The 115343-nt window shown below is 34.4% G+C and carries 132 protein-coding genes, 1 pseudogene, 3 riboswitches and 1 other annotated feature (1 of these 137 running past the window's edge); of the genes and pseudogenes, 90 read left to right on the plus strand and 43 right to left on the minus strand.

Annotated elements, in window-relative coordinates; translation table 11 throughout:
- Together JJJ02_RS00245 and JJJ02_RS00250 are read right to left on the minus strand one after the other, a co-directional pair.
- Positions 1–156: transposase (locus tag JJJ02_RS00245; RefSeq protein ID WP_240837207.1), on the minus strand; the 156-nt coding region annotated here is incomplete at its 3' end.
- Between the two features lie 62 nt (positions 157–218).
- Positions 219–1139, minus strand: coding sequence for a 1,4-dihydroxy-2-naphthoate polyprenyltransferase (locus JJJ02_RS00250; RefSeq protein WP_239243213.1), 921 nt, complete (start codon positions 1137–1139; stop codon positions 219–221).
- A 143-nt stretch (positions 1140–1282) separates the two neighbouring features.
- On the opposite strand from JJJ02_RS00250, the gene JJJ02_RS00255 reads away from it, so the two are divergent.
- The 8 genes and pseudogenes from JJJ02_RS00255 (at position 1283) to JJJ02_RS00285 (ending at position 9369) form a co-directional block, all read left to right on the plus strand.
- Positions 1283–2587, plus strand: coding sequence for an isochorismate synthase (locus JJJ02_RS00255; RefSeq protein WP_240836703.1), 1305 nt, complete (start codon positions 1283–1285; stop codon positions 2585–2587).
- Complete coding sequence (gene menD, locus JJJ02_RS00260) at positions 2574–4247, plus strand: 2-succinyl-5-enolpyruvyl-6-hydroxy-3-cyclohexene-1-carboxylic-acid synthase (RefSeq protein WP_240836705.1); 1674 nt, start codon at positions 2574–2576, stop codon at positions 4245–4247. The genes JJJ02_RS00255 and menD overlap by 14 nt, the downstream gene beginning before the upstream one ends.
- Positions 4234–5028 carry a 2-succinyl-6-hydroxy-2,4-cyclohexadiene-1-carboxylate synthase gene (gene menH, locus JJJ02_RS00265; RefSeq protein ID WP_239243216.1) on the plus strand — a complete coding sequence of 265 codons (795 nt, stop codon included), beginning with the start codon at positions 4234–4236 and terminating at the stop codon, positions 5026–5028. The genes menD and menH overlap by 14 nt, the downstream gene beginning before the upstream one ends.
- The gene (menB, locus tag JJJ02_RS00270) at positions 5018–5839 is read left to right on the plus strand and encodes a 1,4-dihydroxy-2-naphthoyl-CoA synthase (RefSeq protein ID WP_199798222.1); all 822 of its coding nucleotides are present in this window, start codon (positions 5018–5020) and stop codon (positions 5837–5839) included. The genes menH and menB overlap by 11 nt, the downstream gene beginning before the upstream one ends.
- Before the next feature lie 113 nt (positions 5840–5952).
- Positions 5953–6183 (plus strand): hypothetical protein, encoded by a 231-nt coding sequence (locus JJJ02_RS00275; RefSeq protein WP_239243217.1) that lies wholly within the window; start codon positions 5953–5955, stop codon positions 6181–6183.
- A gap of 18 nt (positions 6184–6201) precedes the next feature.
- Positions 6202–6969, plus strand: a pseudogene (locus JJJ02_RS13390) (hypothetical protein).
- A gap of 35 nt (positions 6970–7004) precedes the next feature.
- The gene (gene menE, locus JJJ02_RS00280; protein ID WP_240836706.1) at positions 7005–8408 is read left to right on the plus strand and encodes an o-succinylbenzoate--CoA ligase; all 1404 of its coding nucleotides are present in this window, start codon (positions 7005–7007) and stop codon (positions 8406–8408) included.
- Positions 8389–9369, plus strand: coding sequence for an enolase C-terminal domain-like protein (locus JJJ02_RS00285; protein WP_239243220.1), 981 nt, complete (start codon positions 8389–8391; stop codon positions 9367–9369). The genes menE and JJJ02_RS00285 overlap by 20 nt, the downstream gene beginning before the upstream one ends.
- Positions 9370–9416: 47 nt before the next feature.
- Here the strand turns inward: JJJ02_RS00285 and yidD are convergent, their stop codons facing one another.
- Positions 9417–9647, minus strand: a complete 231-nt coding sequence (gene yidD, locus JJJ02_RS00290) for a membrane protein insertion efficiency factor YidD (RefSeq protein ID WP_199798128.1) — start codon at positions 9645–9647, stop codon at positions 9417–9419.
- A gap of 9 nt (positions 9648–9656) precedes the next feature.
- Positions 9657–10430: a hypothetical protein gene (locus tag JJJ02_RS00295; RefSeq protein WP_239243221.1), complete on the minus strand. Its 774-nt coding sequence runs from the start codon at positions 10428–10430 to the stop codon at positions 9657–9659.
- A gap of 44 nt (positions 10431–10474) precedes the next feature.
- On the opposite strand from JJJ02_RS00295, the gene ytkD reads away from it, so the two are divergent.
- Both ytkD and JJJ02_RS00305 read left to right on the plus strand, forming a co-directional pair.
- Positions 10475–10945, plus strand: coding sequence for an RNA deprotection pyrophosphohydrolase (gene ytkD, locus JJJ02_RS00300; protein ID WP_239243222.1), 471 nt, complete (start codon positions 10475–10477; stop codon positions 10943–10945).
- A complete protein-coding gene (locus JJJ02_RS00305; protein WP_111716357.1) occupies positions 10929–11678 on the plus strand; it encodes an alpha/beta hydrolase family protein in 750 nt (249 codons plus the stop codon). The genes ytkD and JJJ02_RS00305 overlap by 17 nt, the downstream gene beginning before the upstream one ends.
- A 169-nt stretch (positions 11679–11847) precedes the next feature.
- Here the strand turns inward: JJJ02_RS00305 and pckA are convergent, their stop codons facing one another.
- Positions 11848–13437, minus strand: coding sequence for a phosphoenolpyruvate carboxykinase (ATP) (pckA, locus tag JJJ02_RS00310; RefSeq protein ID WP_111716359.1), 1590 nt, complete (start codon positions 13435–13437; stop codon positions 11848–11850).
- Between the two features lie 189 nt (positions 13438–13626).
- Positions 13627–13738, plus strand: a riboswitch (SAM riboswitch).
- A gap of 109 nt (positions 13739–13847) precedes the next feature.
- On the opposite strand from pckA, the gene metK reads away from it, so the two are divergent.
- Positions 13848–15041, plus strand: coding sequence for a methionine adenosyltransferase (metK, locus tag JJJ02_RS00315; protein WP_111716361.1), 1194 nt, complete (start codon positions 13848–13850; stop codon positions 15039–15041).
- 176 nt (positions 15042–15217) lie between these two features.
- Here metK and JJJ02_RS00320 read toward each other — a convergent pair whose 3' ends face one another.
- Complete coding sequence (locus tag JJJ02_RS00320; RefSeq protein WP_239243223.1) at positions 15218–15433, minus strand: hypothetical protein; 216 nt, start codon at positions 15431–15433, stop codon at positions 15218–15220.
- A 244-nt stretch (positions 15434–15677) separates the two neighbouring features.
- Between JJJ02_RS00320 and JJJ02_RS00325 the strand changes: the two genes are divergently transcribed.
- Positions 15678–16592: a nuclease-related domain-containing protein gene (locus JJJ02_RS00325; RefSeq protein ID WP_240836708.1), complete on the plus strand. Its 915-nt coding sequence runs from the start codon at positions 15678–15680 to the stop codon at positions 16590–16592.
- 39 nt (positions 16593–16631) lie between these two features.
- On the opposite strand, the gene JJJ02_RS00330 is transcribed toward JJJ02_RS00325, so the two are convergent.
- The 4 genes from JJJ02_RS00330 to JJJ02_RS00345 all read right to left on the minus strand — a co-directional run bounded on the left by JJJ02_RS00330 (position 16632) and on the right by JJJ02_RS00345 (position 19881).
- Positions 16632–18767, minus strand: a complete 2136-nt coding sequence (locus tag JJJ02_RS00330) for a 5'-nucleotidase C-terminal domain-containing protein (protein WP_240836710.1) — start codon at positions 18765–18767, stop codon at positions 16632–16634.
- A gap of 103 nt (positions 18768–18870) precedes the next feature.
- The gene (locus JJJ02_RS00335; RefSeq protein WP_240836712.1) at positions 18871–19194 is read right to left on the minus strand and encodes a fluoride efflux transporter FluC; all 324 of its coding nucleotides are present in this window, start codon (positions 19192–19194) and stop codon (positions 18871–18873) included.
- A complete protein-coding gene (locus JJJ02_RS00340; protein WP_240836713.1) occupies positions 19191–19541 on the minus strand; it encodes a fluoride efflux transporter FluC in 351 nt (116 codons plus the stop codon). Before JJJ02_RS00340 ends, JJJ02_RS00335 begins: the two co-directional genes overlap by 4 nt.
- A gap of 40 nt (positions 19542–19581) precedes the next feature.
- Complete coding sequence (locus tag JJJ02_RS00345) at positions 19582–19881, minus strand: hypothetical protein (protein ID WP_099576750.1); 300 nt, start codon at positions 19879–19881, stop codon at positions 19582–19584.
- Positions 19882–20063: 182 nt separating this feature from the next.
- Here JJJ02_RS00345 and JJJ02_RS00350 point away from each other — a divergent pair, with 182 nt between their 5' ends.
- The 15 genes from JJJ02_RS00350 (at position 20064) to JJJ02_RS00420 (ending at position 31444) form a co-directional block, all read left to right on the plus strand.
- A complete protein-coding gene (locus JJJ02_RS00350; protein ID WP_240836715.1) occupies positions 20064–20774 on the plus strand; it encodes a transaldolase in 711 nt (236 codons plus the stop codon).
- Positions 20775–20953: 179 nt separating this feature from the next.
- A complete protein-coding gene (gene pxpB, locus JJJ02_RS00355) occupies positions 20954–21661 on the plus strand; it encodes a 5-oxoprolinase subunit PxpB (protein ID WP_240836716.1) in 708 nt (235 codons plus the stop codon).
- Positions 21661–22632 carry a 5-oxoprolinase subunit C family protein gene (locus JJJ02_RS00360; protein WP_099576756.1) on the plus strand — a complete coding sequence of 324 codons (972 nt, stop codon included), beginning with the start codon at positions 21661–21663 and terminating at the stop codon, positions 22630–22632. Before pxpB ends, JJJ02_RS00360 begins: the two co-directional genes overlap by 1 nt.
- Positions 22632–23063: an acetyl-CoA carboxylase biotin carboxyl carrier protein gene (locus tag JJJ02_RS00365; protein WP_239243230.1), complete on the plus strand. Its 432-nt coding sequence runs from the start codon at positions 22632–22634 to the stop codon at positions 23061–23063. The genes JJJ02_RS00360 and JJJ02_RS00365 overlap by 1 nt, the downstream gene beginning before the upstream one ends.
- An 11-nt stretch (positions 23064–23074) precedes the next feature.
- Positions 23075–24424, plus strand: coding sequence for an acetyl-CoA carboxylase biotin carboxylase subunit (gene accC / locus JJJ02_RS00370; protein ID WP_111716372.1), 1350 nt, complete (start codon positions 23075–23077; stop codon positions 24422–24424).
- Positions 24425–24426: 2 nt separating this feature from the next.
- Entirely contained in the window at positions 24427–25179 is a 753-nt protein-coding gene (locus JJJ02_RS00375; protein ID WP_240836717.1) for a LamB/YcsF family protein, read from the plus strand.
- A gap of 19 nt (positions 25180–25198) precedes the next feature.
- Complete coding sequence (locus JJJ02_RS00380; RefSeq protein ID WP_240836723.1) at positions 25199–26413, plus strand: NRAMP family divalent metal transporter; 1215 nt, start codon at positions 25199–25201, stop codon at positions 26411–26413.
- Between the two features lie 90 nt (positions 26414–26503).
- Positions 26504–28150 carry an FAD-binding dehydrogenase gene (locus tag JJJ02_RS00385; protein ID WP_240836725.1) on the plus strand — a complete coding sequence of 549 codons (1647 nt, stop codon included), beginning with the start codon at positions 26504–26506 and terminating at the stop codon, positions 28148–28150.
- An 89-nt stretch (positions 28151–28239) separates the two neighbouring features.
- Entirely contained in the window at positions 28240–28602 is a 363-nt protein-coding gene (locus tag JJJ02_RS00390; RefSeq protein ID WP_099576767.1) for a hypothetical protein, read from the plus strand.
- A gap of 146 nt (positions 28603–28748) precedes the next feature.
- Positions 28749–29501: a ZIP family metal transporter gene (locus JJJ02_RS00395; RefSeq protein WP_096076036.1), complete on the plus strand. Its 753-nt coding sequence runs from the start codon at positions 28749–28751 to the stop codon at positions 29499–29501.
- A 100-nt stretch (positions 29502–29601) separates the two neighbouring features.
- Positions 29602–29832, plus strand: coding sequence for a hypothetical protein (locus tag JJJ02_RS00400; RefSeq protein WP_240836727.1), 231 nt, complete (start codon positions 29602–29604; stop codon positions 29830–29832).
- Between the two features lie 134 nt (positions 29833–29966).
- Positions 29967–30530: a hypothetical protein gene (locus tag JJJ02_RS00405; RefSeq protein ID WP_240836728.1), complete on the plus strand. Its 564-nt coding sequence runs from the start codon at positions 29967–29969 to the stop codon at positions 30528–30530.
- A gap of 14 nt (positions 30531–30544) precedes the next feature.
- Complete coding sequence (locus JJJ02_RS00410; protein WP_396614711.1) at positions 30545–30757, plus strand: hypothetical protein; 213 nt, start codon at positions 30545–30547, stop codon at positions 30755–30757.
- 33 nt (positions 30758–30790) lie between these two features.
- The gene (locus JJJ02_RS00415; RefSeq protein ID WP_240836732.1) at positions 30791–31150 is read left to right on the plus strand and encodes a hypothetical protein; all 360 of its coding nucleotides are present in this window, start codon (positions 30791–30793) and stop codon (positions 31148–31150) included.
- Positions 31151–31174: 24 nt separating this feature from the next.
- Positions 31175–31444, plus strand: a complete 270-nt coding sequence (locus tag JJJ02_RS00420) for a zinc ribbon domain-containing protein (RefSeq protein ID WP_240836734.1) — start codon at positions 31175–31177, stop codon at positions 31442–31444.
- A gap of 29 nt (positions 31445–31473) precedes the next feature.
- Here the strand turns inward: JJJ02_RS00420 and JJJ02_RS00425 are convergent, their stop codons facing one another.
- From JJJ02_RS00425 to JJJ02_RS00435, 3 genes are read right to left on the minus strand one after another with little or no spacing between them, the layout of a single operon-like run.
- Positions 31474–32226, minus strand: a complete 753-nt coding sequence (locus JJJ02_RS00425; RefSeq protein WP_240836736.1) for a sulfite exporter TauE/SafE family protein — start codon at positions 32224–32226, stop codon at positions 31474–31476.
- Positions 32226–32522: a rhodanese-like domain-containing protein gene (locus tag JJJ02_RS00430; RefSeq protein WP_240836737.1), complete on the minus strand. Its 297-nt coding sequence runs from the start codon at positions 32520–32522 to the stop codon at positions 32226–32228. Before JJJ02_RS00430 ends, JJJ02_RS00425 begins: the two co-directional genes overlap by 1 nt.
- Positions 32523–32527: 5 nt before the next feature.
- On the minus strand, positions 32528–32788 hold the full coding sequence (locus JJJ02_RS00435; RefSeq protein ID WP_240836739.1) for a metal-sensitive transcriptional regulator: 261 nt from the start codon (positions 32786–32788) through the stop codon (positions 32528–32530).
- A 153-nt stretch (positions 32789–32941) separates the two neighbouring features.
- Between JJJ02_RS00435 and JJJ02_RS00440 the strand changes: the two genes are divergently transcribed.
- The 3 genes from JJJ02_RS00440 (at position 32942) to JJJ02_RS00450 (ending at position 38156) form a co-directional block, all read left to right on the plus strand.
- The gene (locus JJJ02_RS00440) at positions 32942–35428 is read left to right on the plus strand and encodes an FAD-dependent oxidoreductase (protein ID WP_240836741.1); all 2487 of its coding nucleotides are present in this window, start codon (positions 32942–32944) and stop codon (positions 35426–35428) included.
- A 20-nt stretch (positions 35429–35448) separates the two neighbouring features.
- Positions 35449–36780: an MBL fold metallo-hydrolase gene (locus JJJ02_RS00445; protein WP_240836743.1), complete on the plus strand. Its 1332-nt coding sequence runs from the start codon at positions 35449–35451 to the stop codon at positions 36778–36780.
- Between the two features lie 155 nt (positions 36781–36935).
- Entirely contained in the window at positions 36936–38156 is a 1221-nt protein-coding gene (locus JJJ02_RS00450) for an NRAMP family divalent metal transporter (protein WP_396614712.1), read from the plus strand.
- Positions 38157–38250: 94 nt separating this feature from the next.
- On the opposite strand, the gene JJJ02_RS00455 is transcribed toward JJJ02_RS00450, so the two are convergent.
- The gene (locus tag JJJ02_RS00455; RefSeq protein WP_240836745.1) at positions 38251–39036 is read right to left on the minus strand and encodes a putative hydro-lyase; all 786 of its coding nucleotides are present in this window, start codon (positions 39034–39036) and stop codon (positions 38251–38253) included.
- Between the two features lie 294 nt (positions 39037–39330).
- Here JJJ02_RS00455 and JJJ02_RS00460 point away from each other — a divergent pair, with 294 nt between their 5' ends.
- Both JJJ02_RS00460 and JJJ02_RS00465 read left to right on the plus strand, forming a co-directional pair.
- Entirely contained in the window at positions 39331–39705 is a 375-nt protein-coding gene (locus tag JJJ02_RS00460; protein ID WP_240836747.1) for a hypothetical protein, read from the plus strand.
- Positions 39702–40025, plus strand: coding sequence for a DUF3986 family protein (locus JJJ02_RS00465; protein WP_240836749.1), 324 nt, complete (start codon positions 39702–39704; stop codon positions 40023–40025). The genes JJJ02_RS00460 and JJJ02_RS00465 overlap by 4 nt, the downstream gene beginning before the upstream one ends.
- Positions 40026–40044: 19 nt before the next feature.
- On the opposite strand, the gene JJJ02_RS00470 is transcribed toward JJJ02_RS00465, so the two are convergent.
- Entirely contained in the window at positions 40045–41427 is a 1383-nt protein-coding gene (locus JJJ02_RS00470) for a Sau3AI family type II restriction endonuclease (protein WP_240836751.1), read from the minus strand.
- Between the two features lie 75 nt (positions 41428–41502).
- On the minus strand, positions 41503–42741 hold the full coding sequence (gene dcm / locus JJJ02_RS00475) for a DNA (cytosine-5-)-methyltransferase (RefSeq protein ID WP_240836753.1): 1239 nt from the start codon (positions 42739–42741) through the stop codon (positions 41503–41505).
- A 176-nt stretch (positions 42742–42917) separates the two neighbouring features.
- On the opposite strand from dcm, the gene JJJ02_RS00480 reads away from it, so the two are divergent.
- The 4 genes from JJJ02_RS00480 to JJJ02_RS00495 all read left to right on the plus strand — a co-directional run bounded on the left by JJJ02_RS00480 (position 42918) and on the right by JJJ02_RS00495 (position 45638).
- A complete protein-coding gene (locus tag JJJ02_RS00480) occupies positions 42918–43325 on the plus strand; it encodes a very short patch repair endonuclease (RefSeq protein WP_240836755.1) in 408 nt (135 codons plus the stop codon).
- Positions 43326–43428: 103 nt separating this feature from the next.
- Positions 43429–44277, plus strand: coding sequence for an HNH endonuclease (locus tag JJJ02_RS00485; protein WP_240836757.1), 849 nt, complete (start codon positions 43429–43431; stop codon positions 44275–44277).
- Between the two features lie 396 nt (positions 44278–44673).
- A complete protein-coding gene (locus JJJ02_RS00490; protein WP_240836759.1) occupies positions 44674–44931 on the plus strand; it encodes a hypothetical protein in 258 nt (85 codons plus the stop codon).
- A gap of 128 nt (positions 44932–45059) precedes the next feature.
- Positions 45060–45638 (plus strand): hypothetical protein, encoded by a 579-nt coding sequence (locus tag JJJ02_RS00495; protein WP_240836760.1) that lies wholly within the window; start codon positions 45060–45062, stop codon positions 45636–45638.
- 18 nt (positions 45639–45656) lie between these two features.
- Here the strand turns inward: JJJ02_RS00495 and JJJ02_RS00500 are convergent, their stop codons facing one another.
- On the minus strand, positions 45657–45875 hold the full coding sequence (locus JJJ02_RS00500) for a helix-turn-helix domain-containing protein (RefSeq protein ID WP_240836762.1): 219 nt from the start codon (positions 45873–45875) through the stop codon (positions 45657–45659).
- A gap of 273 nt (positions 45876–46148) precedes the next feature.
- Here JJJ02_RS00500 and JJJ02_RS00505 point away from each other — a divergent pair, with 273 nt between their 5' ends.
- Complete coding sequence (locus JJJ02_RS00505; RefSeq protein ID WP_240836763.1) at positions 46149–46391, plus strand: hypothetical protein; 243 nt, start codon at positions 46149–46151, stop codon at positions 46389–46391.
- 31 nt (positions 46392–46422) lie between these two features.
- Here the strand turns inward: JJJ02_RS00505 and JJJ02_RS00510 are convergent, their stop codons facing one another.
- Positions 46423–46659 carry a hypothetical protein gene (locus JJJ02_RS00510; protein ID WP_240836765.1) on the minus strand — a complete coding sequence of 79 codons (237 nt, stop codon included), beginning with the start codon at positions 46657–46659 and terminating at the stop codon, positions 46423–46425.
- 73 nt (positions 46660–46732) lie between these two features.
- A riboswitch (SAM riboswitch) is annotated at positions 46733–46834 on the minus strand.
- 161 nt (positions 46835–46995) lie between these two features.
- Here JJJ02_RS00510 and JJJ02_RS00515 point away from each other — a divergent pair.
- Both JJJ02_RS00515 and JJJ02_RS00520 read left to right on the plus strand, forming a co-directional pair.
- Positions 46996–47190: a hypothetical protein gene (locus JJJ02_RS00515; protein WP_133423933.1), complete on the plus strand. Its 195-nt coding sequence runs from the start codon at positions 46996–46998 to the stop codon at positions 47188–47190.
- Between the two features lie 48 nt (positions 47191–47238).
- On the plus strand, positions 47239–47763 hold the full coding sequence (locus JJJ02_RS00520; protein WP_240836766.1) for a hypothetical protein: 525 nt from the start codon (positions 47239–47241) through the stop codon (positions 47761–47763).
- 682 nt (positions 47764–48445) lie between these two features.
- Here JJJ02_RS00520 and JJJ02_RS00525 read toward each other — a convergent pair.
- Complete coding sequence (locus JJJ02_RS00525; protein ID WP_146608869.1) at positions 48446–48613, minus strand: VraH family peptide resistance protein; 168 nt, start codon at positions 48611–48613, stop codon at positions 48446–48448.
- A gap of 288 nt (positions 48614–48901) precedes the next feature.
- Here JJJ02_RS00525 and JJJ02_RS00530 point away from each other — a divergent pair, with 288 nt between their 5' ends.
- From JJJ02_RS00530 to JJJ02_RS00545, 4 genes are all read left to right on the plus strand, one after another.
- Positions 48902–49144, plus strand: a complete 243-nt coding sequence (locus JJJ02_RS00530) for a hypothetical protein (RefSeq protein ID WP_240836767.1) — start codon at positions 48902–48904, stop codon at positions 49142–49144.
- A 169-nt stretch (positions 49145–49313) separates the two neighbouring features.
- A complete protein-coding gene (locus JJJ02_RS00535) occupies positions 49314–49811 on the plus strand; it encodes an RNA polymerase sigma factor (protein ID WP_111716431.1) in 498 nt (165 codons plus the stop codon).
- Complete coding sequence (locus tag JJJ02_RS00540; protein WP_240836769.1) at positions 49801–50457, plus strand: anti-sigma factor family protein; 657 nt, start codon at positions 49801–49803, stop codon at positions 50455–50457. The genes JJJ02_RS00535 and JJJ02_RS00540 overlap by 11 nt, the downstream gene beginning before the upstream one ends.
- A gap of 636 nt (positions 50458–51093) precedes the next feature.
- A complete protein-coding gene (locus JJJ02_RS00545) occupies positions 51094–51258 on the plus strand; it encodes an IS3 family transposase (RefSeq protein ID WP_240836771.1) in 165 nt (54 codons plus the stop codon).
- Between the two features lie 69 nt (positions 51259–51327).
- Here JJJ02_RS00545 and JJJ02_RS00550 read toward each other — a convergent pair whose 3' ends face one another.
- Positions 51328–51495 carry a VraH family peptide resistance protein gene (locus tag JJJ02_RS00550; RefSeq protein ID WP_146608869.1) on the minus strand — a complete coding sequence of 56 codons (168 nt, stop codon included), beginning with the start codon at positions 51493–51495 and terminating at the stop codon, positions 51328–51330.
- Between the two features lie 100 nt (positions 51496–51595).
- Between JJJ02_RS00550 and JJJ02_RS00555 the strand changes: the two genes are divergently transcribed.
- Positions 51596–51886: a hypothetical protein gene (locus JJJ02_RS00555; protein WP_111716434.1), complete on the plus strand. Its 291-nt coding sequence runs from the start codon at positions 51596–51598 to the stop codon at positions 51884–51886.
- Here the strand turns inward: JJJ02_RS00555 and JJJ02_RS00560 are convergent.
- From JJJ02_RS00560 to JJJ02_RS00570, 3 genes are all read right to left on the minus strand, one after another.
- The gene (locus tag JJJ02_RS00560) at positions 51883–52395 is read right to left on the minus strand and encodes a GrpB family protein (protein ID WP_240836773.1); all 513 of its coding nucleotides are present in this window, start codon (positions 52393–52395) and stop codon (positions 51883–51885) included. The two genes, JJJ02_RS00555 and JJJ02_RS00560, sit on opposite strands and share 4 nt — an antisense overlap.
- A gap of 281 nt (positions 52396–52676) precedes the next feature.
- Positions 52677–53513, minus strand: coding sequence for a CPBP family intramembrane glutamic endopeptidase (locus tag JJJ02_RS13400; protein WP_240836775.1), 837 nt, complete (start codon positions 53511–53513; stop codon positions 52677–52679).
- Positions 53514–53518: 5 nt separating this feature from the next.
- Positions 53519–54100, minus strand: coding sequence for a TetR/AcrR family transcriptional regulator (locus JJJ02_RS00570; RefSeq protein ID WP_240836776.1), 582 nt, complete (start codon positions 54098–54100; stop codon positions 53519–53521).
- A gap of 178 nt (positions 54101–54278) precedes the next feature.
- Between JJJ02_RS00570 and JJJ02_RS00575 the strand changes: the two genes are divergently transcribed.
- The 5 genes from JJJ02_RS00575 to JJJ02_RS00595 all read left to right on the plus strand — a co-directional run bounded on the left by JJJ02_RS00575 (position 54279) and on the right by JJJ02_RS00595 (position 59642).
- Entirely contained in the window at positions 54279–55094 is an 816-nt protein-coding gene (locus JJJ02_RS00575; RefSeq protein ID WP_240836778.1) for an aldo/keto reductase, read from the plus strand.
- A gap of 600 nt (positions 55095–55694) precedes the next feature.
- Entirely contained in the window at positions 55695–56828 is a 1134-nt protein-coding gene (locus JJJ02_RS00580) for a hypothetical protein (protein ID WP_240836780.1), read from the plus strand.
- 142 nt (positions 56829–56970) lie between these two features.
- Entirely contained in the window at positions 56971–57366 is a 396-nt protein-coding gene (locus JJJ02_RS00585) for a MerR family transcriptional regulator (RefSeq protein ID WP_240836782.1), read from the plus strand.
- 37 nt (positions 57367–57403) lie between these two features.
- Complete coding sequence (locus JJJ02_RS00590; protein ID WP_240836784.1) at positions 57404–58711, plus strand: hemolysin family protein; 1308 nt, start codon at positions 57404–57406, stop codon at positions 58709–58711.
- 115 nt (positions 58712–58826) lie between these two features.
- On the plus strand, positions 58827–59642 hold the full coding sequence (locus JJJ02_RS00595; RefSeq protein ID WP_240836786.1) for a thermonuclease family protein: 816 nt from the start codon (positions 58827–58829) through the stop codon (positions 59640–59642).
- Positions 59643–59660: 18 nt separating this feature from the next.
- Here JJJ02_RS00595 and JJJ02_RS00600 read toward each other — a convergent pair whose 3' ends face one another.
- On the minus strand, positions 59661–59873 hold the full coding sequence (locus JJJ02_RS00600) for a helix-turn-helix domain-containing protein (protein ID WP_240836788.1): 213 nt from the start codon (positions 59871–59873) through the stop codon (positions 59661–59663).
- Positions 59874–59882: 9 nt separating this feature from the next.
- Positions 59883–60362: a hypothetical protein gene (locus JJJ02_RS00605; protein WP_240836790.1), complete on the minus strand. Its 480-nt coding sequence runs from the start codon at positions 60360–60362 to the stop codon at positions 59883–59885.
- Positions 60363–60530: 168 nt separating this feature from the next.
- Here JJJ02_RS00605 and JJJ02_RS00610 point away from each other — a divergent pair, with 168 nt between their 5' ends.
- The gene (locus JJJ02_RS00610) at positions 60531–60752 is read left to right on the plus strand and encodes a hypothetical protein (RefSeq protein ID WP_240836792.1); all 222 of its coding nucleotides are present in this window, start codon (positions 60531–60533) and stop codon (positions 60750–60752) included.
- A 22-nt stretch (positions 60753–60774) separates the two neighbouring features.
- Here the strand turns inward: JJJ02_RS00610 and JJJ02_RS00615 are convergent, their stop codons facing one another.
- Positions 60775–61410, minus strand: a complete 636-nt coding sequence (locus tag JJJ02_RS00615) for a hypothetical protein (protein WP_240836794.1) — start codon at positions 61408–61410, stop codon at positions 60775–60777.
- 1 nt (position 61411) lies between these two features.
- Entirely contained in the window at positions 61412–61948 is a 537-nt protein-coding gene (locus tag JJJ02_RS00620; protein ID WP_240836796.1) for a GNAT family N-acetyltransferase, read from the minus strand.
- A gap of 88 nt (positions 61949–62036) precedes the next feature.
- On the opposite strand from JJJ02_RS00620, the gene JJJ02_RS00625 reads away from it, so the two are divergent.
- The 3 genes from JJJ02_RS00625 to JJJ02_RS00635 all read left to right on the plus strand — a co-directional run bounded on the left by JJJ02_RS00625 (position 62037) and on the right by JJJ02_RS00635 (position 63409).
- Positions 62037–62420, plus strand: a complete 384-nt coding sequence (locus JJJ02_RS00625) for a VOC family protein (RefSeq protein ID WP_240836798.1) — start codon at positions 62037–62039, stop codon at positions 62418–62420.
- A 62-nt stretch (positions 62421–62482) separates the two neighbouring features.
- Positions 62483–62659 carry a hypothetical protein gene (locus tag JJJ02_RS00630; RefSeq protein ID WP_158554216.1) on the plus strand — a complete coding sequence of 59 codons (177 nt, stop codon included), beginning with the start codon at positions 62483–62485 and terminating at the stop codon, positions 62657–62659.
- 99 nt (positions 62660–62758) lie between these two features.
- On the plus strand, positions 62759–63409 hold the full coding sequence (locus JJJ02_RS00635) for an SDR family oxidoreductase (protein ID WP_240836800.1): 651 nt from the start codon (positions 62759–62761) through the stop codon (positions 63407–63409).
- Between the two features lie 100 nt (positions 63410–63509).
- Here JJJ02_RS00635 and JJJ02_RS00640 read toward each other — a convergent pair whose 3' ends face one another.
- Genes JJJ02_RS00640 through JJJ02_RS00650 form a run of 3 tightly spaced genes read right to left on the minus strand, consistent with a single transcriptional unit; the run spans position 63510 to position 67044 of the window.
- On the minus strand, positions 63510–64775 hold the full coding sequence (locus JJJ02_RS00640; protein WP_239242584.1) for a PTS ascorbate transporter subunit IIC: 1266 nt from the start codon (positions 64773–64775) through the stop codon (positions 63510–63512).
- Between the two features lie 16 nt (positions 64776–64791).
- A complete protein-coding gene (locus JJJ02_RS00645; protein WP_239242583.1) occupies positions 64792–65058 on the minus strand; it encodes a PTS sugar transporter subunit IIB in 267 nt (88 codons plus the stop codon).
- Between the two features lie 15 nt (positions 65059–65073).
- Complete coding sequence (locus JJJ02_RS00650; protein ID WP_240836802.1) at positions 65074–67044, minus strand: BglG family transcription antiterminator; 1971 nt, start codon at positions 67042–67044, stop codon at positions 65074–65076.
- Positions 67045–67569: 525 nt separating this feature from the next.
- Positions 67570–67812: a binding site (T-box leader), on the plus strand.
- Between the two features lie 104 nt (positions 67813–67916).
- Between JJJ02_RS00650 and JJJ02_RS00655 the strand changes: the two genes are divergently transcribed.
- From JJJ02_RS00655 to JJJ02_RS00680, 6 genes are all read left to right on the plus strand, one after another.
- Positions 67917–69059 carry a 5-methyltetrahydropteroyltriglutamate--homocysteine S-methyltransferase gene (locus JJJ02_RS00655; protein ID WP_239242581.1) on the plus strand — a complete coding sequence of 381 codons (1143 nt, stop codon included), beginning with the start codon at positions 67917–67919 and terminating at the stop codon, positions 69057–69059.
- 101 nt (positions 69060–69160) lie between these two features.
- Positions 69161–69826 carry a YjjG family noncanonical pyrimidine nucleotidase gene (locus tag JJJ02_RS00660; protein ID WP_239242580.1) on the plus strand — a complete coding sequence of 222 codons (666 nt, stop codon included), beginning with the start codon at positions 69161–69163 and terminating at the stop codon, positions 69824–69826.
- An 87-nt stretch (positions 69827–69913) separates the two neighbouring features.
- Positions 69914–70237, plus strand: a complete 324-nt coding sequence (locus JJJ02_RS00665) for a general stress protein (protein ID WP_239242579.1) — start codon at positions 69914–69916, stop codon at positions 70235–70237.
- Complete coding sequence (locus JJJ02_RS00670; protein WP_239242578.1) at positions 70237–70434, plus strand: DUF6440 family protein; 198 nt, start codon at positions 70237–70239, stop codon at positions 70432–70434. The genes JJJ02_RS00665 and JJJ02_RS00670 overlap by 1 nt, the downstream gene beginning before the upstream one ends.
- A 104-nt stretch (positions 70435–70538) precedes the next feature.
- The gene (locus tag JJJ02_RS00675) at positions 70539–71387 is read left to right on the plus strand and encodes an N-acetylglucosaminidase (RefSeq protein ID WP_111716470.1); all 849 of its coding nucleotides are present in this window, start codon (positions 70539–70541) and stop codon (positions 71385–71387) included.
- A gap of 118 nt (positions 71388–71505) precedes the next feature.
- Complete coding sequence (locus JJJ02_RS00680) at positions 71506–73140, plus strand: peptide ABC transporter substrate-binding protein (RefSeq protein WP_240836804.1); 1635 nt, start codon at positions 71506–71508, stop codon at positions 73138–73140.
- A gap of 43 nt (positions 73141–73183) precedes the next feature.
- On the opposite strand, the gene JJJ02_RS00685 is transcribed toward JJJ02_RS00680, so the two are convergent.
- The 5 genes from JJJ02_RS00685 to JJJ02_RS00705 form a co-directional block, all read right to left on the minus strand.
- Positions 73184–74101, minus strand: coding sequence for a DUF6612 family protein (locus tag JJJ02_RS00685; protein ID WP_240836806.1), 918 nt, complete (start codon positions 74099–74101; stop codon positions 73184–73186).
- Between the two features lie 80 nt (positions 74102–74181).
- A complete protein-coding gene (locus JJJ02_RS00690) occupies positions 74182–74868 on the minus strand; it encodes an ABC transporter permease (RefSeq protein WP_304653853.1) in 687 nt (228 codons plus the stop codon).
- A gap of 1 nt (position 74869) precedes the next feature.
- A complete protein-coding gene (locus JJJ02_RS00695) occupies positions 74870–75784 on the minus strand; it encodes an osmoprotectant ABC transporter substrate-binding protein (protein ID WP_240836807.1) in 915 nt (304 codons plus the stop codon).
- 1 nt (position 75785) lies between these two features.
- Positions 75786–76430 (minus strand): ABC transporter permease, encoded by a 645-nt coding sequence (locus tag JJJ02_RS00700; RefSeq protein ID WP_240836808.1) that lies wholly within the window; start codon positions 76428–76430, stop codon positions 75786–75788.
- A 2-nt stretch (positions 76431–76432) separates the two neighbouring features.
- Positions 76433–77563 (minus strand): betaine/proline/choline family ABC transporter ATP-binding protein, encoded by a 1131-nt coding sequence (locus JJJ02_RS00705; protein ID WP_240836810.1) that lies wholly within the window; start codon positions 77561–77563, stop codon positions 76433–76435.
- Between the two features lie 120 nt (positions 77564–77683).
- On the opposite strand from JJJ02_RS00705, the gene JJJ02_RS00710 reads away from it, so the two are divergent.
- Together JJJ02_RS00710 and hutG are read left to right on the plus strand one after the other, a co-directional pair.
- Positions 77684–79141, plus strand: a complete 1458-nt coding sequence (locus JJJ02_RS00710; protein ID WP_240836812.1) for an FAD/NAD(P)-binding protein — start codon at positions 77684–77686, stop codon at positions 79139–79141.
- A 2-nt stretch (positions 79142–79143) separates the two neighbouring features.
- Positions 79144–80112: a formimidoylglutamase gene (hutG, locus tag JJJ02_RS00715; RefSeq protein WP_240836814.1), complete on the plus strand. Its 969-nt coding sequence runs from the start codon at positions 79144–79146 to the stop codon at positions 80110–80112.
- Here the strand turns inward: hutG and JJJ02_RS00720 are convergent.
- Positions 80072–80956: a LysR family transcriptional regulator gene (locus JJJ02_RS00720; RefSeq protein WP_240836816.1), complete on the minus strand. Its 885-nt coding sequence runs from the start codon at positions 80954–80956 to the stop codon at positions 80072–80074. The two genes, hutG and JJJ02_RS00720, sit on opposite strands and share 41 nt — an antisense overlap.
- 123 nt (positions 80957–81079) lie before the next feature.
- Between JJJ02_RS00720 and JJJ02_RS00725 the strand changes: the two genes are divergently transcribed.
- The 7 genes from JJJ02_RS00725 (at position 81080) to ribH (ending at position 89134) form a co-directional block, all read left to right on the plus strand.
- A complete protein-coding gene (locus JJJ02_RS00725; protein WP_240836818.1) occupies positions 81080–82354 on the plus strand; it encodes a YjiH family protein in 1275 nt (424 codons plus the stop codon).
- A gap of 20 nt (positions 82355–82374) precedes the next feature.
- Positions 82375–84024: a urocanate hydratase gene (gene hutU, locus JJJ02_RS00730; RefSeq protein WP_111716489.1), complete on the plus strand. Its 1650-nt coding sequence runs from the start codon at positions 82375–82377 to the stop codon at positions 84022–84024.
- 54 nt (positions 84025–84078) lie between these two features.
- Complete coding sequence (hutI, locus tag JJJ02_RS00735) at positions 84079–85308, plus strand: imidazolonepropionase (RefSeq protein WP_240836819.1); 1230 nt, start codon at positions 84079–84081, stop codon at positions 85306–85308.
- A gap of 258 nt (positions 85309–85566) precedes the next feature.
- Positions 85567–85693, plus strand: a riboswitch (FMN riboswitch).
- A 136-nt stretch (positions 85694–85829) separates the two neighbouring features.
- Complete coding sequence (ribD, locus tag JJJ02_RS00740; protein WP_170122527.1) at positions 85830–86879, plus strand: bifunctional diaminohydroxyphosphoribosylaminopyrimidine deaminase/5-amino-6-(5-phosphoribosylamino)uracil reductase RibD; 1050 nt, start codon at positions 85830–85832, stop codon at positions 86877–86879.
- A complete protein-coding gene (locus JJJ02_RS00745; protein ID WP_111716494.1) occupies positions 86860–87483 on the plus strand; it encodes a riboflavin synthase in 624 nt (207 codons plus the stop codon). Before ribD ends, JJJ02_RS00745 begins: the two co-directional genes overlap by 20 nt.
- On the plus strand, positions 87483–88673 hold the full coding sequence (ribB, locus tag JJJ02_RS00750; protein WP_240836821.1) for a 3,4-dihydroxy-2-butanone-4-phosphate synthase: 1191 nt from the start codon (positions 87483–87485) through the stop codon (positions 88671–88673). The genes JJJ02_RS00745 and ribB overlap by 1 nt, the downstream gene beginning before the upstream one ends.
- Entirely contained in the window at positions 88670–89134 is a 465-nt protein-coding gene (ribH, locus tag JJJ02_RS00755; protein ID WP_240836823.1) for a 6,7-dimethyl-8-ribityllumazine synthase, read from the plus strand. Before ribB ends, ribH begins: the two co-directional genes overlap by 4 nt.
- Positions 89135–89298: 164 nt before the next feature.
- Here ribH and JJJ02_RS00760 read toward each other — a convergent pair whose 3' ends face one another.
- Positions 89299–90288, minus strand: a complete 990-nt coding sequence (locus tag JJJ02_RS00760) for a proline dehydrogenase family protein (RefSeq protein ID WP_240836825.1) — start codon at positions 90286–90288, stop codon at positions 89299–89301.
- A 169-nt stretch (positions 90289–90457) separates the two neighbouring features.
- A complete protein-coding gene (locus tag JJJ02_RS13275; RefSeq protein ID WP_255724750.1) occupies positions 90458–90589 on the minus strand; it encodes a hypothetical protein in 132 nt (43 codons plus the stop codon).
- 161 nt (positions 90590–90750) lie between these two features.
- Between JJJ02_RS13275 and JJJ02_RS00765 the strand changes: the two genes are divergently transcribed.
- From JJJ02_RS00765 to JJJ02_RS00785, 5 genes are all read left to right on the plus strand, one after another.
- A complete protein-coding gene (locus JJJ02_RS00765; protein WP_240836827.1) occupies positions 90751–91845 on the plus strand; it encodes an AAA family ATPase in 1095 nt (364 codons plus the stop codon).
- Between the two features lie 11 nt (positions 91846–91856).
- Complete coding sequence (gene pnuC / locus JJJ02_RS00770; protein WP_111716502.1) at positions 91857–92582, plus strand: nicotinamide riboside transporter PnuC; 726 nt, start codon at positions 91857–91859, stop codon at positions 92580–92582.
- A gap of 76 nt (positions 92583–92658) precedes the next feature.
- Positions 92659–93033 (plus strand): VOC family protein, encoded by a 375-nt coding sequence (locus tag JJJ02_RS00775; protein WP_239242566.1) that lies wholly within the window; start codon positions 92659–92661, stop codon positions 93031–93033.
- A gap of 75 nt (positions 93034–93108) precedes the next feature.
- The gene (locus JJJ02_RS00780; protein ID WP_240836829.1) at positions 93109–93771 is read left to right on the plus strand and encodes an NAD(P)H-dependent oxidoreductase; all 663 of its coding nucleotides are present in this window, start codon (positions 93109–93111) and stop codon (positions 93769–93771) included.
- A 136-nt stretch (positions 93772–93907) separates the two neighbouring features.
- The gene (locus JJJ02_RS00785) at positions 93908–94240 is read left to right on the plus strand and encodes a hypothetical protein (protein ID WP_111716508.1); all 333 of its coding nucleotides are present in this window, start codon (positions 93908–93910) and stop codon (positions 94238–94240) included.
- Between the two features lie 41 nt (positions 94241–94281).
- Here the strand turns inward: JJJ02_RS00785 and JJJ02_RS00790 are convergent, their stop codons facing one another.
- Positions 94282–94803 carry a gamma carbonic anhydrase gene (locus tag JJJ02_RS00790; protein ID WP_240836830.1) on the minus strand — a complete coding sequence of 174 codons (522 nt, stop codon included), beginning with the start codon at positions 94801–94803 and terminating at the stop codon, positions 94282–94284.
- An 83-nt stretch (positions 94804–94886) separates the two neighbouring features.
- Between JJJ02_RS00790 and JJJ02_RS00795 the strand changes: the two genes are divergently transcribed.
- Together JJJ02_RS00795 and JJJ02_RS00800 are read left to right on the plus strand one after the other, a co-directional pair.
- Entirely contained in the window at positions 94887–95708 is an 822-nt protein-coding gene (locus tag JJJ02_RS00795; protein ID WP_111716511.1) for an alpha/beta fold hydrolase, read from the plus strand.
- Positions 95709–95737: 29 nt separating this feature from the next.
- Entirely contained in the window at positions 95738–96145 is a 408-nt protein-coding gene (locus JJJ02_RS00800; protein WP_099579783.1) for a transcriptional regulator, SarA/Rot family, read from the plus strand.
- Positions 96146–96185: 40 nt separating this feature from the next.
- Here JJJ02_RS00800 and mnmM read toward each other — a convergent pair whose 3' ends face one another.
- On the minus strand, positions 96186–96737 hold the full coding sequence (mnmM, locus tag JJJ02_RS00805; RefSeq protein ID WP_111716512.1) for a tRNA 5-(aminomethyl)-2-thiouridylate-methyltransferase MnmM: 552 nt from the start codon (positions 96735–96737) through the stop codon (positions 96186–96188).
- Positions 96738–97685 (minus strand): tRNA modification radical SAM protein MnmL/YtqA, encoded by a 948-nt coding sequence (mnmL, locus tag JJJ02_RS00810; RefSeq protein WP_111716514.1) that lies wholly within the window; start codon positions 97683–97685, stop codon positions 96738–96740.
- A gap of 88 nt (positions 97686–97773) precedes the next feature.
- Here mnmL and JJJ02_RS00815 point away from each other — a divergent pair, with 88 nt between their 5' ends.
- The 3 genes from JJJ02_RS00815 (at position 97774) to JJJ02_RS00825 (ending at position 102000) form a co-directional block, all read left to right on the plus strand.
- Positions 97774–98943, plus strand: a complete 1170-nt coding sequence (locus JJJ02_RS00815) for an MDR family MFS transporter (protein ID WP_111716516.1) — start codon at positions 97774–97776, stop codon at positions 98941–98943.
- 337 nt (positions 98944–99280) lie between these two features.
- Complete coding sequence (gene leuS, locus JJJ02_RS00820; protein WP_240836832.1) at positions 99281–101695, plus strand: leucine--tRNA ligase; 2415 nt, start codon at positions 99281–99283, stop codon at positions 101693–101695.
- 8 nt (positions 101696–101703) lie between these two features.
- Positions 101704–102000 carry a rhodanese-like domain-containing protein gene (locus JJJ02_RS00825; protein WP_240836834.1) on the plus strand — a complete coding sequence of 99 codons (297 nt, stop codon included), beginning with the start codon at positions 101704–101706 and terminating at the stop codon, positions 101998–102000.
- Positions 102001–102308: 308 nt separating this feature from the next.
- On the opposite strand, the gene JJJ02_RS00830 is transcribed toward JJJ02_RS00825, so the two are convergent.
- Positions 102309–103556 (minus strand): BaiN/RdsA family NAD(P)/FAD-dependent oxidoreductase, encoded by a 1248-nt coding sequence (locus JJJ02_RS00830; protein WP_111716521.1) that lies wholly within the window; start codon positions 103554–103556, stop codon positions 102309–102311.
- Between the two features lie 157 nt (positions 103557–103713).
- Between JJJ02_RS00830 and JJJ02_RS00835 the strand changes: the two genes are divergently transcribed.
- From JJJ02_RS00835 to JJJ02_RS00870, 8 genes are all read left to right on the plus strand, one after another.
- The gene (locus JJJ02_RS00835) at positions 103714–105336 is read left to right on the plus strand and encodes a putative polysaccharide biosynthesis protein (RefSeq protein ID WP_239242562.1); all 1623 of its coding nucleotides are present in this window, start codon (positions 103714–103716) and stop codon (positions 105334–105336) included.
- Complete coding sequence (locus tag JJJ02_RS00840) at positions 105333–106043, plus strand: pseudouridine synthase (protein WP_111716525.1); 711 nt, start codon at positions 105333–105335, stop codon at positions 106041–106043. The genes JJJ02_RS00835 and JJJ02_RS00840 overlap by 4 nt, the downstream gene beginning before the upstream one ends.
- A 68-nt stretch (positions 106044–106111) precedes the next feature.
- Positions 106112–106558, plus strand: coding sequence for a YtxH domain-containing protein (locus tag JJJ02_RS00845; RefSeq protein ID WP_099579801.1), 447 nt, complete (start codon positions 106112–106114; stop codon positions 106556–106558).
- Between the two features lie 119 nt (positions 106559–106677).
- Positions 106678–108090 carry a dipeptidase PepV gene (pepV, locus tag JJJ02_RS00850; protein WP_239242560.1) on the plus strand — a complete coding sequence of 471 codons (1413 nt, stop codon included), beginning with the start codon at positions 106678–106680 and terminating at the stop codon, positions 108088–108090.
- 1 nt (position 108091) lies between these two features.
- Positions 108092–108931, plus strand: a complete 840-nt coding sequence (gene dat / locus JJJ02_RS00855) for a D-amino-acid transaminase (protein WP_240836840.1) — start codon at positions 108092–108094, stop codon at positions 108929–108931.
- Between the two features lie 187 nt (positions 108932–109118).
- A complete protein-coding gene (locus tag JJJ02_RS00860) occupies positions 109119–109910 on the plus strand; it encodes a phosphotransferase family protein (RefSeq protein ID WP_099580143.1) in 792 nt (263 codons plus the stop codon).
- 13 nt (positions 109911–109923) lie between these two features.
- A complete protein-coding gene (gene trmB, locus JJJ02_RS00865) occupies positions 109924–110559 on the plus strand; it encodes a tRNA (guanosine(46)-N7)-methyltransferase TrmB (RefSeq protein WP_111716530.1) in 636 nt (211 codons plus the stop codon).
- A gap of 111 nt (positions 110560–110670) precedes the next feature.
- Positions 110671–111873: a MalY/PatB family protein gene (locus tag JJJ02_RS00870; protein WP_111716531.1), complete on the plus strand. Its 1203-nt coding sequence runs from the start codon at positions 110671–110673 to the stop codon at positions 111871–111873.
- Positions 111874–111910: 37 nt separating this feature from the next.
- Here JJJ02_RS00870 and JJJ02_RS00875 read toward each other — a convergent pair whose 3' ends face one another.
- Positions 111911–112195, minus strand: coding sequence for a hypothetical protein (locus JJJ02_RS00875; RefSeq protein WP_240836852.1), 285 nt, complete (start codon positions 112193–112195; stop codon positions 111911–111913).
- Positions 112196–112288: 93 nt separating this feature from the next.
- On the opposite strand from JJJ02_RS00875, the gene JJJ02_RS00880 reads away from it, so the two are divergent.
- From JJJ02_RS00880 to JJJ02_RS00895, 4 genes are all read left to right on the plus strand, one after another.
- The gene (locus tag JJJ02_RS00880; protein WP_240836854.1) at positions 112289–113353 is read left to right on the plus strand and encodes a M42 family metallopeptidase; all 1065 of its coding nucleotides are present in this window, start codon (positions 112289–112291) and stop codon (positions 113351–113353) included.
- A 140-nt stretch (positions 113354–113493) separates the two neighbouring features.
- Positions 113494–114258 (plus strand): amino acid ABC transporter substrate-binding protein, encoded by a 765-nt coding sequence (locus tag JJJ02_RS00885; RefSeq protein ID WP_111716536.1) that lies wholly within the window; start codon positions 113494–113496, stop codon positions 114256–114258.
- A complete protein-coding gene (locus JJJ02_RS00890; protein ID WP_111716538.1) occupies positions 114242–114961 on the plus strand; it encodes an amino acid ABC transporter permease in 720 nt (239 codons plus the stop codon). The genes JJJ02_RS00885 and JJJ02_RS00890 overlap by 17 nt, the downstream gene beginning before the upstream one ends.
- Positions 114958–115343: the 5' portion of an amino acid ABC transporter ATP-binding protein gene (locus tag JJJ02_RS00895; RefSeq protein ID WP_240836856.1), read on the plus strand. 343 nt of this gene lie beyond the right edge of the window; the window shows 386 of its 729 coding nt (coding positions 1–386); it begins with the start codon at positions 114958–114960; the stop codon falls past the right edge of the window. Before JJJ02_RS00890 ends, JJJ02_RS00895 begins: the two co-directional genes overlap by 4 nt.

The raw sequence follows: 115343 nt of genomic DNA on the forward strand, positions 1-115343 counted from the left end.
ACCGAAGGTATCAAATTGATAAATCCATGTTCTTAGTATTGAAGGTTGAATATCATATTTTCTACCCAATGAATCATAGCCAATATTTCCATCTTTATATTCTTTAATAATTCTTAATTTAAAATCAAGTTCATGCTTTTTATTCAAAATAAACACCCCTAAAGTTGAATTTTAAGGTTCAACTTTAGGGGTGCACTTCATAATAGCCTCACGATTTTTTAAATTGCAGTTAATGCTGCGAGATATAAGCCTAGTGCAAATAAGAATCCGAATACGGTGTTGAATTGTCCCGTAACTTTCATTGCAGGCATGAGTTCAATCGGTGTATTGCCTTTAAAGAAGCGATTTACTGCTTTGATTGGTAAGTTAAAGCTTAACAATACAAGTAATAAAAATGGTGAACCATATGGTTTATAGAATACTGTATACAGTACTACCAGGAAACTGATTAAGTATAATAATGCCATTGTAATAATTGCGATTGTTTTCCCGACTAAGATAACATATGTCTTTCTGCCACTCGCTTTATCTTTTACACGGTCACGAATATTATTAGCCATATTAATCATGCCGATATTGATTGAAACTGGAATTGACATAATTGCAGGGTACCATTCTAGATGTCCCACCTGAATGTAGAATGTAATCATAATGATTACAAATCCCATAAAGAAACCTGCAAAGATTTCACCGAATGGTGTCCATGAAATTGGAACGGGGCCACCTGTATAGAAATAACCTACTGCCATACATACAATTCCAACAAGTAAGATTAACCATGACGATTGAGAACAAATATAAAGACCTAATATGGCTGCAATAATATAAAAAGCAATCGCTAAATTATATACTGACTTAGGACTCATACCATTTCTTACGATTGCACCACCGATTCCGACCGATGTATGATCATCCAGTCCGCGCTTATAATCGAAATATTCATTAAACATATTTGTTGCCGCTTGTATTAGTAAGCACGCAATAAGCATGATAATTAATAGATCGATACGGATATCAGTGAAATATTTTGCGCATGCTGTTCCGACAAGTACAGGTACGAAACTTGCTGTTAAAGTGTGTGGTCGCATTAAGTGATAATACTTTGCAATACCAGTGTGTTGTTGTAAATGTTCAGACATATTCATACCTCTTTTATTCTTAATGTATAAATTTTATATTTAATAATAGTCATCGTCAACAAATCTAGCATAATTTGTCCAATAATCATTGAATAATGTTAAAATAATAAGTATATTATTTTGAAGTGAAAGAAGTGTAGCATGTGCCGATTAATCAACAGTTTGAGACGCATTTAACAACGAATAAAATTAATAAAATAGAACAATTTGATTTAGACTTCCAGCTAAATGTTGCATGGATCATGGATTATTTTCATGCATTTGCAGGAGAGCGTTATGTCTTTATCAATAAAGATAAATCTTTTAAGTTAATCGGTATCGGTCATCATTCAGTACTTACAGCAGATACGATTCATCCTGTACATATCGAAAGACAGTTTAAGGCGATTGTTCAGGATGCAGCATATATTGGTAATGGTTCGCAGTATGAATTAAAACTTTTTGGTGGCTTCCAGTTTGATAATAATGAAAGTAAAAATTTTTCTGCATATGAAAAGAGTCATTTCATCATTCCGAAAATACAGGTTGTAGAAAGCAATGGACACGCTTCAATAATATTTGTTGATCAGTCTTCAGATAAAATACAGATAATTGATGCATTAAGACATCATGCAGCAGAAAAAGTACAAGATAACAAAATAATATCTGCTGAAGATATTGATCTGGACTTATTTAAATCTAATGCACATAAAGCAATATCGATGATGCAGCAAGATAAACTGGAAAAAGTTGTGCTTTCAAGAAAAAGAAAGATTACAATGGCACGCGATATCGATATATTGCCACTCATCGAGCAGGCGATGAAAAATCATGAAGTGAGTTATTTTGCTTTAATAGAGTCTGGTGCACAAACATTTATTACAAAGACACCTGAACAGCTTGTTGCGGTGCAAGATGGCATCCTTCATACAAATGCCATTGCCGGAACGATGGGCAAAAGTATTGATAATGCGAAACAAAAGTTACTGGATGATGAAAAGAATCTATATGAACATAAAATCGTTGTAGAAAGTATAAAGGAAGATTTAGCACCGTTTACAAATGAGATTACTTTAAAACAATCACCGGATATATTAGAAAATCAATTTTTCTATCATTTATATACACCGATCAATGCGAAGTTGAATCGTGGTGGATTATTAGAAGTAACTGAAAGTCTACATCCAACACCTGCGCTAGGTGGTTTTCCGAAACGTGCGGCGATGCATTTCTTAGCGGAAGCAAATGAAGGGCGTGGATTATACGGGGCACCATTAGGTTATGTTGATTTAAATGATGAAGGTGAGTTTATCGTTGCCATCCGTTCGATGGTGATCCAGGATAACACTGCGATGCTCTTTGCAGGATGTGGCATTGTTAAGTCGAGTGTTGTAGAGAGTGAAGTTTATGAAACAGAAATTAAATTTAAACCGATGTTAGAAATGTTAGGAGTAAATGAAGATGAATGACGCGTTAACTAAACAAGTGTTTCATTTCGTTAAATCATTATATGATTATGGTGTACATGAGATAGTGATTTCACCTGGATCACGCTCAACACCAGTTGCGATAGCATGTGAACTTCATCCAAAGATGAAGACGTATATTCATCCAGATGAACGCAGTGCAGCTTTCTATGCACTTGGACTAATGAAAGCAACGAACAAGCCGGTTGCTGTACTCTGTACATCTGGTACTGCAGCAAGTAACTACACACCGGCAGTGTCTGAGTGTTTTATCAGTCATATGCCACTCGTTGTGATTACGAGTGACAGACCCCATGAACTGCGCAATGTCGGTGCACCACAGGCGATTAATCAAGTAGGGATGTTTAGCAATTTTGTTCAATATGAACGTGACTTTCCGATCGCAGATGATACAGATGAATCGATTCAATTTATCGATGCTGTAATGATGCAGTCTAGTCGTTATTTCAGTGGACCGATGAAAGGCCCGGTACATTTCAATATACCTTTCAGAGAACCATTGATGCCGGACTTTGAGCTAGCAGAAATGATGATGATCAACCCAAAGGTTCAGGTTAGTTATCAGAAGACATTTGATGTCAATACAGTCAAACCAATCATTCGTCAGGAAAAAGGCATTATAATCGTTGGTGATTGTCAGCTGGAAGATTTAACACAGATGCTTGTCTTTTCTACAATACATAATATACCGATTATTGCAGATCCGCTCAGTCAAATTCGTGATTTAAAACATCCGAATGTTGTGACAACAGGAGACAGTATCTTTAAAGTCATTAAAGATATTCAGCCGGGATATATTATTCGTGTCGGTAACGCAGTTGTATCGAAAGCGATCAATCAATGGGTTAAAGCGCAGACGGCACCACAAATTTTAATTCAACCAAGAATTCAGCCTAATACATTTCCGAAAGTGCCGGACTTATTTATCGAAATTACTACAAACGACTTCTTTAGACAAGTCGCAGAAGAGAAACCAGTCAACAATCAATCATGGATTAAATTCTGGCATACATTAAATGATTTAGTCATCAATCACATTATGCAGCACACACAAACGATATTCGACGAAGGTAGTGCGATGTATCAGATCTTTAAACAAATCAAGAAGAATGAAGTCATCTTTCTGGGTAACAGTATGCCGATAAGAGATTGCGATACATTCTTTACAAACTTTGAAGGTAAACCGTATTGTAATCGAGGTGCAAATGGTATTGACGGTGTAGTGAGTACGGCGCTTGGAATGTCTCGACATAAAAAGGTGACGTTGATAATTGGTGATATCTCATTTTTCCATGATATGAACGGTCTTGTTATGCAGAAGATGTTATCAGAATATCACCATGCTCATATGATTAATATTGTAGTGATGAATAATAATGGTGGCGGTATATTCAGTTATTTACCACAGTATGAAGATAAGAAGCATTTTGAACGCTTATTTGGCACACCGCTGAATCTCGATTTTGAACATACTGCAAAGTTGTATGACTTTAAATATAAGAAATTTAATGTATTTGATGAAATCACATTACCGAAAGCAAGCGGTCATATTATAGAAATCACTTCTGACCGAGAAGAGAATTTGAAAGCACACAGTGTATTAATTACTACTTTAAAGGCGAAACTCAATGCTGAAATATAAATATTTTAATCGTGATAAAGAAAGTCTTATTGTCATGATTCATGGTTTCCTGGGTAGCAGTCAAACCTTTCTTCCAGCAAAAGAAAGACTGTTGTCCCACACAGATGTGTTATTAGTAGAATGTCCAGGACATGGAGCGGCTTTTAATACGGATGAAACGTGGTCATTTGATGCAATCGCAGCATCGCTAACACAAACATTAACGCGTTATCGAAATCAATATACCGAAATCATTCTGTATGGTTATTCGATGGGGGGGCGTATAGCGCTATATACTGCATTGCATTATCCGGAATTAATCGATAAGCTTATAATCGAAAGTGCGACGCCTGGAATTGAAGATGAGCAATTAAGAATAGAGCGTATTCAGCAGGATGAAGAACGCAGTAATTGGATAGAAACAGATTATCCGGCATTTATTAAACACTGGGAAAAGCTATCTTTATTTAAAACGTATCATCCGTTAACTGATGCACAGCAAACAAGACAGCGTGAGATAAGAATGCATCACGAACCAATGGGTATTGCTAAAGCTTTAAGAGAATATGGAACAGGCAGACAACCGAATCTCTGGCCGCTTTTACCTAGCTTTAATAAACCGGTCTTATTGCTTACTGGAAGTTTAGATAAGAAGTTTGAATCAATCGCTAAACGTATGGTAGAAGCACTGCCCGATGCCCGACATATGATAATTGAAGGGGGTCATACAATTCATGTGGAGAATTTAAAAATATTTGATACAATAATAGTATCGTTTATCAAGGAGGAAAATCATGACTAGAGTTTGGGAAACATTAAAAGAGTATAAAGAAATAAAATATGAATTTTTTGAAGGTATCGCGAAAATTACGATCAACCGTCCGGAAGTTCGTAACGCGTTTACACCGAATACAGTAATGGAAATGATCGATGCATTCTCTCGTGCACGTGACGATCAAAGAGTAGGTGCAATCATCTTAACAGGAGAAGGTGACTTAGCATTCTGTTCAGGTGGCGACCAAAAAGTACGTGGCCATGGTGGTTACGTAGGTGATGATAATATTCCACGTTTAAATGTATTAGATTTACAACGTTTAATCCGTGTTATTCCTAAACCAGTTGTCGCGATGGTTCGTGGCTATGCAATCGGTGGTGGACACGTATTACACATCGTATGTGACTTAACAATCGCTGCTGACAATGCACGTTTCGGTCAAACTGGACCAAAAGTAGGTTCATTTGATGCTGGATATGGTTCAGGTTATTTAGCAAGAATCGTTGGACATAAAAAAGCACGTGAAATCTGGTACTTATGCCGTCAATATGATGCGCAGGAAGCATTAGATATGGGCTTAGTTAATACAGTAGTACCTTTAGACCAAATTGAAGATGAAACTGTACAATGGTGTAAAGAGATGTTACAACATTCTCCAACAGCATTACGTTTCTTAAAAGCTGCGATGAACGCTGATACTGATGGACTAGCTGGTTTACAACAATTCGCTGGTGACGCTACATTACTTTACTACACAAGTGATGAAGCGAAAGAAGGTCGTGACGCATTTAAAGAAAAACGTCAGCCGAACTTCGATCAGTTCCCTAAATTCCCATAAGCAAGAGAGTGAAGCACCCTTTTTTTGGGGTGCTTTTTTTTGTTAACAAAATTTACGTAAAATTAATTTGTTAATTTTTGTGTTCATTTGTATATTATATGTGAGGTGATGATATGTTCCTAAAATTATATGATTTTAGTGATTATGAACAATATTTGTGGGAAGTTAAGAATCGTATAGAATTGGACAGTTTTGATGAATCACAGTTATATACATTTGAACGTGGGTATATGGGAGAGAGAATATACTATGATGCATTGAAAGGTACACGTGGCGGCGTGAAGTTATGGAATGTGAGAATCAGGAGTAATGGCGAAGTGCAATTTGACTTTTTGTTGATTTAAGACAGATTCATTATACATATTGATGTAAAAAATTTTGCCGGACCGTATACATTTAGTAATAATAACTTTGTGAGTGAGAATAATTATGTGAATGCCAATCCATTAGTACAACTCGATAAAGCAGAGAAGAAGTTAAAGTATTTCTGTTATAAAAATAATATCGATTATCAGGTGAAAAGTTATGTGTTATTTATTAATCCTACATTTGAATTGAGTGGGCTAGAACATACTGATAAGCTATTATATTCAACGGACGTCTCAAGAATTGTGAAAATGTTAGATGAGGGGGAACCGACAAATGAAGAGCTATATATTGGAGAATTATTAAAAAAGCATCATCATCCTAATAGTAAGTATGAACGCATACATTATTATCCCTTTAATGCTTTAAAACCAGGTATGAAGTGTCCGGAATGTCGAAAGTTTTTGCCGATAGTGTCTGGACGTCAAAGAATTGTACGTTGTGATTGTGGATATAAAACTCCAAAAAATAAATTAGTACTTGATGCATTTAGAACGATAAAAATCCTGAAAAATGATGCTGTAACTACGGCTGATATTAGCAGATATACCGGTATAGGTAAAACAACGATTAGAAATGTACTGAAATCTGAATTTGAAACGTATGGAAATAATAAAGGACGCAAATATTCAGTCAAGAAAACAGTGAAGGGAATTTTTGAATCATCAGTAGAGTATAGAACCTCATCGCTAGATGTTGATAAACAGAATATATCAACATCTAGYRMWRAAGSKCRKKMNNATRTATCAWSTYSTWSWTKTTGATATGATAATTATATTAACTAAGAGGACGTGGCATTATGCAGTGGCTTAAGACAACAGCAAATCGATATCCAGATAAAACAGCAATTTTATATCAAGATCAACATATTTCTTATCAATTACTCTACGAACAAGCTCAAAAAGTAGCATACGAACTCGATCAACTTCAACATCATCGTGTTGCGCTTGTAGCGGAAAATACATTAATGGATTGTTATTTTATTCATGCTGCGATAATTGCGAATATTGAAATAGTGATGATCAATAAGCATCTGACTGAACATGAAATGAGAAAGCAAATGACGTCTGTGGATACAGAGCTTTTATTTTCAAATAATAATTACACGCACATCTCTGCTATACATAAATCAGAGTTTGTTAGAAAGGCAATAAATCAGCATTCAACATTAACTGCCAAACCGAATCATCCAGAAGATATATTATCTATTATGTTTACTTCAGGGACGACTGGTGTTCAGAAAGCAGTACCTCAACGCTTTATTAATCATTTAGCAAGTGCCGGAAATTGTAAACAGATATTTACGTATGACCATGATTCAATTTGGCTGGATGTTCTGCCATTGTTTCATATAAGCGGATTAAGCATATTATTACGTGCAGTGATTGATGGCTGCACTGTCGTATTGCATGAAAAGTTTGATGCTAAGCAGATTATCGACGATATTAAAGAAAAAGAGATCACACATATCTCGCTTGTACCCCAAACGTTAGAACGTCTCTTAAGACAAGGACTTAACCAGCAATATGCCCTTCAAGGCATACTGATTGGTGGTGCTAAACTAGATGATCGTTTACTTATTCAGGCACGAAGTGCAAACCTACCTATCTATACATCATTTGGAATGACTGAAACATGTTCTCAAATGATTACAGCATCACCAAAAGATATTCAAAAGTATCCAAAGAGTGTCGGTCAGGTCAATCAAAATATCCAATTATTTAATGCAGTGAATCAGGTCGGTGAAATTGGTGTTCGTGGTGATAATGTCATGCACGGTTATCTTTATCCGGAAAGTGCAAATCAAGAAGCATTCATAGATGGATATTTCTTAACAGGAGATATCGGGTATATCGAAGAGGATCATCTTTATATATTAGACCGTCGCAAAGATTTAATTATTTCAGGTGGAGAAAATATATATCCTTCAGAAATTGAGCAGGCCATATTAAGTCATACGTCTGTACAAGCAGCTTGTGTTATTGGTATTAAGGACAGAGAGTGGGGCAGTGTGCCGGTTTGTTTATATGAAGCGGATGATAATATGGATGCAACTATTCAGAATGCATTAAATAACAATATCGCAAAATATAAGCATCCTAAACAATTTATTCGAGTAAATAATTTAAAACGAACATCGAACGGAAAAATATCACGTCATCAATGTAAGGAATGGTTTATCCATGAATATCTCAAAGCTTAATATTTATTCATATGCTGCACCTTTTAAAGCGCCGATCAAGACAAATCTTATTACTTTAAATGAGCGGAAGGTACTTGTAGCAGGTATCGTAATTGATGGTGTGGAATATTATGCGGAAGCAAATAGTTTTGAGACACCGTGGTATCATTTTGAAACGATTGAAACGGTTTATCAATCACTCGTCAATCAGTTTCAAATAATAAAAAATAGACCGATATCTTCAATAGAAGCATTCAATGCTTTACTTGATTCTGAAAAACCGAATGCATCCAGTTGTTTTGATATCATTGCGTATCAATATTTTAATACGCTAAAGCCAGTGACTGTGTTGATCGGTCAAACGTTACATCATGATGCACGTGTTATTCAACCGAACGCTACACGTGTAAAATTAAAGATGCATCACAATATTTTAGCGCAAGTACAATCCATTCGTAAGACGAGTGATGTAGAGATCGTCATCGATGCAAACGGGTTAATGGATGCAAATCATTTTAACTTGATCCGTAAACTTTCTGAGTATGACATTCTTTATTTTGAAGAGCCGTTCAGTTCTATTGAAGATTATCGTTCAATGCATCGCTTGAATCCGAAGGTTAATCTTGCTATTGATGAAAGTGCGACTGATGCGCATACGATACAACAATTTTATAATATAGGCGTTAATACTGCAGTTATTAAATATAGTAGATTAGGTGGCGTGACTAGTGCACTTAAGATAAAAGAAGACTTACCAGAAATGAAGCTCGTATCCGGCGGCATGTATGAATTTGGTCTCAGTAAATATTTCACTGCGCTGCTCGGTGAAACGTTTCAGACTGTACCGGACATTACGCCGAAAGGTACCTATTTTGCGCATGACTTTACTGAATATGATGAAATAATTAACGACAATCGACTCAATATTTCTGTACCAAAAGTAAAGAAATCTCATCTCACATTATTAGCTGCTTACGATTAATAAAGCTGTATAGATAAAAAGGAAATTCCATTTCGGAATTTCCTTTTTTAATGATGATGATGTTCTTTGTCTGGGACCGGGTCATAACCACCGGGATGAAACGGATGACATTTAAGGATTCTTACGATCGTTAAATAGCTTCCTTTTAATGCACCGTGTGTTTCAATTGCTTCTAATCCATATTGGGAACATGTCGGTGTGAAGCGGCATGTGGGTGGTGTCATTGGTGAGATATAATTTCTGTAAAATTTAATACCAGCTAATAATAGTTGTTTCATAATAATCTCCTAATCAATTTCTTCTGCTTTATACATAGATACATTGGTTTTATTAAAGTTCTTATAGTGCGTTTCCTGTTTCATCAATATTGTGACAGGTTTATTTTTAATTTTAGCATTGACCTTGATATCAAAGTACAGCGTTTTTGGCAGCTTCTTCACGGGTGATAATTCAACATCAAATGAACCACTCTGAATTTTAATATCAGTGAGATCATTAAATGTAGATACTTGATTCATGCTTGAGAAATCGACGCCGTAATCAAACAGATGTTTTAAATTTTGAGAGTTACCTTGATATTGAATCGTGCTATCCGTCGTTTTTATATTATCAACTTCTTTTTTGACGACATTTTGAACAATATCTGTTAAATTGACCATATTTGATTGGACACTTGAAAAGTACTGAATATCGGCATTACGAGCACGATAATTTAAATATTGAGGTTCAGGAAAGGCTTCTATATTCCCCTCATCCATATTGAATATAACAGACTTTACAGGATATTTCGTGTTATTTGAATCAGCTTTAATAAGTAGCGCACTTTTATTGATCGTATCAAATTGAGATGCTGTATCCTGTGTAAACTTTGTTGTGAACTTATCATATGAAATCGTTGTCTTATTAGTGGCATCAAGAGAAATGCTGTCTGTTGCTTTAATATTCTTCTGCATTCGAGCGATAATCTGGTCTTTCGTCAATGGTTTCTTTTTTTCCTGTGGTGCTGCACAACCGGTAATAATTAATGTTAAAATAATAAAAAGTACAGTTAGTTTTTTCATAGAGACCTCTAGATAGATAATTTTGTGATGAATGGAGCAGATTAATGATATTTACAGATCATGTTGGAAATAAAGTAATCCTCGAAATTAAAGATAAGGCTGATATTCCAACAAGTAAACATGTACTAATAATAGCAAACTTTAAGGGTAATATGCTACTTACGCATAATAAAATTCGAGGTATTGAATTCCCGGGTGGTAAGGTTGAGTATGATGAAACACCTATTGAGGCGATGCATCGTGAATTATATGAAGAAACTGGTGGTGTAGTGCGTAATTATGAGTTTATAGGTACCTATACCGTATATGATCAGTCACCATTCAGTAAAGATGTCTTCTATGTAGAAGTAGCGCAAATCGACAAGCGTGAAGATTATCTGGAAACAGATGGTCCGGTAATTGCAAAGGCGCTGGCTGACATTCAGACAGAAGATAAAAGTTTCCTGTTAAAAGATGACTGTATTCTATACCTATTAGATACACTAAAGGAGCGTTTTGATGTTCATCACGAGTAAAGTAATTCCTGCAACTTATAAAGATATAAGTTTTCAGGAGATAACCTATCAGTCTGACGAATTTGAAGTTAAAGGCTTATTATATGAGCCGAAACTTGTAGAACGCATCATTATATATCTTCGCGGTGGAAAAGGGCAGGTAGGGACGCTTAGACCAGCTGGACTGATGCGTTTTGCCTATCCGAATACACTTGTTGCAGCACCTTATTACCGTGGAACGCATCATAATGGTCAGGATGAGTTTGGTGGAAGTGACCGTGAGGATGTATATGCGCTTGTGCGTATATTAAGAAAAAAGTATCCAGATGTACCATTACACTTTATAGGTTTTTCACGTGGGGGTATTCAAGGACTCGTTACGTATCAGGATAGTAATGTGACATCCTTTATTACATGGGGTGGTGTATCGAGTATTTATTACATGTATGATGAGCGACTAGACTTGCGCAGCATGTTAAAGCGCATCGTCGGTCCGATTTCAGATAAAGCCGCCTATGATAAACGCGAAGGTATTAATCTGATCAAAGCAGACAGTCCCCCAATTATGATTATTCACGGAACAGAAGATAAGCAGGTTAATATCGCGCATGGCAAGATGCTTGAAGAAAGACTTAAAAACTTAGGTGTAAAGCATGAAGCGATTTACTTAGAAGATGAAGCACACGTCCTTCGACCTGATAATGAACGCAAGATACTAGAAGAAATTTATAGATGGATGTTAGCTGTAGAATAAAATGAAGATGTGACTTAAATTTTAAGCCTTTTATCTTTAACAGCTTAAATGGCGGAACAGAAGTTGCCCCTACGACAAAAACCGAACAAAAACTATAAATCAAAGCGCGATTTATTAGTTTTGTTCGGTTTTTGCTTGTGGCAGAACACTTCAGTTCCAGCCTCTATTATTATCCTCTAAATATAAAGCCGCCTTTTTCTTCAATTTCTGCTGACTTTTCACCGAATTTCTTGAAGTTTTCCTGGAAGCGTAATGCTAAATCTTTTGCTTTTTCATCGTAAGCATCTTGAGATACCCAAGCGTTACGAGGCATTAAGATTTCTTTAGGAACACCTGCGACTGAATTTGGTACATATAATCCGAAGATAGGATCTTGAGTGAATTCAGAGTTTTTAATTTCGCCACTGATTGCACGACGGATCATAGAACGTGTATGTGTTAAGCTCATACGGCTACCTACACCATATTCTCCACCAGTCCATCCAGTGTTTACTAAGTATACGTCTGAACCATGCTTGTCGATTAATTCACCTAACATATTCGCATATACTGTTGCATGTAATGGTAAGAACGGAGAACCGAAACATGTTGAGAATACTGGTTGTGGGCTCGTTACCCCGCGCTCAGTACCTGCTAATTTAGATGTAAATCCACTCAAGAAGTGGTACATTGCTTGTTCTTTCGTTAATTTAGAGATTGGAGGTAATACGCCGAATGCATCTGCTGTTAAGAAGATGATTGTTTTAGCATGACCAGCAATTGAAGGTAATACGATGTTATCGATATTTTCAATTGGGTATGCTGCACGTGTATTTTCAGTTAATGATTTGTCTTCATAGTCTGGGAAACCTTTTTCATCAACTTTAACATTTTCTAAAATCGCACCGTAACGGATCGCATCATAGATTTGTGGTTCTTTCTCACGAGAAAGGTCGATTGTCTTCGCGTAACATCCACCTTCGATATTGAATACACCATTATCGTTCCAGCCATGTTCATCATCACCGATTAATTTGCGGTGTGGGTCAGCTGATAAAGTTGTTTTACCTGTTCCTGATAAACCGAAGAATAACGCAACGTCTTTATTTTCACCAACGTTTGCTGAACAATGCATGCTCATTACACCTTGTGTTGGTAATAAGTAGTTCATTACACCGAAGATACCTTTTTTCATTTCTCCAGCATATTCAGTACCACCGATTAAGATAATTTTATGTTTGAAACTTGTAATGATAAATGTTTCAGAATTTGTACCATCGATTTTTGGATCTGCTTTAAAGTGTGGCGCAGAAATGATAGTGAAGTCTGGATCGATTAAGATACCTTCATTGAATGTTTCAGGTCGGATAAACATTGTACGTGCAAATAAGTTATGCCATGCTAACTCATTGATGACGCGTAAATTTAATTGAGTAGCAGGATCTGCACCTGCATAACCATTGAATTCATAAACTTTATCTTTTGTTCCTAAATAGTCTAAAACGCGGTCTAATAATTTTAAGAAGATGTCTTCAGAGATAGGTTGGTTGATTGTACCCCAGTCGATTTGGTCTTTTGTTTCTTCTTCTTCAACGATAAATTTATCTTTTGGTGAACGACCTGTATATTTACCAGTTTCAGTTCTGACAGCACCTGACTCTGTTAATACACCTTCACGATTTGCTAAAATTTCGTTGATTAACTGTGTTCTTGATAATTGATTTAATACGCTATCACTCTTTAATAAGTTATCTAGTTTACCAAAGATTTGTTCGCTCATTAAAAGGTCCCCCAAGTTTATATTTTCTGCTGATGTAAGCAGTTTCATGAAATAGTATAACATAAGGTTTTAAGTGTTACATTAAATATAAATAAAATTTTATAGATAAAATATTATTCAGAAAATTTGTGAATAAATCCGATATATTGACAGTGTACAAAAAGTTTAGTATTATCTAACTTGCGGATTCTCTTATCCAGAGTGGTGGAGGGACATGGACCCTTTGAAGCCCAGCAACCCTTAACTTCATTGTTAAGTAAGGTGCCAAACCGTTTGCAGACAGCTGTCTGAACGATAAGAGCAGAATGGACTAATTATGTATAATTAGCCTTCTCTCTTAATAGGAGAGAGGGCTATTTTTTATTTATAGCTTGAACCGTGAAATATATATTTATTAGGAGTGTTTATAAATGACAGATCGTAAATTATTTACGTCAGAATCAGTAACAGAAGGACATCCAGATAAAATTGCTGACCAAATTTCAGATGCAATCTTAGATGCAATTCTTACAGGAGATCCAAAAGCACGTGTAGCGTGTGAAACATCAGTAACAACAGGTATGGCATTAATCGCAGGTGAAATTACTACATCAACATATGTTGATATTCCTAAAGTAGTACGTGATACTGTAAAAGAAATCGGATATACACGTGCTAAATTCGGCTATGACTTCCAGACGATGGCAGTACTTACTGCAATCGATGAGCAGTCGCCTGATATTGCTCAAGGGGTAGACCGTGCATTAGAAGACCGTGGTAACTTATCTGACTCAGATATCGAATCAATCGGTGCTGGTGACCAAGGTTTAATGTTTGGATTTGCATGTAATGAAACTGAAAGCTTAATGCCTTTACCAATTTCATTATCTCATGAATTAGCACGCCGTCTGACTGCTGTGCGTAAAGATGGTACTTTAGAATACTTACGTCCAGATGGTAAGACACAAGTTACTGTTGAGTATGACGAAGCGGGTAAACCGAAAAGAATTGACACTATCGTTATCTCATCTCAACACCATGAGAAGATTGAATTAGAACAAATTCAGGCTGATATTAAAGAACACGTTATTAAACCAGTTGTTCCAGCTGAATTAATTGATGAAGAAACAAAATATTTCATCAATCCAACTGGTCGTTTCGTAATCGGTGGACCTCAAGGGGATGCTGGTCTTACTGGCCGTAAGATTATCGTAGATACTTACGGCGGATATGCGCGTCACGGTGGTGGTGCATTCTCTGGTAAAGATGCGACTAAAGTTGACCGTAGTGGTGCTTATGCAGCGCGTTATGTTGCGAAGAACATCGTTGCAGCAGGTCTAGCTGACAAATGTGAAGTACAATTAGCTTATGCGATCGGTGTAGCACAACCCGTATCTATTTCAGTTGAAACTTATGGTACTTCTGAATACACTGAACAACAACTTGTTGATGCAGTACGTAAAACATTCGACTTACGTCCAGCAGGTATCATTCAGATGTTAGATCTTCGCCGCCCAATTTATAAACAAACAGCTGCTTACGGTCACTTCGGTCGTACAGATGTTGATTTACCATGGGAAGCGACAGATAAAATTGAAGATTTAAAAGCAAATTTAAATAAATAGAGGCAGGGATAGAAGTGTTCTGCCACAAGCAAAAACCGGACAAAACTAATAAATCGTTCTTTGATTTATAGTTTTTGTTCGGTTTTTGTCGTAGTGGCCACTTCTATTCCGCCGTTTTAGCTTTATTCGTAGGATGAAAAAAGACTACCTCATGCGAGATAGTCAATAAAAAAATATTAAGCTTCTTCAGTTTCTTCTTCAGTAGTCTCTTCTTCAGCATCATCTTCAGTAGTTTCTTCTTCTGTAGCTGCATCATCTTCAGTAGTTTCTTCTTCAGTTGTTGCTGCATCTTCAGTTTTTGCGTCGTCAGTTTTTTCCTCTTCACCACATGCACCTAATAATAATGCTGATGCGAAAGTACCTGCTAATAATAAACGTTTATACATTGCCATGGTATCATCCTCCGAGAAAATTTAATTTTGCCCAAAAATATTTTTAGGACACTTAAATTATTTCATATCATTATTAATTAAGAATTTATATTTTATTAAACATTGTTAATCTTTGTTCAGAATATTAATTTCTTATTAATATTTTTAATTAGAGTAAACTTTCACAAATTACTTTCATATTTTCGATGAAGTTCTTCTGAAATTTCATTATAATAAAGGAAATACGGTTAGAAAGGTGAATGATATGTCAGTAGAAGTAGGAAGTACTTTGTTTTATGTGTTAATTGGTTTAGGTGTCCTGGCTTTATTATTCTTCGTCTTATGGTTACTCGCATTATCCAGCAAGAAAAAATCAATTGCGCGTAAAGAAGAAGAATTTCGTAAAGCACAGAAAATTAGATCAGATGAGTATCACGATGAGAGTGAAAAGTCTCGACTTCAATATAAAAAAGAATTAGCAGAACAAAAAGAAACATTACAGAAAACAATCGATGAGAAATCATCACATATCGAATCTTTAAAGATGTTCTCGAAAGATAAAGGTGAATATTTAACAGACCTTACTTTAATTCAGTTAAAAGAACAGTTCATTCGTGAGGAGCGTATTCGTCCGGAAGATATGCACGTTCTTGCAAATATCTATATTCCTGGTAAACGCGTGAAAAGCACTGATAAACTTGATCATGTCGTATTGACGAGAACAGGTATCTACCTGATAGATTCTAATTACTGGACAGGTCATATTTATCACGGTGTAAGTGAGATGCAGTTTGCTGGCGAACCGATGCTAGAAGGTGTATTCAACATATTAGAGCTTGATCCGAAGCTTGAACAGACAATCGTACTCGATAAGAACAAAGACGGTAATGCTGAATTCAGAACATATAACCACTCGATTGAAGCATTGAAATTAAAAGCAGAACGTTTAGAGAAAGTGTTTGAGTTACCGTATCCGGTAACATCGATTGCGTACTACAATGCAGAAGGGGTAGGTAGTGAACACATTACGAATTATTCGAGAGATAATGGTGTGAAGGTGATTGTAGGTGAAGAAGAACTGCAAACATTCTTCGAAAAATTTGTCTTCCATGGTAGATTCCAGTATAAAGTTGAAGAACTTGAAAATATTATGGACCAAATTGAACATTTAAATCCGTAACAAATAAGCCTTGAGTGAATTTCACTCAAGGCTTATTTGTTATGCAGATTTACGTTTCACTAAATATAATCCTAATCCTAATCCTAATAATCCGATTGCAGCAGCACCTGTACCAGCCGCTTCACCAGTAATCGGTAATTGCTCAACCGCTTCAGTAATTGCAGGTTTGTTTGTATCATCTGCAACTTGATCCGCTTGAATTGTCGTATCTAAATTTGTTTCATTCGTCTTTGCAACAGTTTCAAATGGAATGACTTTATCATCATGAGCAGCCTTCGTAACTTCTAATACGACAGGTTCTTCAGTAGAATCTTCTGTGTTGATGATGAAACCTTCGCGTCCATCTTCTTCTGTAGGTACGTCAATTTGAGGTTTTACAGTTTCAGTTGTCGGTCTTTCAGTCGTTACTTCTTCAGATACAACTGGTTGATACGCACTCGCGTTTCCTGCTAAGATACGTTGTAATGCTTCACTTGTATAAGCTGTCATATCAGCAGCTTTAAAGTATTGACGTACAACTGCATCTAATGATGGTCCTTCTTCACGAGGTCCACCAAGCATGGTATAACCATCGCCACCAACGGCTAAGAAATCATTTGTTACAACTTTGTATGTTTTAGTATTGTTTAATGGTTCAAATTTGTTTGTCTTTTTGTTGAATACTTCAATTGCATAAACACGTTCACCAGCAGGTTTAGTCATGTCATAATGAACTTTGATTGATTTAGAGATGTGTAAGAAGGCACCGTTTGCATCTAATCCTGTTTTTCCGTCTTTTTCAACAACGGGTGCACTTAAAGCGTGTTCAAACATTGCTTTAACGTCAGTACCTTTGACGTTAATTTGTGTAATAGTGTTTCCGAAAGGTAATACTTTAATAATATCTCCGATTGTTACATCTTTATTACCTTCGATTGAAGCTCGGATACCTCCACCATTAGTTACAGCAAAGTCACCAGCTGCATCAAATCCGTTAACAGAATATGCTTCCATTGCATCAGCAATTGCGTTACCTAAGTTTGTCTCACGTGTACGTACGTCGTTACGTTCACCTTGAAGTTGTACTGGATTGTGGAATACGACTTCAGAAGTTGCTTTCCCAAAGTTATCTTTTGCAGTATCAACGATAGATTTAACTGCAGCATCTTGTGTAACTTCTTTCGTATCTGCTTCTTTAATCATTGAAGCTTTCAGATTACTTGCAACCTTATTTTGTAAATCAAATGTAACTTTCCCGATGTTTGCAAGTGCCGTACCTGTTTGAGCAAGCATTACCGTATTTTTTAATTCACCATTTTCAATGACAGAGTGAGAATGTCCATCTAATATGACGATTGCATTATTTTTAAAATCTTTGTTGCCGGCAATCTTATTCGCTAAATTATCACCACGCCAAGCTTCTTTCGTTGTTGTGTCGATACCTAAGTGACTTAAGATGATAAATGCATCAACTTTTCCTTTTAGCTTTTTCATTTCTGCAGTTACAGATGCAACTGGATCAAGGAACGATACACCGATAATGTTGTTCGGGTGCGTCTTTGTAGCAGTCTCCGGTGTTGTTACACCGATGACACCATATTTCTTACCATTTTTCTCGATAATTGCAGAAGGCGCATAAACACTTTTTCCATCTTTATAAACGTTTGAACTTAAAATAGGGAAGTTTAATAGTTTCTTATAGTTCATCGCAGTTTCAAAACCGAAATCAAACTCATGGTTACCAACAGTCATCGCATCGTAACCAACAGCGTTCATCGCTTTTGCCATGTCAGCACCTTTTGAGAAGTTAGATAATGGTAAGCCCTGGAAAGCATCCCCAGAATCAAACATCAATGTAGGTTGTTCTTTATCTTTGATTGTCTTTACCTTTGCCATGCCGATAACACGGCCATCTTCAGCATCTAAACGACCATGCATATCATTTGTATGTAAGATCTTTACTGAGTTCGGTCCAGCAGGAGTTTCTGTTGTTGCTTGTTCAGTCGTTGGTAATTCAGTCGTAGCTTTCTCAGTTGTAGGCGCTTCAGTTGTCGCTGCTTGAGTCGTTGCTACTTCAGTAGCTGGTGCTTCTGTCGTTGGCTGTTCTGTCGTCACATCTGCAAGTGCATAAGGACTTTGGAAAAGCATTGAGATTAATAACGTTAACATTAATACCATTGATGCAATTCGTTTCACGGTGTTCCCTCCAAAATAAATTTTAATTTCAATATTATAATAATGTATAAATATATAAGCTGTGATAATTTTAAGAAAAAATTACGCTAAATTTACAAAAAAATTATAAATGAAATGTATATGCAAACAAGTAGAGTAATGGACCGAATATATAGGTAATTGTTATATAGAAAATACACCAGTTTTTATTCGTTTCATACAGTTTAACAATCTCAATGTTCAACGTAGAAAATGTTGTGAATGCGCCTAAAAAACCAGTACCGAGGAAAAGCATCGTTGTCATATCAAAACGTGCAACGATGCCTAACAACAATGCACCTAATAAATTAATGAACAGTGTACCAAATGGAAAACGCCCATTCATCTTCTGACTGATATAATATCGTAACATAGCCCCGAATGGTGCACCGATTGCAACATAGATCAATTTCTGTCACCCCATTTCATACCGATAACAGCACATATCATACCTCCAAGGATGCTAATACTATAATAGATGAAAAGTGAAAGATAATGATGTGCTAAATAGAGATCGGCAACGTCTTTACTCAGTGCAGAGAATGTAGTGAAGCTTCCTAGAAAACCGGTTGTAATTCCAGTCTTTATGTGCGATGACCAGGATAGCCGTCTAAAGTAAGTTGTAGAAAATCCTAAAGCAAATGCGCCGATGAGATTCACGATAATTGTATACAGCGGTGCATGAAGCGCTAAACTTATACTATATCTGCATAATGCACCGAAGACACTCATACATGCAATCCAAAGATAGACCATATAAAAACCTCCATAATAAAAAGGATTGACGAATCAATCCTTAAATGATACCAAATCTAAACAGAATACTAGCAAGTTGTAAGAGAATAACAACTAAGATGACCCATGGCCAAATTTTCGCGACCTTATATAAACCGCTTGAAATGTTTTCAGGCTGCTTCAAAGCTTTATCAATTAAGACAATACTAATAATAAGTAAAATACAGCTTACTAGTCCGGTAAACAGTATGATGGCATTGATAGAACCGAAAAGTATTGCCAGCACGGGATTATAACCGTTACAAAAGATACTTAAGATAACAAAAAATATAGAGAAGTAAACATATTTGTTCGCTTTCATGATGTTCCTCCATTCATTAATCATTTTATTTTACCACATCAAATGACAACAAAAATATAAAATTCTGAAAAGAATAGTAAATATATTGAAAAAACAAACAAGTATACTCAATCATTAGCAATATCATACATTATGTGATTATAATAAGTAGAAGTGTTTACATTAAATGTGGAGGAATAATAATGAAAAATTTAAATGTGCAAGTATTTGCTGATGGTGCGGATATCGAACAAATGAAAACAGCTTACCAAAACCAGACAGTTGATGGATTTACGACAAACCCATCACTTATGGCTAAAGCTGGTGTAGAAAATTATACAGCTTTTGCAGAAGCTGCAGTTAAGGCAATACCAGATGCTTCTATCTCATTTGAAGTATTCGGCGATGATATGGAAACGATGGAGAAAGAAGCAGCAATCATTCAGTCATTCGGTGAAAATGTATTTGTTAAGATTCCTGTCGTGAATACGAAAGGCGAATCTATGATTCCATTAATCAAGAAATTATCTGAACAGGATATTAAATTAAACGTTACTGCGGTTTATACAATCGAGCAGGTGACAGAAATCGTAAAAGCAATTAAACCAGGTGTTGAAACATACGTTTCAGTATTTGCTGGCCGTATCGCAGATACTGGTGTAGATCCTATGCCATTAATGCGTGCTGCTGTAAAAGTTTGTCACGAAAAAGAAGGCGTGAAACTTTTATGGGCATCATGTCGCGAGCTTTATAACGTGATTCAGGCAGATGAAATCGGCTGCGACATTATCACATGTCCAGGGGACGTTGTGAAGAAGATTCCGAATATCGGTCGTGACATCGATGAATTATCAGTAGATACAGTTAAAGGATTCGCTAAAGACATTCAATCAAGTGGATTAGGCATTTTATAAGACATCTTAGACCATTACACAAATTGTGTAATGGTTTTTTTATGAGGTATATTTATATGTTTAATAAATGTCGTTTAATTATTGTTGCTCTTTATTACTTTAAACTTTCAAAATAAGTAATTTAAATTATCAGACTATTATGATATGATTATTTAGGTAAAAAAGAAAGGGGTTACATCATGAATATTGTAAATATCAATGAAAACTGTATGAGCGTCGTCTTTGAAGAGCGTATTGATCCTGAGATTAATGCGCAGGTGATCCAGTTAAAATCTGCGATACAAAATAGCGCTATCAGTGGCATATTAGAGCTTGTCATTTCTTATAACACGCTCGTTATTTATTTCGATGATACAGTGACAGATCATGAAAAGTTAAGTGAATCTTTACAGAGTCTTACACTATCTTCAACAGATCAACAGCAGACAACGACATACGTTATTCCTGTGTGTTACGAGGCACCGTTCAATCTTGATCTGGATGAAATGGCTTCATTACATAATAAAACGACAGAAGAAATCATTCAAATACATACAAGTAAACCTTATCTTATCTATATGTTAGGCTTTATGCCTGGCTTTCCATTTTTAGGAGGATTAGATGAGTCGATTGCAACACCCCGCAAAGCTTCACCGCGTAAAGAAATTCCTGCGGGTTCTGTAGGTATAGCAAATGCACAAACTGGTATCTATCCATTAGCTTCACCTGGGGGATGGAACATTATCGGAAAGACACCTTTAAAGCTATTCGATCCGAAACGCGATCCTGAAGTTTACTATGAAGCTGGAGATTATATTAAGTTTAAACGCATCTCAAAAGAAGAATATGATAACATTGAACAGGCTGTAAATAACGGTACTTATGAAATTGAAACGGAGGTACAATAATGGGACTTCAAGTCATACATCCGGGAATGTATTCTACAATACAGGATCTCGGACGCACAGGCTTTCAAAATGTTGGTTTATCACCAGCAGGCGCAATGGATTATCGTGCATTATTATTAGGTAACAATCTGCTTGGTAATACAGATCATATGAGTATTGAGATGACGATGCAGGGTGGCATCTTTAAATTTACTGAAGATAATGCATTTATCATTACTGGTGGTAATATGCTTGCTGAGTTAAATGATACGCCTGTAGTTAATCGATGTGTATATAACGCAAAAGCCGGCGATATATTAACATTTAAGACTGCTAAAAATGGATACCGTACTTACCTGACGGTCAAAGGTGGTTTTAATCTACCGAAAGTTCAGGGTAGCTATTCAACGCATATGAAGATTAAACTAGGCGGATTAGATGGACGTACGTTGATTAAAGATGATTTTCTTGCATTCAATCAACCGGAAATTGTTGAAACGAGACGCGTTAACACGCATTTTATCGATAAAGTAAGCACGATTCGTTTTATTCCAGGTCGTCAATATGACCGATTTAAAAATTTAGCGGCATCACTATCAAGCACATACGAAATTTCTAATACATCAGATAGAATGGGTATCCGTCTGTCAGGTGAAATATTAGAAGTGAAGACGAACTATGATATCATCTCTGAACCGGTTCAGCTCGGTTCAATCCAGGTATCGTCTGACGGTCAGCCGATTATACTGATGAATGATCGTCAAACTGTCGGCGGATATGCAAAGCTAGGAACAGTATATTTCAGTGATATCCCTACACTTGTGCAAAAAGGTCCTGGGAGTGAGATTCGTCTCGTTGAAGGCACTTTAGAAGAAGCGATAGCAGAGAAGAAAAAGATGATGAAGATTATAAATGAAGTAAGCATGCATGCATTTGATATCAGACACACGAGTCAAAAAATCCAAAACTTATTAGAGAAGGCGGAATCATAATGAATTCAGATAAATTACAACAGCTCATTGATATGATGAATAGTAATGAACTAAAAGTTATTTCGGTAAAAGAAGGCGATAACGAATACTACATCGAAAAAGCAATTAAAGAAGTACAGGCCTATCCGGTACAGCAAGTACCAGGACAAGTAACACAACAACCAGAGCAGGAAGTTGTCGAGCATGGACATCACGTACAAAAGTCTCAACTGGTAGGAACATTCTATAATATGCAGGATGAAGCATCAAAAGAGCCGTTTATCCGTGTCGGTGACAAAGTTGAGAAAGGTGACCGTATCGGTATCATCGAAGCGATGAAAGTAATGAATGATATTCATGCTGATGTTGATGGTGTTATTGAAGCGATTCATATCGAGAACGGAACTGCTGTAGGCTATGATGAACCGTTAGTGACAATTAAAGAAAAATAGGGGGTGACACTTTGAAGAAAGTATTGATTGCCAATCGAGGAGAAATTGCGATTCGAATTATTAGAACATGTAAGAAGATGGGCATTAAGACGGTTGCTGTCTATTCTACGACAGATGTGGATAGCTTACACGTTACTTTAGCAGATGAAGCAGTTTGTATCGGTCCATCTAGTTCAACTGAAAGTTATCTGAATATGAATAATGTGATTGCTGCAGCTGAAATTACAGGTGCAGATGCGATACATCCGGGTTATGGTTTCTTAGCTGAAAATGCTAATTTCGCACGACTATGTGCTGAACATGATTTAGTATTCATCGGACCTACACCTGAAACAATCGAGAAGATGGGTGATAAAGCTGAGGCGCGTAAGACGATGGTCACTGCTGGTGTACCTGTAATACCTGGTTCAAAAGATGTAATACCGACACTCGCTGAAGCGACGGTGAAAGCACAGGAAATCGGCGTACCGATGGTGATTAAAGCAGTCGCTGGTGGTGGCGGTAAAGGGATGCGTATCGTCAGCCGTATGGAAGATTTCGAAAATTTATTTAATGCGGCTAAATCAGAAGCAAAGAAAGCATTTGGAGACGACCGTGTTTACATAGAAAAATTTATTAAGACTGCAAGACATATTGAAGTGCAGGTCATTGGTGACGGTAAAGGAGATGCAGTACATCTTTACGACCGTGATTGTTCTATTCAACGTAACAATCAGAAGCTTGTAGAAGAAGCGCCTGCTGCTATCGTACCGGATGAAGTAAGAGAACGCATGACACGTGATGCCGTCAACGCAGCGAAAAATATTAATTATCGTGGTGCAGGTACGCTAGAATTCTTATACGTTGAGTCAACAAAAGAGTATTACTTCCTAGAGATGAATACGCGTGTTCAAGTAGAACATACGGTAACCGAAATGGTGACTGGCGTCGATATTATCGAAGCACAACTTAATATCGCATTATACGATAAGTTCGAGCTTGTGCAGGATGAGATTCAGATTAATGGTTTTAGTATCGAATGTCGAATTAACGCTGAAGATCCAGATCACGGATTTAGACCAAGTCCGGGGAAAGTAGAATATTTAAATTTACCTAGTGGACCAGGTGTAAGAATCGATACATTCTTATATCAAAAGTGTATGGTTTCTCCGTATTATGATTCAATGATCGGTAAATTTATAACATTTGAGAAGACGCGTGATAGAGCGATACGCAGAATGTTATCTATTCTTGATGAGACGGTGATTACCGGCTTCCCGACAAATCTTGATTATCAGTATCGTATTATGCAGCATCCAAGGTATCAGGAAAATATTATCGATATTAAATTCTTAGAGAAAAATCACTTCCTGGAGGGCTAAAGATGAAGATTGATTTAAATGCAGACTTAGGAGAAAGCTTTGGTAATTACACGATTGGCAATGATGAAGCGATTATACCTTTAATTACTTCTGCTAATATCGCATGTGGTATGCATGCAGGGGATTTCAATGTATTAAATCGTACGGTAGCACTGTGTAAGGAAAATAATACCGGCATCGGTGCACATCCTGGTTACAATGATCTCATGGGGTTTGGTCGTAAACAAGTCGATATGAGCTATGACGAAGTTGAGAACCTCGTTACGTATCAGCTTGGTGCAATACAGGCATTCTGTAATAAACATCAAGTAGAATTAAATCATGTTAAACCACACGGTGCACTTTACAATGCAACCTTTAATGATGAAAAGCTTGCGCAAGCTATCGTGAATGCGATCAAGCAATTTGATCCGAAATTAAAGGTGATGGGTATTGCGGGTGGTAATTTAGTACGCGTCGCACAGGAAAATGGCTTAACAGCGATTAACGAAGTATTTGCAGATCGTAATTATACAGATGAAGGCACACTTGTTTCTCGTAAAGCGAATAATGCGATGATTCATAATGTAGACGAAGCGGTTGAACATGTATTGCGCATGATCATAGATCAACAAGTAAAGACAGAAACAGGTAAGTTAATACCAATTCAGGCAGATTCAATTTGCGTCCATGGGGATGGACCAGAAGCATTAGCTTTTGTTGAACAAATTCGTGATACATTGTTACAAAAAAATATAGATATCACTACAATCTAACAAAGAAAAGGGGCTTATTATGAACAACGAGAAACCAAAAATGACAGCTGCACAGCGCAGATTACTGTTCGGCGCAATCTTCTTAATGGCAACGTCTGCAATTGGACCTGCCTTCTTAACACAGACGACAATCTTTACAGAACAATTCCTGGCGAGTTTTGCCTTTGCGATCTTACTGAGTATCATTATTGATATCGGCGCACAGTTAAATATTTGGCGTGTGTTAACCGTAACAGGTAAACGTGGACAAGATATTTCAAATGAAGTATTTAAAGGATTAGGAAGTTTTATCGCGATACTTATCGTACTTGGAGGACTAGCATTTAATATCGGTAACGTTGCCGGAGCAGGACTCGGTTTCAATGCATTACTTGGTATTGACGTGAGAATTGGTGCAGTGATTACAGGAATACTTGCAATCATCATATTCAGTAGTAAAAGTGCAAATAAGATGATGGACGTTGTAACACAGATTCTAGGTGTAGTAATGTTACTGACAGTAGCATTTGTTATGATTAAAGTTCAACCGCCATATGGGGAAGCTTTAACGAAGATGGTAATGCCTGATAATCCATTAGGACTTGTAATGCCACTTGTAACAATTGTCGGTGGTACTGTTGGTGGATACATTACGTTTGCCGGAGCTCACCGTCTGATTGATGACGGTATGGTTGGTAAAGCGAATTTACCATTCGTATCGCGTGCAGCAAACTTAGGTATCTTAACGACAGGATTAATGCGTTTCTGTTTATTCTTAGCAGTGTTAGGTGTTGTAGCTACTGGTGTGAAGTTAGATCCAACGAACCCACCCGCTTCTGCGTTCCAGCATGCTTTAGGACCAATCGGACCTAAAATCTTTGGTTTAGTATTATTAGCTGCAGCACTGACTTCAGTTATCGGTGCAGCATATACATCAGCTTCATTCTTAAAAGGATTCCATCCAGTATTTACGAAACACAATAATATCGTCGTAATTTCATTTATCGTATTCTCTACAATCGTCTTTTTACTTGTAGGTAAACCAGTGAAATTATTAGTACTAGCAGGTGCATTTAACGGATTAATCTTACCGATTACATTAACTGCAATTCTCTTTGCATCTAAAAATAAACGTATCGTTGGAGATTATAAACATCCAACGTGGTTACTCATTTTAGGTGTGATTGCAGTACTTGCTACAATCGGTGCAGGATTTATGTCTATTCAATCATTGATCGATCTATGGAATCAATAAAATATGATTTAGACAAAGCGTGAACAATCATGCTTTGTCTTTTTCGTTTATAATCATATTAAGACTGTCTAAAGAAAGAAGGAATTGATCATGAAAAAAGAGGTAACAATTATTGGTGCAGGACTTTCAGGATTAGTTGCTGCAACAGAACTATTGAAAAATGGACATCACGTGACGATGATCGATCAGGAACCGAAGACAGCAATCGGTGGACAAGCATTCTGGAGTTTCGGAGGATTATTCTTAGTTAATTCAAAAGTACAGAGAAGACTGGGTGTTAAAGACAGTTACGAACTTGCACAACGTGACTGGTTAAATACAGCACAATTTGACCGATTAGATACAGAAGATTACTGGGCGAAACAATGGGCGGAAGCATATATTAAATTTGCAGCATTTGAAAAAGAAGCATATCTAGAAAGTATGGGGATTAAACTGACACCGATTTTAGGATGGGCAGAACGTGGTGGATTTAGTGCATCTGGACACGGTAATTCAGTACCACGTTTCCACATTACATGGGGAACTGGACCAGGTCTGATTGAACCATTTGTGAACTACGTATTAGCTGAAGAACAGAAAGGCAATTTTCGCTTTTTAGAGCGCCATCAAGTGACACAGTTAAACATACAAGACAACACCATCACTTCTATAGCAGGAAAAATTCTAAAGCCAAGTCATGCTGAACGTGGTGAACCATCGAACCGTGAAATCATTGACAACTTTAAACTAGAAACACCATACCTCATTATTACGACAGGTGGTATCGGAGCAAATCACGAACTGATTAAGAAAAACTGGCCACGCCGACTTGGCAAAGCACCGGAGACGATGATACAAGGTGTACCGGACTCGACAGATGGTAAGATGTTAGGCATCAGTGAAACAGCAGGCGTGAAACTCGTGAATAAAGACCGCATGTGGCACTATACTGAAGGCATTATCAACCATACACCGATCTGGAATAATCATGGGATTAGAATCATTCCCGGACCATCATCATTATGGTTTGATGCATTAGGCAATCGCCTGACAGCACCAGACTATCCGGGCTTTGATACTTTACATACACTGGAAACCATCTGTAAGACAGGATATGACTATTCATGGTTTATCTTAACAGAAGATATCCTAAAGAAAGAATTCGTCTTATCAGGCTCTGAACAAAATCCGGATCTCACTGAAAAAGACATTAAGCTACTATTAAAAGAACGCCTTTCAGCAAATGCGACAGGACCCGTTGAAGCATTTAAAGAAAAAGGAGAAGACTTTATCGTCGCAGAGAATATTCACGACCTTGTACGTAAGATGAACGCATTAGCAGGCAGTGAATTACTAGATGCAGATCACATTAAGACACAGATTATAGAACGAGACCTGCAACTCGATAACCCGTTCAGTAAAGATCCACAAGTGACATTTATTCACGGCGCACGAAAGTTTCTTGGTGACAAGCTGATTAGAACCGCTAAACCACATAAAATGCTTGAATCTAAAAGATTAATTGCTGTTAAACTGCATATTATCAGCCGTAAGACGTTAGGCGGAATACAAACCGACTTAAACAGTCAGGTTATCAGTCAGGAAGATACACCAATCCATGGATTATATGCAGCAGGAGAAGTCGCAGGATTTGGAGGCGGCGGCGTACACGGATACGGTGCACTTGAAGGCACTTTCCTTGGTGGATGTATATTTAGTGGAATTAGAGCAGCACATGGCATAGACGAAGCATAAGTATTATCACGATAAATAAATTCGACATTTTCAAGCGCTTACAAAAGTGATACACTAGAATTGACTAAAAATTAAGGGTGGTTAAGCAATTGGCATTCAGATATATGAAGCTATCAGATGAACATTATCGGCATGTATTGATAAGATTTGGAGACTTCTTTGAAGATTTCAGATGTTTTGTGGAGACGAGTAAAGAACTAACAGAAGAATTAGAGATTACACTCGATAAAGATGATTCATATACGAGATATTTAGTAAGATTATTTGTGATTGCTGAAGAAACGACAGGGAAGAAGATTGAAGACCCGAGAAGTGATGACACGATTGAGATGATCAAAGAAGTAGTGAATGATAAGAACTTCAATCGTTATAACAGTGCTGAAAGCGGTGTACCAGGAAGAATGTATGAAGCATATCAGACATTTGTTGGTGAAGGACTTACAATAGACTAGAGCAAAAGACCTTACGGGGTCTTTTTCTTATGGAGAAAAATAAAATAGAAATAAGATAGAAATAAATATAAAAATCTCATCACAATACATTTATTACAATAGAAAATGGGTAAAACAATGTATTATACATAGAAAAAGGTGATACAATGGGCAGTGCATTCTTTTGGGGCGCAGTATCGGGATTTGCAGTATTATTAGGAGCGATTGTGAGTATGGTCATAAAGATACCTAGAAAAGTATTAGGATTTATTATGGCGTTTGGTGTAGGGATATTAATAGGAGCAGCAACATTTGAACTGCTGCAGGATGCGATGGAGAAAAGTCATATCATCAATACAGTGATCGGCTTTATCGCAGGCGCATTAACGTTTACAATCTTAGAAGCGGTCATTGCGCATCACGGTGGTAAACACAGAAAGCGTTCAAATCAGCATGAATTAGTGAAAGAAGAATCATCTAATCAAAATGATTCAGGACTCGGTATATTTATCGGGACAGTGATGGATGCGATACCCGAATCGATGATGCTTGGGATGAGTTTGATCGGTGGGAAAGGTGTTAGTCTATTACTCCTTATCGCAATATTTATCAGTAACATACCCGAAGGATTATCAAGTACGACAGGGATGTTAAAAAGCGGACAATCAAAAGGAAAGATTATATTCCTATTTGCTGTCGTAACAATCGTTGCAGGACTAAGTGCGTTATTCGGATATGTCTTCTTAGACAATGCAAGTTTAGGTGTGATTTCAATTATCTCAAGCTTTGCAGCAGGTGGGATTATTACGATGATTGGATCAACAATGATGCCGGAAGCATATGAAGAAGGCGGCGGACTTGTCGGACTAATGACAGCATTTGGTGTGATAACGTCGATACTGCTGGATCAGTTAGGATAACAATTCAAACCAAGTGGATAACCACTTGGTTTTTTCTTTGATAAAATTATTGAATATTTTACAATTAGAGGATATATTATAGAAAAGGATGTGTTATAAAATGGAAATGGGAATAATATGGGTAATAGCTTATTATTTATTTATTATTTGGTTGGCAATTACAATTGGATTAGCAATTAGAAGATTGATAAAAAATTCTTCGATGAAGGTACAAAGTAGAGTAGAATTAGAAAATCTTCAAAAAGAAGAATTAAAAAAACGTATTGCATTATTAGAAAAAGAGTTAGTCGAAAAAGATAAAGTATTATCAGAGAAAAATACGGATCTCTAATTGATAAGTCCTATATACATAGGGCTTTTTATTATCTGTATTTTATCTTTCTAATAAACTTTAAGTTAAATTTAAGGTTAAAATAGGAAAAAATGGAGTAGTATATACTTATACAACTAAAGGAGCTGAGTCGAATGAATAAAAAAATATTTTGGCCAATTATATGTATGGTTGTATTAATTATTGGCATAGGATCTTATTATACATGGCAATTAAATAAAAATGACTATCCTAATATTCGTGGATATTTTGCAACAACTCCTGAAGAGTTGAAGGATAAAGAATTTAACAGTATAAATGAAGCAGCAGATGCATTTGGTAAATCTATTAGTAAAGAAGTCGAAATTAATTCATATAAATTTTATGTGAAACAAACAAAACAAACAGAAAAGGATAAAGTAATTCCTGCAATAATGACTTTTGAACAATATAAAGAAAAAGAAGACAAATTTACAATTGCACCTTTCCATATAATAAAAAAAGATAATAATTATAAAATTATAGCAACAGGTATGGCAGGGGAAAAAGAAAAGTACGCACAAAATAAAAAAATAATTAATATGCTACAGTCATATGATGGTAAAGATTATTCTTTTAATATTACTAAATATAAAAAAGAAATCGCAAATTCAGATATCACATTTCATTTAGAAAAAGAAAAATTATATGTAGGTATAATGATAGAAGATGACAAATAAAAAGTGATTTGGTGGTGAAAAATATGGAAACATTTTGGCTTATTGTTTTTTATTTTTTCTTATTTCTTATTGCGATTAAAATTGGTTTTTCGATTAGAATGATGATTGATAATCAAAGAAAGAAAACAAATAATAAGTTTGAATTAGAAGCACTTAAAAAGAAAGAACTGGAGAAAAGAATTGAAATATTGGAGCAACAATTGTCGGAGAAAGCACATAAGCGCTAAATACAAATTGATAACAGACATATAGGAGAAATTATGACTTATTATTATTATATTTCATCTAATATTAATATTGAAAATGACTATTTGAATAAATACAGAATACAAACAAATGAGACGTTTATTGGTTCAAAATGTTTTATTCAATATGAATTATATTATAATGCAAGTCATAATGAGCTTGAAAAAGTCTATGAGGTATTATACGATTATATATCAAATCATTTGGATGTTGATTTTATTGTTGTTGAAATAGCTCATGCACTAAGTGCGGAAGGAATTCCGTATAAGGTTGATAAAAAATACGATATAAATATCGATGAATTTAAAAAAGAGCATCTCTTTAATTTAAAAGAAGATGAGATGATTCGTATTAAAAGAAATATTCACAAATAACATTATTCCGAAGCTGGATGAATAATGCCGAAGTATACATTTAATTGTACAACGTGTGGAGAATATGAAGTATGGAAGACGATGAGCAGTAACTTGCAGGCAGATACTTGCCCGACATGTGAAGAAATAACGCATAGAGTGTTCAAAAGCTTTAGAACGAATCATATGGATCCGAAGTTATATAAAAGGATTAATAGTGGTATGACACCGAAAGTCGTTAAACGTGAAAATTTACCTAAGAGTAATGTGAAACAACTGAATAGAAATCCGAATCCAATGTCATGGACGGTGTAAAAAATAAAAGAGAGCCTTGGGGCTCTCTTTTATATTATATCTATTATCATCTTAATTGCGGCGATGATGATTAAAGTCGTAAGTATCAATCTTAATATAGATTGATTTGTATTTTTAGATGCTTTCGTTCCAAATGGAGCAAATATTAAACTGGCGATAATTAATGGTAATGCATACTCCAAATTTATACTGCCTGTAATAAATTTCGTCATAAATGTTCCGATTGACGATACGAAAGCAACGATGATACTGTTGGCAACTACAACGCTAAAAGGTGCTTTAAAGAAGGTAAGTAGGATTGGAACGATTAAGAATGCGCCCCCAGCACCTACAATACCTGATAATATTCCTATTACTGCAGCGACAATAAATAATGCTATTTTATGATACTTTGCGTCCTTTTCATTTGGTTTCACTTTAATAAACATAAGGATAACCGCTACAATAGCGAGAAATGTATACACGATATTGATGATATTTTCATCGAATATAGATGCCACATATGCACCTGTAATACTTCCTAAAAGAATACCGATACTCATTGGTATAATAATAGAAAAATTAAGGTTTTCGTTCTTTCTTTGGCTAATACTACCACTTAATGTACTAAAGAATACCTGAGCGGCAGTGAGGCCTGCTGCAGTCGTTGGTGTCATATCGATATTAAATAATGGTGGAATAAATAATAGTATCGGATACATAATAATCGCACCACCTATACCAATAAGCCCTGAAAGGAATGCACCGAGAGCTCCAATAACAGCAAATAATATAAATGCCACTATAAAGCTTCCCAATCTAGCATGCCACCATCTACATTAGTCGTTTTTATCCCTAAACCACTTAAATACTGACAAGCTTGCCCACTTCGGTTACCTGATCTGCAAATGATGTGATAGTGTTCATTTTTATTGAACTGATCAGTATTTTCTGCTAATACTGATAGGGGTATATTAACTGCTTTGGGAATGTGATTCGCTTCATATTCATAAACTTCTCTCACATCGATGAGATTGATTTTTTTATGGTCTAATAGTGATTTTAATGTTTCGACATTAATTGTTTGATAGTTTGTCATATTAATTACCTACTTTTTATTAACAGATTAACAGCTTGTTTTACAAGTTCATCTGTATCTTCATTATTTTTAACACTTTCTTTAACGCATTCTGTTAAATTCTCACTGACAATTACTCCAATTAAGCGTTCAATCCCACTACGAGAAGCACTAAGCTGCATCACGACGTCTCTGCAATCTTTTCCTTCTTCCATCATTTTAATAACACCATTTAACTGGCCTTGTATGCGTTTAAGTCTGTTCATCGCACTTTTATCGTATTCCATTATATAACCTCTTTCTGTTTTGTAATGTCTATTACTATATACCTAATGGGGTATTTTTGTCAAATATTAAAAATAGGGGGTAGGGTATTTGACATGCTGATATATATGGTTTAATATACCCCTATAGGTATTTAAATTGAGGAGGAACAATAAATGAGTAGAAAGATAGTAATTGTTGGTGGCGTTGCAGGTGGAGCGTCTGCAGCGGCACGATTAAGAAGATTAAATGAACAAGATGAAATTACATTAATTGAGAGAGGTAGTTACGTTTCATTTGCTAATTGTGGCTTGCCATATCATATTGGAAATGAAATAAAAGATAGAAGTAAATTGTTAATTCAGACACCAGAACTCATGGAAAGCAGAATGAATATTAATGTTTTAACAGATACAAATGTTGTTGCGATTGATAGAGAAAACAAGGCAATTTCGATTGAGGCAGATGGACAACATAGTGAAATTGCATACGATGTATTAATACTTTCAACAGGTGCGAAACCTATACGAGTTCCTATAGGGGGAAGTGATCTTGAACATGTCTTCTCGTTAAGAAATATACCTGATATGGATAATATTATTTCATATGTCCAGAAGAATGATGTAAAGTCAGCAGCTGTTGTAGGTGGAGGATTCATTGGTTTAGAGATGGCTGAAAACTTGAAAGCATTAGACTTAGATGTTGCTTTATTTGAATTAGGTGATCAGGTCATGCCAGGGATTGATATGGATATGGCAATGGAAGTGCATAACCATATGATTAATAAAGGTGTGGATTTACGATTAAACCAATCAATTGAGAAGATAAATGAACAAACTGTGCAATCAAGTAATGGAGATATTGTCAATGCCGATATTGTGATGATGGCTATTGGTGTATTGCCGGAATCTACACTAGCTGAAGAAGCTGGACTAGACTTAGGTGTAAAAAATGCGATTAAGACAAACGATGTATTCCAAACTTCAGATGCATCGATCTATGCCATTGGTGATGTTGCTGAAGTTACACATGCAATTAGTGAACAAGAGGTTCACATTCCATTTGCCTGGATTGCTAATCGACAAGGTAGATTACTTGCAGATCACTTAAATGGTAAAGCAGTAGAGAAATTTAACCCCATTGGTACTGCAATTGCGAAAGTATTTGATTTAAATGTTGCGAGTACAGGATTAAATGAAAAAACTTTAAAAACTTTAGGAAAGCAATATCATGTCATCCATGTTTCTGGTCAATCTAATGCGAGTTATTATCCAGGTGCGACGCCAATGACAATTAAAGTATTATTTTCAACTGAAGGTGAGATTTACGGTGCACAAATCGTTGGACGTAAAGGCGTAGATAAACGTATTGATCTGATTGCAAGTGCAATTACATTTGGACAGAAAGTTACAGATTTACAGCGCATTGAAATTGCATACGCACCACCGTTCTCTTCTGCTAAAGATCCTGTAAATATGGCAGGTTATATTGCACAAAACGTATTAGAAGATGAAATGAAGATGATGCAGGTGCGTGAGATTGACGACACAAAATATCAAATCATTGATGTGAGAGAACCGATTGAACATGAAATGGGACACATTGAAGGCTCTAAAAATATACCACTTGGCGAATTGAGAACACGTTTAACAGAAATAGATAAAACAGCACCGGTGGTTATTTATTGTCAGGTTGGACAACGTGGATATAATGCAGCACGCATCTTAAAAAATGAAGGCTATGATGTTATTAATTTAGATGGTGGCTATAAATTATATAAACAGAACTACTTGTCGCAAACAAAAATAGCATCAAAATTCAATCAGGTTAAGAATGATACGAATATAAATAAACATGTTGAAGAAAAAATAAATGATACAGAACAAAGTGGAGAGGTAGAACCAATGACATTAAGAGAAGATAGAAGATTTGTAGAGGCAAGTGGATTGCAATGTCCAGGTCCAATATTAAAAGTAAAAGAAAATTTAGATGATATGCAGGATGGTGAACAACTAGAAATACACGTTACTGACTTTGGTTTCTGTCAGGATATTGAATCTTGGGCTAAAGTGACTGGTCATACGGTTATTAAAAATGAAACAGAAGGAAGTAAAGTCGTTGCAGTTATTCAAAAAGGTCAAAGTATACCTGTAAATGTGATGAACGATAGTAATGGACACCAATTAGTTGAAACAAAGAATGGTGCTACGATGGTAGTATTTAGCGGAGATTTAGATAAAGCATTAGCGTCATTTATTATCGCAACAGGTGCTGCTTCGATGGGTAAAGAAGTGACGATGTTCTTTACATTCTGGGGTTTAAACGTCATCAAACGTCCTGGAATAAAAGTAGATAAACAAGGATTGGATAAAATGTTTAGTCAAATGATGCCAAAGCATGCTGGAAAATTACCTATTTCTAAAATGAATATGGGTGGTATGGGGTCTCGAATGATTAAACACGTAATGAATAAGAAGAAAGTGGATTCGTTAGAAGTAATGATTAATAAAGCACAAAGTATGGGAATCAAGATGGTAGCATGCACGATGAGTATGGATATTATGGCTGTAACACGTGAAGAGTTAATTGAAGGTGTTGAATATGGTGGAGTAGCAACATATTTAGGTGATACTGAAAAAGCAAACTTAAACTTATTTATTTAATTGATAATGGAGGGAAAAGAATGTATTTTAAATCATTTTTTAATCAGCAATTAGCACAAATGTCTTACTTAGTAGGTTGTCAAAAAACAGGAGAAGCAATCATCATCGATCCCCTGAGAGATCTTACACCTTATATTGAAGCTGCAGAGCAAGAAGGGCTGACAATTAATAAAGTCACTGAAACACATATTCATGCAGATTTCGCATCTGGATTAAGAGAAGCGAATGAAACGTTAGATGCTAAAGCATTTGTCTCTGGATTAGGTGGACATGACTGGTCATATCAGCATATTAATGGAGCGTATGAATTATTAAACGAAGACGATATTATTAACGTCGGCAATGTAAAACTTAAAGTGTTCCATACACCAGGACATACGCCTGAAAGTATTAGTTTTCTGTTGTTTGATAATGCAACAGAAGTACCGATGGGACTATTTACTGGGGACTTTATATTTGTAGGAGATGTCGGTCGCCCGGATTTATTAGAAGAAGCAGCCGGCATAAAAGATACTACTGAAATCGGTGCACAAGCAATGTTTGAATCACTTAAAAAGATGGATGAATTACCAGATTATATTCAAATATGGCCAGGACATGGTGCAGGCAGTGCGTGTGGTAAATCACTTGGTGCAGTTCCGGTAACAACTTTAGGGTATGAACGTGAACAGAGTTGGGCATTTCAAATTAAAGATGAAGCAACTTTCATTAAAACATTAACAAGTGAACAACCTGAACCTCCATATTATTTCAAAGAAATGAAACGTATGAATCGCGATGGTGTAGTATTGATGGATAATAAACAGGTGCCGCCATTACAAAAATTATTTGACGGTATAAAGATCATTGATTTAAGAGCGAAAGAAATATTCTTAGATAATTTAAGTGACGGCATTAACGTACCGTATAACAGCAAGTTTTTAGGGTTTGTAGGATGGTATCTGGACTACGAAACACCGATACAGATGATTGGTTCGTTTGAGGAGGTTCAGAACGCAGCAAATGATTTAAAATTAATAGGATTTGATCATGTGATTGGTTACGTAAAAAATGTGGCTGGTGGATGCATGCAAGAAATTGAACCACAACATTTCAAATCAATCGATAAAATACAAATAAATATTCTGGATGTACGCAACAATCAGGAATGGCAAGAATCACACTTAGATAATGCGACACATGTGCATTTTGGTAAATTAGAAAAAGAACAAATACCATTTAATAAAAATGAAAGAATCTATGTACACTGTCAATCAGGTGTCAGAAGTGCGATTGCCGTTAGTGTGTTAAATCAATTAGGATATAACGACATCGTAAATATTAAAGGTGGTTATTCAGCAATTATACAATAAATTAGCTACATGAATTTAAAATAAATTAACCGTACAAAATAACACAATAACAAAAGCCTTACAACTCTATAGCTTTGTTTGCTCAGACTGTTGTGGTGACGTTAGTTTACATGTATAATCTCAAATCTAAGACTAAATATTTCACTTTAAAGGAGATGACCATGGAAAAAAGACAAAAGCAAAAGATGACAGTAGCTCAAAGAAGATTGTTATTAGGAGCGATATTCCTAATGGCGACATCAGCTATTGGGCCAGCTTTCTTAACACAAACAACAATATTCACAGAAAAATATTTAGCAAGCTTTGCGTTTGCGATATTAGTAAGTATCATCATTGATATTGGTGCACAGCTTAATGTATGGAGAGTGTTGACTGTGACCGGTAAACGTGGTCAAGTCATTGCGAACGAAGTATTACCAGGCCTTGGCACTATCATTTCAATACTGATTGTACTTGGTGGTCTCGCATTTAATATCGGAAATGTAGCAGGTGCAGGACTTGGCTTGAATGCATTACTAGGATTAGATGTAAAAGTCGGCGCTATTATAACTGGTATTGCCGCTATATTAATTTTCTCATATAAGCATGCACAAAAGGCAATGGATATTGTGACACAAGTTCTAGGCATTTCTATGATACTAATTGTGGCCTTCGTTATGATTAAAGTAAATCCACCATACGCTGAAGCGGCAACGAAAATGGTGTTACCAGATAATCCATTTGGACTTGTTATGCCAATCATTACAATCGTAGGAGGTACTGTCGGTGGATACATTACATTTGCAGGTGCGCATAGATTAATACATGCAGGAATGACAGGGAAAGAGAATCTACCATTTATCACGAAAGCAGCGAATACAGGTATAATGACAACAGGTGTGATGCGTACATTACTATTTTTAGCTGTACTAGGTGTCGTATCTACAGGTGTTAAGTTAAATCCTGATAACCCTCCAGCATCAGTTTTCTATCATGCACTTGGTGATATCGGTCCTCGTATATTTGGATTAGTATTATTAGCTGCAGCAATGTCTTCAGTAATAGGTGCCGCATATACAAGTGCATCATTTTTAAAAGGATTTCATCCATGGTTCTTAAAGCATAATAATATTGTTGTAATCATGTTCATCGTGATTTCAACGACAGTATTTTCATTTGTAGGTAAGCCAGTTGAGTTACTAGTACTTGCAGGTGCATTTAACGGATTAATCTTACCGGTGTCACTCACAGCAATACTTATCGCATCAAGAAAGAAATCGATTGTAGGAGATTATGAACATCCGAAATGGATATTCTGGTTAGGTGTATTTGCAGTAATTGTTACGATATTTGCAGGATTCTTCTCAATCCAAAGCATGGCTGAATATTTTGGATAATATAGATTAAACACAAGTAGTAAATGAGCTACTTGTGTTTTTTGTATAAAAAAGCATATGAAATTTGAAAGCAGCATTTCATACACTTTAAGGATCAGTACAATAATTCACTTTCCTTAATATCTGTAATAAACATGTAACCAGGCGCATGAGTAATCATCAGTTCAGGTTTAACATTTAAACACACAGATTGAGGTGTAACACCACAACCCCAGAACACAGGAACCTCACCATCGCGAATTTCTACAGCTTCTCCAAAGTCAGGTTTACTTATATCCTTAATACCAATAGCAGCAGTATCGCCGATATGAATAGGAGCACCATGTGCACCTTTAAAGTGCGTTGTAATCTCAGTCGCACGAATCGCCTGAGCCATCGACATAGGACGCATACTAACAGTAGTAGGACCGTGGAAGACACCACTACGTTCAGTAGGAATATTCGTTATATACATCGGTACATTATGACCTTCTTCAAGATGACGAACAGGAATATCAGCATCCAGTAATGCATGCTCAAATGTAAAGCTACAACCAATAATAAAAGCCACCATATCCTTACCATATAAATCTTTAATATCATGACGCGTTTCTACATGGACACCGTCACGATAAACATAATATTCACCAACATCCGTACGAATATCAGCATCAGGACCGTATTTAGGGAAAGAATGTTCGCCAACTTCAGTGATGTCGAGAAGCGGACATGACTTCGGATTACGATAGCAGAACTTTAGGAAATCATAAGCATAACGCTCAGGCAAAATCACAACATTCGCCTGAATGTACCCCTTAGCCATACCAGACGTATGCTGGATGAGTTTGTTATCGCGAATCAAAGCGCGAATATCAGATGGAAGAGCAGATTGTAAATTCATAGTAGCACTCCTTTTTGGATGGTTTATAATAAGTGTATATAAAATATATAGAATTTTCAAAATTATTTTTTAATTTGTATGAAGATATTTTATTTTGTTTGATATTAGAGGTTTTACCCTATAACAGCAATAAATAGGAACAGTAACAAATTAACAAAAAAAGTATTTACGAAGCTAGTTCAAACAATAGCAATAAGTTAAAAAAGGATGTTAAGCTAAATTGGCTGCATTATTGAATAAATAGATAGAAGAACTAAAAAGATCCCAGTGGACATTATAAAGGAGGAGGTAACTATGACACATTATCATTTTATTGCGTCGAATATTGAAATTGAAAGTGAATATTTAGAGAAAAGTAAGGTAGATTGGGATGAAAAATTTGAAGGATCTAAGTATAAGATACAATATATGTTGGAATATAATCCTAGTGCAGAAGAGTTAGAAAAAGTTTATGAAGAAATATTAAATCATGTAGCAAATAATAAAAACCATGATTACATTATATTGGAAATAGCTTTTGCATTGAATGCAGAAGGAATACCATTACAAGTTATAAAACGGCACAAACTTGATATCGGGGAATTTCAAGTGAAGCATCTAATTGATCTAAATATGGATGAAATGATAGTAATTGAAAGAAATAAGTGGATAGAGAGGCAATTTGAATGAAGATTTTAAGAGATTTATGGGAACAATTTACGAATGATACAGCAACTGCTGGAAGTTATCATGTTGGATATTATGAAGATGATTATGATATTGAAGCTATGGCAGTATCAAGATATGATGAATTAGAATTTGAGGATGATTACTGGGGTATTTATATCTTTGAAGATGAAGGTATAGATGAAAAGATTCTTAGAGAATATCAATATTTTGATGATTATGGATATGAAATTATCAAAGTTGAAGCGGAAGATTTGGAATTTAAGGAAGCGGTGGATTTATTTTATAAATGGTTGGATGATAATAATATAATAAAAAACTAAAATCCAAACAATATGGATTTTAATTTTTACGATTAATAATATTTAGTATGTATCCTTTATTCAACCAAAAACATTGTTTCGTTATCATCTGGCCATCTGGTAGTTGATATTGATCAGCACTATCTCTTGCTTTAGGTCTGATATGACATACAGGGTTATCCTTAGTACCAGGAAGATTATTGGAAACTCCTCGTTTTGTCTCAGTTAACACAACCCCTTGACGTAGCACTTTTTGAGTATCTAAATAAAATTGTTGAAGATGAGTATTAATGTCCTCTGCTGGCATATTCCATAGCTTGATGCTGTGGAATATTTTTTTGTTGTTTTCATTCTCTTTAAAGACTACAAATAACCATTTAGTCGATTCAAATTTTTCTTTAAGTTCACTATAATCCCAATCCGTATTTAAATAATCATGGAAATTGATTTGCTCAAAGGACATATGTTCTTTGAGGTTACCATTATGATTAAGATTAATCGTTTTGAATTTAATATTAAATTTTTCGAACTCTTCAATTTTACTTAAATCGTTACCTTTAATCCCTAACATATGACTAACTAAATGAGGCACTTTTCCTTTCCCATTAGAAAGCTTAATATTGAGTTTTTCAGCAATTTCATAGTCTTTCATCCCAAAGTATGGTGAGAATTTTTCTTCTAATATTTGTTCTAAAGATTTTTTATTAATTTCTTTAGAACTAGTTATTGATTCTAAATGTTCATTAGTAATGTACTTTCGAACAAGGGAAGTCATATAACCTTGTTTTATAGAGAATGCACGTTGTTTAGCTTTTATATCACTGAAAGGTTGTTCACGTAAAGATTTAGAAGCGGTGGAACCCTTTGTACAAGCCCCTAGAATTAAAGTATCTCCTTCGGAAAGTAAGTGAGCTTCACCCTTAATAATTTTATCATGAATAATTTTCCAATCAGATTTAACAATTTCTAAATCTTCTTCAGGAAACTCAAACAGTTCAACTTTAACGATTTGAGTATTTTCTCGATTCATTTTTTTATATTTATTCTTTTTATATTCATAGAAAAATAAAAGAAGCTTTTGATTTTTAGTCCAAAAACTAGAATGGTAAAAATCATATTGGTATTCCTTCATGTAATTAATAATATTTAATACTAAGCGTTCTTTTGCTTTAAGGTTACCATTTTTAAGTTTCGATATACCTGTAGCTTTAAGTTCAATACCGACATCTGCGAAATCTGCTTCAGCGTTTGAATTAATATCATATCCAAAATAACTAGCTTCAATGATATGACCAACAGAACCTTTTACATTCGTATTTTTTAGCATATCTTTTTTATCGATTTCATATAAATACTTGCCTTCAGCTTCCTTAGCATATGAGACAAGCTCACGTGCGTCAGCATATTCAAATCTCTCTATCATAACTGACAACTCCTTAAAAAGATTTACATCTATTGTAAAAAAGAATATAAAAAAAGTCTACTCGGTAAGAGTAGACTAAAATAAGTTAAGTTGAGTTGTTTCATCTGGAAATTCTTTTTCGATTCTTTCTATCTCATTTCCCATACGTGTGATTAATGGTACAACTAAAGCATTACCCATACAGAAAAATCTCATTTTCTCAGGCATACCTTCCGTCCAATTATCAGGAAAACCATTTAAACGTTCTGCTTCAACAGGTGTTAAAGTTCTATATCTTTCACCGTCTTTTATAAAGTGGGTAGATCTGTTTACAGAAGATTCACTCGTTAGCATTGTTCTTGCTGGTAAATCTAAAGTATCACTTTCTGACATCCCACCTTCACTATAAAAATATTTATGACCATCGGCTGAGATTCTTTCAATCTTTTTTGGTCCACGAAGATATTGAAACTTTTCAACTTTTTCAGGAGTTAGATAATAATTATCTGGAATATCTTTTTCAAGTATTTCTCCTAACGTGATAGGTGTTTCATATTTAGGGATAGTGTGAGCAGTATAAACTTCTCCTGCTCTCATATAACCAGATGGATGGAAAGTAAAACTAAAAGTATCCGATACATTAACAATATCTGAAGATAATTCGGTAGTAGATACGCGATCTTTTACGATTTCTTTTGTAATCGGAAAAGATTTAGCAAAGAATCCCTCTTTAAATACTATCTGCTCATGAGTTTTCTTCACGATTGATTTAGCATAGCTTGTTTCACGGCGATAACCAAAAATGAATACACGTCGTCTTCTTTGTGCATTACCATAATCAGCTGCATTGATAACACGCCATTCAACGTCATAGCCAAGTTCATTTAATGTAGAAAGCATTACTCCAAAATCTCTGCCTCTCTGTTTAGAAGGAGACTTCAATAATCTATCAACATTTTCAAGTAGAATATATTTAGGCGCAACATTCTGTATAAAACGAGTTATCTCCCAGAATAAAACACCTTTCTTACCTTGCATTCCAAGTTCTCCATTAAGTGATCGTGCTACAGAATAATCCTGACATGGAAAACCACCAACGATCATATCGACGTTGGTAGAAGCTAACTCAGAGTTAGAAACTTGTGTGATATCTTCATTACTATGAACGCCAGTTTCAAAATTATTGGAATAACAATCGAATGCATGTTGAACTTTTCTAGAAGGTTCCCATTGGTTTGCCCAAGTAACATCAAACATATTGTTATCGGTGTTTTCTAAACCGATTCTAAAGCCACCAACCCCTGCAAACATTTCTGCTACTTTGATTTTTTCCATAATGGGCCTCCTTATATATTTAGATTAACTTTTATATTTTAACAAAGATCAAGAATGATTGATACGTTTTTGTATTAATTCCATTATACGAACGATCGTTCGTGTTGTAAAGAGGTTAAAAATAATATTTATACTTAAAAAGGGTATGTGAATATTGAAAGTGTGGTGTTCAAGTCATGAAACAAAATTCTATCAATAAGGCGATGAAAGGTAACTCAAAGAAGAAAAGTAAACCTGAAGAAATAGTTCGTAAATTCTTATATTCCAAAGGATTGCGATACAGAAAAAATGATAAGAGATATCCAGGCTCACCAGATATATTTATACCGAAGTACAATGTTGCAATTTTTGTTAACGGATGTTTTTGGCACGTGCATAATTGTGAGTTATTTGTAATGCCAAAAAGTAACCAAGACTTTTGGGTTAAAAAATTTAATAGAAATGTCTCCAGAGACGAACGCAATATTGAGGAATTGAATGAATTAGGAATTCGTGTGATTGTGGTTTGGGAATGTGGTCTTAAACCTTTAGAAAGAGAAGAGACATTAGAAGCTTTACTTGAGATGATTATTGATGAACGATAACTCAAAAAATTTTTTAATTTCTTTAACTAAATAATAGGTTGTAATATATAATAAATATAAAATATTCAAATTTGTTACAAGATTAATCTGTAAAGGTGATTATATGTTTCGAAAAATTTCTGCAAATGATTCTGATTTTAATATTATGAAAAATAAACATCGAATCTTTCTAAAAAGTTATGAACTTTTTGTTGAGAATACGAAATTGGGATATACAAAAGGAGTAACGAAATCCTCTGGAAAGGCTCGTTCTTATAGAGATTATTTAATTAGATTATTTCTAATAGTAGAAGATTTTACAAAAATTAATATTGATAATCCTGCAAGTACAGATGTATTTGGGTTAGTTGAAAATATTAAAAATATTGATGGGTATAAAGAATTTAATAATCAAGAAGGCAGATTTCCGAACGCTGCACTGAATTATTATATATCTTTTGTATCTCAAATATTAATAGATCAAGAAACAGAGATTGATAACTTAAGTGATCAGCTAATTGATTCCAAACAAAACACTATTAATAATTCAAAGCTATTTATCGAAAATGATATTAAAAGTCCTGAAATAAGACCGGAACCAATTACCGTTAATAATGTGAAAAGATATCGAAGAAATTTGTTAGAAGTTAGAAAAGCGAAGGTTTCCGCTAATTATGTATGCGAATATGATAATAAACATGTAACGTTTGAAAATAATTATGATAACAAACCTTATATTGAAGCACATCACTTAATTCCAATGGCGGCGCAAGGACTATTCAAGTATAATATTGACTTCGCTGACAATATTATATGTTTATGTCCTAATTGTCATCGCAGAATTCATTATGGAGTTAAATCAGATAAAATTGAAATGGTCCAAAAATTCTACAAAGATAGACATGAGAAAATAGAGTCTTTTAAAGTAGAAATTAAGTATAATGATTTAAAATTATTTTATAATATTAAATAAATAACCAGATGATTTGAAGAAAGAAGAGGCTGTCTAAAAGGATTCTCCTAAGTATGGTGGATTCTATCAGCCTATAGATAATTATAATTATGATTTCATCATTTCTAAACACAAGAAATATTTACCGAAATCTGATGTTGTTATTCATATAAAAAAGCATAAGATATATATGAGGATTATAAGGTATAAAGATTCTTTTGATGAAATGGTAGAGGAATAGAACTTTATTTAAATAATGAGATATTAACATGTGATCTATTGATATATATATATTATTAACATCTGCTATTTATATCATTAATAATCACTATCCTCGCACTTTAAGGTGCGAGGTGATTTTATTTTGAATATTATAGATGTATGAAAGTTTAAACCAATATGAAATGAGTTAATCTTATGAATAAACAAATATTAATAATCTTTTTTAAAACTTTCAATTTACTTATTAAATCAATAGTAGCAGCCATTGCTGTTTATTTAGTAGGGAGTATATTTTTTGATTATAAAGTCATAGATATCATCGATAAATATTTCATTGTTATATTTCTTGTGGTAATAATCATTTCATCAATTCTTGAAGTAGAGATTGAAGATATGGAAGATGAAATATTATATAAATCAGTAAAGAGATATAGATGGAAGAGGTATTATTGATATTAATGCAGAATTATACTCTTTTGTTTAAGTTAATTTCATTTATGGTAAATTTATATTTAAGTTAACTTTAAGGTTCTGAACCCTCCAATAAATAGTATAATAAATACAAATAGAGGAGGTATTTTATGGGAACTAAAGCGAGATGGATAGCTAGTATATTAATTGGATTAACGATTATAGGTTTAATTGCATTATGGGAGTCCAATAAACCCGAACAACCTAATTTAGTCGGGTATTTCGGTTCTACACCGCAAGAGATGAAAGGTAAGTCATTTAATTCAATTGATGAAGCGGTTGATGAGTTTGCAAAGGCATACACTGAAGAGGCGAGGGTTTCAAAATATGATGTGTATTATAAATCGACCACTAAATATCAAAAACAACATCAGATTCCAGGCGTTATCGTTTTTAACATGCCGGTAGATAATGAAAAACATGAAGTGTTACATATCGCTCCATTTTATATTAATGAAAAAGATAACCAGTATTCAGTAGCAGCATACTCAATCTCTGGATCTACGGATAGGATTAAAGAATCTCCTAAATACGTGATATATACTCAACCACTAAAAAATAATAATTATGATTTCATTTTTTCGAAACACAAATTATATTTACCGGAATCGGATGTTGTTATCAATATGAAGAAGCATAAACTATTTATGGGTATTCTAAATTATGATGATTCATATATAGAAATATAAGAATGATAAATCATATCGTTATCTTCTCCTACCTTGTTTCGTTATGATTTCATCCATTGTCATATTATATATTTTACTGATGTTATACAGATCAACAGCAGTAATATTACGTTCACCATTTTCTAGTTTAGAATAGGTCGATAATCCTATATTTAATTGATGTGCCATTTCTTTGGAAGTAAAATCTAGATTCTCTCTGTGGTATTTGATCGCTTTCGCAAAGTCGGAGTTATTCAATGCATTCCACCTCTTTTTTAGGTGAAATTAACAAAGAAAATCATATAAAAGTGGGTATTTTCCAACTCGGAAAATACCCACAATTTTTTTGTAAATTATATTATAATTGAAAGTTAATGTTTTAATTGAATGTTGAAATATAATGTCTTTTACTAAATTATTATATGTTTTTCTCGGAAATTTTAGTACGAATTTTCCAAATTAGAAATTTTTAATTTATGTATTAATTTCCATATTATGATTAAATTATCATAATACAAAGGAGGTGACTCCGTGGATTTTGAGCTTGGTCGCATACATAAGATTTTAGTAACATTGACCGATCACCCAGATGCAGACTATTACGGTTACTTTAAAGAAGACGACATCATATTCATCTTACTTGAGATAGGCTTAGTGGAATTCAAGTTCAATGTCTTAATCGATGATAACGTGTTCAAATCTTTACTTAATATTGAAGTAACTAAAAAGGGATTACTCTTTATGACTGCATATAACAATCAGGTGAAATACTGAAAAAGTGCCTATCGCGTGATAGGCACTTCTATTAAAACTGTGGTTCTACAGTCACTTTATAACCATTAATAACAAACTCAACTTTACGGTTCTCTTTGACAATAGTTGGTTCTTCAGGCGCTTGTGTATAAAGCTCAGCATCTAATGCATTTAATTCACTTTTAAGCTGAGAAATTCTACCAGCCCTGGCCATACTTGATGCCCAACTGTTTGGTTTCTTCATTTGTGCCTCTACTAATTCTGCTAATACGTCTGCTCTCGTTCTCATTATAAACACTCCTTAAATCGTTTTTACAATAAAAATAAGCTCATCTTAAAGAAAGAAGAGCTTAAGTAAGAACTTCTTATCTTTCAAGATATCATCTTGTTGGAATTAGCACAGTGCATAAGCCTGTTGCTGAGGTTTCATAGGGCCAAGTCCCTCCACCTGCTCTGAATAAGATACGAGCTATTTTTTTGTAAGTTAATTATAACATACTTTTTTTATTCAGAGCCCTTCGAAATCATTTTGTAATATTTTTTGAGCCATATTTTTAAGGTAAGTTTAAGGTAAAGTACATGGATTGAGATAGTATAATAAAAAGAAAATGAGGAGATAAAAGTAATGAAATCATGTCATAAACTTTTTATTGGTGCAGCTCTTAGTATCATCGGATTTATATTTATTGGATATGCGTTACTATATGATATTAAACCGGATAGTTTTCATGGACTCATTGCAGGTGTACTTCTAATGATCGGTATGCCAATGTATTTTAAGAATTTAGCAACTCATCTTGAGAATGGAAGACAGTCGTAACTATTTGAAAGAATACTATATATTAATACAAAGTAAAGGAGACGAATCATGACATCAATTAAAGTTGCTGGTATCGATATTTTAAATCAAATGGTATCACCTTTTATGTTTGTAGAGAATGATAAACGTGTAAGATTTTATGGATCTAGACTTACGTACTTTGGTTATATGAAGTTACTAAAGAAAATCTCAAACAAATATGATTTGCTATACAATGGATTTGATATTAATGCGCAGCATTATAGATTAGGAAAGATTATTGATATCAAAAGGTACAATGAGTATATCGTCTATAATGAAGAATTAAAGAAGGATTTTACGCATGTTAATATTAAAGGATTACCTTTAGAAGATGCAATCAATTACGTGAGATACCATAAAAGGAAAGAAAAGATGCCATTTTTTAGTTATCTTTATAATGATAAAACGTTTATTCGATTAAGTCCGTTTTACATTGATGTCATTTCGGAGGATACAGCGCTTATTGCGTGGATTAAGCAGGAATATAAATATGATTATGCGCATGACTTTGATGTTGATGAGGTAATGACAGAAGCGGAGTGGCTGGGGTAGTATTAAAATATATTTTCATTGAAGAATTTATATTTATAAATCTTAAAATAGAAAGAGCATTAAAATGAACTTTAAAAGACATATAACTATATTAAGAATCGTCATGTATAGTCTAGATACGGTTATTGCGCTATCACTATTATATTATTTCGGAAGTAAGATATTCCCTTATGAATTCATCGCTCTAGGTGACCATTTCTATTATCTCAGTATTATTCTAATCCTTGAAGCCATTATCCTAACTGCAGAGAAAGTCAAAGAAGACTTAGAGGATATGCCTATAGGAAAATGGAGAAGGTATCGAATATAAGTGATACCTCGGTATTAAGGGAATGAAAGTAATATCAAGTACATCACTGGTATATATACTACAATATTAAAAAAATTAATTGCGAGTGAAAAATATAATAATTTTTTATATCCAGGATATTTATCCAACAGATGAAACATATAAAAAATAATTATTAATGAACTTATACCAATTGAGCAGTACACCCAAATACCTTCCAATTCAATGATACTATTTCCGTAAATATGAAATAACATCAAACCAATATACAATAAGTAATTTAGAATATTGAGTGTTATAACTTTCTTCTTCAAGTAAATCACCTCTACAAAAAATCAAAAATGCATAAAGTGATTGTCTTTAACGTTTTATGCATTTTCTATTTTTTCAAATTTACTCTTCATCATAGAAGAAGTAATAATAAATAATTAATCCTACTGGTAAAGCAAATATTGGTGTTACGATTACACCAGCAATACAAGCTGATAAGAATATATATAATAAATCTTCCATCGTCCATTTCTTTTCTAATAGGTGGTTTATAAATTCTTTTATCGTCATTAATAATCCTCCTTAATTAAATTTATACCATTATAAATTATATACATATTTTAGCATATATGTTTATAATTATATATAAATATATATAGGAATGATTATTGATCATGAATATACTTGCTTTATTTTATGTACTATTACTTTTCATATTTCTTATTGCTATTTCGAAGAGACCATTTAAAAATGAAAATATAAAAAGGATTGATAGGTGCTATTGTTGTATTAATATTTATAACTGTTGTTAACGCTTTTACGTAAATATTATTGAAAATTTATGATAGTGTTTGTTTCTTGTCAGATTATCAACTTGTAAAGGAATGTTTATTAAATATGAAAACAAATAAAAATGTTGTTTACGCTGCTTTAGGAGGATGTTTCGGTGTACTGCTCGTTCAATTTTTTATGAGCTATTTAACTACAGGTAATGTATGGGAATGGTCAGAGGTATCTCATAATGTTATTCCATTTTTGGTGTTATTCTTAATAATTTTAATTGTTATTAAAGAATATAATGTTAGGAAAATTAATCGATAGAATAAAAATTTACATAGTCAAAGAAATATATATTTTACCTATATAGATAATCAATACTTAAACAACGCATAAAAAGTTTGTCTAAAACTTTTTATGCGTTTTGTTTTTTAGATATATTTTTGTAACGAAAGTATTAGAAAAATGAATAATATATAGAAGGAGGTTCAGGATGAATGATAATCAGATTTATATAGAATATCGTGATTTTATTTATAAGTTCTTGTTAAAGTATATGAATAATGCAGATCTTGCTGAAGAAATAACGCAGGAAACGTTTTATCAGGCGATTAAGTCGTTAGATAAATTTGATCCTGATAAGAATACCAAATTCTCATCGTGGTTATGTCAAATAGCGTTAAATCTGGCGAAACAAGCCCTACATAAAAATACTAAACAACGAAATTTAGTGGATAGATTATCGAATAATATTAACAGTACTTCAATGAACGTCGAAAAGGATTATCTATTAAAAGAACAATTAGGCGAATTGTATTATTTGATTGATCAATTAAAACCACTTGAAAAAGAAATCGTGTTACTAAGAATTGAGAAAGAACTCACATTCAATGAAATAGCGGTTGTCTTTGGTAAAACTGAAAATTGGGCTAGGGTTACTTATTTTAGAGCAAAACAAAAATTAATCGAGGTGTATCATAATGAATCATAGTTTATTTAAAGACTTGTTACCTAACTATATCGATGGTCTGACAAGTGATGAAACAAATGAATTGATGAATGACCATATGAATAATTGTGAAGCTTGCAGAGCGCTATATGAGCGTTTACAGGAAGAGCAATTGAGTGAAGAAACTGATTATCAACATCAGGAAGCACGAGAATTTGATGCATTAAAGAAAGTTAAGAAGTCGAATAAAAAGAAAGTAATGTGGTCAATATTAGGAACTCTATTTGTTTCTCTCGTATTATTTGGTCTGTATACATATCTATATAGTACACAGTGGAAGACCGATTCAGATAATGTTAATATACAAAAAATTGTGAAGGGTAATACGACAAACCTGAATTTAACACCAAAAAATAAAAATCATTTCGTATTGCCAAGTCAGGAATATTATATTAAATCTAAAAATAGAAGAGAATACCTAATTTATGAGTCACGACAAGGTTTAAATGATCCGGTCTCATTGCAAAAAGGAATTGATATTCCTATAACTTTTCTAAATAAAAATACGATAATCAATTCAGATAATGAAAAAGAAAAAATAGACGAGAAAGATGTTATTGTTTTAAGATTTAAAGATAAAGAGGTTAAATATAAAATTATGGATTTGTATAAGAACGCTGAAAAATAGATATATATATATAATGATATTATTAATTTTAAATGCTTCTTCTCCATGTTATATTATGAGATGAAATACAATTTTTGATAATTTAGGAGGAAGTCCTTTTGGAATGGTATTTTTGGATCATCATTATGCTGCCTATTTTATTCTTGGTCCTATTCCCAGTCACAAATAAAAAGAAAGATAAATAACAGATGGCAGTCATAGCAATATGGCTGCCTTATTTTTTAAAAATTGTAAGTTTCATAGAAAATAGTGATTTTTTATATTATTAATTTTCATACCACTCAATCGCATGTTCCTCTAATTCTTTTACGAGATCATTTTTTCCTTCTATATATACTTCTAGGAAAATGGAGAAGGTATCGAATATAAGCGATATCTCGGTATTAAGGGAATGAAAGTAATATCAAGTACATCACTGGTATATATACTACAATATTAAAAAAATTAATTGCTAGTGAAAAATATAATAATTTTTTATATCCAGGATATTTATCCAGCAGATGAAACATATAAAAAATAATCATTAATGAACTTATACCAATTGAGCAGTACACCCAAATACCTTCCAATTCAATGATACTATTTCCGTAAATATGAAATAACATCAAACCAATATACAATAAGTAATTTAGAATATTGAAACAAGAAATGTTTTATGGTGAATCATTTGATTCGTATGATGAGTTAGTAGAGGAAATTAATGATTATATGGAATATTATAATTTCGTCAGAAAGAAGAGAAAATTAAAAAGCAAGACTCCTGTAGAATACAGAAATCTTGCTTTAATGAAAGTAGCTTAATAAAAAGTTCAACTTTTTGGGTTCACTACATTGTCTTTAACGTTTTATGCATTTTCTATTTTTTTAAATTTATTCTTCATCATAGAAGAAGTAATAATAAATAATTAATCCTACTGGTAAAGCAAATATTGGTGTTACGATTACACCAGCAATACAAGCTGATAAAAATATATACAATAAATCTTCCATCGTCCATTTCTTTTCTAATAGGTGGTTTATAAATTCTTTTATCGTCATTAATAATCCTCCTTAATTAAATTAATATCATTATAAAATATATACATATTTTAGCATATATGTTTATGATTATATATAAATATGTAAAGGAGTAATTTGGATGAAATCTGATAACTTTTTCTTTAGAATTATTACAATTATACTAAGTATTGCATTTTTTGGATTGTATTTATTTGCTATGGGAAACATTTATCATCTTAACCCTTGGCATTTTCCTTATAACATAGTTACAGGATACTTTATATTGTCATTGGTCTGCTATCCATTGATTGCTATGGATGCTAGTGCATTCGCATTAAAAGTTAAAGCTGTAAGATCGCTTGTTCAAGTAGTTGCATTTATAATTTCACCATTTTTAATCATTAAAAAACTTTTAAATCAAAGACGTTAATTTTCATACCACTCAATCGCATGTTCCTCTAATTCTTTTACGAGATCATTTTTGCCTTCTATATATACTTCTATGTCAGAGGCATTTTGATTAACTAACGCTATTTTTTTATCTGCATATCGATTGGCTTGTTCTGGATGTGCGATTAGATAATCCCGAAATGCAATATGTCTTGTAATATTAAAGTCATTCATTTCATAGATGTGCAGATGATGTGTTCTATTATCCCCACCTTTTTGAAAATATCTTCGATTAGGAATACCATTTTCTCCTTTTGCCGCGTAACCAATTAATTCAAGCGCAGCGTTATATTCATCGATTTTATTAATGTCTTTTACAACGATTAATATATCGATAATGGGTTTAGCGATTAGACCAGGTATTGAAGTACTTCCGATGTGATGGATATTAATCAGTTCATCGTTCAGAATTTGGGCTAGTGCGATTTTTTCTTTCTGGAACTTATTTGGCCATTCAGAATTATACGGAACAACCTCTAGTTTGCGCATTGGAGACCTCCAACTTAAAATTGATATTATCCGTCGTAATAATGTTTGTTTAAAACACTACTTCGATGATTACAATTACCTTTGAATTTTGAATAGTTTTTTTAGTCTATTCTTCTTTGCTTTTTTGATTGTAAAGTTATCAATTACGCCTATCCAGTTAGCTAACTGTACGAGTGAGAAATCCAACACTTTTAATAAAAATTCCATTTGTAATACACCCCATTTTTATTATGACACATTATTTGTATATTTTGGCTTTGACGAAGAAAATTTTATTATCTTTAATTCAACCAATACGTAACGATATAAATAGGAAAGTTTAATAATCCATGAACGAATATGTTTATGATGATATTTCTATATTTTAACCACAATAATCCTAAGAAGATGCCGGTAATACTGTGAAATACAATGACGTTTGCAAAGGTGAGTAAAAAGGTTGAATGATATTGGATTCCCATATGCCATAAAGCCCACAATATACTTGTTATAAAGATTGCTGGTATAAAGCCGAGCAATGGTTCAAGCCGCGTCTGTAACCATGATCGGTAAAATAGTTCTTCTAATACTGCATTTAAAATGAATGAAATAGTAGCGCCTATAATTAAATAGTCATATGGAATGTTATATTTATGTAGTGTCAATGTGTTAAAGTTAACGATGATATAGGTGATGTACCAAGCGATACATATGATTAACGGTATCAACCAAAGTCTCTGTTTTTTTGTTGATTTTAATATGTTTATATTTTCCTTATAGAAAAATATCATAGGTATAATTAGTAAAAGTAATAATTTATAAATGTAAAATAGGTTAAATACAATGGATTTCGGCGTAATGATCATTAATAGTATTAATGCAATTGATAATAAAATAAAAAATTTGATTGACTTTACATTTGTATCTATTAATGTACTGAATTTATTGGCTGGTTTTGAAGTTATAAGAATTAGTAGAATACCGATAATACTTGGGAACCATGTTAGCAGAAAATGTATTTTGTGATTATGATCAGCACTTACTTTAATATATCCTTCAGTTTTAGATTGAACGTAAAGACAAGAGAACAGAATAATTGAGAACGAGAGTATATAAATAATTTTTGATAATTTGTTCACTTTACTCACTCCATCCATGATTGAATTTCTTCCGTGATGATTTGTTCTACTAAAGTGTTTGATAATTGTTTCGGCTGATAAAGTTTATGTAACGCTAATCCATCAATTAAAGCATGCATTTTTGTGATGGCTTTTTCTTTGTCGATTGAAGGCTTTATTTTATTATTTTGATGCAAGAGTTCAAAAGATTTTTGTACTAATACATAGATTTCATCACTCATCGTGTTTTCATCAATTGTGCTATTTTCTTCTTGTACCGCCAACCACACGATCATATCCGCAGTTCTTTTCTTATCGAGCGGCATTGTTAGTAATATCGCATCGACAATTCTTTTTTCAAGAGGTATTTTTCGGTCCATAAATATTGATTTGATATTTGATTCAATTGATTCAGTAAGCATATTTAGTATTTCTGAAAGTAATGCAGACTGATTTGGAAAGTAATACCTGATTTGGCCAGGTGTCATTTTCGCTGCACTGGCTATACTTCTAACAGATGTGCCTTGTTTACCGAGTTCCTGTATATTATGATAGGCAATTTCTAATATTAGTTGCTTTTTTGCTTCATGATTTACTATTTTCGGCATCGTTAATCTCCTTTTTAACACACGTGTATTAAATAATATAATCTTATTTTAATACATATGTATTAAAAAAGAAAATGATAATATATTTAGTTTTAGTAATAAATATTTTATTGAGCGTTGCTAAGATTATTAGAAATATAAATGCTGTTATATAATAGAGGATAAGGAGATGATACGGATGGAGACGATTAAGTTAAATAACGGAATGGAAATGCCGGTACTGGGGTTTGGTACATATTTAAGTGACAATACGCATATCGGAAAGTACGTGGAGCAGGCGATTCGAGCAGGTTATCGTTTAATTGATACAGCTGCATATTACCATAACGAAGCGGCGGTTGGTCATTCTATTCATAAGTCTGGTGTTACACGGGAAGATATTTTCTTAACGACGAAAGTAATGTCTGATGGATATGATGCGACGATTGCTGCATTGAACGATTCATTTACGAAGCTTGCAGTCGATTATTGTGATCTCGTACTCATTCATTGGCCGACAAATGATAGTATTGGTACCTATCAGGCATTAGAAAGTTTCGTGAAAGACGGAAGTGTCCGCGCAATCGGTTTATCAAATTTTAATTCAGAAGAGACTGAAGCAATACTAAATATTGCTACTGTGAAACCTGTAGTGAATCAAGTAGAGACGCATATAAATTTTCAACAGAAGAAGTTACATCAGTATTTATCAGAACGAGATATAGTTCATCAAGCATGGTCGCCACTTGGAGAAGGTGCTTTATTAGGCAACTCAGTCGTGAAAGAATTAGCAAATAAATATAAGAAGTCACCGGCACAAATTATGTTAAGATTCTTAATCCAGGAACAGGTTGTCGTTATTCCAAAGTCTACACGCTTAGAACATATTAAGAATAATATTGATATCTTTGATTTTAAGATTACAAATGAAGATATGAATTTATTGCGTTTACTCGATAAGAAACAATCTATATCCGGCTGGCCACAGTCGATGGATATTGAGAAGGAATATTAGGAGCATGGATAAACATGAGCACTTAGAAAAAGAATGGGATTTATTGTGCTTATCACACGAATAAATCCCATTGATTCAGAATTACAATAAGCGCTACATTAGTAGGGCTTATTTATTTTTAATAAATTTTAGATAAGTAGTAACAATAATAAAGAGCATTAAGAATAATCCGATTTTAATCCAGTAATTAAAAAAGATGCTCAGAATAGTTACGCAAATAACACTATAGATTATATGGATGAAAATATACATGTAATAATCTTTAGATAATAAAGTTTGTTTTTTCTTTTCGTCAGAGAATAAAAATGCTGTAAAGAGGTTACTCATGATCAAATGGAACATAATATCGGATCCGTTTTCTTTAATGAAAAAACCAAGGAATAAGTTCAAGGATAATATTAAAAACAAATAGAAAGGGTTCATTATTACCACCTCATAGTGTTGTTATATTTTTATTGTGATGATAAAAAATAGATTTGTAAAGTGTATTTCAATCATGATATCTCCGACGTTTATTAAAAATATAGTGTAATAAGAAATAAAAATTTATTATAATTAAATAAAAATAGTTACCAAATATTATCATAGGAGATAAATATTATGAAGAAAAGTATGCAATTTTTAATTACTTTAGCTAGTTTTTCATTAATTTTAAGTGGCTGTGGAGAAGAAGAGACGAAAGAAAAAGATGCAACAAAAATCGAAAGTAATACATCACAAGACGATACAAAGGATAAGAAAGTATCGAATAGTGAGAAGAAAGAAGCCGTTACTACTGAAGATAGGGATAAGGATACCCAGCAATCAACGAAAGAAGGTCAGTTAACGTTAGTTAATGGGGTGTCTCATTATAATATTCCTGATATTTTATCAGAAGAATTTGGTTCGTCAATTAAAGAGAATACTTTCAATATAGATGGCTTTGGATTATTAAAATCGACTAATAAAAATCCATATACCGATTTCAAACCTGATTCTCCTAAGAGTGGGGAAGGATTTACAGTATATGATAATTTCAGATTTGATTTAAATAGTGGTGAAGGTGTAAGTAATAACAAGTTTCCAATCCACGCAATCACTCTTGAAGTAGCTGAACAAGGTGTAACGATTGATGAATTAGTTGAAAAATGGAATATAACAAGTGACAGATTAGCATTTGGTGGAGGACATTCAAGAATTTATAATTTAGATAATGGTACCTATATTACTATTTTGGCAGATATAGATTCGATGATTGTTAAGCAACTTACTATTACTGAAGGAATATTTAGTGAAGGAGCACCTCCAGAAGATATTGAAAATGCTGAATCACCAGATGACCCAAATATAGAAATGCGTGATGGCACTGCATATTACAATTTCCCTGACATTACAAACTTTGATTTTGCATATCAAGTATGTACCGCAGCATTTAAGATTAACGGTATAAAGCTTGGAGACTATGCACCTGATTTAGAACCTCTAGGAGATTATGGTGAGGATGAAGCTTTTAAACAATTCGGTAATTTTGGATTCGAGATGTGGGGCGAAACAGTTATGGGCATTAAATTAGAAGTAGCTGATCAAAATGTGCACGTTGATGATTTAATTAAAGGGTGGAAGAGCAAGGTAGATAAAACAGAAGCAAATAGTATTACTTATGATAACGATAAAACAAATGGTTTTATGGTTAGAGTAGAGTTTGACGATAATAAGATAGTACAAGATATATTGATACTAGGTTTAGAACACTAATGATTGAATTGCACCCTGAAAAGGGTGTTTTTTATTTTGTGTCAAAAATATTCACAATTATAAAAATATTTTGCAGATATATATACATATTTATTGAGGTTAGATTAAAGATTCTTTAATATATAAACTATCACGTGATGGTTTGGATGGAGGAGAGCTAATTGGGAAGGACATATTAAAAATAGGCGAACTTGCTAAATTAGCAGGTGTAACAAATAGAACGGTAGATTATTACACCAATCTTGGATTATTAGAATTTAATAGAAGTGAATCAAACTACAGATATTATTCAAACACAATGGTAAACAGAATTAAGGAAATTGAGCAGCTTAAACAAGAAGGTATGCATTTAAATGAAATTAAAAATAAATTTACATCATATGAAGTCATAGATATTCAAGATTTAAGATTAAAGATGAATCAATTAGAACATGATATTAAGCATATTGCACAGTCTGAAGATATAACCGAAGCAAGATCTTTAGCCAAGAAAGATTTAGCTTTAATTAAAACATTACTATTATTTATACAAAATTAATGGAGGTGAGTATTCTGTCATTTGACAGAATATATTATTGGAAACAATTATAAATTTACTTATATTTACGATACTAATCATTTTAACCGCATTTTTCGTCGCAACAGAATTCGCAATCGTCAAGGTAAGACATTCAAGATTAAATCAGCTTGTTAATGAAGGCAAGCCAGGCGCTTTATCTGCTAGTAAAGTAGTAAATCATTTAGATGAATATTTAAGTGCTTGTCAATTAGGGATTACAATTACAGCATTAGGTATAGGTATGGTTGGGGAAAAGACGTTTGAATTTATCCTTCATCCTATGTTTGAGATGATGGGCATACCAACTGATTTAATTCATATTTTTACTTTAGTTGCTGCATTCATTATCGCTACTTTTTTACATGTAGTTGTGGGTGAGTTAGCTCCGAAAACAATTGCGATACAGAAAGCAGAAGCAGTGACATTGGCGTTTAGTAAACCGATAATGTTCTTCTATAGAATACTTTATCCGTTTATTTGGTTATTAAATGGTTCAGCAAGATTATTATTGAAAGCAATCGGTATTAAACCAGTAGGAGAACATGAATTAACCCATACTGAAGAAGAATTACGTATGTTACTTGCAGATAGTTATCAATCTGGTGAAATCAATATCAATGAGCTTAAAGTAATTAATAACGCATTTGAGTTTGATGATAAAGTTGCTCGAGAAGTAATGACACCAAGAAATGAAATTATTGCGATTGATATCAATGCTAATATTATTGACGTCATAGAAATGATACAGCACGAACGTTATACAAGATATCCAGTATATGAAATTGATAAAGATAATATTGTAGGTTATGTTCATATAAAAGATTTTATTGATTTTACATTACAAGATATTAAGATTATACAAGAGAAGCAATTAACGGATTATATTCATCCAGTTATGAGAGAAATTGAAACAGTAGCTTTAACTAAACTTCTGCATAAGATGAAAGCAAATCGAGTACACTTAGCAATTCTAATGGATGAATATGGTGGTACAAGTGGATTGGTTACTATAGAAGATATCATCGAAGAGCTTGTCGGAGAAATCCGTGACGAGTTTGATGCTGATGAGAAAGAAAAGATAATTAGAATGGATGATAATCATTATAAGATGCATTCAAGTGTATTAATTAGTGATGTAGAAAAACTTTTAGGTGTTCAATTTGAGGTAGATAATGTCGATACTATCGGTGGCTGGATGTTATCATTTATCAGTGAAAATAAAGATGAGATTTATCATGATAACTATCTATTTAAAATTATTAAAAGAGATGGTAATCACATAGAGGAAATTGAAGTTTTTAAATCATATGAACCAATAGAATAGTAGTAAATTAACGGTACTTATTTTTAAGTACTGTTTTTTTAGAAATATTTACCCCAATTACAAATAAATCATATATACTTACTTTAAGTAGATTATTTCATTTGGGGGAATTTTTATGAAAGTGTTAAAAATGTTTATTGCAATAATTTTATTATTTATACTCGTTCCACAAAAAGAATCACAGGCATTGTCATCGAAATACAATGTACAATACGTTTCAGTGGTTGATGGTGACACAGCGTACGTAAAACTTGGTAAAAAGACGATTAAGATTCGTATGTTACTCATCGACACACCAGAATCAAAAGATCCGAAAAAGCCTGTTCAACCTTATGCCAAAGAAGCGGCAAAATATTTAGAGAATTATATGAGATACGGTAAACTCCAAATTCAATATGACAACAATCAGAAGTTAGATAAGTACGGTCGTCATCTTGTATATCTTTATGCAAACGGCAAATTAGTTAATAAAGAAATGGTGCGTTATGGCTATGCGCGTGTAGGTTACGTATATACACAGAAATATTACTTAAATTTATTAAAGACAAATGAATCACATGCGAAACAGAAGCATTATAAAATATGGTCAATTAAAGGTTATGTAAATCCATTAGGTGAGGGATATATTTATAAAGAAACTGCTAAACCTGTTAAATCAACGACAAGTAGTAATGTATCTGGATTTGTTTCAACGAATAATACGAGCACAGTTCAAAAATCACCAACACCATCTCGTGCTGGTTATCCAACTTCTCGCTATAAAGCTGGTGCACCTAAAGTGCTTGCTAATTGTACTGAAGTGAAACAATATTATCCTTATGGTATTACGGATAGTCACATTTCGTATCAATCTAAATTTGATCGCGATGGTGACAGAATGGGTTGTGAAGCGTCAGGTATTAAGTATCAAAGCTGGATGGCAAATAACTAGAAAGAAGGTATCTGAAAATTATTCAGATATCTTCTTTTCATTGATGATAATATCACCAGGCTGACAATCAAGGTAATCACAAATTGCTTCTAAAGTACTGAAACGCACTGCTTTTGCTTTTCCAGTCTTTAAGATTGAAAGATTTGCAATGGTGACATCAACTGCGTTCGATAACTCTGTTAAAGAAACATTACGTTCTTTTAATACTTCATCTAACTTTATTTTGATCATCGTGTACACCTAAATCGTTAAGTCATGTTCTTCTTTAATTTTACTTGATGCTTCATAGATAAATAATGAGGTAATAATGACAATACCTAAGATAAATAATAACAGATTTGTTTCTACCGTAGTATCTAATAATATTAAATATTCTACCGGTGCGTTTAGGTATTTCTTAACTAAATTAAATGCACCAAATGATATTGTTAATGTCGCAATAAGAAATAACTTATCATGATTGATCGTATTAAAATAATCTGCAACGTCAACTTTTTTCATTAGCTGGTATGTATTTATTAATATCGTTAATAATATTATACATTGAATAATATAGACCAAAAAGTAATATAAACCACGATTTGTAAAGGTCCATAGATTAGTACTGATGGGACTTGATAAGAAATCTGAAATTGTCAGAAATGTTGTTAGTAGTGTGATAATAATTGTGAATAGAACGAAATACTTTGTAAATTTTAAAGATGCAATGCTTTTATTCATATCAATCTCTCCTTTATCGTTTTACAATAAAAATATAACATTAAATTTATCGAATTACAATAAAAATTATCGTTTTTCGATAAAAAAATTTACATTTTATGTTTTAATCTCTATTTATGGTATAATACATTTAAGAAATATATCTTATTTTGCAAAGGAGAATGTGTTATGACTGAGAAGAATAATCACTGGCCACCGAAACATCATGGTGAACACAATCCTGCAGGTCGTACTGGCAATACAAATTATGATACACCAGGTTTAAAAGGTAGAGAAGACGACACTTATGCAAAAGCTGCCTTTGGTGGAGCGGACTTTAATAACGATATATTCGGCAGAATCGCAAATATATTCATCAATAGAGACGAAGGTAGAAATTCGAAGAATTAATATAATAAGAAGCAAGATTCCATCATGTACTAATGGAATCTTGCTTTTTTAAATTTTGTTGTAATCTTTTATAAATTTTTTCTAATTCAAAGTAATACGGACTATCAAACGCGTTACGTTTAAAATCATGATTGAGATGTTCAAAGAATAATGTAAGTCCATCATGAACTGCTTGTTGATATGATTCAAACGTACAAGATACTTTGCTGATTTCTTTTTTTGTATATTGACTAATATCCGTCACTAAATCATTTTCAGTTAGTCTTTTACCTTCTTCCGTCAGTACTAAGTCATGCGTTTCAATATTAATTTTATCGTCAATGATCTCGGTGATTACTTTATAATTAATATCCAGATAGTCGAAATCATGGGATTGTTGAATTGTTGTTAAATATAAATCATACCATAGTAGATATAAGTCGCTTGAAGTAATATCTCTTGGAATTATAGTTTTGTTATTAACGATTAACTCAATACTCCCTTCGAAATATCCTTCGTTTTCTTTTAGTACAATCTTTTCCAGCTGTTTAAATGTATTGCTAAGTGGGATATATTCTGTGTCAGGAAATTCACTTTGCAGTAAATAGTACATTGCTGAGTGATCATAAGGATTGATTGAAACCGTATTTGTGAAAGTATTTATGGTTATATTATCCATTTTAGTTTACTCCTTTGATGTCAATCCAGTAACGTTCAACATCAATATCATCATATTCATCATAAACAACGGATTCAAATTTCCCGCCGTTCGCAATTATCGTTTTTCTGCTACCGATATTATCGACATCACATGTAATCAAAGCACGCTCAACTTCTTTTTCCTGTAAGAACTTTAGACTTTCTTTAAGCATCCATTTTGCGATACCTTTTCTTCTTTCATCAGGTCGCACAGAATAACCGACATGCCCACCAATTTTTAATAAATGTTCATTGAGGTAGTGTCGGATATTTACCATGCCAACTATTTTATTATCTTCATTTACACATAGGAATTGCGTTGCAGGGACCATGCCATGAGGAATACGTTCGAGGTTATCACTATACTGTATTTTGTTAAACCACTCGTCGAAATCTTCGAATTTGTGGAGTGACGTTGAACCGTGGATTACTTCTTTTCTCGCATTAAATTCTTGCTTGTATCTTAAGATATCTTCTTTGAATTGTAGTGTAGGTCGAACGAGTCTTAGATTTGTCATTGTGGTAACCCCTTTATATTTTTTTTATGATTATACACTAAGATATGTTAAATTTATATTAAGAATTAAGAAAGATGAAGATTCTATCATGAAGATTGAACATGTTGCGATGTATGTGAAAGATTTAGAGATGATGAAGGCATTTTATTGTCACCATTTCAACGGAAAAGCGAATTCAAAGTATTATAATCCAAAGACTGGATTAGAGACATACTTTATTACTTTTGAAGACAGTGCCCGTTTAGAATTAATGACGCGTCCTGGTGTGAATGAAGCATCTGATGATTTATGGGTATACGGACTTACACACTTAGCGATGAGTGTTGGAAGTAAAGAGACAGTGAATCAATTAACACAAACACTGATTGATGCAGGATGTGAACATATTTCGGGACCTCGTACGACAGGTGATGGATATTATGAAAGTTGTATCAAAGATCCTGAAGGAAATCAGATTGAAATAACAGAATAAAGATGGAATTATTATGAAATTTTAGCTATTATATGTGTATAAAATAATATAGGGGTGTCAATATGTTAAAGTTTTTCAAGCGTAAAAGGAAAGAAACAAAGAGTACATATCCACCGAAACATGCGACAAGTGAATATAATCCAGATGCTAATCAAACCGTCGATAATAAAATGCAGAAAAAACTAGGTGAGAAACCTGCTCAAGTACTAAATAATAACCAAAGCGGCATTAATTTATAACCATCACAAAATGTGATGGTTTTTTGATATAAACAGATAAATTGAATTTTGTATTGTGTGCTGTACAATGATGGTACAAATTCGAAAGGGTGATTTTTAGTGAAAACATTAATTATCGGAGCAAATGGACAGGTAGGTAAACAACTTGTTGAGAAGTTAGCGAAGAATAGTGATGTAACACCTATCGCGGTCATTCGCAAGGATGAACAAAAGCCATATTTTGATGGATTAAATGTCGAAGCGAGAATATTAGATTTGGAAGATGATCTACCAGCATATGAAAGTGTATTTAAAGATGTCGATAGCGTAATATTTACAGCAGGTTCTGGTGGTAGTACAGGTGCTGATAAAACAATGCTGATTGATCTAGATGCTGCCGTGAAAACGATTGATACAGCTAAGAAAGTTGGCATTAAACGTTTTGTCATGGTGAGTTCGTTTGATACAACACGTAACGCAATTCAAGAAGCTGATGCTGGTTTCAGACCTTATGTTGTAGCAAAGCATTATGCTGATAACGTATTAAGAGCAGCTGGACTAGATTATACAATTGTTCATCCAGGAATCTTATCAGACGATGCTGAAACTGGTACTGTCAAAGTTGCAGAAACATTAGAAGTTGCTAAGATCACAAGAGCAGACGTGTCCGAAGTCTTGAAGACGGTTATTGAGAATGACAATACTGTCGGCAAAGAGTTCCAAGTGGTCAATGGTGATACAGCGATTGCGGATGCGATTGGTAGATTATAAGATTATTAAACAGATTATTTTGATATTAAACACAATAAAGCATCCACAGTAAAATTCTACTGTGGATGCTTTATTATTTAATGATAGCTTATATATATTTTTACGCTCCAAATAATTTCAATATTGCACTGATTAATATTCCTACAACGCCAAAGTCAGCATCACCAAACGTAGTATTCTGGAAACCTAAGTCTCCTAAAAGCGGTAATAATAGTGCAGGTAGTAAACTAATTACTAATCCGTTAGCAATTGATCCGAAGATTGCTCCACGTCGTCCGCCAGTAGCATTTCCGAATACACCCGCTGTTGCTCCAGTGAAGAAATGAGGAACAAGTCCAGGAACGATAACTTTAAGACCTAAGATAGGTAATATAAACATCGAAATAATTCCAGCTAAGAAACTAAATAAAAAACCAATAATTACTGCATTAGGTGCGAATGGAAAAACAGTTGGACAGTCTAACGCAGGCTTCGCATTCGGTACTAGTTTATCAGCAATACCTTTAAATGCAGGTACAATTTCTGCAATTAACATTCGTACACCAGCGAGAACAATGTATACTCCAGCAGCAAACGTGATGGCTTGAATGAAAGAGAATACTAAAAAGTTGGAACCATTAGATAGCTCTTTCTCAACATAGCCAGGGCCAGCAAATAAAGCAACGATTAAAAATAATATTGTCATAGTTAGTGAAACAGCAACAGATGTATCACGTAAAAACCCTAATGATTTAGGAACTTTAATAGTTTCAGTTGAATTTTCTTTATTGCCTACAACTTTTCCTATTGTTGCTGAAATAAAATATCCAACTGATCCAAAATGACCAATTGCAAAATCATCTGAACCTGTAATTTGACGGACTGTAGGTTGTAATAACGCAGGAAATAACACCATACATAGCCCCAAGATTACAGAGCCTATTGCTATTATCGCAAAATTATTTAAGTTCGAAACAGACAAAGTTGCTGCAATTAAACATGCCATAAATAGTGTATGATGACCTGTTAAAAAGACATATTTAAATTTTGTAAAGCGAGCAAATACTAAGTTCATTATCATACCAAAAACCATTATCATTGCTGTAGCCGTACCTATTTTTTCTTGTGCAACAGCTACAATTGCTTCATTATTTGGAATAATTCCTTTAACATGAAATGCTGCATCAAACATTTTCCCAAAAATATCTAATGAGCCTATAATAACATTCGCACCAGCACCAATAATAATGAATCCCATAACAGTTTTAAGTGTGCCTGAAACAACACTAGCAATATCCTTCTTTTGTAATAGAAGGCCTAGTAGAGCAAATAATCCCACGAGAATAGCTGGTGTACCTAATATATCTTTCATTAATATATCTAGCATTTTTTCCACATCCTTTTTATAAAAGTGGTGATAATTTTTCTTTTATTTCAGGTACATTCATAACGTTTTGTAAGGTAACGATAGTTCTTGAACCGTCTTCTAGATTCCCCATGATATCTTCGGCTCCTAAAAATATATCAGCAGTTTCAGTTTTAGCAGATGCTAAATCAGTATGTGACACTTCTGCGTCTTTACCAAGTTCAGTTAATGCTTTCTTTACGTTCATTTCCATGATGAAGCTTGATCCTAATCCATTACCACATACAACTAATATTTTTTTCATTTTAATTTCCTCCATTTATAAATTAATATTATTTATCAATTTAATGATTTCTTTTTTATTTTTAGCAGATTTTAATATTTCTAAATATTCGTCATTTCCAAGGATTTCTGTCATTTCTGCTAGTGCTTTTAAATGAGTATTTTGATCTTTTGCAGATAATACAATCATAGCTTTTACAGGTTTATTATTCGGGAAAATAACTGGTTTAGTAAAGTTAGCAAATGACAAACCAACTTCATTTGCACCATCTTCAGGACGTGCATGAGGGATGGCTATTTCAGGCATAATAACAATATATGGACCAAGATCTATTACAGATTGTATCATTGCTTTAATATAAGACTCTTTAATAATCTCTCTAGCTAGAAGTGGAGAAGAAGCTTTTTCAATACTATCTTCCCATGTATTTACATCGAGATTAATCTGTATAAATTCCTCTGTTAGCAATTCTTTTAGCATAGGTTGATAACCCTCCTTAAAGTAGTACTTAGGTTTTAATAATTCTTTAATAGCTTGAAATAATTGTTTTTCGTTTTTTACTTCAGCATGTTTATTGATAACATCCATTAAATCATTGATAGAATATTTAGGTCTAAACGGTATATTCATATTTTCATTTAATTTTTCATTTAAATATTCTAATTCATTTACTGTCAACAACTCGGAAATTAAAAAAACTGGTTTTTCACTTTCAATAGCGTGTGTTGAAAAAATGATATCTACTTGATCACTCAGTTCTTGTACCTTAATAATAGAAGTAGGAGGCAGAAAGATGAGTGATGGAAAATATGATTTAAGTTTTTGTGTAAGTGAATGACTTATGGCCAGGCCATTGGGGCAGGCAACAATTGCAATTTCATGATTAGTAACCGTGTTTCCTTGACTACGAATTACACCAGCAAAATAAAGAGCCCATAAAACAATTTCATTATCACTAAATTTGATTTCAAGTTCATATTCTAAGTTTTTTATAGCACGCTTTGTAAAAGTGATAATTGGTAATAATGATGATTGAACAAGTGATTCAGTATTTACTATAGTATTTATCCCATACTTTGCCCGTAAGACAGCAGGATAGAAATGACGAATTAATTGTTGAATTAACTTATCTTTATCTATTATTATTACGCCACTAAAAATTTCAAAATTATGAATAAATCTTAAAATTAATTGTTCTGAATATTTATCAGTTGGGTGTGAGTCATTCGTAATCATACTTGTACTTTGGATCATAAGTAATACAAGTGGATGGAATCCGCTTATATGATTTTCTTTTTCAAATTGATTGCTCTTTATTTCTAATTGTTCGTTATCTAATTTTGATTTAAAGTAGTTATTATCAATAATAAATAATGCGAATTGAATTGCCTTTCTGTGATTATCACTAAAAGAGTGAGCTAGTTGTGTTTCTATATTACTAATATCATTCGAATACTTTGTATCTAAATCTATCTTTTCTTGATTTGCAATAAATGATACTAGATAATTTGCGAAAAACTTTGGTGCAATTTGATGAACAAGATTTATAAATAATAAATCTCTATCTTCAGCATTCATTTTTAGGTTGTATCCATTTGTTCTATTGTATTCCAAAATACCATTCAAATTTTTAACTTGATCTTTTAATACTTTTATATCCTGTAAAATAGTATTCCTTGATACATTTCCAAATTTAATTAAATGCTCTATAGAGATATAATCAGATTCTAATAATAAATAGAACAATAAAATATTTATTCGTTGATCTTCAGTAAATATAATATCTTGATATTTTATTGCTGAATAATTTTGATTAAATATTTTAGTGTCATTAATTAATACTTCTTCTTTATTTATTATTATGTTAAAAGTGTCTGATATTTTATCCAATTCATATTTTAATTTCTTATTGGAAATATTTAATTGATAGTTCAAATCTCGAATAGATATTATTTGTTGCTTCATTAAAATATCTAAAATTTTTAAGTTGAGTTCAGATAACTGCATTGTCTCACCTCACTATCTATTTTCATTATAAAACTCCATATTTAATTTTAAAATAATGATTGAGTACAACTTTTAGAATTAAAAACTTCAAGAATTGTACTTTAAGTTTTATTAAGGAAACTTCATAAGGTTTTTACACGTTACAGATAGCCAGGCATCAGAAGAAAAAGTTAAAAGATGCTCACTTTGTTTTAGAGGTGGGCAATAATTGTATAAAAAAGTAATCAAGTGCCCACTTTGTTTTAGGGGTGGGCAATAATTGTAAAAAACAGTAATCGGGTGCCCACTTTGTTTTAGAGGTGGGCAATAATTGTATAAAAAAGTAATAAGGTGCCCACTTTGTTTTAGGGGTGGGCAATAATTGTATAAAAAAGTAAATGGCTGCTTACATTCTCACGCACCAAAAGTAAGAATCTAACAAAAGTTGCGCGTACCACACCAAAATCCAATTTAAAAATAAGAATTTTCAGAATTGTTGTTGACAAATAGAAACATCGTTCTTATAATGTGTATTAATTCAATATTTACAAAACGTACAGAGGAAAGTAAACTTACGAATTTCTACAGCGAGCTTCAGGTGGTGAGATGGAGTGTTTGAACTAAGTTGAAAATGGCCTCTTTAGTTGCATGCTGAACGTATTCTAGTAGGTTATGTCCGAGGATTGGCGCTCGTTATCAACGTCAGAGTATTATTTGTACTCAATGAGGTATAGTCAGTGATGGCTATATGAATAAAGGTGGTACCGTGGGAAACCCCTCACCCTTTACTAAAGTGTAAAGGAGTGTGGGGTTTTTTATTATGGCTGATAGTGATATGTACGACATGCAAATATATATAAACAAAAAATTAAACTTACTGGAGGATGATCAATATGACTAATACAATCAAACAACCAAAATTCGATTATGTAGGCAGTTTCTTAAGACCGGAAGCATTAAAAGTGGCACGTGAAAAATTTAAAAATAACGAAATTACGCAGGATGAACTGACAAAAATTGAAAATGAAGAAATCTTAAAGTTAATTCAAAAATTAGATGAACTTGGTTATGAAACAGTGACGGATGGTGAGTTCAGACGTAGTTACTGGCATCTGGATTTCTTCTTTGGATTCAATGGTATTGAACAGCAGCAGCTAGATCATGGTTATCAGTTTAACAATATTGAAACACGTAGTGATTCAGTAAAGTTCGTGGATAAAATTAATGGGAAAGATCATCCGTTCGTTGAGCATTTTAAATTTGTAAGAAATAACGCACCGAGTCATTTAACAGTAAAGCAGACAATACCTGCACCTGCGCAGTTACTCGTTGAATTAACACGACCTGGTGTAAAAGAGACAGTAGATGCTGTGTACCCGGATAAAAAAGAACTATATGATGATATCGTTACAACATATAAACAGGTAATCGATGACTTACATAAAGAAGGATTAAAAGTTCTGCAACTGGATGACTGTTCATGGGGCATTCATATCTCACCGGAAATTCGAGAAAAAATTCATGGACAAGGTGGAGGTACGGATAAATCTAGCGAAGCGTTGATTCAGGAAATTTTAGAGATTAATAACCGTGTCATTGCGAATGCGCCAGATGATTTAATCATAAATACTCATGTTTGCCGTGGTAATTATAAATCTGATTATGCATCAAGCGGACCATATACAACAGTAGCTGAAGAGTTATTTGGTAAAGAAAATGTCGATGGCTATTATTTAGAGTACGATACAGAACGCGCAGGTGGATTCGAGCCTCTAGAAAAAGTAAGTGGAGAGAAGAAAGTTGTGTTAGGCTTGATAACTTCTAAGTTTCCTGAGCTAGAAGATAAAGAAGCGATTAAAGAAAGAATTAAGGAAGCAACAAAATATATCCCTCTAGAGCGATTAAGTTTAAGTCCACAATGTGGCTTTGCATCAACAGAAGAAGGGAATATACTCACTGAAGAAGATCAATGGAAAAAATTGCAGCTGATAAAAGAGATAAGTGAAGAGGTATTTGCGGATTCTTTAGTTAAATAAACTTTTATAATAACCTAAGCCCATGCTTAGGTTATTATTATGCTGATAGATATTATTGACAACTATAATATAATAGAAGAAAAAACAAAGAAGGTTTAACAATGTACAAATATATTCTATTTGATATAGATAATACGTTACTTGATTTCAGCAAAGGTGAAAGAGAAGCGATTCGTGCTGTGTTTGATTCTGAAGGGATTGATGATAGTGAGGAAAACTTTAAACGTTATTCAGAGATTAACAAATCGATGTGGGGCTTACTTGAAGAGGGTAAACTTGTGAAACAAGAGGTGCTGACGAAACGTTTTGAGGTGTTCTTTAGCGAGAAAGGGATTAATGTAAATCCTCAGGAGAAAGAGAATATCTTTAGAATTGGTATCAATGAAAATCATCAGCTTGTGCCACATGCAATTGAAATTCTTGAATACGTTAAGTCGAAGGGTTATGTGATTTGTTCAGCAACAAATGGTGTGTTACATACTCAGATGCGTCGCATGACAGATGCAAATATTATCTCATACTTCGACCATCAATTTATTTCAGAAGCAGTAGGATACGAGAAACCTCAGAAAGCCTTTTTCGATGTGATTATAGAATCATTAAATATTACAGATTTATCAGAAGTTCTGATGATTGGTGATACTGAAACTTCAGATATTTATGGTGCCATCAATGCTGGTATTGATGCCTGTTATTTCGGTTCGAATAAAGAGAGTAAGGCGAAATATCGTATCCATAATTTATTAGAACTTAAAAATATTATTTAAATCTTCTTACGTAAAATAACTAGTTTTGTTTCATAATAAGTTGTTATGGGAATAGTAAGGTAACACAATGCTTTGGAGGAGATTAACGTGAAATTTGTAGATGCTTTCACAAGTGAACAACCTTTACATGGCAAGATTGAACAGTTAAGAGAAGAAGGTATTGATACGCGTGATTTATTTATCGTTTCAAAAAGTAAGATAGACGGACTGGCATTGATTGATCAGGACGTTAATTATGTTAGTGCTGATGGTAATATGCCGGACAAGATTAAAGCATTCTTCACAGGTAAAGACGTTTCTAGTCATCATTATGAAGCGGAAAATTTATCTAATATTTCAAAGGTTGATTACAAAAGAGCACTCGATGCAGGACAGATGTTACTATTTATCAAATCACTGGGGGAAAAATAATGTCTCGTGAAAATAAACGATTTTCAAATATTAAAGATGGTTCAGATAAAGGTTCAAAGATGATGAGTACTTATATCATTACTGATGAACAAACAGGTGTGCAATATTTGTACGCTGCAATGGGTTATGGTGCTGGTTTAACACCGATAGTGGATAGTGAAGGTAAACCAGTACTTGCGCCTGGCTATCCGAAATAGAGATTGGATGAGACTTAGGTCTCGTCTTTTTTTATATGTGTTTAATTTCACAAAAAGAGTTATAGTATAATAAATAATTAAATAGATTAAATTAGGAGTACACGATGGCGAAAATTACTAAACGACAGGAAAAAAGAAATAAAATGATATTGTTATTGATACTTTGCGGCATTGCATGCATCATTTATTTAATGATAGGTTATTCGATTAAACAATACGAAAAGAAAATGATGAATTATAAAGTTGAAATGCCACATTCATATCAATTTGCATTGAATCAACAGATGAAAAGTGCAGCTCAGTTCTCTAATGGCGTCGTGTGGAAAAATGCGACGAAAAAACAGATTGATTATTATTTAAATCCTAAAAAATACTATCATCACCCTGAACAGCGTTACCAGTTTTTAAATCTTGGCATGAGTCAGAAAGTAGCTGCTGCTAAATTAAATACCCTACTTAAAGGGAAAGGCACTTTAGATGGTCTCGGTACAACATTCGCTAAAGCGAGTCGTATTGAAGATATCAATGAAATCTATCTGGTCAATCATGCGTTACTTGAGACAGGTAAAGGTAAGAGTGAACTAGCGCGTGGGGTTAAAGTCGATGATAAAGGACGCGTTGGTAAAGGTGATAAGAAATATTATAATTTCTTCGGTATTGGTGCGTATGATCATGACCCGGTAAATGAAGCGGCGAAGTTTGCCTTTAAAGAAGGATGGGATACACCTGAGAAAGCTGTGATGGGTGGTGCGAAATTCATTAAAGATGAATTTATATCTAAAGCACATCAAAATACTTTGTACGGCATGCGCTTTAATCCAAATCATCCTGGCAAACATCAATATGCTACAGATGTACGCTGGGCACATCATAACGCACGCGGTATTGCAAAAGACTATCAAAGATTAAATTTAGAGGGTAAGTACTTTACTCGTTACTATTATAAACAGTAAGCAGACGCTTACTGTTTTTTTATACATAAAAATTTATTTTAATAAAAGATTGAATTATCAGAATTTTTAATATAAAATAATTTTAAGTTAGTACTTTATTCATTTAGGGGGAGAAAGCATGAGGAAGAATTATTCATGGTTAATTGCATTTATATTAGTATTATCAAGTGTACTCGCTGCATGTAGTGGGGGGAGCGGCGATAAAGATAGTAAGGGGAAACAAGTATTAAATTTAGTAACATCATCTGATATTCCATCGATGAACTCAGCGCTGGCTACTGATATGGTAAGTTTCCAGATGTATGAGAATGTTATGGAAGGATTATATCGTTTAGATAAAGATACGAAGCCGGTTCCAGCATTAGCTGAAGGAGATCCAAAAGAAACAGATGGTGGTAAGACGTGGACAATTAAATTACGTAAAGATGCAAAATGGTCGAATGGAGATCCTGTTACAGCGAACGACTTCGTTTACGCATGGAGAAACGTTGTAGATCCTAAGACTGCTTCAGAATATGCTTTTATTATGTATGATATTGAGAATGCTCAGGAAATTAACAAAGGTGAAAAGAAACCTGAAGAGCTTGGTGTTAAAGCAATCGATGATAACACACTTGAAATTAAACTGAAAAATAATCAGCCATATTTCAAAGGGTTACTCGCTTTCGGAACTTTTATGCCTAAAAATGAAAAGTTTGCTAAAAAATTAGGGGATAAATATGGTATCGATGCAAAATCAACGTTATACAACGGTCCATTTAAAATGGCAGAGTGGAAAACAGAAGAAAGCGTAAAGCTCGTTAAGAACGATAAATACTGGGATAAAGATAAGGTGAAGTTAGATGAAATCAACTATAAAGTGATTAAAGATGTGCAAACTGGATTGAATTTATATGAAACAGGTAAAGTGGATTCAGTGGGTGTATCTGCCGAAAACGTAGATAAATATAAGTCTAATAAAGACTTTAAAACAGAATTATCTGCAGCGCAATCATTCTTCAGAATTTCTTATAAAGGTGATCATAAGAAAGAATTATCGAATAAAGATTTACGTTTAGCATTAGCGAAATCTATCGATAAAGATAAGTATGTGAAGAACAATTTAAATAATGGATCTGTAGCGTCAAATCAATTAACACCAAAAGATGTCTATAAAGGACCAGACGGCAGTGACTTCTCTGAAATTGCAGGTGGAGAAAACTTAAAATTTGATAGAGAAAGTGCTAAAGAGGACTGGAAAAAAGCGAAAGCTGCTTTAGGAGTCAATAAATTAGAGTTAGAATTATTAACAGTAGATATCGATACAGCGAAAAAAGATGCTGAGTACTTTAAAGAGCAGTTAGAATCTAACTTAGATGGTTTAACAATTAAGATTAAACAACAACCATTTAAACAAAAATTAGATTTAGAGAAAAAAGGGCAGTATGATATTTCATATGGTAACTGGTTCCCGGATTATGCAGATCCAATGACATTCTTAGATTTATTCTTATCAACTGAAACAAATACTGGATATAATAATCCGGCTTACGATAAGTTAATTGAAGATGCAAAAGGGCCGTTACTGAAAGACCCTGAAGCACGCTGGAAGGCTTTAGGTGAAGCAAGTACGATGTTACTTGATGATGCAGCTTTAATTCCGGTGATTCAACGTGGATCAGCATTTATGGATAAACCATATGTGAAAGGCGTTGTCGTAAACAGCTCTGGTATTAATAACTATAAAGAAGCTTACATTGAAGGCAAGAAATAAATAAAACTACCTTGAGGAAAACCTCAAGGTAGTTTTTTGTATATTATTTTGCTTCAGTTGATGTTTCAGTAGAAGAACTGTTCATTTTGTCCTGCATTTCTTTTTGAACCTCTTCTAGTGGTTTTGCTGATTTTGCAGCAGCAGGCACTGTAATTGCCGGAACTTTATCATAGTTATCATAATTTGCTTTCGTTTCAGTTGCAATTTTCTTATCTTTAATCGTCATATCAACTTTTGTTTCAGTCGTCTTCATCATATAATCTTTATCAAAGTTAATGACTGCTTCACCTTTCACGTCTTCAACTTGTTTTTCAATCGATGAAATTAATTCCTGAGAACCTGTTTGTTCGGCAATCTTTTTATACTCAGCTAAATTTTTAAATTTCTTAGTTAAGCTGTAACCATCAGCTGTTTCTTTAAATTCAGCATCTTTATATCCATCTAATGAATTTAAAGCAGTCGCATAATCTAATTGTTCTAGCTGCTTTTGAACACGTGCGCCCATTGCTTTTGTCACATCCATAAATGTTTTACTGTCAGGTGACATTACAACCTTTTTATCAAAGATATACATATCCATCTTTTGACCCATAGACTCAGTTGTGATTTGAGTTGTCCCTTTGTCATCAACATTCATATCCATGTTCACAGTTGTATCTTTACCATCTGCTGTCATCGTCGTATCTAATACAGCATGGTAACTTTTCGTATCTTTACCTGCATCTTTTGCCTTTTCAATTAAGTCTACAGCATCTTTGTTTTCTTTAGTTGTATCTGCTGTTTCAGAGGTAGTTTCTTTACTTTCAGTAGTTTTAGCTTCTTCAGTTGCTTGATTATCAGTATTAGATTTTGTTGCTTCAGTCTTAGCTTTATCTTCAGTTTTATCGGCAGAATCATTGCCACACGCTGCAAAAATTAAAGTCGTACTAAGTAATGCTGATAATAAATGTTTTGATTTCATAGAAAAATCCTCCTTAAGTCATTAAATAAATCATAGCACAAAACTTTAATTTATTAAAATAAGACTTAAGCAGGATATTATTATCTGTCTTGTGGTGCTTGTTTCAACACTTTATTACGTTTGATTGGATCGAGACGTCGCTCTATAAATCCTAAAATGATATCAGCTAATACAGCCATAATAGCAGTAGGTAATGCGCCGGCTAGTATAATAGAAGTACCATTTGTAGCATTTGTACCGCGGATGATGATATCACCAAGACTCGGTGCACCGATAAACGAACCGATTGCTGTTACACCGATTGCGATAACGAGCGCGATACGAATACCAGCGATAATAACAGACAGACTTAAAGGCAGTTCGACCATTGTCAGTAACTGACGTTTTGTCATACCCATCCCTTTACCTGCATCAATTAAGTGTGTATCAACAGATTTAATACCTGTATACGTGTTCTTGATGATAGGAAGTAATGAGTATAAGAATACAGTTGTAATAACAGTCGTTTTACCTAAACCTAACGCCAACATCAACAAAGCGAGTAGGGCGATTGCTGGAACGGTCTGTATAATGTTTGCGATAGCAATAACAGGAGCTACTAAACGTTTATGACGCGCAATCCATATACCAATCGGAATACCGACAAGTGCACCTAGTAGTACACCGTAGATACTGATTAAGAAATGATCGATAAACAATTGAAATACATAACCCGCATTATCCTGGAAGTAATGGATGAATTGTTCGAATGTATTCATTTTTTCCATCTTATTTACCTCCTTCAAAGTAGTTATGCTTTTTCAAATATTCTTCAGCGACAACTGCAGGTTCTTTTAAGTTGTTATCCACTTCATAGTTTAGTTTCTGCATTTCTTCTGTTGAGATTTTGTTTTTCATTGATTCTAATATTGATTTGATTTCAGGATGTTTCTTTAATAATGCATTACTAGCTATAGGATTAGCGTCATAAGGTGGGAAGAAATGAAGATCATCTTCTAAGATTTGAAGATCATAACTTTGAATACGACCGTCAGTTGTATAACCTAGCACAACGTCCATCTTGTTTGCATTAACTGCTTCGTATACGAGACCGATTTGCATCGGCTTAGTATCCTGAAAGTCAAAGCCATATTTCTTTTTAAATCCTTCGTATCCGTCACCTTTACGTTTCATCCAAGAAGAGTCGACACCTGCTCTAAGCTTAGATGCCACATTCTTTAAATCACTTACTTTTTTGAGATGATACTTTTTAGCTGTTTCTTTGGTTACCATGAAAGCGTAAGTATTTTCAAAACCATATGAATCAAAGTAGTGCTGATCAAAGTCTTTCTCAAAAGCTTCTGTTACGACTTCTCTTGCTTTCTTGGGATCAGTGATAGGGTCTTTACCTAAAGCACCGGTTAAATCTGTACCTGTATATCTTCCTGCTGATACGTTCGCATCTCCACGAACCATAGCTTGATGTACAACAGTACCTGAGCCTAGATTATTGATGATTTCTACAGGTAGATCTGTATCTTTTTCTACAAGTATCTTTATCATATGTGCCAAAATCTGATTTTCAGTTGTATAAACTGAAGCAATCTTAACTTTATCTGTATCATTTTTATTAGAACAAGCTGTGAGTGAAATAATAAGTATCATCACACTCAACAATAAGATAGTTTTCTTTTTACATTTCATATTATAAATCCCCCTTTGTTACTTTTAAGCCTTTTGGGGTCGTATAGTTTTCAATTACTGCAAGAATTAAATCTGTTATAAGTGCTAACAATGTTACGAGAATAGCTCCGGCAATGATTAATTTTGGCTGGAATAAGTTCAACCCATTAAAGATAAAGTCTCCGAGTCCACCTGCACCGATATATGATGCGAGTGTTGCCCAACTAATCGCATAAACTGCTGATAACCTAATACCACTCATTATGACTGGTACTGCAAGCGGTAATTCTACTATTCTGAGAATTTGGTTAGATGTCATTCCCATCGCGCGTCCAGCTTCTTTCGCATCTTTCTTTACAGACTGTATACCTAAATATGTGTTATTTAAGATCGGTAATAACACATATAGGAACAATGCGATTACTGCTGGTAGTGTTCCAATACCAAAGAATGGAATCATCATCGCAAGTATAGCAAGTGATGGTACGGTTTGTAATACACTGGTAATAGAGAGTACAACTTTCGCTAATTTATCTGACTTCGTAAGCAAGATGCCAAGTGGCACTGCAACGATTATTGCTGCGAGTAAGCTCAGTAGTGATATTGAAATATGTTCAATCGTCTTCGTAAAGAGTTCGGCTTGATTTTCCTTTAAAAATTCAATCATGTTTATGCCTCCTCTTCCTCGTCACCCCAAATTGTGTCATACACGATATCTACTAAGTTGGCACGTGTAATAACACCTAATAATTTATCTTGTTTATCCAGTACAGGGATGACGCGTATGTTTCTTTTCAGTATCGTTCGAACAGTATCCTGAAGGTAAACACCGGTGCGTACGAAATATACTTTATGGTTCATAATGCGCGATAAACTTAAATGTTTTTTATGTGCTTCCGATAAGTCTTCAATATCAACATAACCGACAAGTACATTTTGATCATCTACAACAAACAGTGTATCTACACGTTTTGTTCTCATAAGATTAATCGCTTCACCTATTGATTTTTCTGGTGTGATCGATATTGGCTTATTCATTGCTTCATCAACAGTTTTAATATTTGGCGTTGTTTGGATTAACCTGTTTTCTCCGATGAAATCTTTTACGAAATCGTTTGCCGGATTGCGTAATATGTTATTTGGCGTATCGATCTGAATCACTTCACCATGACTCATAATCACGATTCTATCCGCAAGTTTAATCGCTTCATCCATATCATGCGTTACCATAATGAATGTTTTATTAAATTTGACTTGCAGTTCTTTTACTAAATCCTGAAGCGTATCTCGTGTAATAGGATCTAATGCACCAAAGGGTTCATCCATTAAAATGATTTCCTGATCTGCAGCGAGTGCGCGGATGACACCGATACGTTGTTGCTGACCACCTGACAGTTGAGATGGATACATATCGAGATAAGTTACGGGAAGGTCTACAAGTTGAATCAATTCTTCTGCCTTTTTATTTTTGTCTTCTTCTGACCATTTGAGAAGTTTAGGAACAAGGGTAATATTTTCACGGATCGTCATATGGGGGAGTAATCCAATTTGCTGAATAACATAACCGATGTTTCTGCGTAATTGTACGGGGTTCATATCTTTAATGTTTTTTCCGTTCAGTACAATTGAACCACTCGTCGGTTCAATCATGCGGTTAATCATGCGCATTGCGGTCGTTTTACCTGAACCAGAAGTTCCGATGAAGGCGATAAACTCACCTTTCTCGATTGTCATATCTAGTTTGTTGACTGCCTTTTTTCCGCCTCGATATACTTTCGAGACATTGTTGATTTCTAACATAATGTCACCTCTAATTGTTGTTTTTTGCAAGATAAAAATATTTGTTTGTGATTAAATCCCGCTCATTAAGTTTGTTTACCCTATTTTTTGATAATATATATATAAAAGGAGGAGCTTTTTATGAAAATTGCAATAGTAGGTACAGGTGTAGCGGGTGTAAATGTCCTGAAATACTTATCAAAAAGTAAATTGGATGACTTCAAGATGATTTGTTTCGATGATCAGAAATATTTAGGAAACGGTCGTGCGTTTCAATATGACGATCCGGAGTTACTTATGAATTATCCAGGTAATTTAATTAGTATGAAGCCAAATAAACCAGATGATTTTGTGAAGTGGATTGCTAAGCATGATGAAATGATTCAATTAGATATTCATAAAGAAGATAATGAAAATAAATCACAGAATCAATATTATTCAAGACAGTTATTCGGTAAATATATGGCAGATCATTTTGAGAAATTTGCTAAGAAGAAAAACGTCAAGATTGTCAGTAATCATGTAAGGAATATTGAACAGATTGATAACGGTTATCTTATCTCAACACAGGATGAGTCATTTGAAGTCGATGCTGTGTTTTTATCACCAGGTCAGTTCGGTCCAATGGATCCGTATCAACTGATTGATACGCCAAATTATTTCAAATGGCCATACCCGTTAAATCGTATAAAAATCGAACCGGAAAAAGACTATGCGGTCATTGGTTCAGGGCTATCTGCTGTTGACATTGTACGATATTTTACACCGGAATTAAAAACGAAGCTTTATCTTGTGAGTAGGGATGGTAAAGTACAATCTGTACGTGGTGAGATGGCAGATATTAAATTTAAATATATAACATTATCTAAATTAGAGAAGATAAAATCAAAGCATAATGGTTTTCTGCCTTTAGCAGAATTAAAAATTTTATTTGATAAAGAAGTTGAATATCATAATATTAACGTGGATAAATTATTTAATGTAAGTCGTGTAAACCCATTACGTGCGATGACATTTGATTTAGCAAATCCTAAAGAAGTCGGATACCTTCAATCTTTTGTCTTAGAATTAACGAGAACAGCGCCTTTAATCTGGCCATTTATGACGAAGTCAGATAAACAATATTATAAGGATCATTATGCAGATGTGATTACTGCATACTCTAATCCGATGCCTGAAGCAACCGCAGAAGCGATGATTGAAGGTATTAACAACAATAGGATTGAAATATTAAGTGACATGACTGCTGTAGAATATAAATATAATAAATACAGGATTTATACGAAGAAAGAAGAAATTCGCGTACATTATGTGATTAATGCAACTGGACCAGCGAAAGATTACAAAGATGCAATTGAGCCTAATCAACTTATCGAAAATCTTGTGGATCAAAACTTGTTGATTACGCATCAAGATGGTGGTTTTTACGTAACACCAGTCAATAATGAAGTGATAAGCGCAAAAGGAAAGTTAGAAAATTTCTTCTTACTTGGCCAAAAATCAGGTGGTGTCAATATTTATAACAATGGTATCGTTGAACTTGCTGAAGAAGCGAAACGTGTTGTTCAAGGCTTTGTTCAGCAAACGAAAGGGGAATAGTGGTGTATACAAAGGGCGATGAAAATTTATGGACTGGCAGAATTGATGATACTGAAAATAGAGCGCATTTTAGAAATTTTCAGGTTGTGGATATCGTTGATCTTAAAGAAATAGATGATAATCGTGAAAATGAACAAATAGAAGATTATGCACCTCAATATGATGTCGGTATACTTGGTTATGCCGTTGACCGTGGCGTGTATTTAAATCAAGGTCGCGTGGGAGCACAACAGGGACCGGATGCAATAAGAGAAAAATTTGGCAATATGGCTTTGATGAACGATACAACGATTGGTGACTTTGGGAATATATCGACTGACGAAACCTATGTTGAAAACGTGCAAACTGAATATGCGGATATGATAAAGAAAACACATCCACTTGCGAAGTTTCATATGTTATTAGGTGGCGGTCATGATATTTCATATGCGCATTACAAAGGATTGAGACAGATTTATCCACATCAATCCATTGGTGTAATTAATATTGATGCGCATTTCGATTTACGTGATGCAAAACAGGCTACAAGTGGCACAGGTTTTAAGCAAATTATAGATGAAGATCCTGAAGCAGGTTATCTCGTACTTGGCATTCAGCAAGCAGGAAACACACAGCATCTGTTTAATATTGCTAAAGAGCGCGGAGTGGAATATGTGCTGGCTGAACATATTGATCAGGACAGTACAAATGAAACCATTGCATCATTTATTAATAAATATGATGTCATTATGCTTACGTTATGTCTCGATGTGATTGATAGTGCCTATGCACCAGGCGTCAGTGCACCTTGTAGCTTTGGATTAAGTCCAAAGCAAGTTTCACGTTTGATATTAGAGGTATTAAAGCATAATAAAACACAACATATCAGTATTGCTGAAATGAATCCGGAATATGATATTGACGGACGTACTGCTAAAATGGTCAGTCATATTATGTTTCATATGGTGCATCGAAATTCCAATATTGAATAAACCTATCAATCAAAGAAAGTACTCTCGATGAGTGCTTTCTTTTTTTGTGATAGTTGATGTAAATCGTACGATTAATTGTTGGCTCGATTTTATGGGCAGTGAGTTGGTTTGCATTAAAGGATTGATAATATATTTTAGGAACAACTGCATATCCTAAACCGTCATGCACAAAATTAGAAGCAGTATCGAAACGGTCGACTTCCATTACAATATTTGGTCTAATTGCATGGCGATTAAAATAATCGTTTAAATGTTGTCTAACTTGAAATGATTCATTCGGTAATATTAACGGCAGTTGGTCTAATGTAACGACTTTATCCGCCAAATCTTTTTGATTTCCTAAGATAATATATTCTTCAGTGTATAGAGGAAGGGAATTAATCGCTTCATCATTGATTAACTCATTTGTAATTGCAATATCCACATCATAGTTTATCAGTGCTTTTAAAGAATCTCTGACTGAAAGAATTTCTTTTATTTGATATCGCTGTGATTCAAATTGATTTGCGTGATTTTTGACGACTTGTGATACCCATCGATTTGTTGATTCCAATATAGCGATCTTTATTTTAGGGAAATCACTCTCGTTCAAATCATACATCTTTTCAACAGTATAATGATAAGCTTTGACAATTTCTTTTGAATACTGATAGAACAATATGCCTTTTTCAGTAATTTTGATTGCTTTTGTAGAACGTGTAAGAAGCGCATATCCTAATTCTTGTTCTAATTTTTTTATTGCTGTTGTTAACGATGGTTGAGCGATGTGAAGATATTCTGCAGCACGCGTGAAACTATTGTGTTCTACAACGGCGATAAAATATTCAAAATGCAGTATTTTCATATAATCTCCTTTTATTAATAGATTGAAACTATTAATTATTAGTTTATTGATATTAGATATCTATATGATACCAAACTATAATAGAATTGTAGATAGAATATTCAGAAAATGAGGAGGATGTAGATGTGGAGGTTTTATGTTTATAGCATCATAGGTATTATTTGTTTCTTTTTTCCAATCACAATTGGAGAGAATAATACGATTATTATCGATCATATCGTGAATTGGTTAAAAGTAAGTTTAGCACCAGTGTTACCTTACTATGTATTGCTGTTAATTATTGTTGGAGCGATTTATCCATTTTTAAATGGTAGCTGGAAGAAAAGTTTTACTGATCTATCATTTACAATATTTAAGATTCTAGGAGTAATCGTTGGATTCATGGTTGTATTTAAAGTGGGTCCAGAGTTTGTATTATTACCTGATTTAGGGCCATTTTTATTTGAAAAATTAGCAGTTCCGTTAAGCTTATTGATTCCAATAGGATCGGTATTTCTCTCTTTACTTGTTGGTTATGGATTACTCGAATTTATCGGTGTACTTTGCAGAAAGTTTATGAGACCGGTATTTAATACACCTGGTAAATCAGCTGTTGATGCTGTAGCTTCTTTTGTTGGTAGTTATTCAATCGGATTGATAATTACTAATAAAGTATATAAAGAAGGACATTATACACATAAGGAAGCAGTTATCATCGCAACAGGGTTTTCAACTGTATCTGCAACTTTCATGATCATCGTTGCAAAAACTTTAGGAATAATGGACCACTGGAATTTATTCTTCTGGAGTACATTGGTTATCACATTTATAGTGACAGCGATTACTGTACATATTCCACCAATTAGATTTGAATCAAATAAAACATATAATGATATTCCTTATAAAGAGGAGATTAGTAAAGGGATGCCTTTATTAAAAGAGGCATATTTAGAAGCTAAAGAGGCCATTAAGCATGCGAACACACTACTTCAAAACATTATTATCAATATTAAAGATGGTGTGGTCATGACGATGGCGATTATGCCTTCAATCATGTCAATCGGGCTACTTGGTCTACTCATTGCGAAGTATACACCAATTATTAAATATGCATCATTAATATTCTATCCGATATTATCTGTATTTCCTGGTATTGACGTACCTGTTCTTGCTGAAGCGTCTACACTTTCAATCATTGAAATGTTATTACCGGCAGCAATATCTCAGGATGCAGATTTGATAACGAGATTTACAACAGGTGTTATGAGTATTTCAGCAATTATTTTCTTCTCAAGTGTAGTACCAGTTATCGTTTCAACTGATATTAAGATTCCAATCTGGAAACTTGTAGTAATTTGGTTTGAAAGAGTAGTTTTAACTTTATTAATTACAATTCCATTCGCATTATTCATATTTTAATATAATAGGAGGATTTTATGATGAGAAATATTAGAGCAAAGAAAGGTTTAGAGATTGAGTGTAAAGGATGGGAACAGGAAGCTGTTCTTCGTATGTTATATAATAATTTAGATCCAGAAGTAGCAGAACATCCAGAGAATTTAGTTGTCTACGGCGGAATCGGTAAAGCAGCTCGTAACTGGGAAAGTTTTGATGCAATCGTTGAAAGCTTACGCAACTTAGAGAAGGATGAAACTTTACTTGTACAGTCCGGTAAACCTGTCGCAGTGTTTAAAACTCACGATCAGGCACCACGTGTCCTGTTATCAAACTCAGTATTAGTACCTAAATGGGCAAACTGGGAACATTTCAATGAATTAGATAAGAAAGGTCTAATGATGTATGGTCAGATGACTGCAGGAAGCTGGATTTACATTGGTTCTCAAGGTATTGTTCAAGGGACTTATGAAACGTTTGGTGAACTTGCAAACCAGCATTTTAATGGTGATTTAAAAGGTACGATCACATTAACAGCAGGTCTTGGTGGTATGGGTGGTGCGCAACCTTTAGCCGTAACGATGAACGGCGGTGTTGTGATCGGTATCGATGTTGATGAATCACGTATTGATAAGCGTATCGAAACACGTTATTGTGATGTTAAGACACATGACGTAGATGAAGCTATTCGTTTAGCGAATGAAGCGAAAGCAAAAGGGGAAGCGTTATCTATCGGTTTAGTAGGAAACGCTGTTGATGTATACAAAGCATTACTCGAAAAAGATTTCAAAGTTGATATTGTCACTGACCAAACGTCAGCACATGACCCGTTAAATGGTTACGTGCCTGTAGAGTATTCACTCGAAGAAACAATTGAGTTGCGTAAGACAAATCCTGAAGAAGTTGTGCGTTTAGCGAAGCAATCAATGGCGAAACACGTGGAATACATGCTTGAATACAAAAATCGTGGTGCTGTAGCATTCGATTATGGAAACAATATTCGACAAGTTGCTTTTGATGAAGGGGTTAAAGATGCATTCAGCTTCCCTGGATTCGTTCCTGCTTACATTCGCCCGCTATTCTGTGAAGGTAAAGGACCTTTCCGTTTCGCAGCATTAAGTGGTGACCCAAAAGATATTGAACGTGCAGATGAAGAGATGAGAAAGCTATTCCCGGATAATAAGAAATTGATGCGCTGGTTAGATTTAGCAAGTGAGAAGATTGCGTTCCAGGGATTACCTTCTCGTATCGCTTGGCTTGGCTATGGTGAACGCGCTAAAATGGGGTTAGCATTAAATAAACTTGTTGAGACAGGTGAAATTTCTGCACCAATCGTAATCGGTCGTGACCATTTAGATGCAGGTAGTGTTGCAAGTCCAAACCGAGAAACTGAAAGCATGCAAGATGGTAGTGATGCAGTTGGTGACTGGGCAGTATTGAACGCTTTAATTAACACTGCAGCAGGTGGATCATGGATTTCATTCCATCATGGTGGTGGTGTGGGTATGGGTTACTCGCTACATGCAGGAATGGTTGTTGTTGCAGATGGTACGAAGAATGCTGAAGAACGATTACAACGTGTGTTAACAACTGATCCAGGTATGGGTGTAGTGAGACACGTTGATGCAGGATACGATATTGCGATTGATGTTGCGAAAGAAAAAGGTATCAACGTACCTATGTTAGATAAATAAAATAGTTCAATACAGATATTAAGATATAAATATGTGTTTGAAAGGATGTAGAAAATGAACGATATTATCATTCAGAATATTAGTGAATTGATCTTACCAAAGAAGACAGAAAAACCACTTAAAGGTGCTGAACTTGCTGAATTGAATGTAATTGAAAATGGTACGGTAGTGATAAAAGATGGCAAGATTATATATGCCGGTGAATTTAGCGAAGACTTTGAAGCTAATGAGACGATTGACGGAACGAATAAAACGGTTTCTCCTGCACTTGTTGATGCGCATACACATTTAGTACACGGTGGTTCTCGTGAACATGAGATGAGTTTAAAGCGTCAAGGTGTTTCCTATCTTGAAATTTTAGAACAAGGTGGCGGAATTCATTCGACGGTGAAAGCTACGCGTGAAGCATCTGAAGAAGAACTATTCGAGAAAGCTGAGCATGAATTACTACGAATGATTCATCACGGTGTACTAAGTGTAGAAAGCAAGAGTGGATATGGCTTATCTTTAGAACATGAGTTAAAGCAACTGCGTGTATCTAAACGTCTTCAGGAGAAATATGGCATCAATATGAAACACACATATCTTGGACCGCATGCAGTACCAAAAGATAAAGATAGTGAAACATTTATTGATGAATGTATTAAAGATTTACAAGAAGTTAAGGATATTGCAGATTTTGCAGATATTTTCTGTGAGACAGGTGTATTTACAATAGATCAGTCTCGTAAATATATGCAGGCAGCAAAAGCGGCTGGTTTACCTGTTAAGATTCATGCAGATGAAATCGATCCGTTAGGTGGATTAGAGTTAGCGATAGAAGAAGAAGCAATTAGTGCTGATCACCTTGTTGCAGCAAGCGAAAAAGGTAAGCAGATGTTAAAAGATAGTGATACAGTAGCTGTATTGTTACCAGGAACAACTTTTTATTTAAATAAAGAAGAATATGCAGATGCTCGCGGCATGTTAGACAACAATGGAGCAATTGCGATTGCAACGGATTATAATCCGGGAAGTTGTGTTACAAGTAATTTACAGATGGTAATGAGTATCGCTGCGCTTAAATTGAAATTATCTCCAAAAGAAATCTGGAATGCAGTAACGGTTAATGCAGCGAAAGCAATCGGTGTTGACGCAGGTACAATCGATGCTGGAGATGCAGCGAATCTAGTCATCTGGCATGCAAAGAATCATGAATATATCCCTTATCATTATGGAGTGAACCATGCAGAAAAAGTAATCCATAACGGTAAAGTGATTGTGAATAATCAATTTAAATTATAATTTCAGAGGCTGGGACAGAAGTGGTCTGCCACAAGCAAAAACCGAACAAAACTAATAAATTGTTCTTTGATTTATAGTTTATGTTCTGTTTTTGTTGCAGGGGAACTTCTGTTCCGCCGTTTAAGCTGTTAAAAAGAAGAGAGCCTAGACTTATGTCTCAAACTCTTTATATTTTTCGATGAAATAAATTATTTGCATTGATTTTTCATACAAACTTCGCTATGATGAAATTGTCTTAATTGACAGACAAGTTAATAACTATTCTTTCGGGGCAGGGTGAAATTCCCAACCGGCGGTGATAGTCCGTGAGCTGATAATATATATTTGATGCTGATTCTGTGAAACTCAGAAACCGACAGTATAGTCTGGATGGGAGAAAGAATAAGGTGCCATTTTGATGGTTTATTTGTTGATGCATAAACTCTGCAAAAACTATTATCATGGTCTTATTTATTGAACCTAAAATACAAATGCCCAAATCTTATGATTTGGGCATTTTTTTATAGGAGATGAATAATAACTTGTATTTAGATAAAGCATTTGAACTTGTTCAATGGACGGATGGTCAAACAGGCAGTAATCCAGCTGTAGGTTGTATTGTAGTAAAAGATAACAGAATAGTAGGTATTGGTGCACATCTTACGGAAGGTGAAGCACACGCTGAAGTGAATGCACTGGATATGGCTGGTGCGCATGCAGACGGTGCTACGCTTTACTGTACGCTCGAACCGTGTAGTCATTTTGGTAAGACACCGCCATGCACACAAAAAATTATTGATAGTGGTATTAAACATGTTGTGTTTGCAGTACGTGATGAATCACTAAACTCTGGTATCGATGATATGAAAGCACACGGGATACAAGTAGAACAAGAGTATATAAGTGAAATTTACGACTATTATCAGCCATTTTTTAAAGCGAAGCTGCACAAATTACCATATACGATATTAAAGATGGGTGTAACGCTTGATGGAAAGACAGCAGATGATAGTGACGTTAGTAAGTGGATTACTAATGACGCATCAAGAAATCATGCACACCGTGTCCGTTATGCCAGCGATGCCATACTAGTAGGCTACAATACATATAAACATGACCAGCCAACTCTTGATAGTAGAAACTATAAAGATAAATGGATCAGGAAAGTTGTTATTTCTAATGGATTGTTCGAAATTAATGACAAAGATAATAATGATTATGATAAATCACGATTAATCGTTGTGACGACAACTAAACAGTCGATTGATGGTGTTACGGTAATTGTACTCACTGATCTACATCCTGAAACCATTTTAGAAGCTTTATATTTACATAAAATTAACCGCATAATTATAGAAGGCGGTATGCAGACGATGCGTTCGTTTGTATCTGCCAGAACTTTTGATGAAATACACCAGTATATTGCCCCGAAAATTTTAGGTGGATCCTCAAAGCATCAGTTTTTAACAACTGATCAACCTTCACAAATGTCAGAAATTACTGACCTTTCTCTTGTCTCTGTTAAGACTTTCGACCAGGATGTATTACTGATTTACAGAAAGGATGATGTTGATGTTTACAGGCATCATTGAAGAAGTTGGTGTCATAGCACAACTAAATAAACAGGGTGATACTACCTTTATGACGATTGAGTGTAATCGTATTATAGAAGACATGCACATTGGTGATTCTATCAGTGTAAACGGCGTATGTCTTACAGTCACAGCCTTTAATCATTCGAGCTTCAATGTTGATATATTAGAAGATACGCGTGCTATAACGTTGTTTCGAAATATGAAGCAAGGAACTAAGGTAAATTTAGAACGTGCATTATTACCGACAACAAGGCTTGGTGGTCACTTTGTAAGCGGGCATGTCGATACGAGTCTCGTTGTAGAAAGCGTAAAACACATGGAAAAGACAATGCAGTTAAAGCTCAGACTTCCAGATGAATTTCGTAAATTTGTTATACCGAAAGGCTCGATCGCAGTTAATGGTATATCTTTAACGATATTTAAATTAGATCATGCAATTGAGCTGAATATTATACCTGAAACGGTAAGAAGTACGATGCTGTCAGAACTTAAATCAGGTGATAAAGTACATATTGAATTCGATATGTTAGGAAAGTATATATTGAACAGTAAACAAGAAGAAAGTGGTCTTTCTTTATCTAAATTGGAGATGATGATGTAATGTTTGATGCTATTGAAAGTGCATTAGAAGACTTAAAGGCAGGTAAGCCAATTATCGTGGTTGACAATGAAGATCGTGAAAATGAAGGTGATCTTGTAGCGATAACAGATTTTATGACTGAAGATACGATAAATTTTATGATTACACATGCTCGAGGATTGGTGTGTGCACCAATATCTGCAGCGTTAAATGAGCGCTTGAATTTACAGCCGATGACATATAATAATCAGGATCCAAATAAAACTGCATTTACCATTAGTATCGACCATGTTTCAACAACTACAGGAATCAGTGCATTTGAAAGGTATTGTACGGTGAAAGCGTTGACGGACCCAAATGTTACATTAATTGACTTCAATCAACCGGGACATGTATTCCCGTTAATTGCTAAACCGAACGGTGTCCTTGAACGTGTCGGACACACAGAAGCATGCGTAGATTTAGCAAAACTTTGTGGTGCAACCGAGACAGGTGTAATCTGTGAAATTATTAAAGATGACGGAACGATGGCAAGAAGAGATGATCTTGCAATATATAAAGAAGAACATCGATTAAAGATGATAACTATTGCCGATTTAGTTGAGTATATAAAACGTGAAAAGCCACTCGTAACACGCGAAGCTAAAGTAAATATGCCAACTGAATTTGGTGAATTTACGATGTATGGGTTTAGTGAGATTTATAGTGATAAAGAACACGTTGCATATGTTAAGGACTATAGTGGTGTTCCGGATATTCGAATACATTCTGAATGTTTGACAGGAGATGTGTTCCATAGTAAACGATGTGATTGCGGGATACAACTAGAAAAAGGCATGCAGCATATTGAAGAGAATGGCGGTATTTTAATCTATTTACGACAAGAAGGCCGTGGCATCGGACTGATCAATAAACTAAAAGCATATGAAAAGATTGAACAAGGACTTGATACAGTTGAAGCCAACCATGCATTAGGATTTGACAGTGATATGCGTGATTATGCTGTTGCTGCTTCAATATTAAAGGATTTAGGAATAGGTAAAGTGAATCTCATGTCAAATAATCCTAGAAAGATTAACGGATTAAAGCAATATGGCATAGAAGTTGAAACGAGAATTCCACATCAATTTCAAAGCAATGCAATAAATAAACATTACCTAGAAACGAAAAAAGAAAAATTAGGACATTTACTGGAGGAGAAATTAATATGAACTATAGTGCACAATTAACAGGACAAGGCTTAAAGATTGCAGTTGTTACATCAAGATTTAATCATTTTATAACAGACCGTTTAACAGAAGGTGCGGTTGATACGTTAGAAAGACATGGCGTAGAAAGTGAGAACATTGATACTTTCTTAGTACCTGGCGCGTTTGAATTACCATTTATCGCAATTAAACTCGCTCAAAAGAAAAAGTATGATGCAATCATTACTTTAGGATGTGTGATACGCGGTGCGACAACACACTATGATTACGTATGTAATGAAGCAGCAAAAGGGATTGCTAAAGCTGGAGAATATGGAACACCAGTAATATTTGGTGTAGTTACAACTGAAACAATCGAACAGGCGATTGAAAGAGCAGGTACGAAAGCAGGAAATAAAGGTGGAGAAGCGGCAATCGGAGCTATCGAGATGGCAAATCTTAATAAGATGGTTGAATCTATCTAGTGCGAAATTGGTAATCCCCCAATTTGGAGTGCGAAATCTGTTGCGAAATTGGTAATCCCCCAATTTGGAGTGCGAAATCTGTTGCGAAATTGGTGAAACCCCAATTTCAAAACCTCAAAAACAAAAAAGACCGTGAACACAATTTGTTCACGGTCTTCAAACGATTATTTCTTAAATAATTTTCTTAAAACTACAAGTCCAGCTAAAGCTGATCCAGCAACAATTGCACCACGCTCTACTTCAGGTGTAACGATTGATTTATAAACTAATTGTAAGTTTTGTGGACGTTCTGCTAAACGTCTCATAAAATAACCATACCAGTCTTCACCGTAAGGTACATACGTACAGAAGTTGTAACCAGAGTTTGCGATTTCAACTTGTAACTCAGAACGGAATCCATATAACATCTGGAATTCGATTAAATCTTTATTTAAGTTATGTTGCGCGATAAACTTCTTCACGTGATCGATAATATTATGATCATGTGTTGCAATTGAAGTCATTGCTTTAGCGTTTAATAAACGTTGTTCGATAATTTTGATATAGTTTGCATCGATATCTTCTTTAGATTGGTAAGCAACAGATGCATCTTCTTTATAAGCACCTTTAACTAAACGTAAACGTACATCTTTATATTTCTCGATTTCTTCAGTTGCACGGAATAAGTAAGCTTGAATTACTGTACCAACATTCTTAAATTCACCTTTTAAACGATCTAACATTTCAAAAGTTTGAACTGTATGATTGTAGTCTTCAGTATCCATGTTGATGTGCATGTTACCACACTCATGTGCTTTTAAAAGAATTTCACGTACATTTTCGTAACAGAATTCCGGATCTACATCTAAACCGATTTGTGTTAACTTGATAGACATATGTGCATCTACATCAGCATCATATAATGCCTGGATCATCGTTAATATATTGTTCTTTGCTGCTGTTGCTTCTTCTTTAGAGAAAACAAATTCACCTAAATTATCAACAGTTGCAGAAATGTTTTGTGCATTTAATGCACGAATTGATTCGATTGTTGTTTTAACATCAGTTCCAGCAACAACTTTGTTAGCACCTAATGCTAAACCATACTTTTTTGCAGCTTCATTTAAAGTTGCGTTCTCACTTAAAGCAATAAAAAAATCTCTTGATAATCCCATCTATTGTTCCTCCTTAATTATAGTAATCATCTGATTACACTCCCCTAATAGGATAATCATAATGAAAACGCTTTTAAAGGTCAAAGGAAAATTTAAATAATCATAAAAAATTAAGTATCATTTAACACAAAATTCACAAAAATTTCACTTTTTAATCAAAGAAAAAAGCTTAGTCATTTGACTGAGCTTTTTTCATATCTGCGACGAATGTTTTTTCGATAGGTTCGTTACTAATTTCTATAAAATGGGGTAAAGCTAAAAAGATAGATAATACGATGATTAATTTTTTTATAAATTTCATAACGCGCCTCCTTCATATTTAAATTCAGTTTATACTTTGAATATGAAGAAGCAATGAATTATATGTAAAGTGTTTATATAGAAATTGTAAATAATAATAAGATAGATAATTATCGTATAATTGCTATAATGATATTAATTTACATAAAAGGGGTAAGACAGATGAGAGATTTAGGAATTTATTTTGGTACGTTCGCACCGTGTCATGTTGGACATCTGGAACAGATTATTAGAGCGAAACGTGAAAATGCGCATGCGTTAGTAATTGTTTCTGGATATGATGGCGATCGTGGTGATTTAGCAGGTATGAGTTTAACAAACCGTGTGAAAGCAATGCGTGAATTATTAAAGGATGACACGAATGTTACTGTTTTAACATTGGATGAAACGAATATTCCACGTTATCCTGACGGTTGGGGTCCATGGCTTGCTTTACTTCAGGAAAAGATTGAAACAGCAGTAAAAGAAAATGACTATACGATGGAATCTGTAACATTTTATGTTGGTGAAGAAGAATATATTCAGCCGCTTGATGAGTATTTTAAAGGTGTATTCAAATCAAGCGACGTTCAGATTACGAAAGTGGATCGTCGTATCACTGGTATAAGCGGAACTTCTATTCGTGAGAATCCAATATTAAACTGGGATTTTGTAACGCGACCATTCAGACGTTTCTTTGTACAGAATATATTGATTATCGGAACGGCAAGCACGGGTAAAACAACACTCGTACGAGATTTAGCACGCCGTTATTCTACTTCGTATTCATTAGAATATTCAAGAGAATACCAGACGACACGTCAGGTGCGTGATGATGAACTTGATATTAAAGACTTACATGCAATCGGAATTGGTCAGTTTGAACTAAATCGTAAGCATATTCATTCGCCAGGTACACGTAAAGTATTCTTTGCAGATACAGACGTGATGACAACAAAACTTTATACGAAATTATATGCACTACCAGAAGATTACGAAAAAATTGCACCGGTCTTTGATTATTATATTTCTTTACAGACGTGGGCATTGATCATCGTATTACCTCCTACGACGCAGTATGTCGATGATGGTTTCCGTGATATGAGTATGGCGGATCAGAAAGCACGTCTTGATATGCATCAAATGTTCTTAGATGAAATAAAATATCAAGGACTGGAAGATAAGATGGTTGTGCTAAAAGGGGACAGCTTCCAGGAAAAATATGAAGAAGCACATCGTCTTGTAGATGAAATTTTAGCAGATGGAAAAGATAACTAAGGAGATGGGATATGTTTTTAATTAAAGATTTTAGAGGATTTACGAAATATGAAAAAATATTTTTTGGGTTATTTTTATTAGCGCAAGTAGCTATTCTTGTGTATTTCTTTATAAAAACGAAGGATATTGACTGGATTAACGTCATAGCAAGTATTTCTGGTATCCTATGTGTGATCATGAGTGCGAAAGGTCGTTTAAGTACGTTCCTATACGGTTTAATTCAGGTCATCACATATGGCTGGATCAGTTACCAGGCAAATTTAATGGGTGAAGTTTACTTACAGGTTGTATTTGGTGTATTCCAATTTATCGGTTTATATGCATGGATTCGTAATATGCATACGTTAAGCACACCTAAAGTTGAAGTTCAGGAAGTTGATACGAAAGGTTTAACAGCGATACAATGGTTAATCACTTTATTACTTGGCGGAGCTTTTTACTTCGCATTTGCTAAATATCTTGAAAGTATAAAGTCTGGTCAACCATTTCTTGATGCCTTAAATGTCAGTTTAAATTTAACTGGTCAAGTATTGATGTCACTTCGATTTAAAGAACAATGGTTCTTCTGGATTGTTGTTAATATCGTATCTATTACACTTTGGGTGAGAAAAATGATGCATACTGGTGCAATCGATGCGACAGGTGTTACAATGGTTGTGATGTGGATTGGATTCCTGATTAATAGTGTATACGGATACTACTACTGGAAGAAACTTCAGATTGAAACACAACAATAATTTTTTATTCTCTCTTATATATAAGGGAGAATTTTTTATATTTCATATATAATGGATAAAAAAGGGGGAGATATAGATGAAATTACAAAGTGTGATGCTTTATGTTAAAGATCAGGCGCAGGCGGTTAAGTTCTGGACTGAGGTTATGCAGTTTGAAATCATTAATGAGTCGGTGCTAATAGAAGAATATAAATCTTATGAAATTGGTGCGACGAAAGAAAGTGAAACGACGATTGTGTTATTCGATAGAGCATTTATCGAAAAATATAGTCCTGGAGTAACACTTGATCCACCATCATTAATGTTTGAAGTAGATGATTTAGAAGCATTATATAATCGAATGAAGTCAATGGATGTAACAGTAGGTGAGCTTGTTGAGATGCCGACAGGTAAAGTATTCAACTTCTCAGATTTTGAAGGTAACTACTTTGCAGTAACACAAAAGCATTAATTTAAGACTCAGTTGAGTCTTTTTATTTTGATTTTAAACATAGGCGTTGTATATATAATGTAAGAGGTGACAATAATGGATAAATCAATAATCAAGGAAGAAATATTAAAAGCACATCATTTTAGACATGCTGCAAGACAATATAATGAAGTGAAAATTCCTAAAGAGGATATGGATTTTATTCTGGAAGTGGCAAGACTTAGTCCATCTTCAGTGGGTTTAGAGCCGTGGCGATTTATTGTATTGGAGAATGAAGAAATAAAGAATAGCATTAGCGATGTAGCCTGGGGTGCAAAGAAACAACTGGCGACTTCAAGTCATTTCGTATTGATTTTAGCGCGAAAGGATGTACGTTATGATTCGGAATATTTTATTGAGCATTTTAAACAACGTCAACCGGATGAAGATAAATTAAAGCGTATGCTATCGATCTATGAAGAATTTCAGATGGAACATATTGAAGTGGTAGATTCAGAGCGTGCTCTATTTGACTGGTCAAGTAAACAGACATATATTGCGCTTGGGAATATGATGACTGCTGCTGCACAAATCGGTATTGATTCTTGTCCGATAGAAGGGTTCGATTATCGTAAGGTAAATGCTATTTTAGAAGAAGCGGGTATCATCGATCGTCAGAAAGAAGGAATTTCCGTAATGGTTTCGTTTGGTTATCGAAAGTTTGACCCCCGACAGGAAAAATCTAGAAAGTCTGTTGACGAAGTGATTCAATGGTTCTAAATCAACATAACCAGTCATTTGTAAATTCTTTGTAAATGTAACTGAGTAATCTTTAAATAATCTTAATATTGATTATTCCTTTTCAATGATAGAATAAAAAGTGAATTATAAAGAATATCAATGAAGAGGTGTCTACATGTTTAAAGATATGGCATATTATATTTTCGGTGGGTTAGATCCATTTTTCCAATTATTCGTATTTGAACCGATTGTTATTACAATTATCGCGTTGATTGTTGCAATGGTAACAAAAAAAGCGTGGTTAATGGGAATTGTAATTATTTTATTAAACTTAGTCGATAGTGCAATTGATGCAAACTTTGCTTTTGCTGCTGAAGGTATGGGTGCAGTGATTAGTCATACATTCACATATTTCTTTGCTAATTTCTTCTCAATGTTCTATGAGTTCGTATTCAGCTATATTATCGCTGGATTACCATTCATGCATAAGAAATTTGGAATTGCATAATTATTTTAAAAAAAGGTGAAGCCGATTCGGCTTCACCTTTTTTATGCTTTATTTTCGTGCATCGCCTTATAAACTTTCGCTTTATCAGCATACTCCTGCTGGATGCGTGCCATATCTTGTTTATCTTCTTCTGTTAAAGCTCTTACTACTTTGGCTGGTCTGCCCATCGCGAGCATACCTGGTGGAATCTTTTTACCTTGTGTAAGCAAAGATCCTGCTCCTAAAAATGCACCCTCACCAATTTCTGCTCCATCGAGAACTGTAGAATCCATTCCTACGAGTGCGCCTTTACGAATCATACTTGAATGAAGTGTGACGCGATGTCCGACCGTTACATTATCTTCAATGATAAGCGGTGCATCCGGTGATTGATGGAGGCAGCATAGATCCTGAACATTTGAATGTTCTCCGATAATAACTGGACTGACATCTCCTCGGATTACTGTACCGTACCAGATTGAAGCATCTTTTGCGATTTTTACATCGCCAGTTATCACTGCATTCGGTGCGATAAACGCACTATCATCAATTTCAGGATACTTACCATCATATTCATATAACATATTGTAACCACCTTTCATAAGTTTTGATATAATAATAATATCATTAAAAAGACGGATAAAGAAATTATTAAAGGAGTATCATTATGTGGAAATGGGAAACTGAAAAGGCACCGAAAGGGATAGTTGTAATTGTACATAATATATTAGAGCATCATGGAAGATATGCATGGTTTATCACACATTTAAGACGAGATGGCTATCATGTAATTATGGGAGATTTACCGGGACAAGGACAAACTTCCCGTGTAAATAGAGGACATATCGAAAATTTCGATGAATATCGAGAGAAAGTATTGGAATGGATTGAAGTTGCTGAAGAATATCATCTTCCGGTATTTTTACTAGGTGTTGGATTAGGAGGCTTAATTGCTGTCAATTTACTTGAAAAGGTCAATATAAAACTAGAAGGTGTGATGTTGATTTCACCTTTATTTGGATTTCAGAATACAGTTACTACACGTAAAAATTTCCTCGCATCAAGTTTAAGTTCTATATCAAAGGATGCGAAGTTTGATATGAATATTCCTTTAGAAGATTTCTCGCGTGATAAAGAAATTATTGCTGAAATGAAAAGTGATCCTTTGATGCTCCAAAAAGTTAGTTTTAATTGGTACAAGTCAATTATTGAAATCATGAAGGAAACGATGGAGAATATTCACAAAATCAATGATATCCCGGTACTAATAATGTATTCAGAACAAGACCGTATTGCAGATATCGATCAGATTAAATTATTTTCACAGGAAATTAAGTCTTCTGAAATATACATTAAAAACTGGCGTACGCTATTTCATGAACTTCACAATGAGCCTGAAAAAGACAATGTTTTATACTATATCGAATCATTTATGAACAATAGAATGAATTATATTGGATTGATTACAGAGGAAGTGGGTATAGAATAAGATATTGCAAATTTAGAGGGTGAAAATGAATGTCAAAAGATAAACATGAAGTAAGTGATATGGTTCTGTTAAATGACTTACAGAAAGAAATAGATGAAATTTTCGAAATGATATCTTCAGAATTTAACTTAACGAAAGAAGAATATATCGTAATGGTGGCACTTTGGGACAAGGGACCGATGCCGATGAAAGAATTAGACAAATATTTGGATATTAAGCCATATAAAAGAACGCGTTTCTACAATAATCTAGTAGCGAATGGCTGGATTAAGAAAGTTCGTCCGGCAGATGATGAGCGTACTGTTATGATATATTACAATGAGGATCGTCTACCTGAAAAAGAAAAGATAGTAGACGCAGCTTGTTCTAACCTGAAAGGTAAGAAAGAAAAGTTAAAGCAACAATTTGATTCGATATTAGAGATTTGTGGATTATAGAAAAAGCAAGTGGATGTCTAATGACAAACACTTGCTTTTTTTATCTTTTTTCAATCCCTACGACAAATGGTGGATTATTCTTCTGGTTAATAAATTCATATTTAAAGATATGTGCCTTGTTCTGATCTATTTGTTTAAGATAGTCTAATACTGCATCTTTTTCAACCTTTCCTTCAGGATGTCCAGGATAGATGACGAGTATGATGATGCCTCCAACTTCAAGTATTGAAAATATATTGTCGATAGCCTGAATAGTTGTCTCTGGTACCGTTACAATGCTCTTATCACCCTTCGGTAAATAACCAAGATTAAAAATAGCAAGTTTTACAGTTTGGTTTAACACATCCAGCACATTTTCATGACCTGTCTGATGAAAGCTAATATTATTAAAATCTTTCGTTTTTTCTTTAGCATTGTTAATTGCCTGCGCCTGAATATCGAATGCGTGTATATGACCTGTATTATTCAAAAGTTGTGCTAAATATAAAGTATCATTGCCATTACCGCACGTTGCATCGATAACGATATCGTCCGGTTCAATATAATTTGTTAAAAGTGCACGTGCATAAGGGAGTATACCTAAGGCTTTCATTTATACTGTTTCCTTCTTATAAAATTTTCCTTGATAACTATTTCGATTTTTGAGTTCTGCATCAATCCCGTTTAATACTTCCCATTTATTGACACTCCACATCGGTCCAATCATTAAGTCAATAGGTCCGTCACCAGTGATACGATGTATGATCATCTCTTCCGGTAAAACTTCTAACTGATCGGCAACAAGTTTCACATAATCTTCCTGACTCATAAATTCGACCATGCCTTTTTCGTATTGTTTTACCATTGGTGTACCTTTTAATAGATGAAGTAAATGAATCTTAATGCCTTGTACATCCATTTGTGCAACAGTACGTGCAGTTTCCATCATCATGTCGTAATCTTCTAACGGTAATCCGTTAATAATATGCGTACAAATATTGATATTGTGTTTACGCAGTTTCGCAACACCGTCATAATAGCACTGCATATCATGTGCACGATTGATGATGTTAGAAGTTTTTTCGTGAACGGTTTGAAGACCAAGTTCAACCCAGAGGTATGTTCTTTCATTTAATTCTGCTAAATATTCAACGACGTCATCCGGCAGACAGTCAGGACGTGTTGCAATAGATAATCCGACAACGCCGGGTTGCGCTAATGCGGCTTCATATTTTTCTTTTAATACGTCGAGTGGAGCATGTGTATTCGTATAAGCTTGAAAGTAGGCGATATATTTACCATCATGCCATTTTTCGTGCATTTTATTTTTTATTTTTTCGAATTGGACGGGGATAGGGTCTACACGATCACCTGCAAAGTCACCACTTCCCGCAGCAGAACAGAACGTACAACCGCCAAACGCTACAGTGCCGTCACGGTTGGGGCAATCGAATCCACCTTCTAAAGCAACTTTGAATATCTTTGTACCGAATTTTTGTCTTAAATGATAGTTCCATGTATGATAAAGTTTTGAATCTAGTGCATATTTAAATTGTGTCATTATGTCTCCCTCTTTCTTAACATATGGATTTTAACATATAATAGAGGAAATCGGAAAAAATAAATTTTAAGAAAGTGAGGTAAATGCAATGAAAATGCCAAAACTCGTTTGGCTTCTTGTCATCGGAATGGCAGTAAACGTTACAGGTGCAAGTTTAGTATGGCCGCTTAATACCATCTATTTACATAATGAACTAGGGAAAAGTTTAAGTCTAGCAGGATTAGTATTAATGCTTAATTCTGGTGCTTCTGTGCTTGGCAACTTGTTAGGTGGGACGATGTTCGATAAATACGGTGGCTACCGTTCGATACTGATTGGTATCGTTATTTCAATGCTTAGTTTAATCGGTATTTTATTCTTACATGGATGGCCATGGTATGCTGTGTGGCTCATCATTTTAGGTTTTGGATCAGGTATCGTATTTCCTTCTATCTATGCAATGGCAGGTACAGCATGGCCACAAGGGGGACGTAAAACATTTAATGCCATCTATTTATCTCAAAATATAGGTGTGGCATTAGGGGCAGCACTTGGTGGTTTTATCGCTGAACTGAGTTTCGATTATATATTCATGTTAAATCTATTGCTGTATGTCGTATTTTTCTTTATCGCATTCTTTGGCTACCGAACAGCTGGTGTAGTCCATAGTGGTGGGAATGTAATGAAAGATGTCGGCAATATTAAAGATAAGGATCGCTTTACAGCACTCATACTCATTTGTGTTACCTATTGTGTATGCTGGATTGGTTATGTACAGTGGCAGTCAACGATTTCAAGTTATACGCAAGACCTCGGCATATCGCTTAAACAGTACAGTTTATTATGGGCCATTAATGGCGTATTAATCATTGTTGGACAACCACTGATTAAACCGGTGATTAATTTTATGAGTGAAAAGATAAAGATGCAGATAGCAACAGGTTTGATTATATTTATTATTTCATATATCGTAACGAGTTTTGCACAGGATTTTTCAATGTTTATTGTTGGGATGGTTATATTGACGATCGGTGAAATGTTTGTCTGGCCAGCAGTTCCGACCATTGCCAATGAACTGGCACCTCAAGGGAGAATTGGTGTCTATCAGGGTATTGTTAATTCAACCGCAACATTAGGTAGAGCGATAGGACCAGTTTTAGGTGGCGTTATCGTTGACCTATACAATATGCATGCAATGTTCTATACGATGATTGGATTTGTCTTAATCGGATTTATATTTTTGTCAATATTTGATAAAAATATAAAACAGACGACATAATCGATAAGGTTTTAATTTTACACTAAAAATTTAAAATATTTGCATAATTCAAATTAATTGATTGAGATGTATTTTATTTTTAGTAAAAAGACTTGAAAAAGATTTAAAGCTCCTTTATAGTAAATGTATCTAGAGTAGTAACAAGCAATCATTTTAAAGAAAGCCAGTGGGTGCTGTGAACTGGTATTTGAAACTTGTGAACTTGCTAGTGTTGAAATAAATAACAAAAGCTGCACTTATTAAAGTGAATTGCGGGTGGTACCGCGGTTGTCATATATGACAGTCGTCCCTTATTTTAGGGATGGCTGTCTTTTTATATATTAAAGGAGGAAAAGTTATGAGCTATAATCATCAAAATATTGAAAAGAAATGGCAGAAATATTGGTTAGATAATAAAACTTTTAAAACTGGAGAAGACATGGAACAACCAAAATTCTTCGCTTTAGATATGTTCCCTTATCCATCTGGTGCTGGATTACACGTTGGTCATCCAGAAGGATATACGGCTACTGATATCGTCTCTAGATTTAAACGCATGCAAGGTTATAACGTATTACATCCGATGGGGTGGGATGCATTTGGTTTACCTGCTGAACAATATGCGATTGATACAGGTAATGACCCTGCTGAATTCACAAAGAAAAATATCGAAACATTTAAGCGACAAATTCAGGAACTTGGTTTCAGTTATGACTGGGATCGCGAAGTAAATACGACAGATCCTGAGTATTATAAATGGACGCAGTGGATCTTTATCCAGCTGTACAATAAAGGGTTAGCTTATGTCGATGAAGTTGCTGTTAACTGGTGTCCTGCACTCGGTACAGTACTTTCAAATGAGGAAGTAATCGATGGTGTATCAGAGCGTGGTGGACATCCAGTAATCCGTAAACCGATGCGTCAATGGGTACTTAAGATTACTGAATATGCAGATCGACTGCTAGAGGATTTAGATGAGCTGGATTGGCCGGAATCATTAAAAGATATGCAGCGTAACTGGATTGGTAAATCTGAAGGTGCAGAAGTTGAATTTAAAGTAGACGGGAAAGATGCGTCATTTAAAGTGTTTACGACACGTCCAGATACTATTTTTGGTGCAACTTATGCTGTATTATCACCAGAACACACACTTGTAGAATCAATCACTACTGATGAACAACGCGAGGCGATTCAGGCATATCAGGAGCAGGCAAGCCGAAAATCAGATTTAGAACGTACAGACTTAGCGAAAGATAAATCTGGTGTATTTACAGGAAGCTATGCGATTAATCCATTTACGAATGAACAGATGCCGATCTGGATATCTGATTACGTATTAGCATCATACGGCACTGGGGCGATAATGGCTGTACCGGCGCATGATGAACGCGACTATGAATTTGCAAAACAATTCGGACTAGTAATTAAACCGGTACTTGAAGGTGGAGATATCGACAAAGAAGCATTCACTGGTGACGGTGTACATATCAATTCTGGTGAATTAGATGGCTTAAATAAAGAAGAAGGTATCGCTCGAGCGATAGAAATGCTCGAAGAAAAACAAATCGGTGAGAAGAAAGTGTCTTATAAATTACGTGACTGGTTATTCTCACGTCAACGTTACTGGGGTGAGCCGATTCCAGTTATCATCTGGGAAGACGGTTCAATGACGACAGTGCCTGAAGACGAATTACCGTTAATGTTACCAAAGACGGATAAGATTATGCCATCAGGTACAGGTGAATCTCCGCTTGCAAATATTGATGAATTTGTTAATGTGGTAGATCCTGTAACAGGCATGAAAGGTCGACGCGAAACAAATACGATGCCGCAATGGGCAGGCTCTTGCTGGTATTACTTACGTTACATCGATCCACATAACAGTGAAGTGTTAGCTGACCCTGAAAAATTAAAATACTGGTTACCAGTTGATTTATATATTGGTGGAGCAGAGCATGCTGTACTACACTTATTATATGCGCGCTTCTGGCATAAAGTATTATATGACTTAGGTGTAGTCCCAACGAAAGAACCATTCCAGAAGTTATTTAACCAAGGGATGATCCTAGGTGAAGGCAACGAAAAAATGAGTAAATCTAAAGGAAACGTCGTAAACCCTGATGATGTTGTTGAAAGTCACGGTGCAGATACATTAAGACTTTACGAAATGTTTATGGGGCCACTTGATGCATCAATAGCATGGAGTACGAATGGATTAGACGGTGCTCGCCGATTCTTAGACCGTGTCTATCGTGCGTTTATTACCGAAGAGGGTACTTTAGCTGCTAAAGTTGTAGATACAGAGACACCAGCATTAGAAAAAGTTTATCACCAGACAGTGAAGAAAGTAACGGATGATTATAATACTTTAGGATTTAATACAGCAATTTCTCAAATGATGGTATTTATCAATGAAGTTTATAAACAAGATGCTGTAAGTCGTGAATACGTTGAAGGATTTGTAAAGCTATTATCACCAATTGCTCCGCATATTTCAGAAGAAATATGGTCAATTTTAGGACACGATGAAACAATTACGTATGAAGCGTGGCCAACGCATGATGATAGCAAGCTTGTTGATAACGAAGTAGAAATTGTCATTCAGGTTAACGGAAAAGTGAAGCTTAAAGCAAAAGTTGCAAAAGATACAGATAAAGAAGCGTTAGAAACATTTGCACTAGAGCAGGAAGCAATTAAGACACAAATCGAAGGTAAGACGATTCGTAAAGTGATTGCTGTACCAAATAAATTAGTCAATATTGTGGCAAATTAGGAGTTAAAATGAATATTTCAACTGAAGCATTTGTAGCAAAGATTAAAGCAAATGAAGCGATGAACATTATTGATGTGCGCGAACAATTCGAAATAGAGCAAGGTATGATCAAAGGTGCAATGCATATTCCGATGAATGATATACCTGAACAGATGGAAAATTTAGATTGTGAAAAAGAATATTATATTGTTTGTGCACATGCAGTAAGAAGTGCGAATGTTACTCATTATTTATTAGCAAATGATTATAAAGCTGTGAATGTAGAAGGTGGCATGGCAGTTATTGAACCGATGTTAAGTGAATAAATGTGTGGCAGGCATTTCCGGATACTAGGAGTATCCGGCAAAGATGAAGTTAAATTTGATGGATATGTAGCCAACATTTCCGGATACTAGGAGTATCCGGCAAAGATGAAGTTAAATTTGATGGTTATGTGGCTAACATTTCCGGATACTAGGAGTATCCGGCAAAGATGAAGTTAAATTTGATGGATATGTAGCCAACATTTCCGGATACTAGGAGTATCCGGCAAAGATGAAACCAAATTTAATAATATGTAAAGCAACAATTCCGGATACTAAGCGTATCCGGAATTGTTTCATTATATTTAGTTTTATCTGCAGCTCATTCCGGCAACATAACCAGTGACTAGTGCACTTGTAATATTATAACCACCAGTATAGCCATGTATGTCTAACACTTCACCACAAAAATAAAGATTATCATGTATTTTAGACTGCATCGTTGCTGGTACGATTTCTTTTACAGTAACACCACCGCCGGTAACAAACGCTTTATCAATTGATAATGTACCGTTAACGGTAAATGCAAATCCTTTTAATAGCGCTATAAATGTCTTAAGACTTTCTTTTTTGATATGATGACCATTTTCTTCAAGGTTAATTTCAGCACGTTCCAGTAGAAAATGTAAATAACGTTCCTGCACCAAACCTTTTAGACTATTTTTGATGGCTTTATCTTTATTATCATTAATGATTTTTTCGATGTGTTGTGTAAGTTGACCGATAGTCATGTCTGGAAATACATCAATCATCATCTGTATCTCTTGTTTCTTCTGACTTTTTTGCTCGTGATAAATAAATTGTGAACAGCGAAGAGCTGCTGGTCCTGATATTCCGAAATGTGTAAATAACATATCCATTTGATGGGTAATGCGTGGTTTACCATTTTTACGCAATACACTTAACCCGACATTTTGCAGACTAAGTCCTTGTAGTATCTTAGATTTTATGAATGGTTCACTTGATGTGATTGGTACTTCGGTAGGAAACAGCTCGGTAATCGTATGTCCTGCTTGCTGTGCAAATACGTAGCCATCTCCAGTAGAACCGGTATGCGGTACAGATTTGCCACCGGTCGCGATAATGACTTTTTCTGAATATACAGGTATGTTATCTGATAGCATCACACCTTTAATCTTATCTTCTTCTATGATTAAAGATTCAACCTTTGTCGTTGTTCGAACTTCCACCTTATTATTGATAAGTTGTTGTTTAAGGGCGTTGACAACATCCTTTGCGTTATTGGATACAGGGAACATACGACCATGATCTTCTTCTTTTAAAGCGACACCAAGATTTTCGAAATATTCGATGATGGCATAATTATCGAATGTATTAAATGCACTATATAAAAACTTACCGTTACCAGGCAGATGTTTAATCAGTTCTTCATGAGTGACGTTATTTGTAACATTACAACGTCCACCACCAGATATTTGTAATTTACGACCTAGCTGATCTTTTTTATCGATAAGTAAGACTTTGTTATTATTTTCGCTCGCACTGATTGCAGCCATCAATCCACTAGGGCCACCACCTATGACAATTGTCTGATACATATTTGATACCTCCATTTTCAATTATTATACATTTTATTTATGGTAAAATATATGAATTCAGTAGTTAAAAATTTATAATGGTGGTATGATAATCTACATTGAAAATGGGTTTAATCATTTATGAAGCTTTTATTTTAAAAAAGATAGGGATGAAGTTATGTCACAGAAAGATTCACTTGTCAGAAGTACGTTCTTATTAACGGCAAGTATTTTTATTACTAAGATTTTAGGGATACTTTATATTATTCCGTTCTATGCCATTATCGGTGGTGAAGAAAATTTAGCACCATATAATATGGCTTATCCACCATATGTAGTTATGCTTACTGTAGCTGCAGGCGGGATACCGTTAGCGGTAGCTAAATATGTTTCGAAGTATAATGCGATAGGTGCCTATAAAGTTAGCTATAAACTATATAAGTCATCATTATTAGTAATGGGTATCACTGGTTTCTTAGGCTTTGTTATTCTTTACTTTTTAAGTCCGATGATTGCTGAGGCATCACTTGCTGGTTCTGAAGGTAAATGGACTGTTGAAGATATTACCGAGATTATTCGCATCATCTCATTTGCAGTGTTGTTTATTCCTTTCTTAGCGACATGGCGCGGGATATTTCAAGGTTATGATTCAATGGGACCAACAGCGGTGTCACAAGTTATTGAACAAATTGCACGTATACTATTTTTACTAGGAGGTACGTTCGTTGTCCTTAACGTTATGAATAAATCAATGCTACTGGCTAATGAGATTGCTGTATTTGCAGCAGCAATCGGTGCGGTCGCTGCGATTCTAACACTTTGGTATTACTGGAGAAAGCGTAAACCATTTATCGACAAGATGGTTGATTCCGATGATTCTAATACTGATGTTAGTTACGGTAGTATGTATAAAGAAATATTAAAGTACAGTATTCCATTCGTTATCGTAAGTTTGTGTGTGCCGCTTTATACAACGATTGATCAGTTTACACATAACTATGCATTAGGTTTAGCAGGTGTGCCCGGAAAAATGAATGATATGCTCCTTACAATATTAAATACGACATCTAATAAACTTGTTATGATTCCGACTTCACTTGCTGGAGGGTTTGCAATTAGTCTTGTTCCGTCAATTACAAGAACACATGCATCAGGCAAGATTAAAGAAATGCATCATCAGATTAAAACGACTTTCGGTTTACTGATGTTTCTTACAGTGCCAGCTTCATTAGGTATTATGGTATTAGCTGCACCACTTTATACGGTATTTTACAGCTATAATCCAATTGCGAATAATATTCTATTTTATTATGCACCCGTAGGCATTTTACTTGCGCTTGTTTCTGTAACTGCTGCGATGATGCAGGGTATTGATAAACAAAATTTAACGGTTTATATCGTGCTTGCTGCGCTACTTGTTAAATTAGTGATTAATATCCCGTTAATTATGGTATTCCATACAGTAGGCGCAGTACTTGCGACTGCGATTGCGATGACCTTTAATATTGTTTGTAATCTTTATGTCATCAAGAAATATGCGGGATTCCAGTATCGAACGACTGCCCGTCAAATGTTGATGATTACGTTATACAGCTTAATTATGGTACTAGTTGTACAAATCGTTTATGTCATTTTAATGCAATTCCTCACAGTATCCAATAAACTGGATGCACTTATCATTTTAGTGATTGGAGCAGTAGTCGGTGCTTTAGTCTATGCATCATTATCGATGAAATCACGTTTAGCCGATCAATTCTTCGGTGCACGTATCCAATCTTTAAGAAATAGGTTAACGCGATGAGACTTGATAAATTTTTAAGCAACCATGGCGTAGGCTCACGAAAAGATGTTAAGGCATTTCTCAAGAAAAAAGTGATTACGGTTAATGAGGAAGTTGTCACGAAATCAGATATTAAAATTAATCCGGAAAAAGATATCATAAAGGTTCAAGGTGAGATGATTCACTTTGAACCCTTTATCTATCTTATGCTTAATAAACCGGCTGGCGTAGTTTCAAGCACACATGATAAAGATAAGACAGTCATTGACCTTATTACAGGGCTGGATCATTATGACCTGCATCCGGTCGGCAGACTGGATAAAGATACAGAAGGGTTGCTCATCATAACCAATGATGGTCAGTTCTCGCATGACGTGCTGAGTCCTAAGAAACATGTGAATAAAACGTATTATGCCAAAATTGACGGCATTGTCACTGATCACACGGTGGAACAATTTGCTCAAGGCGTAACTTTAGATGATGGGTATCATACTATGCCTGGTGATTTAACATGTCTTTCAGTTGATACGAATAATAATACAAGTGAAATAGAACTTGTAATCCAGGAAGGTAAGTTTCATCAAGTGAAAAGAATGTTTGAGGCAGTAAGTATGAAAGTAACTTACCTAAAACGTATTAAGATGGGTGATTTGTCTTTAGATAGTAGCTTAAAGCCTGGAGAATATAAGAAATTAATGCAGAATGAAATTAATTTAGTAAGAAAATGATTATAAATGTTTAGACCATTACACCTTGGGTATAATTACAGTACAAATCAAAAGAAGAGGTGTTTAACATGGCGAACAACAATCAAACAGGTTTATTAAAAGCAGCATTAGTTATTGGTGGTACTGCAGTAGCAGCATTCCTTTCAAAAAAAGAAAACAGAGATAAAGTATTAGAAGAATACAACAAAGCGAAACAAGATCCTAAAGGTTATGCAGATAACGCTAAAGGCAAAGCTGCTAACTTACAACAAGTAGCGAAAGAAGAAATCAACAAAGCGAAAGAAGATCCAAATGCTTACAAAGCAAACTTAACTTCTAAAGTTGAAGAAAAAGTTGCTCCGTTAAAAGAAAAAGCGGCACCATTAGCTGATAAATTAACTAAAAAAGATGTTACTGTTGAAGAAGAAAAACAAAACTTTGACGACGAAGGTGGAGCAAACAACATCCATGTCGTAACAGACAAAGAAGTTGCTGAAAAAAATCCTAACGCCGTATCTAAAGACGAATTAAAATAATAACGCTATAAAAGTCAGCGCATGCTGGCTTTTTATTTTGATAAATTTTACGATTATTATTTTGAATTCCTTTATGTATCATGTAATATAGGAATATACAAGCATTAGGAGGAATCATTATGTGGAGAGAAAAAGTTGCACAGTATGAAGATAAAATTATTGAAGACCTTACAGGCTTATTAAATATAGAAAGTGTACGTGATGACAGTTTAGCTGATAGTGAAAATCCTGTTGGACCTGGCCCACGAAAAGCTTTAGATTATATGTATGAATTAGCACAACGTGATGGATACGAGACAGTGGATATCGATCATATCGCCGGACGTATCGAAGCAGGTAATGGTGAGGATATTTTCGGTATATTATGTCACGTTGACGTAGTACCTGCAGGAAGTGGATGGGATAGTAATCCATTTGAGGCTGTCGTAACTGAAGATAAAATTATTGCACGTGGTACTTTAGATGACAAAGGACCAACAATTGCTGCGTATTACGCTATTAAAATTTTAGACGACATGAAAGTAGACTGGAAAAAACGCATCCATATCATTATCGGTACTGATGAAGAATCAGGCTGGAAATGTACGGACCGTTATTTTGAAACTGAACCGATGCCTGATCTAGGGATTGCACCAGATGCTGATTTCCCATTAATTCACGGTGAAAAAGGTATCACAACATTTGATATTATTCAAAATAGTGATGAAGAAAGCGAAACAGCACCAGAAGTGGAATTAAAGGCATTTAAAGCTGGTGAAAGATACAATATGGTCCCGGATTTTGCAGAAGCAAAAATCGAAGTTAAAGAAAAGATGGATGCAGTCATTCAAGCTTTCGAAGGATATTTATTAAACAACAAATTAACAGGGAAACAATTCGTAGAGAACGGTCAGATTTCACTTCAAATTGAAGGAAAGTCAGTTCATGGTATGGAACCATTTAAAGGTGTGAACGCTGGTCTATATCTTGTTAATTTCTTAAATACATTAGATCTAGATAAGAAAGCAAAGTCATTCGTTAACTTTGGTGATACATATTTATTTGCTTCTCACTTTGGTGAGAAGCTAGGTATGGCTTATGAAACTGAAGAAATGGGTCAGTTAACTACTAACTATGGTGTAATTAGTTATACGGACGTTGATGGCGGACATTATGGTGTAAACTTACGCTATCCAAACGGTTTTGATTTTGAAACTGAAATTAAGAAATTTGAAGAACAGATTGCTAAAGATGGCTTTGAAATTGAAGTTGAAACGCACCAGGTTCCTCACTATGTCGATAAAAATGATCCATTCGTTCAAAAGTTATTAACAGCATATCGTAACCAGACTGGAGATATGACAGAACCGTATACTATCGGTGGTGGAACATATGCACGTAACCTGGAAAAAGGTGTAGCATTTGGTGCGATGTTTAAAGAATCAGAAGATTTAATGCACCAAAAAAATGAATATATCAGCAAGAAACAATTATTTGATGCGACAGCGATTTATTTAGAAGCAATCCACTCTGTATGTGTAGAAGGTGAGTAAAATGGTAGTTTTTATTAATGGCAGTTATGTGTCTGATGATACGAGAATCAGTTACAACGATCGTGGCATCCAGTTTGGAGATGGTGTATATGAAGTCGTGCGAGTATACCACGGCACTTTATTTACAGCCACTGAACATTTCGAACGACTCGTACGTAGTGCAAATGAAATAGAAATAACAAGTCCCTATTCTGTTGAGGAATATATCGAAATTTGTAATCAGCTTATCAAGGAAAATGAAATAGATAACGGTACAATTTATGTTCAGTTAACACGAGGAGATGCAGTTAGAAATCATATGTATCCAACAGATACTCAACCAAATTTATTACTTTATACCAATACTGCAGAACGTCCGATGCAGGATCTTCAGCAAGGTGTGAAAGCGATTACGACTGAAGATATTCGATGGTTACGCTGTGATATTAAAAGTTTGAATCTGCTTGGTAACATTATGAATAAACAAAAAGCGGTAACCAATGGTGCAAAAGAGGCTATCCAAATACGTAACGGTATTGTTACAGAAGGCGCATCAAGTAATATATTCATCGTTAAAGATGAGAAAATCATTACGCATCCTGCAAATAATTTCATCTTAAACGGTATTACACGTCGTGTCATTAAACAAATTGCAGATGCTGAAGGTATTGCTTTTGAAGAATTTACATTTGATGAGAAAGCGTTAAAGGATGCGGATGAAGTATTCCTAACGAGTACAACACAGGAAGTAATGCCGATTACTGAGATTGATGGTGAGAATGTTAATCAGGGTCAGGTTGGTCCGATTACAAAGCGTCTGCAAAGCAAGTTTGATGAGCATATTATCACAAATCACGCCTAAAAGGCATCATATTACACAATGAATTACATTTGAACATATATTCAGTACGCTTAAAAAAGTTTGACTTGAATATTTTTATAAAAGGTTATAAAATTTAAATAAGTCGTCAAAAACGTTCGAACTAAAAATAAGGCAAGAGATTATTTCTCATTGCCTTTTCTTTTTTCTACTGTGGGAGGTGAACATGTTGGAACATTTCTATCAGCTTGGTTGGACATTAGATTCCGCTGGTGGCGCTTCTGGAGAGGCATATATGGCAGAGCAAGATGGCCGCAAATTATTTCTTAAAAGAAATTCTTCGCCATTCTTAGCAGCGTTATCTGCTGAGGGTATCGTACCTAAGCTCGTATGGACAAAACGTATTGAAACGGGCGAGGTCGTTACCGCTCAACATTGGAAGAATGGAAGATCATTGACACACGAAGAAATGGGTTCCAAGCGTGTTGCGAAACTCCTCAGAAAAATTCATCGCTCTAAACCTTTACTTAATATGTTAAAACGTTTAGAAATGAAACCGATGTATCCTCACATCTTACTTAAGAAAATTAATAGTTCTCTTTCACGCAATGTATTAGCACATCATACGGTTAGAAAAGCTTTAATTTACTTAGAAGAACATATGCCTAATCTAGATAGTCAGTTTTATACTGTCTGTCATGGCGATGTGAATCATAATAACTGGTTACTTTCAGATCAGGATGAACTGTTTATTGTTGACTGGGAAGGTGCAATGATTGCGGATCCTGCGATTGATATTGGTATGATTTTATATACGTATAGCAAAGAAGTTGACTGGGAAGCGTGGCTTGCTGATTACGGTATTAACTATACAATCGATTTAGAGAAACGTATGAAATGGTATACGATTATACAGGCGATTGCGATGGTAGAGTGGTATGAGGAGAAGAGTCGTTACCACGATATGAACGAATGGTTGAAGTTTTTAGATGAAGTTTTAACACAGAATAGATTTATTTAAAGGAGCAACATACATGAGAATGCGTAATAAACCGTGGGCAGAAGATTATCTGCTTGAACATCGTGATATTGTAAGTATCGACCTGTCACAAAAAGACAATATCACATCATGGTTTGAAAAAGTTCAGCCGATTCATATAGAAGTCGGAAGCGGTATGGGTAGATTTATTACTGAGATGGCAAAAGCAAATCCAGCAATCAATTATATCGGTATTGAACGAGATAAGAATGTAATGATTCGTATTGTAGAAAAAGCGATAGAGCAGGATATTAAAAACTTACGATTATTGACAGTTGATGCTGAGAAGCTGACTGAAATATTTAATCCTGGAGAAATTGACCGCATCTATTTAAACTTTTCAGATCCATGGCCGAAGACACGACATGCCAAACGTCGTTTAACACATGCTAATTTCTTATCAGTTTATAAGACGATTCTGAAAGATGATGGTGAAATTCACTTCAAGACAGATAATCAAGGACTATTTGAATTTTCTATTGAAAGTATGAGTCAGTTTGGTATGAAACTCAAAAATATCAATTTAAATCTTCATGATAATGAACCGGCTGATAATATCAAGACAGAGTACGAAGAGAAATTTTCTGCTAAAGGTTTTAGAATCAACCGACTTGAAGCAAGTTTTAAATAACATTTGAAGCATTATTAAATGATGAGACATTATAAGTGTCTCATCTTTTTTTTATGCTTTATTTAGTGTAGACTTGATATATTGAGAGAATTTTCTGAACTGGAGGAAACTATGTATAACTTTAATGAAAATGTTAACCGTTTAAATACAAATGCAGTTCAAACTGAAATGATTCCATTAATCTATCAGCGTAGAGATTTAATGCCCTTCTGGATAGCAGATATGGATATTAAAACGCCGGAAAAGATTACAAAGTCTATCGCTAATCGCCTGGAACACGGAATTTTCGGATATACGAGTTGGAAAAATGATGCATTCTATACGCCGGTTAAACAATGGTATAGTAACCGATTTAATACAAATATTCTTAAACAAGATCTATTCTATTCGCCATCAGTGCTTTTTACTGTGACAGAAGCAATACGTATCCTGACTAATGAAGGTGATGGTGTTATCCTTAATACACCTTCCTATAACAACTTTATCAATCTGATTAACGGTAATAAACGTATGATTGTTGAAAGTGAACTTTACTTTGATGGTTACGAATACACGATGGACTTTGTACAGTTTGAATATCTGTGTCAGATGCCTCAAAATAAAGTGTTCTTATTATGCAATCCACATAACCCAACAGGGAAAGTGTTTTCTGAGCAGGAACTTTTAAAGATTATTGAAATCTGTAAGAAATATAATGTGTATATCATTGCTGATGAAATTCATATGGATTTTGTGCGTCGCGGTCAACACGAAACACTTGCAAAATATATGCATGACTATGAACAGATGTTAGTGACGACATGTTTAGGTAAGACATTTAATGTTTCTGGCATTCCGCATGCATACTTTATAACAAAAGATAAATATATGCGCGAGACAATTAATACGAAAGTGATGTCTGTGTATGGTTTAGCGGCAGTAAATTTAGTTGCCTTAACTGTTATTCAAACAGCTTACTTAGATTGTGGCGACTGGGTCGATGCGCTTAATCAGCATATCGATAATAATATGACCCTCGTAGAAGACTACATTGCAGATCATCTGTCTGATTGTTTATTTTTCCAGAAGCCGGATGCTACATTTTTAGCCTGGATTGATTTTGAGAAGAGTGGATTTAGTGAAATGGAAGTACAGGATGCCTTACAGAATGTCGGAAAGATTGCGACGGGTATCGGTAATACTTACGAATTATCGGCAAGTACACATTTTAGATTTAATGTCGCGTGTAGTGAAGATAAATTATTAGAAGGTCTTGACCGCATAAAAAAATCATTCGATTACTTAAAAACAACAAAAGAAAAAGAAGCACAATAAATGTTGTGCTTCAAATTCATCTTTATATTCAATTAATTTAAATCTCAATTGTGTCGATGAGTTCACCGGTATAAGCATCGATTGTAAATTCGTAATCTTTATCCTGCGTATTAATGATACCGCGATAAATGTGAGAGATCTGACCAAACTTTTCTTGTTTTTCTGGTTCATATACGATAGCTGAACCTGTGACGTGATCGAAGTTTGTCAGCACCTGTTGTAGCAGCGTTTCTGGGTGCTGCATCGTCATATGATGACGTAGTTGATAAGCGATAATACCAGTGACTACAATAACGGGAATGATGATTTGATATTTTTTCATAGTTAAAAGTCCTCTCATCAATAAATTTGGAAGCAAAGCGTATAACTTTTAGGTTAACGTTTTGATTATATTCTAACATAAGGAGCAAAAAACATGACAGAACAACTATTAGATACGATAAAAACTTTAACTGAATTACATGGTGCGCCAGGACATGAACGTCTCGTACGTGATTATCTGTTAAAAAGATTATCACCACTGGCAGACGAAGTATTACAAGATGGCTTAGGTGGCGTCTTCTTTGTAAAGAAATCAAAACAGGACAATGCTAAACGCATCATGATTGCAGCACATATGGATGAAGTCGGATTCATGGTAACAGATATTACGGAAAAAGGATTACTTAAATTCACGGAAATCGGTGGGTGGCCAGCAGATGTCCTGCAGGCTCAAAAGATGCAAGTATTAACGCGTGACAACAAAACATATAGTGGTGTAATTGGCAGTGTGCCTGCACATTTTAGAACAGGTAAGGAAGCAACACCGCAAATTAAAGATATGTTACTTGATGTGGGAGCAGAAAGTAAAGAACAAGTATTAGCAATGGGCATCCAAATCGGTGATTCAATCGTTCCGGCAGTTGATTTTGAACAATTGACTGAGAACAGATTCCTATGTAAAGCATGGGACAATCGTTATGGATGTACAATTATCGTCGACCTGTTTGAACAATTAAAAGATACAGACTTACCGTTTGACCTTTATGTAGGTGCAAACGTGCAGGAAGAAGTTGGATTACGTGGTGCAGGGCCGTCTGCAAATATGATCAAACCAGACTTAGCATTTGTCGTTGATTGTTCACCAGCCAATGACACTGCAGGAAGTAATGCGAATGGTAAACTAGGCGAGGGAACGCTCGTTCGAATTATTGATAGAACGATGATTTTGAAACCGTCATTTAAACAATGGCTTGAAGAAATCTATGAAACAAATGATATTCAACATCAATATTATACTTCACCAGGTGGTACGGATGGTGGCGTTATCCATACTGCTTTACAAGGCATTCCGACAGCAGTAATCGGTGTGCCAGCACGTTATATCCATTCCAATCACACAATTTTTGATATTCGGGACTATTATGCAGCACGTGATGGACTGCTTGCATTACTCAAAAACGTCAATGATGAAAAAATTGAATATTTAAAGATGAATTAATAGTTTACTTTTTATTGAGATGAAGCGATAGTATTTGCTTCATCTTTTTCATCTTGAGTATCTTTTTATTGACTTAAAATTAAAATGCTTTAAAATAAAACCTATTCCGAGTAAATTGATAAGAATAGGAGAATGGAAAATTGAAAAAATTATTAGCTTTATTGTTTACAGCATTATTTATTTTAGCAGCATGTGGTAGTAATGACTCAGATAAAAAAGACAGCAAGAAAGAGATCACGATTGGAACAGAAGGTACTTATGCACCATTTACTTTCCATGATAAGAACAACAAATTAACAGGTTTCGATGTGGAAGTAGCAGAAGCAGTAGCGAAAAAAGCAGGATATAAAGTGAAATTCGTAGAAACACAATGGGATTCAATGTTCTCGGGTCTTAACTCTGGTCGTTTCGATACGATTGCAAACCAGGTAGGTATGGATGCAGATCGTAAGAAGAAATATAATTTCTCTAAACCATACACTTACACACAAGGTGTATTAGTAACACGTAAAAATTCAGATATTAAATCATTTGATGACGTTAAAGGTCGCGCATTAGCACAAACTTTAACATCTAATTACGGCAAATTAGCGAAAGAAAAAGGCGCTAAAGTAACTTCAGTTGAAGGATTTAATCAGGCGATGGAAATGGTACTATCTAACCGTGTTGAAGCAACTTTTAATGATAAAATTTCAGTATTAGATTACTTAAAACAAAAGAAAAATGCTGATATCAAAATTGTTGAAGGTAACGCTGAGAAAACACAATCAGGATTTGTATTTACTAAGAAAACAGATGAGAAAATCATCAAAGATTTTGATAAAGCATTAGATGCATTACAAAAAGACGGTACAATGAAAAAAATCAGTGAAAAATGGTTCGGTGAAGATGTCACTCGTCCTTAATGAAGAAATGTCCCATGCCCTGAATGCGGCGGCTCAAGCTTTTGAGCCAATGCTTTGGGGTTTAGTCAAATATTCGATTCCGATTGCGATTGTTACGTTTATACTAGGATTTATTATTGCGATATTTACGGCGCTTGCACGTATTTCTAATAATAAATTATTACGCATTCCAGCGCGTGTTTACGTATCAATCTTCCGAGGCACACCAATGCTTGTTCAGATGTTTATTATCTTCTTCGGTATCCCTGAAATCGGCCGTCTGATTACAGGTGATCCGGATCAGGCATTTAAACTCGGATCCATTACAGCTGCTATTATTTCATTAAGTTTAAATGTTGGTGCTTATGGTTCTGAAATCATTCGTGGTGGTATATTATCAGTACCGCACGGACAAACTGAAGCAGCATATTCAATCGGGATGAGCCCAAAGAAAACGATGCAACGCATCATCTTACCACAGGCTATTCGTACAGCAACACCAGCATTAGGAAACACATTCCTGAGTTTAATTAAAGATACATCCCTATTAGGATATATATTGGTGGCTGAAATGTTTAGAAATGCGCAGCAAGTTGCCTCAACAACATATGAATTCTTATCAATCTATACTTTAGTGGCGATTATGTACTGGGTGGTTTGTTTCATCGTTTCAATCATTCAAGGTATTTATGAAGAACGTGTTGAAAGGAAGTATCAACGATGATTTCAATACAAAATTTAGTTAAAAAATTTGGTGAAAAAACTGTACTTAAAGATATTGATCTTGAAGTTGCGAATGGTGAAGTTGTCGTACTTATCGGTCGTAGTGGTTCAGGTAAAACGACATTACTGCGTACAATGAATGCGTTAGAAATCCCTACATCAGGTACTGTGACTGTTGATGGTGTAACTTACACAGCAAACGACAAAAAATCACAAATTGCAGTACGTAAGAAAACAGGGATGGTATTTCAAAACTTCCAGCTGTTTCCTCATATGACTGCTCTTGAAAACGTAATGGAAGGCTTAGTGCAAGTGAAAGGCATGAGTAAAGTGGAAGCGGAGAAAATTGCGGTAAATTTACTTGAAAAAGTTGATTTATTACA

The organism is Macrococcus sp. PK (assembly GCF_022501545.1).
GTDB lineage: Bacteria > Bacillota > Bacilli > Staphylococcales > Staphylococcaceae > Macrococcoides > Macrococcoides epidermidis.

What these genes read in the sequence shown, in the direction of transcription:
- JJJ02_RS00395 (WP_096076036.1), top strand. Translation starts at nt 28,749, where the DNA reads ATGGGCAGTGCATTCTTTTGGGGCGCAGTATCGGGATTTGCAGTATTA.
- ribH (WP_240836823.1), top strand. Translation starts at nt 88,670, where the DNA reads ATGAACTATAGTGCACAATTAACAGGACAAGGCTTAAAGATTGCAGTT.
- JJJ02_RS00620 (WP_240836796.1), bottom strand. Translation starts at nt 61,948, where the DNA reads ATGACAAATCTAAGACTCGTTCGACCTACACTACAATTCAAAGAAGAT.
- JJJ02_RS00765 (WP_240836827.1), top strand. Translation starts at nt 90,751, where the DNA reads ATGAGAGATTTAGGAATTTATTTTGGTACGTTCGCACCGTGTCATGTT.
- JJJ02_RS00560 (WP_240836773.1), bottom strand. Translation starts at nt 52,395, where the DNA reads ATGCGCAAACTAGAGGTTGTTCCGTATAATTCTGAATGGCCAAATAAG.
- dat (WP_240836840.1), top strand. Translation starts at nt 108,092, where the DNA reads ATGGTAGTTTTTATTAATGGCAGTTATGTGTCTGATGATACGAGAATC.
- yidD (WP_199798128.1), bottom strand. Translation starts at nt 9,647, where the DNA reads ATGAAACAACTATTATTAGCTGGTATTAAATTTTACAGAAATTATATC.
- JJJ02_RS00490 (WP_240836759.1), top strand. Translation starts at nt 44,674, where the DNA reads ATGAATAAACAAATATTAATAATCTTTTTTAAAACTTTCAATTTACTT.
- JJJ02_RS00680 (WP_240836804.1), top strand. Translation starts at nt 71,506, where the DNA reads ATGAGGAAGAATTATTCATGGTTAATTGCATTTATATTAGTATTATCA.
- JJJ02_RS00285 (WP_239243220.1), top strand. Translation starts at nt 8,389, where the DNA reads ATGAATATCTCAAAGCTTAATATTTATTCATATGCTGCACCTTTTAAA.
- JJJ02_RS00695 (WP_240836807.1), bottom strand. Translation starts at nt 75,784, where the DNA reads ATGAAATGTAAAAAGAAAACTATCTTATTGTTGAGTGTGATGATACTT.
- JJJ02_RS00525 (WP_146608869.1), bottom strand. Translation starts at nt 48,613, where the DNA reads ATGACGATAAAAGAATTTATAAACCACCTATTAGAAAAGAAATGGACG.
- JJJ02_RS00550 (WP_146608869.1), bottom strand. Translation starts at nt 51,495, where the DNA reads ATGACGATAAAAGAATTTATAAACCACCTATTAGAAAAGAAATGGACG.
- menH (WP_239243216.1), top strand. Translation starts at nt 4,234, where the DNA reads ATGCTGAAATATAAATATTTTAATCGTGATAAAGAAAGTCTTATTGTC.
- JJJ02_RS00440 (WP_240836741.1), top strand. Translation starts at nt 32,942, where the DNA reads ATGAGTAGAAAGATAGTAATTGTTGGTGGCGTTGCAGGTGGAGCGTCT.
- JJJ02_RS00815 (WP_111716516.1), top strand. Translation starts at nt 97,774, where the DNA reads ATGAAAATGCCAAAACTCGTTTGGCTTCTTGTCATCGGAATGGCAGTA.
- pxpB (WP_240836716.1), top strand. Translation starts at nt 20,954, where the DNA reads ATGAATATTGTAAATATCAATGAAAACTGTATGAGCGTCGTCTTTGAA.
- JJJ02_RS00465 (WP_240836749.1), top strand. Translation starts at nt 39,702, where the DNA reads ATGAAGATTTTAAGAGATTTATGGGAACAATTTACGAATGATACAGCA.
- JJJ02_RS00460 (WP_240836747.1), top strand. Translation starts at nt 39,331, where the DNA reads ATGACACATTATCATTTTATTGCGTCGAATATTGAAATTGAAAGTGAA.
- ytkD (WP_239243222.1), top strand. Translation starts at nt 10,475, where the DNA reads ATGATATTTACAGATCATGTTGGAAATAAAGTAATCCTCGAAATTAAA.
- JJJ02_RS00640 (WP_239242584.1), bottom strand. Translation starts at nt 64,775, where the DNA reads ATGCTAGATATATTAATGAAAGATATATTAGGTACACCAGCTATTCTC.
- leuS (WP_240836832.1), top strand. Translation starts at nt 99,281, where the DNA reads ATGAGCTATAATCATCAAAATATTGAAAAGAAATGGCAGAAATATTGG.
- JJJ02_RS00630 (WP_158554216.1), top strand. Translation starts at nt 62,483, where the DNA reads ATGTTAAAGTTTTTCAAGCGTAAAAGGAAAGAAACAAAGAGTACATAT.
- JJJ02_RS00445 (WP_240836743.1), top strand. Translation starts at nt 35,449, where the DNA reads ATGTATTTTAAATCATTTTTTAATCAGCAATTAGCACAAATGTCTTAC.
- JJJ02_RS00450 (WP_396614712.1), top strand. Translation starts at nt 36,936, where the DNA reads ATGACCATGGAAAAAAGACAAAAGCAAAAGATGACAGTAGCTCAAAGA.
- JJJ02_RS00870 (WP_111716531.1), top strand. Translation starts at nt 110,671, where the DNA reads ATGTATAACTTTAATGAAAATGTTAACCGTTTAAATACAAATGCAGTT.
- JJJ02_RS00760 (WP_240836825.1), bottom strand. Translation starts at nt 90,288, where the DNA reads ATGGGATTATCAAGAGATTTTTTTATTGCTTTAAGTGAGAACGCAACT.
- JJJ02_RS00625 (WP_240836798.1), top strand. Translation starts at nt 62,037, where the DNA reads ATGAAGATTGAACATGTTGCGATGTATGTGAAAGATTTAGAGATGATG.
- JJJ02_RS00405 (WP_240836728.1), top strand. Translation starts at nt 29,967, where the DNA reads ATGAATAAAAAAATATTTTGGCCAATTATATGTATGGTTGTATTAATT.
- mnmM (WP_111716512.1), bottom strand. Translation starts at nt 96,737, where the DNA reads ATGAAAGCCTTAGGTATACTCCCTTATGCACGTGCACTTTTAACAAAT.
- JJJ02_RS00495 (WP_240836760.1), top strand. Translation starts at nt 45,060, where the DNA reads ATGGGAACTAAAGCGAGATGGATAGCTAGTATATTAATTGGATTAACG.
- JJJ02_RS00430 (WP_240836737.1), bottom strand. Translation starts at nt 32,522, where the DNA reads ATGACAAACTATCAAACAATTAATGTCGAAACATTAAAATCACTATTA.
- JJJ02_RS00510 (WP_240836765.1), bottom strand. Translation starts at nt 46,659, where the DNA reads ATGAGAACGAGAGCAGACGTATTAGCAGAATTAGTAGAGGCACAAATG.
- JJJ02_RS00570 (WP_240836776.1), bottom strand. Translation starts at nt 54,100, where the DNA reads ATGCCGAAAATAGTAAATCATGAAGCAAAAAAGCAACTAATATTAGAA.
- dcm (WP_240836753.1), bottom strand. Translation starts at nt 42,741, where the DNA reads ATGGAAAAAATCAAAGTAGCAGAAATGTTTGCAGGGGTTGGTGGCTTT.
- JJJ02_RS00385 (WP_240836725.1), top strand. Translation starts at nt 26,504, where the DNA reads ATGAAAAAAGAGGTAACAATTATTGGTGCAGGACTTTCAGGATTAGTT.
- JJJ02_RS00380 (WP_240836723.1), top strand. Translation starts at nt 25,199, where the DNA reads ATGAACAACGAGAAACCAAAAATGACAGCTGCACAGCGCAGATTACTG.
- mnmL (WP_111716514.1), bottom strand. Translation starts at nt 97,685, where the DNA reads ATGACACAATTTAAATATGCACTAGATTCAAAACTTTATCATACATGG.
- hutI (WP_240836819.1), top strand. Translation starts at nt 84,079, where the DNA reads ATGAACGATATTATCATTCAGAATATTAGTGAATTGATCTTACCAAAG.
- JJJ02_RS00610 (WP_240836792.1), top strand. Translation starts at nt 60,531, where the DNA reads ATGACTGAGAAGAATAATCACTGGCCACCGAAACATCATGGTGAACAC.
- JJJ02_RS00840 (WP_111716525.1), top strand. Translation starts at nt 105,333, where the DNA reads ATGAGACTTGATAAATTTTTAAGCAACCATGGCGTAGGCTCACGAAAA.
- JJJ02_RS00600 (WP_240836788.1), bottom strand. Translation starts at nt 59,873, where the DNA reads ATGATCAAAATAAAGTTAGATGAAGTATTAAAAGAACGTAATGTTTCT.
- JJJ02_RS00350 (WP_240836715.1), top strand. Translation starts at nt 20,064, where the DNA reads ATGAAAAATTTAAATGTGCAAGTATTTGCTGATGGTGCGGATATCGAA.
- JJJ02_RS00780 (WP_240836829.1), top strand. Translation starts at nt 93,109, where the DNA reads ATGGATAAATCAATAATCAAGGAAGAAATATTAAAAGCACATCATTTT.
- JJJ02_RS00555 (WP_111716434.1), top strand. Translation starts at nt 51,596, where the DNA reads ATGAAATCTGATAACTTTTTCTTTAGAATTATTACAATTATACTAAGT.
- JJJ02_RS00325 (WP_240836708.1), top strand. Translation starts at nt 15,678, where the DNA reads ATGTCAGTAGAAGTAGGAAGTACTTTGTTTTATGTGTTAATTGGTTTA.
- JJJ02_RS00645 (WP_239242583.1), bottom strand. Translation starts at nt 65,058, where the DNA reads ATGAAAAAAATATTAGTTGTATGTGGTAATGGATTAGGATCAAGCTTC.
- JJJ02_RS00670 (WP_239242578.1), top strand. Translation starts at nt 70,237, where the DNA reads ATGTCTCGTGAAAATAAACGATTTTCAAATATTAAAGATGGTTCAGAT.
- JJJ02_RS00795 (WP_111716511.1), top strand. Translation starts at nt 94,887, where the DNA reads ATGTGGAAATGGGAAACTGAAAAGGCACCGAAAGGGATAGTTGTAATT.
- JJJ02_RS00710 (WP_240836812.1), top strand. Translation starts at nt 77,684, where the DNA reads ATGAAAATTGCAATAGTAGGTACAGGTGTAGCGGGTGTAAATGTCCTG.
- JJJ02_RS13275 (WP_255724750.1), bottom strand. Translation starts at nt 90,589, where the DNA reads ATGAAATTTATAAAAAAATTAATCATCGTATTATCTATCTTTTTAGCT.
- JJJ02_RS00875 (WP_240836852.1), bottom strand. Translation starts at nt 112,195, where the DNA reads ATGAAAAAATATCAAATCATCATTCCCGTTATTGTAGTCACTGGTATT.
- trmB (WP_111716530.1), top strand. Translation starts at nt 109,924, where the DNA reads ATGAGAATGCGTAATAAACCGTGGGCAGAAGATTATCTGCTTGAACAT.
- JJJ02_RS00650 (WP_240836802.1), bottom strand. Translation starts at nt 67,044, where the DNA reads ATGCAGTTATCTGAACTCAACTTAAAAATTTTAGATATTTTAATGAAG.
- JJJ02_RS00580 (WP_240836780.1), top strand. Translation starts at nt 55,695, where the DNA reads ATGAAGAAAAGTATGCAATTTTTAATTACTTTAGCTAGTTTTTCATTA.
- JJJ02_RS00595 (WP_240836786.1), top strand. Translation starts at nt 58,827, where the DNA reads ATGAAAGTGTTAAAAATGTTTATTGCAATAATTTTATTATTTATACTC.
- JJJ02_RS00800 (WP_099579783.1), top strand. Translation starts at nt 95,738, where the DNA reads ATGTCAAAAGATAAACATGAAGTAAGTGATATGGTTCTGTTAAATGAC.
- JJJ02_RS00690 (WP_304653853.1), bottom strand. Translation starts at nt 74,868, where the DNA reads ATGGAAAAAATGAATACATTCGAACAATTCATCCATTACTTCCAGGAT.
- JJJ02_RS00705 (WP_240836810.1), bottom strand. Translation starts at nt 77,563, where the DNA reads ATGTTAGAAATCAACAATGTCTCGAAAGTATATCGAGGCGGAAAAAAG.
- JJJ02_RS00415 (WP_240836732.1), top strand. Translation starts at nt 30,791, where the DNA reads ATGACTTATTATTATTATATTTCATCTAATATTAATATTGAAAATGAC.
- metK (WP_111716361.1), top strand. Translation starts at nt 13,848, where the DNA reads ATGACAGATCGTAAATTATTTACGTCAGAATCAGTAACAGAAGGACAT.
- hutU (WP_111716489.1), top strand. Translation starts at nt 82,375, where the DNA reads ATGAGAAATATTAGAGCAAAGAAAGGTTTAGAGATTGAGTGTAAAGGA.
- JJJ02_RS00520 (WP_240836766.1), top strand. Translation starts at nt 47,239, where the DNA reads ATGACATCAATTAAAGTTGCTGGTATCGATATTTTAAATCAAATGGTA.
- JJJ02_RS00605 (WP_240836790.1), bottom strand. Translation starts at nt 60,362, where the DNA reads ATGAATAAAAGCATTGCATCTTTAAAATTTACAAAGTATTTCGTTCTA.
- JJJ02_RS00455 (WP_240836745.1), bottom strand. Translation starts at nt 39,036, where the DNA reads ATGAATTTACAATCTGCTCTTCCATCTGATATTCGCGCTTTGATTCGC.
- JJJ02_RS00660 (WP_239242580.1), top strand. Translation starts at nt 69,161, where the DNA reads ATGTACAAATATATTCTATTTGATATAGATAATACGTTACTTGATTTC.
- JJJ02_RS00575 (WP_240836778.1), top strand. Translation starts at nt 54,279, where the DNA reads ATGGAGACGATTAAGTTAAATAACGGAATGGAAATGCCGGTACTGGGG.
- JJJ02_RS00485 (WP_240836757.1), top strand. Translation starts at nt 43,429, where the DNA reads ATGTTTCGAAAAATTTCTGCAAATGATTCTGATTTTAATATTATGAAA.
- menE (WP_240836706.1), top strand. Translation starts at nt 7,005, where the DNA reads ATGCAGTGGCTTAAGACAACAGCAAATCGATATCCAGATAAAACAGCA.
- JJJ02_RS00790 (WP_240836830.1), bottom strand. Translation starts at nt 94,803, where the DNA reads ATGTTATATGAATATGATGGTAAGTATCCTGAAATTGATGATAGTGCG.
- JJJ02_RS00275 (WP_239243217.1), top strand. Translation starts at nt 5,953, where the DNA reads ATGTTCCTAAAATTATATGATTTTAGTGATTATGAACAATATTTGTGG.
- JJJ02_RS00515 (WP_133423933.1), top strand. Translation starts at nt 46,996, where the DNA reads ATGAAATCATGTCATAAACTTTTTATTGGTGCAGCTCTTAGTATCATC.
- pnuC (WP_111716502.1), top strand. Translation starts at nt 91,857, where the DNA reads ATGTTTTTAATTAAAGATTTTAGAGGATTTACGAAATATGAAAAAATA.
- JJJ02_RS00655 (WP_239242581.1), top strand. Translation starts at nt 67,917, where the DNA reads ATGACTAATACAATCAAACAACCAAAATTCGATTATGTAGGCAGTTTC.
- JJJ02_RS00345 (WP_099576750.1), bottom strand. Translation starts at nt 19,881, where the DNA reads ATGAAAGCGAACAAATATGTTTACTTCTCTATATTTTTTGTTATCTTA.
- pepV (WP_239242560.1), top strand. Translation starts at nt 106,678, where the DNA reads ATGTGGAGAGAAAAAGTTGCACAGTATGAAGATAAAATTATTGAAGAC.
- JJJ02_RS00470 (WP_240836751.1), bottom strand. Translation starts at nt 41,427, where the DNA reads ATGATAGAGAGATTTGAATATGCTGACGCACGTGAGCTTGTCTCATAT.
- JJJ02_RS00360 (WP_099576756.1), top strand. Translation starts at nt 21,661, where the DNA reads ATGGGACTTCAAGTCATACATCCGGGAATGTATTCTACAATACAGGAT.
- JJJ02_RS00835 (WP_239242562.1), top strand. Translation starts at nt 103,714, where the DNA reads ATGTCACAGAAAGATTCACTTGTCAGAAGTACGTTCTTATTAACGGCA.
- JJJ02_RS00890 (WP_111716538.1), top strand. Translation starts at nt 114,242, where the DNA reads ATGTCACTCGTCCTTAATGAAGAAATGTCCCATGCCCTGAATGCGGCG.
- JJJ02_RS00250 (WP_239243213.1), bottom strand. Translation starts at nt 1,139, where the DNA reads ATGTCTGAACATTTACAACAACACACTGGTATTGCAAAGTATTATCAC.
- JJJ02_RS00295 (WP_239243221.1), bottom strand. Translation starts at nt 10,430, where the DNA reads ATGAAAAAACTAACTGTACTTTTTATTATTTTAACATTAATTATTACC.
- JJJ02_RS00745 (WP_111716494.1), top strand. Translation starts at nt 86,860, where the DNA reads ATGTTTACAGGCATCATTGAAGAAGTTGGTGTCATAGCACAACTAAAT.
- JJJ02_RS00320 (WP_239243223.1), bottom strand. Translation starts at nt 15,433, where the DNA reads ATGGCAATGTATAAACGTTTATTATTAGCAGGTACTTTCGCATCAGCA.
- JJJ02_RS00685 (WP_240836806.1), bottom strand. Translation starts at nt 74,101, where the DNA reads ATGAAATCAAAACATTTATTATCAGCATTACTTAGTACGACTTTAATT.
- JJJ02_RS00700 (WP_240836808.1), bottom strand. Translation starts at nt 76,430, where the DNA reads ATGATTGAATTTTTAAAGGAAAATCAAGCCGAACTCTTTACGAAGACG.
- JJJ02_RS00825 (WP_240836834.1), top strand. Translation starts at nt 101,704, where the DNA reads ATGAATATTTCAACTGAAGCATTTGTAGCAAAGATTAAAGCAAATGAA.
- JJJ02_RS00375 (WP_240836717.1), top strand. Translation starts at nt 24,427, where the DNA reads ATGAAGATTGATTTAAATGCAGACTTAGGAGAAAGCTTTGGTAATTAC.
- JJJ02_RS00540 (WP_240836769.1), top strand. Translation starts at nt 49,801, where the DNA reads ATGAATCATAGTTTATTTAAAGACTTGTTACCTAACTATATCGATGGT.
- JJJ02_RS00480 (WP_240836755.1), top strand. Translation starts at nt 42,918, where the DNA reads ATGAAACAAAATTCTATCAATAAGGCGATGAAAGGTAACTCAAAGAAG.
- JJJ02_RS00775 (WP_239242566.1), top strand. Translation starts at nt 92,659, where the DNA reads ATGAAATTACAAAGTGTGATGCTTTATGTTAAAGATCAGGCGCAGGCG.
- JJJ02_RS00675 (WP_111716470.1), top strand. Translation starts at nt 70,539, where the DNA reads ATGGCGAAAATTACTAAACGACAGGAAAAAAGAAATAAAATGATATTG.
- JJJ02_RS00830 (WP_111716521.1), bottom strand. Translation starts at nt 103,556, where the DNA reads ATGTATCAGACAATTGTCATAGGTGGTGGCCCTAGTGGATTGATGGCT.
- JJJ02_RS00420 (WP_240836734.1), top strand. Translation starts at nt 31,175, where the DNA reads ATGCCGAAGTATACATTTAATTGTACAACGTGTGGAGAATATGAAGTA.
- ribB (WP_240836821.1), top strand. Translation starts at nt 87,483, where the DNA reads ATGTTTGATGCTATTGAAAGTGCATTAGAAGACTTAAAGGCAGGTAAG.
- JJJ02_RS00720 (WP_240836816.1), bottom strand. Translation starts at nt 80,956, where the DNA reads ATGAAAATACTGCATTTTGAATATTTTATCGCCGTTGTAGAACACAAT.
- pckA (WP_111716359.1), bottom strand. Translation starts at nt 13,437, where the DNA reads ATGAGCGAACAAATCTTTGGTAAACTAGATAACTTATTAAAGAGTGAT.
- JJJ02_RS00365 (WP_239243230.1), top strand. Translation starts at nt 22,632, where the DNA reads ATGAATTCAGATAAATTACAACAGCTCATTGATATGATGAATAGTAAT.
- JJJ02_RS00400 (WP_240836727.1), top strand. Translation starts at nt 29,602, where the DNA reads ATGGAAATGGGAATAATATGGGTAATAGCTTATTATTTATTTATTATT.
- JJJ02_RS00435 (WP_240836739.1), bottom strand. Translation starts at nt 32,788, where the DNA reads ATGGAATACGATAAAAGTGCGATGAACAGACTTAAACGCATACAAGGC.
- JJJ02_RS00305 (WP_111716357.1), top strand. Translation starts at nt 10,929, where the DNA reads ATGTTCATCACGAGTAAAGTAATTCCTGCAACTTATAAAGATATAAGT.
- JJJ02_RS00615 (WP_240836794.1), bottom strand. Translation starts at nt 61,410, where the DNA reads ATGGATAATATAACCATAAATACTTTCACAAATACGGTTTCAATCAAT.
- JJJ02_RS00340 (WP_240836713.1), bottom strand. Translation starts at nt 19,541, where the DNA reads ATGGTCTATCTTTGGATTGCATGTATGAGTGTCTTCGGTGCATTATGC.
- JJJ02_RS00725 (WP_240836818.1), top strand. Translation starts at nt 81,080, where the DNA reads ATGTGGAGGTTTTATGTTTATAGCATCATAGGTATTATTTGTTTCTTT.
- JJJ02_RS00785 (WP_111716508.1), top strand. Translation starts at nt 93,908, where the DNA reads ATGTTTAAAGATATGGCATATTATATTTTCGGTGGGTTAGATCCATTT.
- JJJ02_RS00535 (WP_111716431.1), top strand. Translation starts at nt 49,314, where the DNA reads ATGAATGATAATCAGATTTATATAGAATATCGTGATTTTATTTATAAG.
- JJJ02_RS00845 (WP_099579801.1), top strand. Translation starts at nt 106,112, where the DNA reads ATGGCGAACAACAATCAAACAGGTTTATTAAAAGCAGCATTAGTTATT.
- menD (WP_240836705.1), top strand. Translation starts at nt 2,574, where the DNA reads ATGAAGATGAATGACGCGTTAACTAAACAAGTGTTTCATTTCGTTAAA.
- JJJ02_RS00880 (WP_240836854.1), top strand. Translation starts at nt 112,289, where the DNA reads ATGACAGAACAACTATTAGATACGATAAAAACTTTAACTGAATTACAT.